Annotated in this window: 77 protein-coding genes; 32 read left to right on the plus strand and 45 right to left on the minus strand. The window is 63.5% G+C overall.

Features of this window, described 5'->3' with window-relative positions; genetic code table 11:
- Window positions 1-364: 364 nt before the first annotated feature.
- Together rhtA and APH42_RS06305 are read left to right on the plus strand one after the other, a co-directional pair.
- The gene (gene rhtA / locus APH42_RS06300) at window positions 365-1,252 is read left to right on the plus strand and encodes a threonine/homoserine exporter RhtA (protein ID WP_012271523.1); all 888 of its coding nucleotides are present in this window, start codon (window positions 365-367) and stop codon (window positions 1,250-1,252) included.
- A gap of 190 nt (window positions 1,253-1,442) precedes the next feature.
- A complete protein-coding gene (locus APH42_RS06305; protein ID WP_012271522.1) occupies window positions 1,443-1,724 on the plus strand; it encodes a hypothetical protein in 282 nt (93 codons plus the stop codon).
- Between the two features lie 39 nt (window positions 1,725-1,763).
- Here the strand turns inward: APH42_RS06305 and APH42_RS06310 are convergent, their stop codons facing one another.
- Complete coding sequence (locus tag APH42_RS06310; protein ID WP_060492959.1) at window positions 1,764-3,572, minus strand: aminopeptidase P family protein; 1,809 nt, start codon at window positions 3,570-3,572, stop codon at window positions 1,764-1,766.
- 186 nt (window positions 3,573-3,758) lie between these two features.
- On the opposite strand from APH42_RS06310, the gene APH42_RS06315 reads away from it, so the two are divergent.
- Together APH42_RS06315 and APH42_RS06320 are read left to right on the plus strand one after the other, a co-directional pair.
- Window positions 3,759-4,877, plus strand: a complete 1,119-nt coding sequence (locus APH42_RS06315; RefSeq protein ID WP_012271520.1) for a DUF3182 family protein — start codon at window positions 3,759-3,761, stop codon at window positions 4,875-4,877.
- Window positions 4,861-5,631 (plus strand): S9 family peptidase, encoded by a 771-nt coding sequence (locus APH42_RS06320; RefSeq protein ID WP_060492960.1) that lies wholly within the window; start codon window positions 4,861-4,863, stop codon window positions 5,629-5,631. The genes APH42_RS06315 and APH42_RS06320 overlap by 17 nt, the downstream gene beginning before the upstream one ends.
- On the opposite strand, the gene APH42_RS06325 is transcribed toward APH42_RS06320, so the two are convergent.
- On the minus strand, window positions 5,610-5,990 hold the full coding sequence (locus APH42_RS06325; RefSeq protein WP_060492961.1) for an antibiotic biosynthesis monooxygenase: 381 nt from the start codon (window positions 5,988-5,990) through the stop codon (window positions 5,610-5,612). The two genes, APH42_RS06320 and APH42_RS06325, sit on opposite strands and share 22 nt — an antisense overlap.
- An 81-nt stretch (window positions 5,991-6,071) precedes the next feature.
- Window positions 6,072-7,064: a GlxA family transcriptional regulator gene (locus APH42_RS06330; RefSeq protein WP_060492962.1), complete on the minus strand. Its 993-nt coding sequence runs from the start codon at window positions 7,062-7,064 to the stop codon at window positions 6,072-6,074.
- Between the two features lie 82 nt (window positions 7,065-7,146).
- Between APH42_RS06330 and APH42_RS06335 the strand changes: the two genes are divergently transcribed.
- Window positions 7,147-7,695 carry a cysteine hydrolase family protein gene (locus tag APH42_RS06335; protein ID WP_012271516.1) on the plus strand — a complete coding sequence of 183 codons (549 nt, stop codon included), beginning with the start codon at window positions 7,147-7,149 and terminating at the stop codon, window positions 7,693-7,695.
- Window positions 7,696-7,744: 49 nt separating this feature from the next.
- Here the strand turns inward: APH42_RS06335 and APH42_RS06340 are convergent, their stop codons facing one another.
- Window positions 7,745-8,308 (minus strand): helix-turn-helix domain-containing protein, encoded by a 564-nt coding sequence (locus APH42_RS06340; RefSeq protein WP_041166446.1) that lies wholly within the window; start codon window positions 8,306-8,308, stop codon window positions 7,745-7,747.
- 85 nt (window positions 8,309-8,393) lie between these two features.
- Here APH42_RS06340 and APH42_RS06345 point away from each other — a divergent pair, with 85 nt between their 5' ends.
- The 7 genes from APH42_RS06345 to APH42_RS06375 all read left to right on the plus strand — a co-directional run bounded on the left by APH42_RS06345 (window position 8,394) and on the right by APH42_RS06375 (window position 15,551).
- Window positions 8,394-9,344 (plus strand): DMT family transporter, encoded by a 951-nt coding sequence (locus tag APH42_RS06345; protein WP_060492963.1) that lies wholly within the window; start codon window positions 8,394-8,396, stop codon window positions 9,342-9,344.
- 149 nt (window positions 9,345-9,493) lie between these two features.
- The gene (locus tag APH42_RS06350; protein WP_012271513.1) at window positions 9,494-12,409 is read left to right on the plus strand and encodes a monovalent cation/H+ antiporter subunit A; all 2,916 of its coding nucleotides are present in this window, start codon (window positions 9,494-9,496) and stop codon (window positions 12,407-12,409) included.
- Window positions 12,409-12,753, plus strand: coding sequence for a Na+/H+ antiporter subunit C (locus APH42_RS06355; RefSeq protein WP_003250128.1), 345 nt, complete (start codon window positions 12,409-12,411; stop codon window positions 12,751-12,753). Before APH42_RS06350 ends, APH42_RS06355 begins: the two co-directional genes overlap by 1 nt.
- A complete protein-coding gene (locus APH42_RS06360) occupies window positions 12,750-14,429 on the plus strand; it encodes a monovalent cation/H+ antiporter subunit D (protein ID WP_012271512.1) in 1,680 nt (559 codons plus the stop codon). The genes APH42_RS06355 and APH42_RS06360 overlap by 4 nt, the downstream gene beginning before the upstream one ends.
- Window positions 14,426-14,914, plus strand: coding sequence for a Na+/H+ antiporter subunit E (locus APH42_RS06365; RefSeq protein ID WP_012271511.1), 489 nt, complete (start codon window positions 14,426-14,428; stop codon window positions 14,912-14,914). Before APH42_RS06360 ends, APH42_RS06365 begins: the two co-directional genes overlap by 4 nt.
- The gene (locus APH42_RS06370; RefSeq protein ID WP_003250109.1) at window positions 14,911-15,189 is read left to right on the plus strand and encodes a K+/H+ antiporter subunit F; all 279 of its coding nucleotides are present in this window, start codon (window positions 14,911-14,913) and stop codon (window positions 15,187-15,189) included. Before APH42_RS06365 ends, APH42_RS06370 begins: the two co-directional genes overlap by 4 nt.
- Window positions 15,186-15,551: a Na+/H+ antiporter subunit G gene (locus tag APH42_RS06375; protein ID WP_012271510.1), complete on the plus strand. Its 366-nt coding sequence runs from the start codon at window positions 15,186-15,188 to the stop codon at window positions 15,549-15,551. The genes APH42_RS06370 and APH42_RS06375 overlap by 4 nt, the downstream gene beginning before the upstream one ends.
- Before the next feature lie 12 nt (window positions 15,552-15,563).
- Here the strand turns inward: APH42_RS06375 and APH42_RS06380 are convergent, their stop codons facing one another.
- The 13 genes from APH42_RS06380 to APH42_RS06440 form a co-directional block, all read right to left on the minus strand.
- Window positions 15,564-15,776: a hypothetical protein gene (locus APH42_RS06380; RefSeq protein ID WP_012271509.1), complete on the minus strand. Its 213-nt coding sequence runs from the start codon at window positions 15,774-15,776 to the stop codon at window positions 15,564-15,566.
- Window positions 15,773-16,243, minus strand: coding sequence for a hypothetical protein (locus APH42_RS06385; RefSeq protein ID WP_041166445.1), 471 nt, complete (start codon window positions 16,241-16,243; stop codon window positions 15,773-15,775). Before APH42_RS06385 ends, APH42_RS06380 begins: the two co-directional genes overlap by 4 nt.
- Window positions 16,244-16,588: 345 nt before the next feature.
- A complete protein-coding gene (locus APH42_RS06390; RefSeq protein WP_012271507.1) occupies window positions 16,589-16,783 on the minus strand; it encodes a hypothetical protein in 195 nt (64 codons plus the stop codon).
- A 177-nt stretch (window positions 16,784-16,960) separates the two neighbouring features.
- Window positions 16,961-17,365 carry a TraR/DksA family transcriptional regulator gene (locus APH42_RS06395; RefSeq protein ID WP_012271506.1) on the minus strand — a complete coding sequence of 135 codons (405 nt, stop codon included), beginning with the start codon at window positions 17,363-17,365 and terminating at the stop codon, window positions 16,961-16,963.
- A 334-nt stretch (window positions 17,366-17,699) separates the two neighbouring features.
- Complete coding sequence (locus tag APH42_RS06400) at window positions 17,700-18,473, minus strand: enoyl-CoA hydratase (protein WP_012271505.1); 774 nt, start codon at window positions 18,471-18,473, stop codon at window positions 17,700-17,702.
- A gap of 13 nt (window positions 18,474-18,486) precedes the next feature.
- The gene (locus tag APH42_RS06405; protein WP_060492964.1) at window positions 18,487-19,614 is read right to left on the minus strand and encodes an acyl-CoA dehydrogenase; all 1,128 of its coding nucleotides are present in this window, start codon (window positions 19,612-19,614) and stop codon (window positions 18,487-18,489) included.
- Between the two features lie 8 nt (window positions 19,615-19,622).
- Window positions 19,623-20,816, minus strand: a complete 1,194-nt coding sequence (locus tag APH42_RS06410; RefSeq protein WP_012271503.1) for an acetyl-CoA C-acyltransferase — start codon at window positions 20,814-20,816, stop codon at window positions 19,623-19,625.
- An 11-nt stretch (window positions 20,817-20,827) separates the two neighbouring features.
- The gene (locus tag APH42_RS06415; protein WP_060492965.1) at window positions 20,828-21,595 is read right to left on the minus strand and encodes an SDR family NAD(P)-dependent oxidoreductase; all 768 of its coding nucleotides are present in this window, start codon (window positions 21,593-21,595) and stop codon (window positions 20,828-20,830) included.
- Window positions 21,596-21,607: 12 nt separating this feature from the next.
- The gene (locus APH42_RS06420) at window positions 21,608-23,254 is read right to left on the minus strand and encodes an acyl-CoA synthetase (RefSeq protein WP_060492966.1); all 1,647 of its coding nucleotides are present in this window, start codon (window positions 23,252-23,254) and stop codon (window positions 21,608-21,610) included.
- Window positions 23,255-23,378: 124 nt separating this feature from the next.
- On the minus strand, window positions 23,379-27,905 hold the full coding sequence (locus tag APH42_RS06425; protein ID WP_082421381.1) for an NEL-type E3 ubiquitin ligase domain-containing protein: 4,527 nt from the start codon (window positions 27,903-27,905) through the stop codon (window positions 23,379-23,381).
- Window positions 27,906-27,974: 69 nt separating this feature from the next.
- The gene (locus APH42_RS06430) at window positions 27,975-32,528 is read right to left on the minus strand and encodes an NEL-type E3 ubiquitin ligase domain-containing protein (RefSeq protein WP_256217795.1); all 4,554 of its coding nucleotides are present in this window, start codon (window positions 32,526-32,528) and stop codon (window positions 27,975-27,977) included.
- A gap of 6 nt (window positions 32,529-32,534) precedes the next feature.
- A complete protein-coding gene (locus APH42_RS06435; protein ID WP_012271498.1) occupies window positions 32,535-33,557 on the minus strand; it encodes an AraC family transcriptional regulator in 1,023 nt (340 codons plus the stop codon).
- A gap of 38 nt (window positions 33,558-33,595) precedes the next feature.
- Window positions 33,596-34,459, minus strand: coding sequence for a LysR substrate-binding domain-containing protein (locus tag APH42_RS06440; RefSeq protein WP_060492968.1), 864 nt, complete (start codon window positions 34,457-34,459; stop codon window positions 33,596-33,598).
- A gap of 112 nt (window positions 34,460-34,571) precedes the next feature.
- Here APH42_RS06440 and APH42_RS06445 point away from each other — a divergent pair, with 112 nt between their 5' ends.
- The 3 genes from APH42_RS06445 (at window position 34,572) to panB (ending at window position 37,502) form a co-directional block, all read left to right on the plus strand.
- The gene (locus APH42_RS06445) at window positions 34,572-35,678 is read left to right on the plus strand and encodes a 2-aminoethylphosphonate--pyruvate transaminase (RefSeq protein WP_012271496.1); all 1,107 of its coding nucleotides are present in this window, start codon (window positions 34,572-34,574) and stop codon (window positions 35,676-35,678) included.
- A gap of 34 nt (window positions 35,679-35,712) precedes the next feature.
- Complete coding sequence (gene phnX / locus APH42_RS06450) at window positions 35,713-36,540, plus strand: phosphonoacetaldehyde hydrolase (RefSeq protein ID WP_060492969.1); 828 nt, start codon at window positions 35,713-35,715, stop codon at window positions 36,538-36,540.
- Between the two features lie 146 nt (window positions 36,541-36,686).
- The gene (gene panB / locus APH42_RS06455; RefSeq protein WP_012271494.1) at window positions 36,687-37,502 is read left to right on the plus strand and encodes a 3-methyl-2-oxobutanoate hydroxymethyltransferase; all 816 of its coding nucleotides are present in this window, start codon (window positions 36,687-36,689) and stop codon (window positions 37,500-37,502) included.
- Here the strand turns inward: panB and APH42_RS06460 are convergent.
- Together APH42_RS06460 and APH42_RS06465 are read right to left on the minus strand one after the other, a co-directional pair.
- On the minus strand, window positions 37,490-38,899 hold the full coding sequence (locus APH42_RS06460) for a PLP-dependent aminotransferase family protein (RefSeq protein WP_060492970.1): 1,410 nt from the start codon (window positions 38,897-38,899) through the stop codon (window positions 37,490-37,492). The two genes, panB and APH42_RS06460, sit on opposite strands and share 13 nt — an antisense overlap.
- Before the next feature lie 51 nt (window positions 38,900-38,950).
- Entirely contained in the window at window positions 38,951-40,015 is a 1,065-nt protein-coding gene (locus tag APH42_RS06465; protein WP_012271492.1) for an AI-2E family transporter, read from the minus strand.
- 133 nt (window positions 40,016-40,148) lie between these two features.
- On the opposite strand from APH42_RS06465, the gene yegQ reads away from it, so the two are divergent.
- The 6 genes from yegQ (at window position 40,149) to APH42_RS06495 (ending at window position 46,084) form a co-directional block, all read left to right on the plus strand.
- The gene (gene yegQ / locus APH42_RS06470; RefSeq protein ID WP_060492971.1) at window positions 40,149-41,483 is read left to right on the plus strand and encodes a tRNA 5-hydroxyuridine modification protein YegQ; all 1,335 of its coding nucleotides are present in this window, start codon (window positions 40,149-40,151) and stop codon (window positions 41,481-41,483) included.
- Window positions 41,484-41,564: 81 nt separating this feature from the next.
- The gene (locus APH42_RS06475) at window positions 41,565-43,262 is read left to right on the plus strand and encodes a copper resistance system multicopper oxidase (protein WP_371040030.1); all 1,698 of its coding nucleotides are present in this window, start codon (window positions 41,565-41,567) and stop codon (window positions 43,260-43,262) included.
- On the plus strand, window positions 43,255-44,130 hold the full coding sequence (locus APH42_RS06480; RefSeq protein WP_060492972.1) for a copper resistance protein B: 876 nt from the start codon (window positions 43,255-43,257) through the stop codon (window positions 44,128-44,130). Before APH42_RS06475 ends, APH42_RS06480 begins: the two co-directional genes overlap by 8 nt.
- A gap of 14 nt (window positions 44,131-44,144) precedes the next feature.
- Window positions 44,145-44,573 carry a DUF411 domain-containing protein gene (locus tag APH42_RS06485; protein WP_012271488.1) on the plus strand — a complete coding sequence of 143 codons (429 nt, stop codon included), beginning with the start codon at window positions 44,145-44,147 and terminating at the stop codon, window positions 44,571-44,573.
- Window positions 44,573-45,010, plus strand: a complete 438-nt coding sequence (locus tag APH42_RS06490; protein ID WP_012271487.1) for a YqaA family protein — start codon at window positions 44,573-44,575, stop codon at window positions 45,008-45,010. Before APH42_RS06485 ends, APH42_RS06490 begins: the two co-directional genes overlap by 1 nt.
- Window positions 45,011-45,085: 75 nt before the next feature.
- Window positions 45,086-46,084: an alpha/beta fold hydrolase gene (locus APH42_RS06495; protein WP_012271486.1), complete on the plus strand. Its 999-nt coding sequence runs from the start codon at window positions 45,086-45,088 to the stop codon at window positions 46,082-46,084.
- 32 nt (window positions 46,085-46,116) lie between these two features.
- Here the strand turns inward: APH42_RS06495 and zapE are convergent, their stop codons facing one another.
- The 5 genes from zapE to APH42_RS06520 form a co-directional block, all read right to left on the minus strand.
- Window positions 46,117-47,223: a cell division protein ZapE gene (gene zapE / locus APH42_RS06500; RefSeq protein ID WP_060492973.1), complete on the minus strand. Its 1,107-nt coding sequence runs from the start codon at window positions 47,221-47,223 to the stop codon at window positions 46,117-46,119.
- A gap of 100 nt (window positions 47,224-47,323) precedes the next feature.
- Complete coding sequence (locus APH42_RS06505; RefSeq protein ID WP_060492974.1) at window positions 47,324-48,475, minus strand: PQQ-dependent sugar dehydrogenase; 1,152 nt, start codon at window positions 48,473-48,475, stop codon at window positions 47,324-47,326.
- A 22-nt stretch (window positions 48,476-48,497) separates the two neighbouring features.
- Window positions 48,498-48,815 carry a hypothetical protein gene (locus APH42_RS06510; protein ID WP_012271483.1) on the minus strand — a complete coding sequence of 106 codons (318 nt, stop codon included), beginning with the start codon at window positions 48,813-48,815 and terminating at the stop codon, window positions 48,498-48,500.
- Window positions 48,816-49,042: 227 nt separating this feature from the next.
- Window positions 49,043-50,008, minus strand: a complete 966-nt coding sequence (gene speB / locus APH42_RS06515) for an agmatinase (protein ID WP_060492975.1) — start codon at window positions 50,006-50,008, stop codon at window positions 49,043-49,045.
- Between the two features lie 25 nt (window positions 50,009-50,033).
- Entirely contained in the window at window positions 50,034-51,113 is a 1,080-nt protein-coding gene (locus APH42_RS06520; protein WP_012271481.1) for a polyamine ABC transporter substrate-binding protein, read from the minus strand.
- Window positions 51,114-51,215: 102 nt separating this feature from the next.
- Here APH42_RS06520 and APH42_RS06525 point away from each other — a divergent pair, with 102 nt between their 5' ends.
- Window positions 51,216-52,106: a LysR family transcriptional regulator gene (locus APH42_RS06525; RefSeq protein WP_060492976.1), complete on the plus strand. Its 891-nt coding sequence runs from the start codon at window positions 51,216-51,218 to the stop codon at window positions 52,104-52,106.
- 40 nt (window positions 52,107-52,146) lie between these two features.
- Here APH42_RS06525 and APH42_RS06530 read toward each other — a convergent pair whose 3' ends face one another.
- Window positions 52,147-54,573, minus strand: coding sequence for a TonB-dependent receptor (locus APH42_RS06530; protein ID WP_060492977.1), 2,427 nt, complete (start codon window positions 54,571-54,573; stop codon window positions 52,147-52,149).
- Window positions 54,574-54,720: 147 nt separating this feature from the next.
- Window positions 54,721-55,845: a sigma-70 family RNA polymerase sigma factor gene (locus tag APH42_RS06535; RefSeq protein ID WP_012271478.1), complete on the minus strand. Its 1,125-nt coding sequence runs from the start codon at window positions 55,843-55,845 to the stop codon at window positions 54,721-54,723.
- 135 nt (window positions 55,846-55,980) lie between these two features.
- Between APH42_RS06535 and APH42_RS06540 the strand changes: the two genes are divergently transcribed.
- The gene (locus tag APH42_RS06540; RefSeq protein WP_012271477.1) at window positions 55,981-56,463 is read left to right on the plus strand and encodes an LEA type 2 family protein; all 483 of its coding nucleotides are present in this window, start codon (window positions 55,981-55,983) and stop codon (window positions 56,461-56,463) included.
- 18 nt (window positions 56,464-56,481) lie between these two features.
- Here the strand turns inward: APH42_RS06540 and APH42_RS06545 are convergent, their stop codons facing one another.
- Window positions 56,482-56,745, minus strand: coding sequence for a hypothetical protein (locus tag APH42_RS06545; RefSeq protein ID WP_012271476.1), 264 nt, complete (start codon window positions 56,743-56,745; stop codon window positions 56,482-56,484).
- A 128-nt stretch (window positions 56,746-56,873) separates the two neighbouring features.
- Here APH42_RS06545 and APH42_RS06550 point away from each other — a divergent pair, with 128 nt between their 5' ends.
- On the plus strand, window positions 56,874-57,194 hold the full coding sequence (locus tag APH42_RS06550) for a YqjD family protein (protein ID WP_012271475.1): 321 nt from the start codon (window positions 56,874-56,876) through the stop codon (window positions 57,192-57,194).
- A 22-nt stretch (window positions 57,195-57,216) separates the two neighbouring features.
- On the opposite strand, the gene APH42_RS06555 is transcribed toward APH42_RS06550, so the two are convergent.
- Window positions 57,217-57,834 (minus strand): tRNA-(ms[2]io[6]A)-hydroxylase, encoded by a 618-nt coding sequence (locus APH42_RS06555; protein ID WP_012271474.1) that lies wholly within the window; start codon window positions 57,832-57,834, stop codon window positions 57,217-57,219.
- A gap of 152 nt (window positions 57,835-57,986) precedes the next feature.
- On the opposite strand from APH42_RS06555, the gene APH42_RS06560 reads away from it, so the two are divergent.
- Window positions 57,987-58,850, plus strand: coding sequence for a universal stress protein (locus APH42_RS06560; RefSeq protein ID WP_060492978.1), 864 nt, complete (start codon window positions 57,987-57,989; stop codon window positions 58,848-58,850).
- Window positions 58,851-59,010: 160 nt separating this feature from the next.
- Here the strand turns inward: APH42_RS06560 and APH42_RS06565 are convergent, their stop codons facing one another.
- The 7 genes from APH42_RS06565 to fepB all read right to left on the minus strand — a co-directional run bounded on the left by APH42_RS06565 (window position 59,011) and on the right by fepB (window position 67,324).
- On the minus strand, window positions 59,011-59,214 hold the full coding sequence (locus tag APH42_RS06565; protein WP_012271472.1) for a formate dehydrogenase subunit delta: 204 nt from the start codon (window positions 59,212-59,214) through the stop codon (window positions 59,011-59,013).
- Window positions 59,211-62,093, minus strand: a complete 2,883-nt coding sequence (gene fdhF, locus APH42_RS06570) for a formate dehydrogenase subunit alpha (RefSeq protein ID WP_012271471.1) — start codon at window positions 62,091-62,093, stop codon at window positions 59,211-59,213. The genes APH42_RS06565 and fdhF overlap by 4 nt, the downstream gene beginning before the upstream one ends.
- Window positions 62,090-63,649 carry an NADH-quinone oxidoreductase subunit NuoF gene (locus APH42_RS06575; RefSeq protein WP_060492979.1) on the minus strand — a complete coding sequence of 520 codons (1,560 nt, stop codon included), beginning with the start codon at window positions 63,647-63,649 and terminating at the stop codon, window positions 62,090-62,092. Before APH42_RS06575 ends, fdhF begins: the two co-directional genes overlap by 4 nt.
- Window positions 63,643-64,125, minus strand: a complete 483-nt coding sequence (locus APH42_RS06580) for a formate dehydrogenase subunit gamma (protein ID WP_012271469.1) — start codon at window positions 64,123-64,125, stop codon at window positions 63,643-63,645. The genes APH42_RS06575 and APH42_RS06580 overlap by 7 nt, the downstream gene beginning before the upstream one ends.
- Before the next feature lie 252 nt (window positions 64,126-64,377).
- Window positions 64,378-65,421, minus strand: coding sequence for an iron chelate uptake ABC transporter family permease subunit (locus APH42_RS06585; protein ID WP_123108947.1), 1,044 nt, complete (start codon window positions 65,419-65,421; stop codon window positions 64,378-64,380).
- The gene (locus APH42_RS06590; RefSeq protein WP_012271467.1) at window positions 65,418-66,422 is read right to left on the minus strand and encodes an iron ABC transporter permease; all 1,005 of its coding nucleotides are present in this window, start codon (window positions 66,420-66,422) and stop codon (window positions 65,418-65,420) included. Before APH42_RS06590 ends, APH42_RS06585 begins: the two co-directional genes overlap by 4 nt.
- A gap of 2 nt (window positions 66,423-66,424) precedes the next feature.
- Window positions 66,425-67,324 (minus strand): Fe2+-enterobactin ABC transporter substrate-binding protein, encoded by a 900-nt coding sequence (gene fepB / locus APH42_RS06595; protein ID WP_012271466.1) that lies wholly within the window; start codon window positions 67,322-67,324, stop codon window positions 66,425-66,427.
- Window positions 67,325-67,434: 110 nt separating this feature from the next.
- Between fepB and APH42_RS06600 the strand changes: the two genes are divergently transcribed.
- Window positions 67,435-68,238 (plus strand): ABC transporter ATP-binding protein, encoded by an 804-nt coding sequence (locus APH42_RS06600; protein ID WP_060492980.1) that lies wholly within the window; start codon window positions 67,435-67,437, stop codon window positions 68,236-68,238.
- 9 nt (window positions 68,239-68,247) lie between these two features.
- Here the strand turns inward: APH42_RS06600 and APH42_RS06605 are convergent, their stop codons facing one another.
- A complete protein-coding gene (locus tag APH42_RS06605) occupies window positions 68,248-69,066 on the minus strand; it encodes an IclR family transcriptional regulator (protein WP_060492981.1) in 819 nt (272 codons plus the stop codon).
- A 220-nt stretch (window positions 69,067-69,286) separates the two neighbouring features.
- Here APH42_RS06605 and APH42_RS06610 point away from each other — a divergent pair, with 220 nt between their 5' ends.
- Window positions 69,287-71,371 (plus strand): TonB-dependent receptor, encoded by a 2,085-nt coding sequence (locus APH42_RS06610; protein WP_060492982.1) that lies wholly within the window; start codon window positions 69,287-69,289, stop codon window positions 71,369-71,371.
- Window positions 71,372-71,428: 57 nt separating this feature from the next.
- Window positions 71,429-72,736: an NtaA/DmoA family FMN-dependent monooxygenase gene (locus APH42_RS06615; RefSeq protein ID WP_012271462.1), complete on the plus strand. Its 1,308-nt coding sequence runs from the start codon at window positions 71,429-71,431 to the stop codon at window positions 72,734-72,736.
- A 57-nt stretch (window positions 72,737-72,793) separates the two neighbouring features.
- On the opposite strand, the gene APH42_RS06620 is transcribed toward APH42_RS06615, so the two are convergent.
- A complete protein-coding gene (locus APH42_RS06620; protein WP_060492983.1) occupies window positions 72,794-73,375 on the minus strand; it encodes a hypothetical protein in 582 nt (193 codons plus the stop codon).
- Window positions 73,376-73,468: 93 nt separating this feature from the next.
- Window positions 73,469-74,563 carry a dimethylsulfone monooxygenase SfnG gene (gene sfnG / locus APH42_RS06625; protein WP_060492984.1) on the minus strand — a complete coding sequence of 365 codons (1,095 nt, stop codon included), beginning with the start codon at window positions 74,561-74,563 and terminating at the stop codon, window positions 73,469-73,471.
- Between the two features lie 294 nt (window positions 74,564-74,857).
- On the opposite strand from sfnG, the gene APH42_RS06630 reads away from it, so the two are divergent.
- Window positions 74,858-76,783: an AMP-binding protein gene (locus APH42_RS06630; RefSeq protein WP_060492985.1), complete on the plus strand. Its 1,926-nt coding sequence runs from the start codon at window positions 74,858-74,860 to the stop codon at window positions 76,781-76,783.
- A 69-nt stretch (window positions 76,784-76,852) separates the two neighbouring features.
- Here APH42_RS06630 and APH42_RS06635 read toward each other — a convergent pair whose 3' ends face one another.
- The 3 genes from APH42_RS06635 to fabG are packed head-to-tail and all read right to left on the minus strand — an operon-like array spanning window position 76,853 to window position 80,540.
- Window positions 76,853-78,163 (minus strand): aspartate aminotransferase family protein, encoded by a 1,311-nt coding sequence (locus APH42_RS06635; RefSeq protein WP_060492986.1) that lies wholly within the window; start codon window positions 78,161-78,163, stop codon window positions 76,853-76,855.
- Between the two features lie 11 nt (window positions 78,164-78,174).
- Complete coding sequence (locus APH42_RS06640) at window positions 78,175-79,725, minus strand: APC family permease (protein ID WP_060492987.1); 1,551 nt, start codon at window positions 79,723-79,725, stop codon at window positions 78,175-78,177.
- Window positions 79,726-79,766: 41 nt separating this feature from the next.
- Complete coding sequence (fabG, locus tag APH42_RS06645; protein WP_060492988.1) at window positions 79,767-80,540, minus strand: 3-oxoacyl-ACP reductase FabG; 774 nt, start codon at window positions 80,538-80,540, stop codon at window positions 79,767-79,769.
- A gap of 229 nt (window positions 80,541-80,769) precedes the next feature.
- On the opposite strand from fabG, the gene APH42_RS06650 reads away from it, so the two are divergent.
- The 3 genes from APH42_RS06650 to APH42_RS06660 all read left to right on the plus strand — a co-directional run bounded on the left by APH42_RS06650 (window position 80,770) and on the right by APH42_RS06660 (window position 83,716).
- Window positions 80,770-81,780, plus strand: a complete 1,011-nt coding sequence (locus APH42_RS06650) for a phosphotransferase enzyme family protein (protein WP_060492989.1) — start codon at window positions 80,770-80,772, stop codon at window positions 81,778-81,780.
- Between the two features lie 195 nt (window positions 81,781-81,975).
- A complete protein-coding gene (locus APH42_RS06655) occupies window positions 81,976-83,055 on the plus strand; it encodes an AraC family transcriptional regulator (RefSeq protein WP_012271454.1) in 1,080 nt (359 codons plus the stop codon).
- A gap of 100 nt (window positions 83,056-83,155) precedes the next feature.
- A complete protein-coding gene (locus APH42_RS06660; protein WP_060492990.1) occupies window positions 83,156-83,716 on the plus strand; it encodes a nucleotidyltransferase family protein in 561 nt (186 codons plus the stop codon).
- 3 nt (window positions 83,717-83,719) lie between these two features.
- Here the strand turns inward: APH42_RS06660 and APH42_RS06665 are convergent, their stop codons facing one another.
- The 4 genes from APH42_RS06665 to APH42_RS06680 all read right to left on the minus strand — a co-directional run bounded on the left by APH42_RS06665 (window position 83,720) and on the right by APH42_RS06680 (window position 87,819).
- Window positions 83,720-84,931: an MFS transporter gene (locus APH42_RS06665; protein WP_060492991.1), complete on the minus strand. Its 1,212-nt coding sequence runs from the start codon at window positions 84,929-84,931 to the stop codon at window positions 83,720-83,722.
- A 167-nt stretch (window positions 84,932-85,098) separates the two neighbouring features.
- Window positions 85,099-85,614 (minus strand): ProQ/FinO family protein, encoded by a 516-nt coding sequence (locus APH42_RS06670; RefSeq protein WP_060492992.1) that lies wholly within the window; start codon window positions 85,612-85,614, stop codon window positions 85,099-85,101.
- A gap of 111 nt (window positions 85,615-85,725) precedes the next feature.
- On the minus strand, window positions 85,726-86,280 hold the full coding sequence (locus APH42_RS06675) for a helix-turn-helix domain-containing protein (RefSeq protein ID WP_012271450.1): 555 nt from the start codon (window positions 86,278-86,280) through the stop codon (window positions 85,726-85,728).
- A 180-nt stretch (window positions 86,281-86,460) separates the two neighbouring features.
- Window positions 86,461-87,819 carry an aspartate aminotransferase family protein gene (locus APH42_RS06680; protein ID WP_060492993.1) on the minus strand — a complete coding sequence of 453 codons (1,359 nt, stop codon included), beginning with the start codon at window positions 87,817-87,819 and terminating at the stop codon, window positions 86,461-86,463.
- Between the last annotated feature and the right edge of the window lie 117 nt (window positions 87,820-87,936).

Raw genomic sequence — 87,936 nt, forward strand, 5'->3', positions numbered from 1 at the left:
CCCGTACTCACAAGCACCCACACGAATTGCTTGATTCAATTTGTTAAAGAGCGTTTGGTTAAGAGCTTTTCGTCCCAACCGAGGCGCGCATTCTACGCTTTCCTCAGAGCCTGTCAAGCGTTTATTTTGAAGTTTTTTGCGAGAAACTCGTTTAGCTTCAAACACTTGACTCAACAGGGTGGCTAGCTTTACTTCGCTACCGCGTTGGAGTGGTGCGCATTATAGGGCGGCCTTCACGGAGGTCAACCTTTAATTTCAATGATTTGAAATATATCTGCTGCAAACACCTCAGGGCTACCACGCGCCCCTGCAATTGCGCACTATATTGCTCACCTCCCACCCGCCCAAGGATCGCCGCACCTAAATGAACACCCAACCCCGCAGCCTGGCCGCTACCCTTTTCCCGATCGGCCTGCTGCTAATCGCCATGGCATCGATTCAGTCCGGGGCCTCCCTGGCCAAAAGCATGTTCCCCATCATTGGCGCCCAAGGCACCACCACCCTGCGCCTGATCTTCGCCAGCATCATCATGCTCCTTATACTGCGCCCGTGGCGGGTACGCATGACCGCCAACACGTTGCGTAACGTGGTCATCTACGGCATGGCGCTGGGTGGCATGAACTTCCTCTTCTATATGGCCTTGCAAACGCTGCCTATCGGTATTGCCGTGGCCCTGGAGTTCACCGGCCCACTGGCCGTGGCGATTTTCTCCTCGCGCCGACCGATCGACTTCCTATGGATTGCCCTGGCCATCGCCGGCTTGCTGCTATTGCTGCCGGCAGGCCAAAGCGGCCAGACACTCGACCCACTGGGCGCTGCCTATGCACTGGGCGCGGGTGTATGCTGGGCCCTATATATCCTGTTCGGGCAACGTGCGGGAGCAGAGCACGGCATCCAGAGTGCGGCCTTGGGGGTGGTAGTCGCCGCCCTGTTCGTCGCCCCCATTGGTATCGCCCACGCTGGTAGCGCACTGCTCACACCTGCCGTGATCCCGATGGCCCTGGCCGTTGCAGTGCTGTCCACCGCCCTGCCCTACAGCTTGGAAATGGTTGCCCTCACGCGCATCCCGGCGCGCACCTTCGGGACTCTGATGAGCATCGAACCGGCATTTGGCGCATTGTCCGGCCTGCTGTTCCTCGGCGAGGTGCTGACGGTTACACAGTGGCTGGCGATCCTGGCGATCATTACCGCATCGGTCGGCACCACCCTGTCCATGCGCAACACGTCCAAACCGGCCATCGCGGCAGACTGATATGAGAAATATTTTCATTTGAGACAGGATTAATGATTGTAGCAGCCCGCCTCGCTGATTAAGCTGTCACAGAATCATCATCTTTACGCTATCTACTGGACCGAACACGGAAGCTGGGGAAGTTTCAGGAAGAACCGAAGCGATAACGACAGGGCGTGACAACTGATTTGCCCTGCATTTAAGGACAGGAATGAAACGTATTTTTCTCATCCTGGCCATCTTGGCTATTGCTGGATGTGCCGCCACAGCCAAGACCGAGGTCAAAAGGGGCAAAAAGGGCCTGCATATCAATTGCTCCGGCCTTTCCTCCTCGTGGGATAATTGCTATAGCAAGGCCGCAAGCTCCTGCAGCACGCGGGGCTACCGGGTCATTGCACGCTCGGGCGATAGCGATGAAGAGGCCGGTGACTACTTGTTCGGCATCAACCCGGCGGGGTACACCAGCCGCAGCATGATCGTCATGTGCAAGTAGTGAAAAGGGCAGCTCGTAAGCTGCCCTTTTTCATTTGCCTTACAGCGGCGCAGTACGTGCCTCCAGCCAGGCCAGTGCATCACCCTTGAGTAGAGGCGCAAGGCGCTCACGCACATTGGCATGATAGCCGTTCAGCCACTCCACCTCTTCCTTTACCAGCAGCGCGGGCAGCAGACAGCGGGTATCGATCGGGCACAGGGTCAAGGTCTCGAAGCACAGGAAATCGCCGAACGCACTCCTGCCCGCTTCGCGGTTGACCACCAGGTTCTCGATACGTACCCCCCACTGCCCCGGCCGGTACGTACCCGGCTCGATCGAGCTGATCATGCCCGCTTGCATCGCCGTCTGCGGTGCAGCCACTGCCTGATAGGCAATTACTTGCGGCCCTTCGTGTACGTTCATGAAGTAGCCCACCCCGTGCCCGGTGCCATGGCCATAGTCGACCTGGTCAGCCCAGATCGGCGCCCGGGCGATAGCGTCGAGCAACGGCGACAGTACCCCCCGCGGGAACGTGGCACGCGACAGGGCAATCATGCCCTTCAGTACCCGCGTGCAGTCCTGCTTCTGTGCATGGCTGGGGTTACCGACTGGCACCATGCGGGTGATGTCGGTGGTGCCGCCCAGGTATTGCCCACCCGAGTCGATCAGCAGCAAGCCATCACCTTCGATGACCGCATGCGACTGCTCGGTGGCACGGTAATGCGGCATGGCGCCATTGCCATTGAAGGCGGCAATGGTCGAGAAGCTCAGCGACACGAAATTCGGGCGCCGGGCACGTGCGGCACTCAATTGCTCGTCAACTGTAAGCTCAGTGACAACCTCTCGCCCAAGGTTCGCCTCGAACCAGGCAAAGAACTCGCACAAGGCCGCGCCGTCTTGCTCCATGACCTGGCGGATATGCACCAAGTCATCGCCGCCTTTGCAGGACTTGCTCAGCGTGGTGGGGTTTAGCCCCTCGACCAGCACCACCTCTGCCGCCAGGTTGGCCAACAGGCCGCAGGTGACACGGGCAGGATCCACCAGCAACCGCCCACCCGCCGCAACAGCGGCCAGGGCCTTGCCTGCCTCGCTATAGTCGCGCACCTCGATGCCGTCGACCGCCAGCACCTGGCGCAGGTGCGCATCCACCTTGTCCTGGCCTACGAACAAAATGGCCTGCTGCGGGTTGATCAGGGCAAAGGCCAGGAAAACCGGGTTGTAGGAGACATCGCTACCGCGCAGGTTGAACAACCAGGCAATGTCATCGAGGGTTGCGATAAAGTGCCAGTCGGCCCCCTTGTCCTGGATGCCCTGGCGCAGTTGCGCGAGCTTTTCCGCCCGGCTCACCGTGGCATGTGGCGGCAAGTGCTGGTACACAGGGTTGGCTGGGAGCGCCGGGCGCCCGTCCCAGACCTGGGCCAGCAGGTCCTTGTCGGTCACCAGCCGCGCCCCACGTGCCTTCAGCCGCTCACCTAGCTGGCGCGCCGAAGCCAGAGCCATGACCGCACCATCTACCGCGACGCTACCGTTGGGCTTGACGTTATCACCCAGCCACTCCAGCGCCCCTGGCTTGCCTGGCAACAGTTTCATCAGTTCGATGCCGCTGCCCGCCAGCTCGTGATCCGCCTGCTCCCAGTAGCGGCTATCGACCCACAGCCCGGCGAACCCAGAGGTGACCACCAGCGTACCGACCGAGCCATGGAACCCCGACAGCCACTGGCGCCCCTGCCAGTGACCGGGCAGGTATTCGGAAAGGTGAGGGTCGGCCGAGGGTACCAGCAAGGCATCGATGCCCCCTGCCGCCATGGCCTCGCGCACGTGCGCCAGTCGCTGTGGCACGCTTTGCTCAAGGGTGGTCTGGACGTTCATGCGCTCTCCTGCGGCTACATCAGAATTGATCCAATACACAGATAATGGAACAGCCGCCAGAGCCCTGCAATCGCCGCTGCACAAACAGGACACTTCCTACAGCTGGGCCTGGACCACCGATCCAGTTTTGCTGAACTTCCCCAAGGCACCGGCTTCACACACAGTACATTCATTGCACACAGGCAAATGACCATGCCCAGTGCCAGCGAACCGAAAGCCGGCGTGGTGCTGCTCGATACCCGCGATCACACCCCCGAACATGAGCATGCCGTGCACCTCAAGCTTGCCGATGGCCTGGCCGGCCTGCTGGGCTGCCCGCACGTGAAACCCACCCCCTCAGCAACCGCCGTCGATGGCTACTACTACCTGCCCACCGAAACCCTGATCGACGCCAGACGTCAGGCTGCTAGAGGTATCCGCAGCGAGCAGGATCTGTTTGGCGGGCTGGTCGACCAGCCCTACATGGCAACCAAGGCGATCTCTCACCCGCTACCGGCCGGGGCCAGTTTTCCGCCGGGCTGGACCGATGACTTCGCCCGGCAGGCCAGTGACGCCTTGCTGCGCGGCTATACCGTATTCAGCAAAGCCGATGCGCGCACTGCTGCACAGCTACTGCTGCTCGACGGCCCCGTGCGGGTCAAGCCCGTGTTGGCCTGCGCAGGGCGCGGGCAGCAAGTCATCACCCTGGCAGACGCGCTGGAGCCCCTGCTGGCCGCCATGGACGACCAGCAGTTGGCACGGTGGGGGCTGGTACTCGAAGAGGACTTGAGCGACGTGCAAACCTTCAGCGTCGGCCAGGTGCGCGTCGCCGGCCTGACCTGCAGCTATCACGGCACTCAACAACTGACCCGCGACCATCAAGGCACCGAGGTGTACGGAGGTTCCGACCTGGTGGTGGTACGCGGCGACTACCAGGCACTCCTCCAACTCCCCATGGAAGAGCACCTGCGACTGGCCATCAACCAGGCCATCACCTACGAGCAGGCTGCCGAGCAGCACTTCCCTGGTTTCATTGCCTCCCGGCGCAACTACGACATCGCCCGCGGCCTCGATTCGCAGGGCCACCTGCGCAGCGGCGTACTCGAACAATCCTGGCGCCTGGGCGGTGCCAGCAGCGCCGAGCTGTTGGCCCTGCAGGCTTTTGCCGATGACCCGGCATTACAGCGGGTGCGAGCCTCCACCCATGAAGTGTTCGGCACCCCCGACCTGCCCACTGACGCCACCCTCTTCTACCAAGGAAACGACAGTGAACTCGGACAACTCAGCAAATTTGCGCGGATTCGCGAACATGACCATTCAGAGTGAAACCGTTGAACTGCAGGTCGAAAATGATCGCATCAATGGCACCCTGGTCAGCCCGGGCAGCAAGATGCCAGGTATTCTCTTCGTCCACGGCTGGGGCGGCAGCCAGCAACGCGACCTCGCCCGCGCCCGGCATATTACCGGGCTGGGTTGCGTGTGCATGACGTTCGACCTGCGCGGCCACGAAAAAACCGAGAGCCAGCGCCTCACGGTCACGCGTGAGCAAAACTTGCAGGACTTGCTGGCGGCCTACGATCGACTGGTCAGTCACCCGGCCGTCGATAGCAGCGCCATCGCCATCATCGGCAGCAGCTATGGCGGTTACCTGGCCACCCTGCTGACCCGCGAACGGTCAGTCAGATGGCTGGCCCTGCGGGTACCTGCCATGTATTGGGACGATGAATGGGGCAGCCCCAAGCAAACGCTCGACCGTCAACGCCTGAACGACTACCGCCGACGTCCGCTCGGCCCGGCGGACAACCGCGCGCTGGCCGCCTGCGCCGAATTCAGCGGGGATGTACTGCTGGTGGAGTCCGAGCAGGACGACTACGTACCGCACAGCACACTGATGAGCTACCGCTCGGCGTTCGTCAGTGCCCACTCGCTCACCCATCGCATCGTCGACGGCGCCGACCACGCACTGTCCAGCGAAGAAAGCCAGAAAGCCTACAGCTCGATCCTGGCGGCATGGATCGGCGAAATGGTCATCGGTGCCCGTCTGGACCGCTACCCGCACTATGCACCCTGGTATGCATGAGGCTCGCCCACCTGGCAATGCAGGCCGCCATCCGTGCCGCGCACCAGGCTGCGCAGGGCCTGGTAGGCGGCGAAGTTGACGCCCCGGGCCTGATGCTGCCCCAGCAGGTCAAGGAACGATTCTTCGACGAAGTGCACTGCCGCCTCCGCCCAGGCCTGGCGTGACTGCCATTGCAGGTACTGCAACACCCGGCTGCCATCGTCACTGGCCTGGATGCTCACACCCTGCAAGCCTTCGCAACGCGTGGCCAACACTTCGCTACGCGCCACCAGGGCCTGGGCCAGTGCGTGCTGGCACACGCTGGGCACTTCATATTCGATCATCTGGGTGAACCACAAGGCATGAGCGTTTGCCGACATCGACGGTCTCCTGGATAAGGACGCATGCAGCGCGATGCCGAGCAGGGTAAAACCTCAAGCAAAGTCAAGGTCAAGTGGTTTCTACATACCCTGATCGGACACCGCAAACCGCCGCCGATAGTCGCTCGGGGTAAAGCCGGTGACGCGTTGGAACACCTTGCGAAAGGCGCCCGGATCCTGGTAGCCCACACCCCAGGCGATCTGTTCGACGTTGCGCCGGGTAAACTCCAGCAAACGGCACGCCCGCCCTACCCTGACCTGCTGGCAGTACTCGGTCGGGCGTAGCCCGGTAGCAGCACGAAATCGCCGCAAGAAGGTCCGCGCCTCCAGCCCCGCGCAGGCAGCCATCGCGGCCAGGTCGGCATCCTGCCCACCATTGCCCTGCAACCAGTGTTGTACTTTCAGCACGGCCTCGTCACCGTGATCCAGGCGCGGGCTGAATACAGCCCCGGGCAGCGTCGCCGTGACCGGATCGACGGCCAGATAGCGGGCGGTCTCCCGTGCCACCGTAGCCCCCAGAAAGCGCTCCAGCAGGCGCAAGCCCAAGTCGGTCCAGGCCATGAGCCCGGCCGAGGTCACGATGTCCCCGTCATCCAGCAACGGCTGCTGGGCCTCTACCCGCACCTTGGGGAAGCGCTGTGCAAGCGCCTGTACATAGTTCCAGTGGGTGCAGGCCGGGCGCCCGTCCAGCAGGCCGCTGGCGGCAATGAAAAACACCCCGATACATACTGACGCCAGCACCGTACCCTGCACGTGCAGTTGGCACAGCAACGCGCGGTGACGTTCGAGCAGCTCGGCTTGCGGAGCCGACTCCAGGCTCGGCGGAATGATCAAAACGCGCAAGCCCAGCCCGGCATCAGCCGGGCTATCCGGGGCAGGCAGCAATCGCCCCAATTCATCTGCCTGCCAGAAGCTGACGCGAATAGTCGGCAACCCAACGCCACCCAGCTCGGCCGCAACCCGGTTGGCCACCAGGAACAGGTCGGCCAGCCCATGCACGGCGGCGCGCTGCACGCCGGGGTACAGCAGCAGACCGATGTCCAGGCTGGATGGGGTGTCAGTTTTTGCCCGCATAGTGTCGTTCGCGCCAATCCTCATGTCAGTGCACACAGCCTATAACTAACGTCTATCCACGACTACTGCCACAGGAGGCAGCATGAGCAAGCAGGCACTGATCATCATCGACATCCAGAACGACTACTTCCCGGGCGGCAAGTGGACACTCGATGGCGCCGACCAGGCGGCCGACAACGCTGCACGCTTATTGGCAGCAGCGCGCCAGCGTGGCGACCTGGTGGTGCACGTGCGGCATGAGTTCGACAGCGCCGATGCGCCATTCTTCGCCCCAGGCTCGCAGGGTGCGGCCATCCACTCCAAGGTCGCGCCGGTAAAAGGCGAGCCGGTGGTGCTCAAGCACAAGGTCAATGCCTTCCTAGGCACCGAGCTTGAGCACACGCTGGACCGGCATGGTGTCGAGGCCCTGACCATTGCCGGCAGCATGAGCCACATGTGCATCGACGCCGCTACCCGCGCCGCGGCAGATTTGGGCTATACGGTGACCGTGGCGCACGATGCCTGCGCGACCCTACCACTGGAATTCGACGGCAAGCAGGTGCCGGCGGCGCAGGTGCATGATTCGGCGATGGCGGCGTTGGCGTTTGCCTACGCCAAGGTGGTGAAGACCGAAGAACTGCTGAAAGATTGATCAGCTCGAGAGCTTTGGGGGCTGCTGTGCAGCCCCTAAAGCTGCAAGCTCAAATCACCACATTGCGCACAAACCGCACCGCCACCGCGCCATCGTTACGGTAGGCATACCGGCAATTGCTGGGGAACACGTGGAACTGCCCCACCTGCAAGCGATGCTCGACATCTTCGATGATCAGCGTCAATTGCCCTTCGGCCACATAAATCTGCTCGCTCCAGCCTTCGGCATCAGCCTCGCTGGAATAGCACTCGCCCGGTGCGAGGGTCCACTCCCACAGCTCCACCTCGCGCCGTGCCGCACTGGTGCCAAGCAACACCGCCCTGCTCTGCGGATGTTCGCCAGCCCAGGCCAGCTCTTCGATGCGCCCGGGGTCGCGCAGGTCTGGCGCCTGGATCAGGGTACTGAAGGCCACGCCCAAGGCTTCAGCGATCAAGTCCAGGGTGGTCAAGCTGACATTCTTCTCGCCCGCCTCGATCGCTACCAGCATGCGGCGGCTGACCCCGGAGCGCTCGGCAAGCGCCGTCTGGCTCATTCCGGCAGCGTTGCGCAGGCTGCGCACATTGAGGCTGACATGTTGCAGCACCGATGCCCGGTGCAAAGAATCTTTGTGCACTATATTGCTCACTGGTCAAGATTGCGCAGTATACTGCCCACTTTTGCGGCGATTGTGCGCCGCCCCCCGCCGAGTGTGCAAGACCATGAGCCAGCCCAGCAGCAAGTCGACCTCCACCGTTACCTTTCGCCTGAGCAAGGCCGAACTGGTGCTGGTGTTCATCACCATGTTGTGGGGCGGCACCTTCCTGCTGGTGCACAACGTGATGACCGTCAGCGGCCCGATGTTCTTCGTCGGCCTGCGCTTTGCGGCAGCCGCGCTGTTCGTAGCCGTGGTGTCGGCACGAGCGCTGCCTGGGCTGACCTTTACCGAACTGAAGGCCGGCATGCTGATCGGTGTGTCGATCATGCTCGGCTACGGCTTGCAGACCATGGGCCTGCAAACCATCAGCAGCAGCCAGTCGGCGTTCATCACCGCACTTTACGTGCCGTTCGTGCCGCTGCTGCAGTGGCTGGTGCTGGGCCGGCGGCCTGGCCTGATGCCCAGCATCGGCATTTGCCTGGCGTTCATCGGCCTGATGCTGCTGGCCGGGCCCGAAGGCGGCAGCCTGCACTTCAGCGAAGGCGAACTGGTCACCTTGGTCAGCGCGGTGGCCATTGCAGGCGAAATCATCCTGATCAGCCGCTATGCAGGCCAGGTCGATGTGCGACGGGTCACCGTCGTGCAACTGGCGACTGCTTCACTGCTAGCGTTCCTGATGATCGTGCCGACCCAGGAGCGCATCCCCGACTTCTCCTGGCTGCTGCTGACCAGCGCAGTGGGCCTGGGCGCCATGAGCGCAGTCATTCAGGTGGCAATGAACTGGGCGCAAAAGTCGGTCTCCCCCACCCGCGCGACCCTCATCTATGCCGGTGAACCGGTGTGGGCCGGTATCGTCGGGCGCCTAGCCGGCGAGCGCCTGCCGGGCGTGGCGCTGCTTGGCGGCTTGCTGATCGTGATCGCGGTGGTGGTCAGCGAACTCAAGGTGCGCCGCCCGCGCGAAGTCGATGCCGCACGGGACGTGCAAAATTCAGGCGAGCGCCAGGCAGGGCTGTAAAGCCGCCAACTACGACTATGCTTTGTAAAAAACTGTTATAAAAAAACAGCTTGTCACAGCCTGTTTGTAGGATTCTGCGACAGCTTGCGTGTTGGTGATCATCCACTCGGCACGTATGATCTTTGCAAACTTCTCCAGAATAGGCCGCTATGTCTTTGATAGTGCTACTGCTTCTGCCGTTCGTGGGCAGTTGCCTGGCAGCCGTGCTGCCGCACAACGCACGTAACGCCGAGTCCATTCTTGCCGGGCTCGTAGCCCTGGTCGGTACCGTCCAGGTAGCACTTCTGTACCCTCAGATTGCCCACGGTGGCGTAATTCGCGAAGAATTCCTGTGGCTGCCCAGCCTGGGGTTGAACCTGGTGCTGCGCATGGACGGCTTTGCCTGGCTGTTCTCGTTGCTGGTGCTGGGCATTGGTACGCTGGTGTCGCTGTATGCCCGCTACTACATGTCGCCGCAAGACCCGGTACCGCGTTTCTTCGCCTTCTTCCTGGCCTTCATGGGCGCCATGCTCGGCCTGGTGATCTCCGGCAACCTGATCCAGCTGGTGTTCTTCTGGGAACTCACCAGCCTGTTCTCCTTCCTGCTCATCGGCTACTGGCACCACCGCGCCGACGCCCGCCGCGGCGCCTACATGGCGCTGATGGTCACCGGCGCGGGCGGTTTGTGCCTGTTGGTAGGGGCCCTGCTGCTAGGCCATGTGGTCGGCAGCTACGACCTGGACAAGGTCCTGGCTGCCGGCGACACCATCCGCCAGCATGCGCTGTACCCGGTGCTGCTGCCCCTGATCCTCATCGGCGCCCTGAGCAAGAGCGCACAGTTCCCCTTCCATTTCTGGCTGCCCCACGCCATGGCAGCGCCCACCCCGGTATCGGCCTATCTGCACTCCGCCACCATGGTCAAGGCGGGCGTGTTCCTGCTGGCGCGCTTCTGGCCGGTGCTGTCGGGCAGCGATGAGTGGTTCTGGATCGTCGGCGGCGCCGGCGCCCTCACTCTGCTGCTCGGCGCTTTCGCCGCCATGTTCCAGAACGACCTCAAGGGCCTGCTGGCCTATTCGACCATCAGCCACCTGGGCCTCATTACCCTGCTGCTAGGTCTGAACAGCCCGCTGGCGGCCGTTGCCGCCGTGTTCCACATTCTCAACCATGCCACCTTCAAAGCCTCCCTGTTCATGGCCGCCGGTATCATCGACCACGAAAGCGGTACGCGTGACATCCGCCGCCTCAGTGGCCTGATCCGCCTGGTGCCATACACCGCCACCCTGGCCATGGTGGCCAGCGCCTCGATGGCCGGCGTCCCGTTGATGAACGGCTTCCTGTCGAAAGAAATGTTCTTCGCCGAAACCGTATTCATCAGCTCCACCGCCTGGGTCGAAACGACGTTGCCGGTGATCGCCACCCTGGCCGGTACCTTCAGCGTGGCTTATGCCCTGCGCTTCACGGTCGATGTGTTCTTCGGGCCGCCAGCCCAGGACCTGCCCCATACCCCGCACGAGCCGCCACGCTGGATGCGTGCGCCGGTCGAGCTGCTGGTGCTCACCTGCCTGGTAGTGGGCATCTTCCCTGCTCAGTCGGTCGGCCCGCTGCTGGCCGCTGCGGCCCTGCCGGTAGTAGGCGGCACACTGCCGGAATACAGCCTGGCCATCTGGCATGGCTGGAACGCACCGCTGATCATGAGCCTGGTGGCCATGAGCGGCGGCATCGTCCTGTACCTGCTGCTGCGCAAGCAGCTGCGCCTGGGCCGCTTCCCCTACCCACCGCTGATCGAGCGCTTCAACGGCAAGCGCCTGTTCGAGCACGGCCAAGTGCACCTGATGCTGCTGGCACGTCGCATCGAGCGCCTGTTCACCACCCGTCGCCTGCAGTCGCAGCTGTTCATGCTGGTCGTCGCCGCGTTTCTTGCTGGCCTCACGCCCATGCTCTATAGCGGCCTGAGCTGGGGCGACCGGCCGAAGATTCCGGGTTCGGGTGTGTTCGTCGCCCTGTGGCTGATCGCCATTGCCTGCGCCATCGGCGCCGCCTACCAGGCCAAATACCACCGTCTGGCAGCACTGATCATGGTCAGCGTCTGCGGCTTGATGACCTGCATCACCTTCGTCTGGTTCTCCGCGCCCGATCTGGCCCTGACCCAGTTGGTGGTGGAAGTGGTCACCACTGTGCTGATCCTGCTCGGCTTGCGCTGGTTGCCGCGACGGATTGAAGGCGTGTCGCCACTACCGGGCAGCCTGGAGCGCGCGCGCATGCGCCGCCTGCGCGACCTGCTGCTGGCGGTGCTGGTAGGGGGCGGCATGGCCGTGCTGTCCTACGCGATGCTGACCCGGCCGACGCCCAACGATATTTCCTCGTTCTACCTGAGTCGGGCGCTGCCTCAGGGCGGTGGTACCAATGTGGTCAATGTCATGCTGGTCGACTTCCGCGGCTTCGATACCCTCGGTGAAATTACCGTGCTGGTGGCCGTGGCGCTGACCGTGTTCGCCCTGCTGCGGCGCTTCCGCCCACCGAAGGAGAGCATGCAACTGCCGGCGCAGCAGCGCCAGCTGGCGCCCGACGTGGTCACCGACCTGATCAACCCGCGGCACGCCACCGACACCGCACTCGGTTTCATGATGGTGCCGGCGGTACTGGTGCGCCTGCTGCTGCCGATCGCCCTGCTGGTGTCGATGTACTTGTTCATGCGCGGGCACAACCAGCCGGGCGGTGGCTTTGTCGCCGGTCTGGTGATGTCGGTGGCGTTCATCCTGCAGTACATGGTGGCCGGCACCCAGTGGGTCGAAGCACAGATGAGCCTGCGGCCGCTGCGCTGGATGGGCACCGGGCTGCTGTGCGCGACCCTGACTGGAGTCGGTGCCATGTTGCTTGGCTATCCGTTCCTCACCACTCATACCGCCCACCTGCACCTGCCGTTGCTCGGTGACGTGCACGTGGCCAGCGCGCTGTTCTTCGATGTCGGCGTGTACACCGTGGTGGTCGGCTCGACGCTGTTGATCCTCACGGCCCTGGCGCACCAGTCGGTGCGCGCCTACCGCCCGGGCAACCCGGCGAAAACCAGCCAAGCAGGAGCCGCCTGATGGAAGAAGTGATTGCAGTCGCCATCGGCGTGCTGGCCGCCTCGGGGGTGTGGCTGATCCTGCGCCCGCGTACCTACCAGGTAATCATGGGCCTGTGCCTGCTGTCTTACGGGGTCAACCTGTTCATTTTCAGCATGGGCAGCCTGTTCATTGGCAAGGAGCCGATCATCAAGGACGGCGTCACTCAGGACCTGCTGCATTACACCGACCCACTGCCGCAGGCGCTGGTGTTAACCGCCATCGTCATCAGTTTCGCCATGACTGCGCTGTTTCTGGTGGTGCTGCTGGCCTCGCGTGGCCTGACTGGTACCGACCACGTGGATGGCCGGGAGCGTGACGAATGAGTGGCATGAGTCAACTGATCGTCGCCCCCATTCTGCTGCCGCTGATTACTGCATCGGTGATGTTGCTGCTGGGTGAAAAGCACAGGCATATCAAGGCCAGGCTGAACCTGCTGTCAACCTTCGCCGGCCTGGTCATCGCGGTCTCTCTGCTGCTGTGGGTGCGGACCCAGGGCCAGGCAGAGTCGATAGGCGTGTACCTGCCGGGTAACTGGCCGGCGCCATTCGGCATCGTGCTGGTGGTGGACCACTTGTCTGCGCTCTTGCTGACCCTGACCGGGGTCATCGGTTTCAGTGCGCTACTGTTTGCCCGTGCCCGCTGGGACGGCGCCGGGGCCAGCTTCCATGCGCTGTTCCAGATCCAGCTGATGGGCCTGTACGGGGCCTTCCTCACCGCCGACCTGTTCAACCTGTTCGTGTTCTTCGAAGTGCTGCTGGCCGCCTCCTATGGCCTGCTGCTGCATGGCTCGGGTCGCGCTCGGGTGCGCGCCGGCCTGCACTACATCGCCATCAACCTGTTCGCCTCATCGTTGTTCCTGATCGGCGCAGCAATGCTGTATGGCGTGACCGGTACCTTGAACATGGCCGATCTGGCACTGAAGATTCCACTGGTACCGGAGGCCGACCGTGGCCTGCTGCATGCCGGCGCGGCAATCCTGGCCATGGCCTTCCTGGTCAAGGCCGGTATCTGGCCGCTGAACTTCTGGCTGGTGCCAGCCTACGCCTCGGCCAGTGCGCCGGTGGCTGCGCTGTTCGCCATCATGACCAAAGTCGGCCTGTACGCCGTGCTGCGCCTGTGGACGCTGCTGTTCTCCGGGCAGGCCGGAGCCTCGGCGCATTTCGGCGGCGAGTGGCTGGTGTACGGCGGCCTGGTCACTCTGGCGGTGGCAGCAGTATCGATCCTTGCCGCACAGCGCCTGGAGCGCATGGCGGCCCTGAGCATACTGGTCTCGGCCGGCACCCTGCTCGGCGCCGTCGGCTTTGCCCAGTCGGCGCTGACCGGCGCGGCGTTGTTCTATCTGGTCAACTCGACCCTCGCGCTGTGCGCACTGTTCCTGCTCGCTGAACTGGTCGAGCGTTCGCGCTCGGCCAATGAAGCACCGCTGGACGAAGAAGAAGACGCCATGCCCCCACCGCTGGAATCGCTGCACCCGCCCAAAGGCATCAACCTCGACGATGAGCAGAAGGCGGTGATCGGCCAGATCATCCCGTGGACCATGGCCTTCCTCGGCCTCAGCTTCATCGCTTGTGCGCTGCTGATCATCGGCATGCCGCCGCTGTCGGGTTTTGTCGCCAAGCTCAACCTTATCAGCGCGCTATTCAACCCACTGGGCCTCGGCGTGCCCGCCGAACAGCCGCTGAGTGTGGCCGGCTGGGGTCTCGTGGCCTTGCTGATCCTCTCCGGTTTGGCCTCGCTGATCGCCTTCGGCCGCGTTGGCATCCAGCGTTTCTGGAAACCCGAAGAACGGCCCTCGCCGGTACTGCGCCGCTATGAGTGCCTGCCAATCGTCATCCTGCTCGGCCTGTGCATCATACTCAGCCTCAAGGCCGAGCCGTTGCTGCGCTACACCCAGGACACAGCTGCCAGCCTGCAGGCCCCGGACGCCTATATCGAAGCCGTGATGGCCGCCCGGCCGATTCCTGGCCCCACCACGCTCGACGTACAGGTGCAGCCATGAACCGACTGTTCCCCGCCCCACTGCTGTCGGTCTCGCTGTTCGGCCTGTGGCTGTTGCTGAACCTCTCGGTAAGCCCTGGCAACCTGCTGCTAGGCGCCGCACTCGGCGTGCTGGCGCCGCTGCTGATGGCGCCCCTGCGTCCGCAGCATGCCCACGTACGCCGGCCACTGGTCATCGCCAGGCTGATCGCCCGGGTCGGCCTGGATGTAATCATCTCCAACCTGCTGGTTGCTCGTGGCGTGCTGCGTGCCGGCAAGCAGCCTCCACGCTCCGCGTTCGTCCACATACCGCTGGCACTGCGCGACGCGCACGGCCTGGCAGCGCTGTCGATGATTACCACGGTGGTACCGGGCACCGTCTGGTCCGAACTGGCGCTGGACCGCAGTGTCTTGCTGCTGCACGTGTTCGACCTGGAGGATGAAGCGGCCTTCATCCAACACTTCAAGGACACCTACGAACGCCCGCTGATGGAGATTTTCCAATGACAGGCCTGCTCGCCAATGCTGTTCTCGCCAGCCTGTTCATCTTCGCCCTGGCCATGGGCCTGGCGCTGATCCGGCTGTTCCGTGGCCCATCCGCCCAGGACCGTGTGCTGGCGCTGGACTACCTGTACATCCTGGCCATGCTGACCATGCTGGTGCTGGGTATCCGCTATGCCAGTGACACCTATTTCGAGGGTGCCCTGCTGATTGCGCTGTTCGGCTTCGTCGGCTCGTTTGCCCTGGCCAAGTTCCTGCTGCGCGGTGAGGTGATCGAATGACTGAAACCCTGGTACTGCCGTTTTGGCTGGAACTGGTCACTGCCGCGCTGCTGCTGACCGGCAGCCTGTTCGCCCTGATCGGTGCGATAGGCCTGGTGCGCCTGAAAGACTACTTCCAACGCATGCACCCGCCCGCACTGGCCTCGACCATTGGCGCCTGGTGCGTGGCACTGGCCTCGATCATCTATTTCTCGTGGCTCAAGGACGCCCCGGTGCTGCATGCCTGGCTGATCCCGATACTGCTGTCGATCACCGTGCCGGTCACCACGCTACTGCTGGCGCGGGCGGCGCTGTTCCGCAAGCGCATGTCGAAAGAGCCGGTCCCTGAAGAGGTCAGCAGCGGCAGCGACCGAGGTAACTGAAGGGTTGCCGCCTCAGCCTTGGCTGAGGCGCTGCAACTCGCGCCGAACCATGGCGGCATATGGCGGCGGGCTGAGGCCATAGAGCTCAGCCGCCACCCAGTTCAACCAGGTGCCTTTCAGCTCCTCGCGCTTGGCCAGCATGCGTTCGGCCTCGGCCACGGCATGTGCTTGGTGCTGCCGATGAAACTCGGACCGCGAGGCAGGACCGGCGTCAGCGTCGGTCATTCACTGGCCTTGAACGTGGTCAGTTCACCCTTGCGCCACTTGGCAACTTTGCCGGTCACCGCTTTGAGCAACTTGCCCAGGCCTTCCTGCACTTGTTGCTGCGCGGCGAACACCAGCATCACGCCATGCCCTTCCCGAAACACGATCCCATCGCCTTCCGGCACCGAAACGAAGGCGTAATCGCCCACGCCATACACATTCAACTTTATTTCGCGAAAGCGCATTTCCAGCTTGCCGCCTTCGCGGCTGGGCAATACGGCAGCGCGGAAGTGGTCGCCGACTTTCAGCTCAAGGCGCTGTTTGTCATCGACCACCAGTGCACTTTCGGTGTCGATTTCGGCCATGTACAGGCCTTCGGGATTCTGTTCGGTGACATAGATGAAGCGACCCTGGAACAGTTGGGCCAATTTACCGCGCAAGTCGCCCAAGGCGAACAACGCATGAGTATCAAGTGTGCTGACTGCCAATGAAGTAATCCTCAACCGGTTACAACCCGCCCTCTCCCAAGCTCGGGGAGGCACGGCCACTTCTTATCGATAGGCGAAAAGAGTAATAAAGCGATATGCGAAATGTCTGTGCTCGCTGACGATGCAGCGTGCAGGAATCTTTACTCTGGTCTGCCAGATTCGCCTTCAACCGAAGGCGTTTGGCTCATCCCCGGTTAGGGAAGTGTGATGCCTGAGATCACTCGCCAGAAAACGCAACCATGGGAGTGAGCCTGCAAGAAAACAAGCCCTGGCATCCATGTGCGCATTACTGTAGAACAAATATGCCCGAAAACACTGAAACACGTCGAGAGGCAATAAACATTTTCAGGCTGCCAACCCCTTCTTCAGCTGCTGCTGCCAGGCAGCCTGGCACTCCAGCGCTTCTTCACGCGTGGCAAACGCGGTGCCACGGCGCTCGCCATTGACCAGCACCACCCAGCAAATGCGCTTACCCAGTGCCTGCAGGGTGGCCGGCACACCCGAACCAATCATCACGGCTACATCGACTCGGCTATTCATCATTCCCTCCGGAATTTAATTAGCACCCTAACGATAAGGCCATGATACGCCTGCCTGCGAAGAGAAAACAGCGCATGCCAGTACAGCAGTGTTTCTTATGGCGCAACAAAAACGGCGGCGACGACAAGCGCAAAAAGCCCCAGGGATCGCTCCGTGGGGCTTTGCACCTGGCGCGGGTTATACCTGGCGCTGGTGGCGGTCGAGCTGCTCGTGGCGCTCCTGGGCTTCGATGCAGTACTTGGTGGTCGGGCTGATCAGCAGGCGCTTCAGGCCGATTGGCTCACCACTGTCATCGCACCAGCCGAAGCTTTCGTCGGTAATGCGGTCCAGGGCCATTTCCAGCTGTGGCAGCAGGCGTTGGTCGCGGTCGATGGCATTTACCAGCCAGCTACGTTCTTCTTCGACCGAAGCCACGTCGGCAGGGTCCGACGGGGTGTCAAGGCCTTCGATGGTGGTGCGGCTGAGCTCGATGCGTTCATGGGTTTCGACTTTCATCGCCTGCAGCAGCTCAGTGAAGAAGGCCAGCTGGTCGGCGTTCATGTAGTCATCGGCCGACATGGCCAGCAACTGTTCCTTGGTCATCGATTTCTCTATGAAAAAATGTGCATTTGGGCGATTCATGTGCCGCCGACGCCTTGGCATCGGCAGCGGAATTCTTCAAGCGCCAACCGGCACTCTTTTACAGGGGGCGGCAGTCTAAGGCGCCACGTCGCGTGGAGCAACTGCAAATGGGTGCGAATTTGCTTCCAGTGCTTACAATCCGCCGGTCGGTGCAGGGATGGCTGGTCTTGGGAGGCTCGCCACAACCTTTTCAGCGCCCATGAGATCGAGCGCCACCCGCCCGGCGCTCGATCTCACAGCGACCAGACCTCTCAAGGCATGCACCTGGAGGCCCAGCCCAAATTCCCAGCTGGCATCAACGATCCTTGAACTGCGCCTCGCGCTTGGCGATGAAGGCGGCCATGCCTTCTTTTTGGTCTTCAGTGGAGAAAGCCGCATGGAAGACCCGGCGTTCAAAGCGCACGCCCTCGCTGAGGGTAACTTCAAACGCTCGGTTAACGCTCTCCTTGACCATCATGCTCACCGGGATCGATTTGCTGGCAATGGTCGCAGCCACCTTAAGCGCCTCTTCCAGCAACTCCGCCTGCGGCACGATTCGCGCCACCAAGCCAGCCCTCTCAGCCTCTTCAGCCCCCATCAGGCGGCCAGTCAGGCACAGTTCCATGGCCTTGGCCTTACCCACGGCACGGGTCAGACGCTGGGTACCGCCCATGCCCGGCAACACGCCAAGGTTGATTTCCGGTTGACCGAACTTGGCGTTGTCGGCGGCGAGGATAAAGTCACACATCATCGCCAACTCGCAGCCGCCGCCCAGCGCGAAGCCGGAGACCGCCGCGATGATCGGCTTGCGCCGGTTGGCAATGCGGTCAGCATCGCTGAACAGGTCGTCGACGTAGATCTGCGGGTATTGCAGTTCGGCCATTTCCTTGATGTCGGCGCCAGCGGCAAAGGCCTTGGCCGAACCTGTCAGCACCACGCAACCGATATTCGGGTCACGCTCGAGCTGGTCAAGGGCCTGGTTGATCTCGCCGACAATCTGCGCGTTCAGCGCATTGAGGGCTTGCGGGCGGTTGAGGGTGATCAGGCCGACCTTGCCGTGGATGTCCAACAGGATGGTTTCGAATGCCATGCAGTCTGCTCCTTCAAAGATTGCGCGCAATGACCATGCGCTGAATGTCGCTGGTGCCTTCGTAGATCTGGCAAACCCGAACGTCACGGTAGATCCGCTCCAGCGGGAAGTCGCTCAGATAGCCATAACCGCCCAGGGTCTGCAAGGCATCCGAGCAGACCTTTTCGGCCATTTCCGAGGCAAAAAGCTTGGCCATCGACGCCTCCACCAACGCCGGGCGCCCGGCGTCACGCAGCGCGGCGGCGTGCAGCACCATCTGCCGGGCAACGGCGATTTTCGTCGCCATGTCGGCCAGGCGGAAGGCCACAGCCTGGTGCTCGATCAACGCCTTGCCGAAGCTTTGCCGCTCGTTGGCGTAGTCGCGCGCCACTTCGAACGCGGCCCGGGCCATGCCAACCGCCTGCGAGGCGATACCGATGCGGCCACCTTCAAGGTTGGCCAAGGCTATCTTGTAGCCCTCGCCTTCTGCACCCAGGCGGTTGACCACCGGCACACGCACGTTGTCGAAGACGATCTGGCAGGTGTCGGATGCATGCTGGCCGAGCTTGTCCTCCACCCGCGCCACCTGGTAGCCCGGCGAATCGGTGGGCACGATGAAGGCGCTGATCCCGCGCTTGCCGGCGTCCGGGTCGGTCACGGCAAACACGATCACCACCCCGGCGTTCTGCCCGGAGGTGATGAACTGCTTGCTGCCAGTGAGCACATAGTGGTCACCGTCCAGACGCGCACGGGCCTTCAGGCTGCTGGCATCGGAGCCCGCCTGCGGTTCGGTCAGGGCAAAGGCGCCGAGCATCGCACCGCTGGCCAGCGGGGTGAGAAACCGTGCTTTCTGCTGCTCGGTGCCGAAACGCAGGATCGGCACGCAACCGACCGAGTTGTGCACGCTCATGATGGTCGAGCAGGCCCCATCACCGGCGGCGATCTCTTCCAGGGCCATGGCATAGGCCACATAACCGGTGTCGCTGCCGCCCCACTGCTCCGGCACCAGCATGCCGAACAGGCCCAGCTCGGCCATTTCGTCAATGGCCTCTTTCGGGAACCGATGTTCCTTGTCCCATTGTTCGGCGAACGGTCTCAGGCGCTCCTGGGCGAAGGTACGTACCGCATCGGCTATCTGTTGTTGCTCGTCAGTTACCAGCATGGTTCACCTCAGTACAGGCATTCGACAGCCATGGCCGTGGCCTCGCCACCGCCGATGCAGATGGCGGCCACACCTCGGCGCAGGTTGTTCTGGCGCAAGGCCGACAACAGGGTTACCAGGATGCGAGCGCCAGAAGCGCCAATCGGGTGCCCGAGTGCGCAGGCGCCGCCGTGGATGTTGACCTTTTCGTGGGGCAGGTCGAGGTGCTTCATGGCCGCCAGCGTGACCACCGCAAAGGCCTCGTTGATCTCGAACAAGTCGACTTCTGCCAGGTTCCAACCGGTGCGTTTCAGCAGTTTGTCGATGGCCCCGATCGGCGCGGTCGGGAACAACGCCGGGGCGTCGGCGAAGGCAGCATGGCCATGGATGACTGCCAGGGGCTTGAGGCCGCGCTTGTCAGCTTCGGAGCGGCGCATCAGCACCAGCGCGGCAGCGCCGTCGGAAATCGAACTGGAGTTGGCCGCCGTCACGGTGCCACCTTCACGGAACGCCGGCTTGAGCTGCGGGATCTTGTCCAAGCGCGCCTTGGGCGGCTGCTCGTCATCCTTGATCACGCGTTTTTCCTTGCCCTCGGCGACTTCCACCGGCACGATCTCGGCGGCAAAGCGGCCGCTGCTGATCGCGTCCTGGGCACGGGTCAGCGAGGCGATGGCGAACTGGTCCTGGGCTTCGCGGCTGAAGGCGTTGGCCTGAGCGCAGTCTTCAGCGAAGGTACCCATCAGGCGGCCTTTGTCGTAGGCGTCTTCCAGGCCGTCCATGAACATATGGTCGATGATCTTGCCGTGTCCCATGCGGTAACCACCACGGGCTTTGTCCAGCAGGTACGGGGCATTGGTCATGCTTTCCATGCCCCCCGCTACCACCACGTCTGCAGTGCCGGCCAGCAGCAAGTCATGGGCCATGATCGCGGCTTGCATGCCCGAGCCACACATCTTGTTCAGGGTGGTGCAGGTGGTGTGCTTGTCCAGCCCGGCGCCCAGCGCGGCCTGGCGCGCCGGGGCCTGGCCTTGCCCGGCCGGCAGCACGCAGCCGAACAACACTTGCTCGACACTGGCGGCGTCGATGCCGGCGCGCTCCACGGCGCCGCGAATGGCCGCGCTGCCCAGTTGCGGCGCTGTCAGGCTTTTGAGGTCGCCCTGCAGCCCACCCATGGGCGTGCGCACGGCGCTGACGATAACGATCGGGTCATTGGCGAGGGTCATGTTCGTTCTCCTTACTTGGCAGCCATGCGCAGTGCACCGTCGAGGCGGATCACCTCGCCGTTGAGCATGCTGTTCTCGATGATGTGACGGGCCAGTGCGGCATATTCCTGGGGGCGACCCAGACGCGGCGGGAACGGCACGCCGGCAGCCAGCGAAGCACGCACGTCCTCGGTCATGCCGGCCATCATCGGTGTTTCGAAGATGCCTGGGGCGATGGTCATCACACGGATACCGAAGCGCGCCAGTTCGCGGGCGGCCGGCAAGGTCAGGCTGGCGATGGCGCCCTTGGAGGCCGCGTAGGCGGCCTGGCCGATCTGCCCGTCATAAGCGGCAATGGACGCAGTGTTGATGATCACCCCGCGTTCGCCCCCCTCGTCGGCAGCCCCTTCGGCCATGGCCGCAGCAGCCAGACGCAGCAGGTTGAAGCTGCCGATCAGGTTGACGTTGATGACCTTGGCGAAGCTGCCCAGGCCATGCGGGCCCTGCTTGCCCAACACCTTCTCGGCACCGACGATGCCGGCGCAATTGACCAGCCCATGCAAGCTGCCAAAGGCGTTGACGGCTGCATCGACCGCCGCCTGGGCAGCCTGCTCGTCGCTGATGTCGGCCACCGCGAAGCGGGCGTTGTCGCCCAGCTCGCGAGCCTTGGCCTCGACGGCCTGGGCATTGAGGTCGACCAGCATGACCTTGGCGCCGGCCTCGACCAGCATCTGAGCAGTAGCGGCACCCAGCCCGGAAGCGGCGCCGCTGACGATGAAGTGTTTGTTGGCTATGTGCATGATCGGTTCCTTTCAGGCGCTGGCAGGGGTGGCCTGTTGCGCGTGTTGTTTGGCGACTTCCTGATTACGCAGGATGAAGCGTTGCAGCTTGCCGCTCGGGGTCTTGGGCAGCTCGCTGACGAATTCGATTTCTCTGGGGTAGGCATGCGCGTATAGGCGCTGGCGCACGTGCTGGCGCAAGGTTTCTTCCAGCTCGGCGTTGCCGGCGACGCCGCTGGCCAAGACCACGAAGGCCTTGATCAGCTCGGTGCGCTCCGGGTCCGGTTTGCCGATCACGGCCGCCTCGATCACCGCCGGGTGCTCGATCAACGCACTCTCCACATCGAATGGGCCGACCCGGTAGCCGGAGGTAGTGATCACATCGTCGCTACGGCCGACGAAACTGATGCTGCCATCCTGGTTCAGCTCGACGGTGTCGCCACTGAGGTAGTACTTGCCGACGAACGATTTGGTCGGCAAGCCGTGGTAACCACCGAACCAGCACAGCGGCGACTGCTCGCGATCGACCGCAAGGATGCCCGGCTGGCCGGCAGGTAGTTCGCTACCCTGCTCGTCCAGCACGACAATGCGATGACCGGGGATGGCGAAGCCGGCCGAGCCCAGATGCACCGGGTGCTGCAGGCCATGGTGGTTGCACAGCACCATGCCCAGTTCGGTCTGGCCGTAATGGTCGTGGATGGTGACCCCAAGCTCGTCGGCAAACCAGCGGATCACTTCCGGGTTAAGCGGCTCACCGGCACTGCTGACTACCCGCAGGCGGCCTTTGACGGGCGCCGAAAAAGCACTGCCGGCGGCGATCAACAGGCGGTACGCGGTGGGCGAGCCTGCCAGGTTGGTGATGCCAAGCTTGTCGATGACTCGCGCGCAGCTTTCGACGCTGAACGGGCCATCGTAGAACGTGGTGGCATGGCCCAGCGACAACGGGCCGGTGACCGCGTAGTACAGGCCATAGGCCCACCCCGGGTCGGCCAGGTTCCAGAAGTTGTCTTCGGGGCGCAGGTCGATGGCGTCGCGCATGTAGCCTTGAAACGCGACGATGGCACGCAGAGGCACTTCCAGTGGCTTGGCCGGGCCAGTCGTGCCTGAAGTGAACATGAGCAAGAACGGGTCGTTACCCGCGCGCATGACCGGTTCACAGTCGTCTGCCGCACGCTCAAGGCACTGTTGGAAATCCAGCTCGCCAACGCGAGCCTTGACCGTGATGATCGTCGGGCAGGCATGCACGTCGTCCAGCTTGGCACGGTTTTGGCTGTCGGTGACGACGACACGGGCGTGCGACTGCTCAAGGCGATGCTCGATGGCCTTGGGGCCGAACGCAGTGAACAACGGCTGATACACCGCCCCCAGGCGCCAGGTGGCGAGGATGGTGACAAGCAACTCAGGTGTACGGGGCATTAGACCCGCCACCCGGTCCCCGGCACTCACGCCTTGCGCCTTGAGTACATTGGCAAAACGGGCAGCCTGCACCTTGAGTTGCTCGAAACTGTACCGCTCAGTGTGGCCGTCCCGGTCTTCGTGGATCAGCGCCAGCTTGCCGCCACCGGCATGGCGGTCGCAGCATTCGACACAGGCATTGAGGGCTTCGAGGTTGCCATGCAGTGCCGCAGTAGCGGCCTGCGCAAGGTCGAACGCTCGAGCGGCCTCGGCGTAATCACGCATCGTCGGACTCCTGGTTTCTTGTTTTTGGAGTTGAACCATCGGTCCGACGATGTTCGCGCCGCTCAAGCACGGCGGCAATGGCCAAAGCTGTCAATCTCGATGACCGGTTTGGCCGCCTTGCAGGTCAGCCGTCGCCCCGACTCTCGCCACGCAAGTAGGACTCGGTCAGGCCTGCCTGCAATCGTTCTCTATCGCGTTGCTCCTGATCCTCCAGATCCGCGACCTGCGAACGAAGCTGCTCAGCCGAGAGCGGTGGCTGGATAGCGCGCAGGTTCGCCCTGCGCTGGAGATAGTCGGTTCTGAGCGACTCGAACAAGTTCCGGTGCTGCTCACCAAGAAAAGTCTCCCAGAACGCTTGACTCACCAGGCTTTGAGTGCGCGCCTCGATCGTCTCGTTGGCGAGGACAGCCGCAGCCACATCGTTGATGTGTTGATCGCTCAGCGCGACAGCGTTCGGGTAACGCATCGCCCATGGCTGACCAGGCAAATCAAGACGCTCGCGCAAGCGCACACGGTATGCCAGTGACCAGGCCGAGCGCCCCACCTGCTCACCTTCGACACCCTGGCGCAGGATCGCCTGGCGGGCCTGCTGCTGCACCTGGTCAAGACGGTACAGCTGCCGACCGAACGCCATGAGCTGCGCCCGTTGCGTCAGGTCTTGTGCGTCCGCTTCAGCCTTGGCCAACAAGACCTGTACATTCATGTGGCTGAACCGATCGCTGACCATGTCCGAGCAGGAAACCGGTTGATTGGCCGCTTCAAAAACGCGCAACCGCAGCGCTGGGCTGACGTCCATCGCCTGCAGCATGGCCCACACATCACGCACAAGTACTTCCCGACCGCCCCCGGCAACTGCTGAAGCATAATCAGCGGTATGCTCCAACCACGCCAGGATACGAAAAAAACCCGCACTGTCTGGTTCGGCCAGCAGACCGTCCCATAGCACTGCGCGCGCAGCGCGGTCGTTTTCGGCAATATGCTGCAGCCACAGGCTGCGCGCATGAGGCAAGTCGACCTTGCCCATCGACTCTGGCAGATGCCCATGCTCCTCAATGGGATCCAGCGCGTACAAGCGTTGCAGTTGACCCCCCCTCAGTGGGTTGCGATCAACGATAAGCCCCCGGCGCCAGGCATAGGGCATTGCAATCACCGCTTCCGGTGGCGTCGGCAATTGGTTGTCGCGCAGATCACAGTGCACCAGCAGGCCGCACAGTTCGATGCGGCTGGGCCAGGCCCCCAGCCGGCAGTGGCGCAGGTTCAGGTGAGTCAGGGCCGAGAGATGGTTGAAGCGTAGGTCGAGGTCTTCCAGACGGTTGTAGCTCAAGTCTAGATGCAACAAGCCAGGCATAGCCTGCAGAATACCGACTGCTTGGGCATTGAGGCGGATCTGGTTATGTGCCAGGCGCAAACGCTGCAATTGCGGCAGATAAGCAATCCCGAGCGGAATGTTGCGCAGTTGGTTGAAGCTCATGTCCAACTCGGTCAGCGCGGTAAACGGGCACAAGAAACTCACTGGCACCGTATCAACCGCAGACTCCTGCAGGCGCAGGGTGGTAATACGGTGGAAATCGATGGCCGCCGGTAACTCCGGCAAACTGCTGAGCTGCACGCCACTCAGCGACAGGCGCTGGCCGGTCACCATGCCTGCATGGTCGTAAATACAGTCGCCCTGCAAGCGCCAGGCACGCAGAATAGCGTCGGCTGATCGCTGGCGAAGCCGCTGGCGCCTTTCGCTCAGCTCTGCGCTGACCCAGCGGTTGAGGTGGCGGATCAACTGATCTTGGTCGTCCTCAAGCTCTACAATGCGCTCATAGGCGGATTGCTGCCTATTCATCAGCAGTGCCTGTTCCTGATCCAGCTGTGCCTCATCCAGCCCTGGATAAAGCTGGCGCAAGCGCTCACGAACACGTGCCGGCAGTGAGTGGCTGTCGCCCGTACCACGGCCACTGAGCAGATAGCCAACCCGGCCATCAGCCAAGCGTCGCCCAGGGTTGAACCACTGCACCTGGGTTGGCCATTGCAACAGTTCGACAACCTCCTGGTGCGTAGCGGGAAGTCGTGCCAGCAGTCGCTGACGTAGCTGCGTTCCCATATCGTTTTCAGCCATGCCAAGCGCCGTGCGGTGCTCAGGTGCCAAGGCCGCGGCAAGCATGTCGTACAGGTTTGCCGAATCACCAGCGCCGAACGGCAACGCACGGCCCAAGCCATCATAGAGATGGAAGCGCCCGTCTTTGCGCACCACTACCCGACGCATCCGGGGGACGCCAGCGGGGCCCACGGCCTTGAGCAAATGCCCGTCCGGTGCGCTTTCACGCAATTGCAGGTCAAGGGCATTGGCAGACGCACCGTTGCTGCTTTCCACTTCCTTCTGAAGCAGCGCGAAAGCCAGTTCGCCGGTTTCGTTGCAGTAGCTGCCGGGCAGGTAAAGCCCTTCGAGTGCACGGTTCAATCTGGCCAGACGCAGCAGCGCGCGGGCCTTGCTTGCTAAATTCAGCGTCACACGCCCACCTGACATTGCCAGGAACCGCTCGCCTTCGCTGAACTGCGCCGCCAGCGACTGCGCATAAGCTTCCGGCAAACCGGCAAAGTCCCGCCTTATCAACGTCAGCAGAGCGTCATCGCCAGCTGGCGAACTGCTCAGGTGGTCGAGAAGAGGCCCCCACAGGGCAGCTTGCTGGCGCAGCAGGACGTCGCTGTTGGTGCTGCCAGCACGAGCCTCACACCAGGCGAGCAATGCACTGTCTTGGGTGACAAGCGAGTAGCTGGCCAGACGAGTGAAAAACGCCTCGATACGGGCATGGGCTTCGAAGCGCCGCAAGGTCTCTCGCAAGTTGACAGGCGCCGGTCGGTTTTCCACCAGCACGCCCCGCAACTCCTCGGCATCCACACCGGCTACCCGCAGCACCTGCGCAGCCCGCTGTGCGTCAATGGAAGGATGCTGCGGCCACAGGGTATCGAGCATCATGGCCACGTCGCTCCAGCGCTGCGGCTGGTCCTGCATCAGGCGCCAGCTACGCTCGCCGTTGTGCAGCACGGCCGGCCCGTACGCCTTTTCGCCACTGGGGTGACACAAGCGGTAAGGGGCTTCAGGCTCGCTGCGCTGTACCTCATAGTAACGCTGGCCCCTGCGCATCCAGCGCCTGCTCTCGTCGCCGTAGAGCCCATCGTCACGTAGGGCGATGGTGCCTGGGGTCGACTCATAGGCCGTAATGTCATCGGAACCCAACAGGCCACGCCGCCCGCCCACGCTCACAGGCTGCAGGCCATCGACGAAGGCGCTGCGCAGAACGCTCACACCCGCCACGGTCAACGCCGTCGCAGCCACCGTTTCAGCTACACCCAGCATATGCTCCAGGGCTTCGTGCTGGTGCCCACGGGCCCAATCCCTGACGCCCTCGAAAACCTCGCCAAGCGTCTGCACCACCAGCTGACCAAGCAATATCGCCCCTACGACAGGGATGAAAAGCCCCGCCAGGTTGAGCAGATCGAGGCCCGCGGCACGCCAGGCAGCCCGACGCGCACGGGCCGCTGCAGCATCGGCGTCCGCGGTGGGTACCAGCAACAGGCGAGCATCGTCCTTGACTCGCTGCACCTGTTGCGCAGCCAGCGCAGCGAACAGGTCCCCGAAGGCTGTAGGGCCCCTCAACGCCAGGTCGGGCTGTGGATCCGAGAGGCGCGCACTCAGCAGACCAGCGAAGCTCGCCCGCTGTCGCAAGCTGATGAGCTGGGTGAAGTAGTCTCGGTAGCCCTTCTCTTGCAACGTTGCAGCCATTGCAGCGTTCATGGCCTCTGTGGAATCGAAACGGCGCAGCGCCTGCACGGGATCACTGGGCAGGTAGAGCACCACCCCTCGGTCCTGGCCAACAGAGTCTCGCAGGCGAATGAACAGCCCGTCAGCCACACGTTGGCCCAACACCTCCAGCAGGCCAGGGTAACCATGCAGGCCTGTGTCAGAATGGGGGCCACCGCCCTCCACCACCTGCAGCAAGGCATGCTGTACCTGCTCGTCGATGTCACCCTTGAGCATCGCGACTTGCGCAGCCAATGCCAGGCCCGAACGTTTGTCCTGGGCAAGGATGCCCTCGGTGGTGGCATTGAACGTCCGCGCCAGCTCGTCCTGGTAAAGCCGACCCACATCCAGCGCACGGCATGCTGCAACCAATTGCTCGGGCGTGCCGGTCAGCAAGTCATCTCGCCCCGGGAGAACCAGCCCGGTGCCCAGGAAAAACGATTCGTCAGGGCCGAAATTACCCATCAGCCTCAGCAAACCATCCCGGCGGGTGGCCGAGTAGTGATAGGTCTGCTGAAGCGTACCGGGGAAGGTACCGATGCGCGGTGAAACCTGCAGCCATTCCAGCCCTGCGAGGGTCATGCCTACTGGCAGTGGCTTCACCAGCACACCCTGCAGATGCTGTTGGGCGAACACCTGCAGGGGTTGCAGGGTCTGCGTGAGCCCACGCAAACGGGCCTGGCTGGCCTGATGTGTGTTGAGGCTGGTGCGCAGGGCGATGATCTGGGCCTGGCTGGCCCGTTTCAACCAGTCAGGTAGCCTGGCGGCAATGAAATCATCAGTTGCTTTCTGATGGCTGGTTTCAAGGTTGGAGGTGCTGGAAATCATGGCAATCCCGGGAGCGAAGAATGAGGCTGGCATGCTCGCCAACCTGCTCTGGGCAAGGCACAAGGAAATGCAGCCATGCCCGTGATTCGCCCCCGGTTACATTCACGGCCGCGCCAGCAGCGCTTCGCGAGTCAAGCGCAGGGCCAATGCATTCAGCGCCACTTCACGGTCCTTGCCTATCTGGTTGGCTTGTTGCACGTACGCGGCACTGCCAAGCGTCTCCTTTCGCTCATCCAGTGCCTGCAGTTGCGTGTCGAACTGTTCCTCCAACGCCGCGAAATCTTCGGCCCGCTGCGCGCGCAGTACTGGCAACCAGAAGTCACGTTGGCTGATGAACAGCGCAAGTTCGTCACTCGCTTCCGCCTCCTGCACAGCTTGGTAGACCCTGTCCAGGTCACTGCGGCTCACCCCGGCAATCGCGCGAAACTGCATGGTCCGTGGCTGCCCGATCAGATCGAGCCGCACCGAGAGCCCGACGCGATAGGCAAGGCTGACTTCCACCTCGTCCACGTCTTCAGCATTCGCCAGTTGCGATCGGGACTGGAAGTCCTGCCGCGCAAACGCTTCCACCCGGTCGAGCCGGAAGAGGCGCCGGGCCAACAGCAGCCGCGCATCACGTGTGGTCAACGGATCACCCCCGTCAGTGGCCTGGAGCACCTGTTGGCGCACCTCCAAATGACCGAAGCAACTGGCAACACTGTCTACGCAAGTACGCGGATCGGCCGCCAGTTCGAACAGCTCCTCGCGCATGCGTGTGTCCTGGTTGAGCGCCTCGACCATCGCCCAGACACGTCGGCTTAGATCGGAGCGCACCAGACGGTAGTCCGAGCTCCTGGTTAGCTCATCGAGCAGTTGAAAGAACGCATTGCTTCCCGGCTCACGCTGCAGTGCTTGCCATTGGCGGCGTCGATTTTCAATATCCTCCCCCTCCAGGGTAGCCAGCCAGCCAGCCTCACCCTCCCTCACCTCCACCCTGTTGCCGCTTACGCCCACGTGTGCAGGTTGAGCATACAAGCGCTCGGTGACCTGCGCCGACAACGCGTTCCCTTGCACAGCTATTACTCGACGCAGAGGTTCCGGGGCATTGAGCAGGGCCTCTGGCAGGTCGTTGAGCTGGTTGTTGCGCAGATCGGCATGCTCCAGCATCCCCAACCACTCCAACCCTGCCGGCACCCGCCGCAAGCCGCAACGAAACAGCCGCAAATCACGTAGACGGGACAACTGATTGAAATCAAGGCTGATTGCACCCAACGGATTCTCGCTCAAATCAAGCGTTCGCAAATCAGGCAGAGCAGCCAAGGCACTGGACTGGTTTGCCGCCACACGGATCCTGTTGCGCCGCAGATGCAAGTGCCGTAAGCCACGCAGCTGGGTTAGATGTTCAGGCAACGCACTCAAGGCATTGTTGCTCAGGTCCAGACGCCGCACGGCAGGGAAGCTGCGTAGAAAACCTGGCGGCAGCGCCTCCAGACGCAACCCCACCAGCAGCAGGTCGATCACATGAGCGAAGTCGGTACCGGCGGGTATGCTTGGCAGCTCCCCCACCGACCACGCGACGATACTCAGGCGCAAGCCGGCCGTCTCACCATTGCCATCGACTACCTCCTCACCCTCCAGCCGCCAGACACGCCGGAAAGCATCGGCAACCTCCTGCCGGGTGTTTCTCGCACGGGCCGAGACGGCCTCCGTCCAGGTTTGCAAATGCTCATCCAGGCGCTGATATTCCTGCTCCATGCGCAGCAGGCTCGAATAGGCCGAGCCAGCAGAGCGCATGAGCGTCCGCAGGAAGCGCTCGACCTCTTGCTCGTCGAAAGCTGGGTAAAGGCTGCGAATCCGCTGGCGCATGACCTGCCCTGACGGCACTGACGATGTGGCCCGCCCACTGAGCGGGTAACCGACCCGGCCGTCAGCAAGGCGCTGCAAGGACGACGCGAGCGGGCGTGCTTCGCGCCAGCCAAGCAGACGCAGCAACGCCTGCCGTTGCGCTGGCACCCAGCCTTGCATCGACGCCCGGATACGTGCCGGGACATCATCACCCACCCAGCCCTGACGCTGCCGATAGGCTTCAGGAAGGCAAGCGGCCAACACTTCGAAGATGCCTCGTGGCTCGGCGGCTTCCAGCCCACTGCGCAGCCCGTTTTCGTCGTATAGATCGAAGGCGCCTTCTCGCCATACCAGTACCAGGCTGCGCTGACCCCGCGTTTCGGGAAACAGCATCGCCAGCACTCGACCGTTCTCGGACTGGTCACGCTGTATCAGATTGAACGGGAGCTGCGTCAGGCCATGTCGTCGTAGCAACACAAACAGCAGTTCAACTGCATCGGCGTGGTAACTGCCCCTCAGGTGCAGCGCCTCGCGCAGTCGGACCAGACGGGCTTCCTGTAGCAGGCTACGCGCTCGCTCCATCAAGGCCAGTGGCAGCCGCGCTTCGGTGCGCATGCGTGTGCGCATCGTTTCATCGGCCTGTTGCAGCACCTCGAGCGCATAGGCATCAGGGAGTGTCGGAAAGTCTCTTTTCACCAGTCTCAGCGCCTCGTCATCGCCGAGGTACTGGGTGGAGAAGTGCTCCAGCAGCGGCCCTCGCAGGCTAACTTCACGCGCGTGGAGCGAAGCCACCTGCTCATCCAGTGGCAAGCCTGCCAATTGCAGCCTATCGACACACCACTGCCAGAGCTCAGTATCGCTTTCGTTCGGCGTCATCGCCTGGAAGAAACGTTGTGCTCGCGCATCCACCGAAAATCGTTCCAGCGTATCGCGCAAGCAGACTGGCAGACGTCGCCCCTCCACCAACAGGCCACGCAGGTGCGCCTCATCGACATCGGCAACCTTGAGAATCTGCGTAACACGCTCGCTACCCAAATCCCTTGCCGATGGCCATAGACGGCTCAGCAGCTTCGTCTCACCCTGCCATTCCAATGGGCGTTCGAAGGTCAGGCGCCAAGCACGTTCGCCATTGCCTCGCAAGGCCGGCCCATAGGTATCATGGCCGTCCCGATGCAAAAGACGCCAGTTCCCCCTGGCGTCCTGCCGCACGCGGTAATAACCCTGCTCGTCACGCCACCAGTGGCCGCTACCATCGCTGTACAACCCGTTATCCTGCTCGATCAGCGGCTCGCTGGGCTTGGCCTGGCGGTAGGGTTGCAGATCGCATCGCCACAAACGTTGCCCGCCCGCTTCGGTGGTGACCGGCTCCAGCACATCGAAAAACGGGCTGCGGGCAAGGGCGACGCCTCCCGCCACCAGCCCCGTGGCGGCAAGGTCGCTGGCCAGTTGCAGCAGGTGGTCAACGGCTTCGTGCTGATGCCCTTGGCTCCAGTCCTTGACGCCCTCATAGACGTGGCCAAGCAGCTGCCGCCCCCAGTCAAGCAGCAAGAGTTCGCCTATTCCTGGCACAAAAAAACTCGCCAGGCCGAGCAGCGCAAGGCCTGCGCTTTCAAGGTCCTTCAGACGCTGGGCAGCCGCGGCGGCATCGGCCTGTGCCGTGGGTACGGCCATAAAGCGTGCGTCGCTCTTGATTCGCCGCACGTGCCAGGCAGCCATGTCACTGATTCCCGCAGCCGAACCTCGTTCAACGGCGGGGTCCAGATCGGGGCTGCTATCGAGCAGACGCGTCCCGAGCAATGTCATGTACTTCACCCGATCTTCAAGGGTGATACGGCGCTCGATGCCCTGCCGGTAACCGTCATTTGCAAAAGCCGCGACCAATGCCTGATTGGCCGCCTGCCACCCATCGAAATAACGCAGTGGCTGCTCAACATCATCAGGCAGGTACAACAATACCCCAACAGTCTGTTCCGGCGACGGAAACGGGCTGCTGGGTTTACCCCACGAAAAGAGCAGTTCAAATGCAAGCGCGCCATCCACCCGGCACCCCAGCACCTTCAGGCCACCGACCACTACGCGCGTGCTACGGGGGTGCGTGATGGGTGTACCCGCTAGCGCTTGGCGCAGCAGGCGCAATTCATCGTCACCCAGCTGGCGCTTCATGGCCGCTATCTCGAGCGCCAACGCCAATTCGCAGCGTTTGTCCGCGACCAGATCGCGCTCGAAGTCACTGGTCAACACCTGCGCCAAATGTCGCTGGTAGGCTGCGCCTACATCCGTTTGCCGGCACAGGCTGACAAGGCCTTCAATGTCACTGCTCAGGGTCGCCTCGCCGCTAGCCCCCTGTTGGGCGGCCTGCACCAGCGCAGTGTCGGAGAAGAACGATTCAGCCTCCTTGAAGTTCTGCATCATTTTTTGCAGCGCAGGTACCCTGACGAAGTAAGAGGTGAACTCCCGCACCGTCCCTTGCACGATTTTCAAGCGCCTGCGCTCTTCTCGCCAAGTCGCCTGGTCAAGGTCGAGCGTCAACCCCATCCGGGCCTGCATGGCCTGTTCGAGCTGCTGCTTGGCGAACGTGTGCAAAGGCTGGAGTTGCCGCGTCACGGCAGCCACGCGGCGCTGGCTCGCATGGTGCGCTGCCACCTTGCTGCGCAGTGTATTGAGTTGCCGTGGCGTGGCATTGCTCAGCCAAGCGGGCAGTTGCTCGGCAATGAACTCCCTATCGGCATTCTGTTCTTTGGGATTGACTTGAGTCTGCGGCATGTCGGTCTCCTTACGATGGAAAAACCGACAACCTGCCTGCACGCCAGTGTCAGCGGCAGTGGGAACCACCACCCTTCAACCCGCCGCCCCTTGGGCCTGAATCAGTGCACGGTAGTGCCCAGGGTTGCAACCGAACCACTTGCGAAATGCCTTGTAGAACGAACTGCCATCGGCAAACCCAAGGCGCTCGGCAATTTCCCCCATGGGCGCTTCGACCTGGCTTAACCAGGCGATGGCCAGCTCACGCCGGACACTGTCCTTGAGCACCTGGTAACTCTGCCCCTCCTCCGCCAGCCGACGGCGCAAGGTGGACGGGGACAGGCACAATTGTCGTGCCAGGGCATCGGCATCCGGCCAGCAGGACGGGTCCAATTGCAGCAAGTCGGCGCGGATACGCCGCCCCAGGCTGGCCGGGTCACGGTACTTGACCAGGATGTTGCCGGGCGCCTCGGCCAGAAAGCGCTGCAGGTCCTCAGAGCTGCGGCGCAGCGGCACGTCGAGGCAGTCGGCACTGATGATCATGCGAGTGCGTGGCCGCTCGAACTGCAGGTTCTCAGAAAACATCACCCGGTAATCGTCACAATACGGTGGTTCGGCACAGCGCAGCTCAATGGCCAGAATGGCAATGCGTCGCCCGGCCAGCCAGCAGGCCACTCCATGCACGATCATCCAGAATGTGAAATAGGTGAACGCACGCCGTGGCAGGTCGCGCGGCTCATTGATGACAATTTCCGCCAGGCCCTGCTGACGCACCAGGCTTGGCTGCAGGTCTTCGAGCATCAGCGAAAGAAACGCCAGCGCGGTTTCCAGGCCCTCGCCCAAAGTTGGCTGTGCCATGCTCGCCCGGCACAGGAACGCCAGGCTGCCGCTGCGCAGGCCGCGCGGGTCCATGGCGAAGAATTCGTCATTGCAACGCCGCGCCAGCAAGCGCCAGAGCCGGGCATAGGCCTCGGCACTGACGCGAGCATCCGGGGCTTGCAACTGCCCGGCATCGATACCGGCGCGCGCCAGCAACGCAGCATCCGGCTCGCCTGCCGGGCAGGTCTGCAACAGGGCCTCGCGCACCAGTTGCATGGAAATGGTGTCTTTCTCGCTCATCAGCAGTCCATCAGGTTATGTCGCCATCTTAGGCCGGCTCAGAGGCTGGCCGCCAGGCCCAGGAATGCCTGGATCAAGCGTAACTCACGGCGCCGCTCAAGGCAGCCGACCATGTGCTGGTTGACCAGGCCCTGCCCGGCCAGCGGCCGCGCCACCACTCGGGGGTCGTTGGCCACTTCCGTGGACGACACCACACCAATGCCAAGCTGCGATGCCACCGCCTCGGTAACCGCCTCACGGCTGTCCAGCTCCAGTTGCACACGTGGCTGCACACCGGCAGTGCCGCAGGCCTTGTCGAAGGTGCGCCGGGTAGTCGAACTGGGCTCGCGCAGCACCATGATCTGCTGGTGCAGCTCGGCCAGGGGTAAGTCACCTTCGCCATCGGCCCACGCATGCCCCGCTGGCAACAGCGCGCATAGTCGCGATTCACACAGGTTCTGCAGATACAGGCCCTTACGCGGTTCGATCTCGGTCAGCACCGCCACATCGGCATGTTCGGACAACAGCGCAGCCAGCGTCTCCTGTGCGTTGCCCAGGCGCAAGTTGACGGTGATGCCAGGGTAGCGTTCGCGCAACTGCGCCAGCATGGGCATGACCCGGTGCGGACCGTCGGCGGCGACCTCCAGGCGCCCGGTCAGCAACTGGCGGTTGGCCTCGAGCATGGCTTGCGCTTCTTCAGCCAGACCGAACATGGCGCGGGTAATGGCCGCCAGGCGGGTACCCTCTTCGGTCAGTTCCACTCGCCGTGCAGTACGCCGCAGCAAGGTGATCTGGTAATGCTCCTCCAGTGCCTTCACATGCCCGGTCACCGCCGGCTGGCTGATGAACAGACGCTCGGCAGCACGGGTAAAGCTGCCCTCACGGGCCACGGCATCGAAAGCGCGCAACTGGAACAGGTTCATAATTATCGGCCTGACTTATAGCTGGGATAACAACAAACAATTTGATTGATGGCAGCGTGAATTGCAACCTAGGCCCCGTAGTTTCAGCCCACCGCTTGTGAGGAATAACGGAATGAGCAACGCCCCGATTCTGCTGACCCCAGGTCCCCTGACCACATCAATCCGCACCCGCCAAGCCATGCTGGTGGACTGGGGCTCCTGGGACCGCGACTTCAATCAACTGACCGCCAGTGTGTGCGAGCAACTGCTGGCGATCATCGACGGCAGCGCCAGCCACCACTGCGTGCCGCTGCAAGGCAGCGGCACCTTCGCCGTGGAAGCGGCCATCGGCACCCTGGTGCCACGCGATGGCAAGGTGCTGGTGCTGATCAATGGCGCCTATGGCCAGCGCCTGGCGAAGATCTGCAAAGTGCTGGGCCGTCCCTACAGCACCTTCGAAACCGCCGAAGACCAGCCGACCACCGCCGCCGACGTCGACCGCCTGCTGGCCGCCGACCCCGCCGTGACCCACGTTGCGCTGATCCACTGCGAAACCAGCACCGGCATTCTCAACCCGTTGCCCGAAATCGCTCAGGTGATCAAACGCCACGGAAAACGCCTGATCATCGATGCCATGAGTTCGTTCGGCGCGCTGCCGATCGACGCCCGCGAAATTCCCTTCGAGGCGCTGATCGCCGCTTCCGGCAAGTGCTTGGAAGGCGTCCCAGGCATGGGCTTCGTCTTCGCCGAAAAAACCGCTCTGGCCGCTGCCGAAGGCAATGCCCACTCGCTGGCCATGGACCTGCACGACCAGCACGCCTACATGGCCAAGACCGGCCAGTGGCGCTTCACCCCGCCCACCCACGTGGTCGCGGCCCTGCATGAAGCGCTGCAGCAATACAACGAGGAAGGTGGCCTGCCGGCTCGCCACCAGCGCTACGCCGACAACTGCAAGACGCTGCTCGACGGCATGGCTGCCATTGGCCTGCGCAGCTTCCTGCCAGCCGAGATCCAGGCGCCGATCATCGTCACCTTCCACGCACCGAACGATGCCCGCTATCAGTTCAAGGACTTCTATGAGCGGGTCAAGGCCAAGGGTTTCATCCTCTACCCAGGCAAGCTGACCCAAGTCGAAACCTTCCGCGTCGGCTGCATCGGTGTGGTCGGGGCGGACGGCATGCAAGCCGCCGTGAATGCCGTAGCCCAAGTGCTGCGGGAAATGGAAGTGCTGGACATCTGACCCTTTGCCCACCCGAATTCAGGAATTAGCGCACATGAACTACAGCAACCCAACCCAGCTGCAAGCCGCCATCCTCGACTGGGCCGGCACCGTGGTCGATTTCGGCTCCTTCGCTCCAACCCAGATCTTCGTCGAAGCCTTCGCCGAATTCGATGTGCAGGTGTCCATCGAAGAAGCCCGTGGCCCGATGGGCATGGGCAAATGGGACCATATCCGCACCCTGTGCGACGTGCCGGAAATTGCCGAGCGCTACCGCAAGGTGTTTGGCCGTACCCCGACCGACGATGACGTCACGGCCATCTACAACCGCTTCATGCCGCTGCAAATCGAGAAGATCGCCGTACATTCGGCACTGATCCCTGGTGCCCTTGAGACCTTGACCGGTCTGCGCCAGGACGGGCTGAAGATCGGCTCATGCTCGGGCTACCCGAAAGTGGTCATGGACAAGGTGGTGGAACTGGCAGCACAGAACGGCTACGTGGCGGACCACGTGGTGGCCACCGACGAAACTCCGAACGGCCGGCCGTGGCCGGCCCAGGCCCTGGCCAACGTGATCGCGCTGGGCATCGACGATGTAGCGGCCTGCGTGAAGGTCGACGACACCGTGCCAGGCATTCTCGAAGGCCGCCGTGCCGGCATGTGGACCGTGGCGCTGGTGTGCTCGGGCAACGCGCTGGGGCTGACCTGGGAAGGTTTCCGGGCACTGAGTGCCGAGAAACTGGAAAGCGAGCGCCAACGCATCCATGCGCTGTTCGCCGGTTCCCGCCCGCACTACCTGATCGACACCATCAATGAACTGCCCGAAGTGATTGCCGACATCAACCGGCGCCTGGCCAAAGGCGAGATGCCGCAAACCTTCTGACCCGTCCATGGGGCCGCTTCGCGGCCCTTTTCAGTCAACCATCTCGCGACTGATCTGGGTTGCTTTTCAGCCTGAATCTGTACATTGAGTTGCCGCCGCAAGTTGCCAAAAATGGGCCATCCCTGTTCTGAGATGCCCAACCCCCGATGAGCACACACACCCGCAACAGCCGTCTCACCGTGCCGCAACTGGTGGCCATGAAAGGCCGACAGAAGATCGTTTCGCTCACCGCTTACTCAAGCTCGATCGCACGGCTGATCGATCCGCTGGTCGACTTCATCCTGGTCGGCGACTCCACCGCCATGGTCGGCTATGGCCGCCCGTCCACACTGGGTATGCGCCTGGACGAAACCATCGCCCATACCCGCGCCGTGGTCGACAGCACCCGCCTGGCCTGCGTGATCGCCGACATGCCGTTCGGCAGTTATCAGGAATCCCACGAGCAGGCGTTTCGCAATTGTGCCCAAGTATTGGCCAGCACCGGCTGCGACGCACTCAAGCTGGAAGCGAACCAGGCGTTGGCCAGCACCGTCGAGTTCCTGGTCGCAAGAGGGATACCGATCATGGCGCACATCGGCCTGATGCCGCAGTTCGTCAATGCCATGGGCGGCTACAAAGCCCAGGGGTTGAGCCCGGACAGCGCTGCAGCGTTACGGGCCGACGCGCAAGCCAACCTGCACGCTGGCGCTTTCAGCCTTTTGCTGGAAGGCGTAGCCGAACCCGTGGCCCGCGCCATCACCCAGGCCACCGACAAACCCACTGTCGGCATTGGCGCTTCCCCCGCCTGCGATGGCCAGGTGCTGGTCACCGAAGACCTGCTAGGGCTCGGTGGCGCGCACGTGCCACGCTTCGTCAAGCAGTATGCCGACCTCGGCCTGGCAATCCGTGAAGCCTGCGCCCGCTACGCTGATGAGGTGCGCGACGGCACCTTCCCTGCCATGCACCATTGTTACGGAGTGTGAAGTTCATCCTCGATGGCCTTGACCAGGCATTGCAGCGCCTGGGCGATATCCTTGCTCCAGTCCACCGTGCAGCACAGCCGCAGATGACTGCGCCAAAGGCCGCACTGGCTGAAAATTTCACCGGGCGCAATGACGATACGCTGCGCCAGCAACCGCTCGAAGACCCGGCGCATATCCACCGGCCGGGTCGCCTGCAGCCACAGGCTGGCCCCGCCCTGCGACTCGGCGATGCGCAGGCAGCCCTGGCCGTGCGCTTCCAGTAGCCGCCTCATCTGCTGTAAACGCTCGCGCAACTTCGGCAGCAAACGCTGCACATGCAACTCGACCCGACGCGAGGTGAAAAGCCGGGCGATGGCCCTTTGGCGGATCGGCGACAAGCGAAAGGCTCGTTCCAGGAACAGCTGCTGAAAGCGTTCGGTCTGCTTGCGACAAAGCAGGTAGCCAAAGGGCGCCTCTGCGCCAATCAGTTTGTCGAAGGTCGAAAACACCAGCAGCCGGTCAGGGTCGGCGAAGTCCCGGTAGCGCGGTGCTCCGGCGTGGAAGCACAACTCGCCGTAGCCATCGTTTTCAAACAGCCACACAGCGTGCTTGGCAAGCCAGCGGCAGACCAGCTGCTTGTCTGACGCAGGCATCAGACCACCCTGGGGTACGTTGGCCGCCGACGACAGCACGGCCAGGCGTATCGGCTGATCGCGCAACAGCCGGTGAACCTGCTGCAAATCGAAACGCCCGTCATCACCCAAGGGCACTTCGATGATGGTCATGAGCGCAGCCTGCAATTGCCTCAGCACTGCCCAGTTGCAGGGCGACTCCACCAATGCCAGCTGGCCTTCGAGGCCCAGGGCGCGTAAGGACACTTCCAGCACACTGCGCAGGTCCGCGCCGATGAACACGTGATCGGCGCTCCAGTACTGCTGTGCCGAGCGGGTGTAGCGGTCGGCCAGTACCGTGCGCAACTCGGGCTCACCGAAGGGCTGATACAGCGGCGCCAAAGAATGCGGGTATTGACGCGCCAGTTCGCGCTCGATCATCAGCAGCGGCTGCTGCAGCGACAGCAACATGGCCGGCGCATCGCTGCCCAAGGCCAACATACCCGGCTGTCGGGCGCTGGCGAATACGGTGTCGAGCAGGTTTTCCGAATGCTGCACACAGATGGCGGTGGGACGGGCTCGGCTGAAGTAGCCCTGCTTTGGCCGAGCATACACCCGCCCTTCGTCTTCGAGCAGCGCATAGGCGTACTGGGTACTCGATACCGAAACATGCAATTGCCGCGCAAGCTGGCGCAGCGACGGCAGACGCTGCTCCACATCGGCAGGTGCGGCCTCGATCCTGTCGAGCAAGTAGCGGTAGACCGCCTGGTAGGTAAAGTTGGGCTTGTCGATTTGGCTGTTTTCCATAACGGCGCCAGAGAGGGCATTGAACCCAACCTTGGGCACGTCGGTAAACCCCTACTGGGGTAATTGCACCTGGGGTTTGGTTGCCGCGAAGATCCCCCAGCTGGACATGAACAGCGCCGCGATCAATGGCCCGATCACGAAGCCGTTGAGGCCGAACACCGCCAGCCCGCCCAGGGTCGACACCAGGATCAGATAGTCTGGCATGCGTGTGTCCTTGCCCACCAGGATCGGCCGCAGCAGGTTGTCCACCAGGCCGATCACCAGCACACCGAACGCGGTCAGGATCACCCCAGGCAGTATCGCCCCAGTCAGCAGGAAATACGCGGCCACCGGCGCCCAGACGATCCCAGCGCCTACCGCCGGCAGCAGCGACAAGAACGCCATCAGCACCGCCCACACCAATGCACTCGGAATATCCAGCACCCAGAAGATTAAACCGCCCAGCGCGCCCTGGGTAATGGCCACCAGCACGTTGCCTTTCACGGTCGCCCGCACCACACGGTTGAACTTCAGCTGCAAACGGCGCTTCTGGTGCTCAGGCAGTGGCACGGCCAGCCGCACCCGACGGGCCACCTCGGGCCCTTCACGCAGGAAGAAGAACAGCAGGTACATCATGATGCCAAAACTGATCACGAACTCGAATGTGCCCTGGCCAAAACTGAACGCCTGGCTAGCCAGTGCCTGGCTACCCTGGGTTGCCCACTTGGTGATCTTGTCGCGCAACCCGTCGAGGTTGCCCATGCCCATGTTGTCCAGGCCATGCTGGGCGAATGCCGGGAGCATGTCCTTGCCGTGCTCGACGTATCCGGCGATGTCCAGTTGCCCGCTTTCGATGCGCTGGTACAGCGTGGCGCCCTCTTGTACCAGCAGCGCACTGGTGATGATCACCGGCAGGATCGCCACCAGCAGGCACACCAGTGTGGTCGCGGCGGCGGCCAGGTTGCGCCGCCGTCCGAAACGTATCAGCAGGTGGCGCTGCAGCGGGGCGAACAGGATGCCAAGGATCACCGCCCAGAAGATGGCGCCGTAGTACGGCAGCAGGATCCAGAAGAAGGCGATGGTCACCAGCGCCAGGAGTACGGCCAGGGCTTTGTTCTGTAGCGCGGTTTCGTTCATCGCAGGTTCTCGCGTGGCTTCTGGGATATTAGTGCTCACCGGCTGGCTAAAAGTGCCGTTACTCCCTTGATGCAAATCAATACGCGTGTTTGCCACTGGCCCTAGCATCCGCGCCTTTTGCCCCGGTGCGCACATGAACCCTACCGCCAAGCCCGAATTGCTGGCCCCCGCCGGCACCCTCAAGACCATGCGCTACGCCTTTGCCTACGGCGCCGACGCGGTCTACGCCGGCCAGCCGCGCTACAGCTTGCGAGTGCGTAACAACGAATTCGACCACGCCAACCTGGCGCTGGGCATCCAGGAGGCACACGCCCTGGGCAAGCGCTTCTACGTGGTGGTCAACATCGCCCCGCACAATGCCAAGCTCAAGACATTCCTCAAGGACCTGGCGCCCGTGATCGAGATGGCGCCAGACGCGCTGATCATGTCCGACCCCGGCCTGATCATGCTGGTGCGCCAGCACTTCCCGCAGATGCCGGTACACCTGTCGGTGCAGGCCAACACAGTCAACTGGGCCAGTGTGCAATTCTGGCAGCAGCTGGGCCTGAGCCGGGTGATCCTGTCGCGGGAGCTGTCGCTGGAAGAGATCGAAGAAATTCGCCAGCAGGTGCCGGACATGGAGCTGGAGGTGTTCGTCCACGGCGCCCTGTGCATGGCCTACTCCGGCCGCTGCCTGCTGTCGGGCTACCTCAACAAGCGTGACGCCAACCAGGGCACCTGCACCAACGCCTGCCGCTGGAAGTACGACGCCACGCCCGCCACCGAGAACGCCACCGGCGATATCGTGCGCGAAGTGCAGCCCACCCTGGGCCTGGGCGCCCCTACCGAGCAGGTATTCCTGCTGCAGGAAAGCAACCGCCCTGGCACTGAAATGCCGGCGTTCGAAGATGAACACGGCACCTACATCATGAATGCCAAGGACCTGCGCGCCATCCAGCACGTCGAGCGCCTGGCCGGGATGGGCGTGCATTCGTTGAAAATCGAGGGCCGCACCAAATCGCACTTCTACTGTGCCCGCGCAGTGCAGTCGTATCGCCAGGCGATCGACGACGCGGTGGCCGGGCGGCCATTCGACCGCGCCCTGATGGGCAACCTCGAATCGCTCGCACAACGCGGCTACACCGAAGGCTTCCTGCGCCGCCACGTGCACGACGAGTACCAAAACTACCAGCGCGGCAATTCCGTGTCCGAGCGTCAGCAGTTCGTTGGCGAGTTGACCGGCGTGCGCGTCGACGGCCTGGCCGAGGTCAAGGTGAAAAACCGCTTCGCCGTGGGCGACCACCTGGAGTTGATGACCCCGCGCGGCAATTACCACTTCGACCTGCACCGCCTGTGCGACCGCCAGCAGCAGGCCATCGAGGTGGCGCCGGGCGATGGCCATGTGGTGTATCTGCCGATCCCGGAGCAGGTAACCCTCGACTACGGCCTGCTGATGCGCGACCTCGGCGCCGACGAGGCCGCAAGCTGACAGCGCTGTAATGTGCACCTCAGCTGCCTGACAGGCGGCGGCAGCGAACATCGTGGCTCTCCCGCATGAGGCCACGCCATGTTGCGCAACCCCTCCCGCCGTACCTTCGTCAAAGGCCTGGGCGCCGCCAGCACACTGGCGGGCCTGGGGCTGTGGCGCCCGCTGGCCCAGGCCGCCGAAGGCCGTGACCTGGCCGGCCAGCACTTCGAGCTGTTCATCGGCCAGACGCCGGTGAACATCACTGGCCGCCCGCGCACCGCATTGACCATCAACAACAGCCTGCCCGGCCCGCTGCTGCGCTGGCGCGAGGGCGACACCGTGACCCTGCGCGTGCGCAACCGCCTGGCACAGGACACCTCGATCCATTGGCACGGCATCATCCTGCCGGCCAACATGGACGGCGTACCTGGCCTGAGCTTCGCCGGCATCGAGCCCGGCGGCGACTACCGGTACCAGTTCACCCTGCGCCAAAGCGGCACCTACTGGTACCACAGCCATTCGGGGCTGCAGGAACAGGCCGGGGTATACGGGGCGATCGTGATCGAACCACGCGAGCCCGAAGCGCATCGCTACCAGCGCGACCATGTGCTGCTGTTCAGCGACTGGTCCGACCAGGCGCCGGAGCAATTGATGGCCACGCTGAAGAAACAGTCCGACGCGTACAACTACCACAAGCGCACCGTCGGCGACTTCATCGACGACGTTGCCGATAAGGGCTGGAGCCCGACCGTCGCCGAGCGCACGGCCTGGGCACGCATGCGCATGAGCCCCACCGACCTGGCGGATATCAGCGCCGCCACCTACACCTACCTGCTCAACGGCCAGCCGCCGGAGGGCAACTTCACCTGCCTGTTCCAGCCGGGCGAGACCGTGCGTCTACGGCTGATCAACGCTTCGGCCATGACCTATTTCGACTTCCGCATCCCTGGGCTTAAGCTGACGGTGATCGCCGCCGACGGCTTGCCGGTGACGCCGGTGAGCGTGGACGAACTGCGCATTGCCGTGGCCGAGACCTACGACGTGCTGGTGACCGTGGGCGACCAACCTGCCTACACCCTGTTCGCCCAGAGCATGGACCGCACCGGCTTCGCCCGCGGCACCCTGGCTCGCGCCGCCGGGCTACAGGCGCCAGTGCCTGCACCCGACCCGCGCCCGGTCTTGAGCATGGATGACATGGGCCACGGTGGCATGGGCGCCATGGCCAGCATGGACCACAGCAACATGGCCGGCATGGACCACGCCGCCATGTCGGCCATGCAGCAACACCCGGCCAGCGAAACCGACAACCCGCTCGTGGACATGCAGACCATGGCCCCACGCGCCAACCTGGCCGACCCTGGTATCGGCCTGCGCAACAATGGCCGCCGCGTACTCACCTATGCCGACCTGCGCAGCCCCTACCCCGACCCCGACGGCCGCACGCCATCAAGAGACATCGAGCTGCACCTGACCGGCCACATGGAGCGCTTCGCCTGGTCGTTCGACGGCATCAAGTTCAGTGATGCCGAGCCGTTGCGCCTGACCTACGGCGAGCGGGTCCGCATCACCCTGGTCAACGACACCATGATGACCCACCCCATCCACTTGCACGGCATGTGGAGCGACCTGGAAGACGAGCACGGCCAGTTCCTGGTGCGCAAGCACACCCTCGACATCCCGCCCGGCAGCCGCCGTTCCTACCGGGTGACCGCCGATGCGTTGGGCCGCTGGGCCTATCACTGCCACCTGCTCTACCACATGGAGACCGGCATGTTCCGCGAGGTACGCGTCGATGAATGACACCCGCAAAAGCATCATGGCTGGCGTGACGCTGCTGACCTTGCTCGCCAGCGAACGGGCGACGGCCGCTGGCATGGCACACATGAACCACGCCAGCATGGAGCACGGCACCATGAACCATGAAAGCATGGGCCATGGCCAGGCAACCCCCAGCCAGCCTCGCACGCCGCTGCCAGCCATCACCGACGCCGACCGCCGCGCCGCCTTCCCACCTTTGCCCGGGCACCAGGTGCATGACAGGGCGCTGAACTGGGCGGTGGTCGTGGACAAACTCGAATACCAGAACTTCGAGAGCAGCAGTGCCCTGAACTGGAATGCCACCGCCTGGGTCGGCGGCGATATCGACCGCCTGTGGCTACGCAGTGAAGGCGAGCGCGAACAGGGCAAGACCCACAAGGCCGAGCTGCAGGCACTGTGGGGCCATGCGGTGAGCCCGTGGTGGGAGCTGGTGGCCGGCGTGCGCCAGGACTTCAAGCCAGCCAGCGGCCAGGCTTGGGCCGCCTTCGGTATCCAGGGCACGCCATTGTACGGCCTGGAGCTGCAAGCCACCGCTTATGCCGGCGAGCGGCAACAGACCGCGCTGCGCCTGGAAGCCGCTTACGCTATGCTGCTGACCAACCGCTGGATACTGGAACCGACCCTGGAAGCCAACCTCTACGGCCGCAATGACGCCGGGCGCGAGCAAGGCGCGGGGCTGGCCGACAGCGAAGTGGGCCTGCGCCTGCGCTACGAAATCACGCGCGGCTTCGCCCCCTACGTCGGGGTCAGTTTCAACCGCCTGCACGGCACGCGTGCCGACCAGGCCCGCGAAGACGGCGAAGACCAAGGCCAGACCCGCCTGGTCGCCGGTATCCGCCTGCGTTTCTAAAGGAGTGCTTCACCATGCTGCGCAAACACCTGCTGACCCTGGGCCTGCTGGCCGTCACCGGCCTGGCCCAGGCCGCCGAGACCATCGACGTCTACCGCGACCCCAACTGCGGCTGCTGCAAGGCCTGGATCAGCCACCTGCGGGACAACGGCTTCACCGTCAACGACCACGTCGAGCCGAACATGAGCGCGGTCAAGCAACGTCTGGGCGTGGCGCCACGGCTGGCGTCGTGCCATACCGGGGTGATCGACGGCAAGTTCGTCGAAGGCCACGTACCGGCCGAGCAGGTACGCCTGCTGACCAAGCGCAGCGACCTCAAGGGCCTGGCCGTGCCGGGCATGCCCATGGGCTCGCCGGGCATGGAAATGGGTGACCACAAGGATGCCTACCAGGTTATCGGTGTGACCCAGGAGGGCCAGGACACCGTTGTAGCCAACTACTGATGCTCAGCCTGTGGGCGCTGTTCCTCAGCGCCTTTGGCGCCGCCACCCTGCTACCGCTGCAATCGGAGGCCGTACTGGTCGGCCTGTTGCTGCGCCAGCCCGAGGCCTGGGCGACGCTGCTGCTGGTCGCCACCCTGGGCAATGTGTTGGGTTCGGTAGTCAACTGGCTGCTGGGGCGGGCCATTGAGCACCTGCGTGACAAGCGTTGGTTCCCGTTCAGTGCTACCCAGTTGGAGCGTGCGCAGCAGCGCTACCAGCGCTGGGGGCAATGGTCATTGCTGCTCAGCTGGATGCCGGTGATCGGCGACCCGCTGACGCTGATCGCCGGGATCATGCGTGAGCCGTTCTGGCGCTTTTTGTTGCTGGTGACCCTGGCCAAGGCCGGCCGCTATGCGGTGCTGGCCATGATTACCCTGGGCTGGTTTCACGGCTGGTAACACCTTTCACGTTTCCGGCCCGCGCCTGGCTGCTAAAGTCGCCCATTCCTACATGGCCCTACACGGAGTGCCCACATGCTGCGCGCAACCGCCCTGGCTCTGGCCTGCCTGGCCGGCAGTTCGGCCATCGCCGCCGAGTCGCCCACCTACGGCCCACAACTGCAAGGGTTCAACTACCCACACCCCCTCAAGCATTTCGACTTCAAGTCTCAGGGCCAGGCCCTGCAGATGGGCTACATGGACGTGCCCGCCCAGGGCCAGGCCAACGGCCACAGCGTGGTACTGATGCACGGCAAGAACTTTTGCGCCGCCACCTGGGAAACCACCATCGACGCCCTGAGCAAGGCCGGCTACCGGGTCATCGCCCCCGATCAGGTCGGCTTCTGTACATCGAGCAAACCGGCGCATTACCAGTACAGCTTCCAGCAACTGGCGGACAATACCCATGCCCTGCTCGAACAGCTCGGCGTGAAGCGAACCACCGTGCTCGGCCACTCCACCGGCGGGATGCTCGCTACCCGCTACGCGCTGATGTACCCACAGCAAGTTGAACGCCTTGCCATGGTCAACCCGATCGGCCTGGAAGACTGGAAAGCCCTGGGCGTGCCCTACCGCACCGTGGACCAGTGGTATGCCCGCGAGCTCAAGCTGGATGCCGAGGGGGTGCGCGAATATGAGCGCAAGACCTACTACGCCGGCCGCTGGAAGCCGGAATACGAGCGTTGGGTACAAATGCTGGTGGGCCTGAACAAAGGGCCGGGGCATGAAGCCGTGGCGTGGAATTCGGCGCTGATCTACGACATGATCTTCACCCAGCCGGTGTACCACGAGTTCAGCGACCTGCAGATGCCGACCTTGCTACTGATAGGCGACAAGGACACCACGGCCATCGGCAGCGATATCGCGCCGCCGGAAGTAAAGGCGAAGCTGGGCAAGTATGCAGAGCTGGGGCCACAGGTGGCCAAGCTGATCCCCAAAGGTGAACTGATCACCTTCGAAGGCATGGGGCATGCACCGCAGATCGAGGAGCCGGTGCGGTTCAACCGTACCTTGGTCGAGTGGCTGAACAAGTAAGCCCGTAGTCGGGTGCATGCTTGGGCGCCTTTTCAGGCAAAGCGTTGCAGTTGCATCTCCCGAAGCCGGCTCAGGGTTCGTTGGTACGGAAAGGCCAAGTACCCTTGGGTGTAGAGGGCATCGAGCGGCACCTGTGCTTCCAGGTACAAGGCCACACGGCGGTCGTAGCATTCGTCGACCAGGGCAATGAAGCGGCGTACCGCGTCATCCTTGGGTGACAGTGCCGGCAGTTCACGGTCGCCTGCCACCACCCGCGCCGCGCCATCCTCGGTGCCGCGGGCAATACGCCCCGCCCGCTGCTCACCACCCAGCGCCGGTATGCCGGATAGCAAAATCGCGGGAAATTGATCGCACAAGGCCATGAACTCCATGGCCGCCAAAGGTTGTTCGCACAGATCCGCGAAGCGGCACCAGATAGCCTGCTCACTGCGCCGCACCACTTGAACCTGCCTGGAGCCGATCACCAATGGCCGATCAGTGCCGCTGTCTTCCGGGCTAAGCTGGCAGAACACCCCGCCCAACTGGCTGGCCTGCCCCGCCTCCGCTACCCAGTAGCGCTGCCGCTCTGCACCGGGGTGCAGACGGTGGTCCTGCTCGCCCGTCACCGGCAGTACCTGCATGTGCCGCTGGATGGCGGCAATAGCCGGCAGGAACCGCTCGCGGTTGAAGCCATCGCGGTAGAGCTGCTCGGGTGGCTGGTTGGAAGTGGCGACAATCACCACACCCTGGTCGAACAGAACCTGAAACAGGCGGCCGAGGATGATCGCATCACCGATGTCGTTGACGAACAGTTCATCGAAGCACAGCACACGGATCTGCCCGGCCAAGTCCCGAGCCAGGGCCAGAAGCGGGTCGGCAGTGCCGTTAAGCTGAAACAGGCGCTGATGGACCCAGGCCATGAAGTGGTGGAAGTGCTGGCGCCGGCTGGGTAGGCGCAGACAGCGGTGGAACTGATCCATCAGCCAGGTCTTGCCCCGGCCCACCGGCCCCCAGAGGTAGATACCCTGGGTGGGGCGGCCTTGCTCGACGGCCTGGAAGCAAGCTTGCAGGGCCTCGACGGCGCGGGCCTGGGCGGGGTCGGCGACAAAGCCCTGGGTGTTCAGGGCTTGCTGGTAGCAGGATTGGGGGTCGGTAGCCATGCCGCATTCTACACAGCGGGTGCAGAGCACACATTGTGGGTGCAACTGTTGTGTATGAAACTCCAGAGCTGGCACTGACCGCCCCCACAAAGAGAGCGCGTCAGGCGTCGCCGTCCAAGCCCACCTTCAGCAACGCCCCATCCTTGTCATCGGTCAGTACATACAGGTACCCATCCGGCCCCACCCGCACATCGCGAATACGCGCCTTCAAGTCACCCAGCAAACGCTCCTCATGCACCACCTTGTCCCCCTTCAGCTGCAAGCGGATGAGTTCCTGAGTGGCCAACGCACCAATGAACAGGTTGTGGTCCCAGGCCTTGAACGTCGGGCTGTCGTAGAACGCCATGCCGCTGATACCGGGTGACTTTTCCCACACATGGTGCGGGTCGACCATGCCGTCGACGTGCTTGCCCTTGGCCTCGGGGATCGGCAGCAGCGAGTAGTTGATGCCATGGGTCGCAATCGGCCAGCCGTAGTTCTTGCCGGGTTCGGGTATGTTGATTTCGTCGCCGCCACGCGGGCCGTGCTCGTGGGTCCACAGCTTGCCGGTCCAAGGGTTGAGCGCGGCGCCTTGCTGGTTGCGGTGGCCGTACGACCAGATCTCCGGCCGCACATTGCTCTTGCCGACAAAGGGGTTGTCCTTGGGCACTTCGCCGTCCGGCAGGATGCGCACGATCTTGCCTTGCAGCTTGTCCAGGTCTTGGGCAGTGGGGCGCTGGTTGTTCTCGCCCAAGGCAATGAACAGGTAGCCGTTGCGGTCGAATACCAGGCGCGAGCCGAAGTGGTTACCCACCGACAGCTTGGGCTGCTGGCGGAAAACCACCGTGAAGTTCTCCAACCGGGCACGGTCTTCAGACAGCTGGCCACGGCCCACGGCGGTACCGGCCTTGCCATCACTGCCCTCCTCGGCGTACGACAGGTACACGGTGCGGTCCTTGCCGAACTCCGGCGACAGCACTACGTCCAGCAAGCCGCCCTGGCCTTCGGCCCAGACCTTGGGTACGCCACTGATCGGCGGGCCAACCTTGCCCTCGGCATTGACCAGCCGCAGGTTGCCGGTGCGTTCGGTCACCAGCATGTCCTTGCCGCCCGGCAGAAACACCAGTGCCCAAGGGTTGCGCAGGCCATCGGCAACGGTGCTGACGGTCAAGGTGCCTTCTTCACTGCGAAACTGCTGTTCCGCCGCTGCCTGCGCCAGCAAGGGCAGCAACGCGGCGGCAGTCAGGGTGGCAAGCCAGGGTGCTCGAAGCATGCAGGATTCCTTTCAATCGGGCTTATGGCGCACGCGGATTGTCGCGCGGTGGCCGGGTGGGTTCCAGGTTCGGGGTTTGCTGCTGGCGGCGCAGGTTGTCGCCGTTGCCGATGCCGCGGTTGTCCAGCGTGGGGGGACGCTGGTACGGGTCGGTGGACGGGCCGCGCACCGGTGGCGTGGCCGGCATGCTGCCCTGGCGGCTGTTGGGGTTGGCGCGCTGGATCGGGCTGTTGTAGGGGTTGTTGTTGCCGGCGGCGAGCTGCAAAGGCTGCTGCAGGGCTGCGTGCGCGGGCAGGCACAAAGCCAGGCCGAGGGCCAGGATGGGCAATGTCGGGGTCATGCTTCACCTCCTGTACGAAAATGCCGCGCCTGGTCGGTTTGATAGCCTAAGGCGCGAAGGGTTCGCGGCAAAAGTGTGAATATGGATGGAGATGATTCCTGATGTTTCAGTATGCGCCCATGGGGCTGCATTGCAGCCCATCGCGACGCAAGGACGCTCCTACAGGGGGCACGCGCTCGCTTCTATCAGCGGCCTAGCATCGCGATGGGCCGCAACGCGGCTCCAAGTTACTGGCCCTTATCCACTTTATGCCGGGCGGCATACAGACACAGCATCTCCATCGCCAGCGTCGCCCCCGCCAGCGCCGTGATATCGGCATGGTCATAAGCCGGCGCCACTTCCACCAGGTCCATGCCCACCAGGTTGATACCGCGCAGCCCACCCAGGATCTCCAGCGCCTGCACCGTGCTCAGCCCGCCACACACCGGCGTACCGGTGCCAGGCGCATAGGCCGGGTCGAGGCAGTCGATGTCGAAGGTCAGGTACACCGGGCGCTCACCCACCCGCTGGCGAATCGCTGCAATCACCGCCTCGGTGCCTTGGCGGTGCACCTGTCGGGCGTCGAGAATGGCAAAGCCCTGGCTGTCGTCATTGGTGGTGCGCAGGCCGATCTGCACCGAGCAAGCCGGGTCCACCAGGCCTTCGCGGGCGGCATGCCAGAACATGGTGCCGTGGTCGATGCGCTTGCCCTCCTCGTCCGGCCAGGTATCACTGTGGGCATCGAAGTGAATCAGCGCCAGCGGGCCATGGCGGCGGGCGTGAGCCTTTAGCAGCGGGTAGCTGATGAAGTGGTCGCCACCGAGGGTGAGCATGGCGCAACCCGCCTGCAGGATATGCTCTGCATGGGCCTCGATGCTGTCCGGCACCGACTGCGGCGTGCCGCTGTCGAAGGGGCAGTCGCCAAAGTCGATTACCGCCAGGTGGTCGAAGGGGTCGAACGCCCACGGCCAGTGCCGGGCCCAGGCCTGCTGCACCGAAGCGGCGCGGATCGCCCGTGGGCCGAAACGCGCGCCGGGGCGGTTGCTGGTGGCAGTATCGAACGGCACACCGCTGACCACCACATCCACACCCCGCAAATCGCGGCTGTAGCGGCGGCGAGAGAAACTGGTAATACCGGCGTAGGTACTTTCGGCGGCAGTGCCATACAGGCTGTCGCGGGTCATCGCCTGGTCGTTGCTTGCGGCTTGCTCCACGGTCGGGCTCCTTGGTTGTCATGTCTCATTGGCGGCTGCGGAAAGCCGTCCAAAGGCGGTTACGCTGGCGCAAATCGGCCAAGGCCATGCTGCGGTCGGCGAACAGGCGCTGGCGTACCTCGGCGGGTGGGTAGATGTCCGGGTCGTTGCGCACCGCTTCGTCCACCAGTGGTGTGGCGGCTTGGTTGGCATTGGCGAAGAACAGCGTGTTGGTCAGCGCCGCCACCGACTCGGGCTTGAGCATGAAGGCAATGAACGCTCGCGCGGCCTCGGGGTGCGGGGCGTCTTTTGGAATGACCAGGTTGTCCTGCCACACCAGCGTGCCTTCGCGGGGGATGCGGTAGATCAGCTCGAACGGCTTGCCGGCACGGCGGGCCTGGTCGGCGGCCATTGCCGCATCACCGTTATAGGTCAGCGCCAGGCACACGCTGCCATTGGCCAGGTCGCTGATCTGCCGGCCATTGGCGACATAGCTGATCGACGGCTGCAACTGGCTGAGCAGGTTCTGCGCGGCAGCCAGGTCATCCTTGTTCTGGCTGTAAGGGTCTTTGCCCAGGTAGTTCAGGGCAACCCCGATCACTTCCTGTGGCGAATCGGGCATGGCAATGCCGCAGTCCTTCAGACGGCTGGCGTACTCGGGCTTGAACAGCAGGTCGAGGCTGTCGAGCGGCACATCGCCCAGGCGCTGACGCACGGCCTCCACATTCACCCCAAGGCCCAGCGTTCCCCAGGTGTACGGCACGGCATGGCGGTTGCCAGGGTCGGCCTCGGCGAGCTTGGCCAGCAGGTCCTTGTCGAGATTGCTGTAGCCGGGCATGGCCTGGGGATCGAGCGGTTGCAGGGCATTGGCCTTGAGCGCCCTGGCCAGCACGGTAGCTGACGGCACCACCACGTCGTAACCGCTACCACCGGTCAGCAGCTTGGTTTCCAGCACTTCAGTGGTGTCGAAGGTGTCGTAGCGCACCTTGTAGCCGGTTTCTCGCTCGAAGCGCTGAAGGGTTTGCGGGGCAACGTAGTCGGCCCAGCTATAGAGGTTCACGACCTTTTCTTGCGCCTGTAACGGCAAGGCCAGGACCAGGGACAACAAGCACAACGATCGACGCATGGCGGACACCTCGGCTAATGGGTGGATGCCGCGAGCATGCCAGCCGGGTTACATTGCAGAAATGGCAAGTTTGCAAAGCTGACATTCACCAGGACCAATGTAATGCTCGGACAATTGCACGACCCCGATCTGCACCTGCTGCGGCTGTTCGTCACTGTAGTCCAGGCCGGTGGCTTCAGCGCCGCGCAAGGCGTGCTGGGCCTGAGCCAGCCCACCATCAGCCAGCGCATGGCACAGCTGGAGGCTCGCCTGGGTTACCGCCTGTGCAGCCGTGGCAAGGGTGGTTTTCGCCTGACGGACAAAGGTGAATTGTTATTGGAGGCGGCGCGTGGCCTGCTGCTGAACATCGAGCAGTTCCGCCAGCAGGCCAACGGCGTTGCTGGGCGGTTGCTGGGCAACGTGCGCATCGGTCTGGCGGAAAACCAGGACAAGGCAGTCAGCCTGAAGCTGGCGGCGGCCATTGCGGCGTTTCGCAAGCGAGAGGAATCGGTGCAATTGGAGCTGATCAGTGCACCGCCAGCGGAGCTTGAGCGGTTGTTGCTGGAGCAGCGGCTGGACTGTGCCATCAGCTACTTTTCCGGCAACCAGGCGGCCTTTGATTACCAGCCATTGTTCGAGGAGCGGCAACGGCTGTATTGCGGCAAAGGGCATGTGCTGTTCGGCGAGTCGGGGGTTGGGCTTGAGCGGCTGCTGGACATGGACCAGGTGCGCCATCCGTACCGTTTTCTCAAAGGCGGTGAGCCGTTCCAGAGCCAGCGCAGCATGGCGGTGGCAGAGCAGATCGAGAGCGTGCTGACGTTCATTCTGTCGGGGCGGCATATCGGCTACCTGCCATGCCACTGCGCGCAGGACTGGGAGGCCGAGGGGTTGTTGTGGGCGCTGGACCCGGGGCTGGATTTCGTGGTGCCGTTTACCCTGGCCCGGCACCGGGCACAGGGGGTTGGTGAAGCACAGCAGGCGTTTGCGCAGGACTTGCTGGCAGCATTTGCCTGAACCGGCCCGCGCCCACAGAGGCCAGTTCAGGCTGCAACACTCAGTAAGCCATGCTCCAGGTCAGCGTGTAGGTGCGCCCACGCCCTTGGTAGTCATACAGGTACGCTGGCCCGTAGGTCGGTGAATAGAACAGCGTCGCACGCTGCCCCCAGACCGTGCTGTACTGCTTGTCCAGCAGGTTCTGGATGCCGGCACTGAAGGTACCGAAACCGGTGTCCTGGCTGCCAAGCAAGTCGAAGGTGGTGTAGCCGTCGATCTCATGGTCGGCATCGTCCTTCAGGCTGAAAGCATGGTTGGCCTGCAACCGCGCGCTGCGGCCATCGCCCTTCCAGCCGACGAACGCGGTGGCCTTGGACAGCGAAGCATAGCGGGCATCACGCTTGATCCAGCCACCGTCTGCAGCCTCTTCTTCGGAGCGGGTCAAGTGCAAGGTGCCGCCGGTTTCCCAACCGGCCTGGAAGTGCCGGGTCAGCGCACCTTCAAAGCCAAAGTCGCGGCTCTTCTGCTCTTCCACGTTGATGGTCAGCGTTTGCGAATCGACGTTGATGATCTTGTCCGACCAGATGTAGTACAGCGCTGCCTGGGCATCCCAGTCCAGGTCGGCATAGCGCCAGCCAAGCTCCACCTGGCGGCTCTTGATGCCAGCCAGCGGGTTGTCGGCCACGCTCAGGCCCGGCTTGCCGTAGTACTTGGCTGGGTCCGGCAGGTCGAAGCCTTCGCCGTAGTTGGTCCACACCTGGTGGCCGTTCTTGAAATCGTAGATGGCACCGACGTTGAACAGGTTCACCTGGTAGTCGTTGCTGCCGCCCGGTACGCCCTTGAAGTCGCTGACATCCACGTCCATCTGCTGGCGACGAGCGCCGCCCGAGAACGTCAGGTTGTCGGTGGCGTGCCAGTCCAGCTGGGCATACACCGACACACCATCGACCCGATAGCTGGGGTAACGCGCCGCCTTGCTGTCCTTTTCCATCTCCAGGCCGCCCGACTCGGACGAAGTCAGGGCATTGAAGGTGGTCTGCTCGGCGTTGAACCGCTCGCGGTCCAGGTCGACGCCGTAGGTCAGCTTCAGCGTGTCCCATTGCTTGGCGAACAGCCCCTTGAGGCTGGTGACCTCGAAGTTCTGCTGCGAGGCAGCAAAGTACACCCCGCGCGAACCGGTGGGCGTGGCACGGTTGTAGTACGGGAACGGGTAGAAGTTGTCGTCTTCCTTGCGGTACGAGGCTTGCAGGTAGAAATCCTGGCCCAGCACGTCGTTGTGGTGGTAATTGGCGTTCAGCAACAAGCGTCGGGTACGCGGCTCCAGGTCCGACGAATAACCGCTGCGCAGCTCGGCGTCTTCCAGGTCTGACGGCGCGTTGTAGTTGAGGTTGGGGAAGTAGATACCCGTGCTGCCGTGGTTGCCCGAGTCGTAGTACTGGGCCAACAGGTCGAGGCTCTGCTGGTCGTTCAACTGCAGGCCCAAGGTACCGAGCACATCGATGGTGCGGTTGTACTGCAGGTCGGTCTGGGTGTTGTCGATGAAGATCTGGTCGCCTGCACCATCGTAAAAGGCTTCGTTCTGCTCACCGGAGATACCCAGCCGGGCATTGACCCGCTCGTTGCCGCCGCTGATCGACTGGGCGAAGCGAGTGGCCAGGTCGTCGCTGTTGTTGAAGCCGCTGCTGGCGCCCAGCTGGGTCTCGAACCGCGCCGGGCCGGGCTCGCCCTTCTTGGTCACGATGTTGATGATGCCGCCGGTGGCGCCACCGCCGTAGATGGCGCTGGCACCCGACAACACTTCGACGCGCTCGACGTTGAACGGCGAAATGCTGTCGAACTGGCGCGACAGGCCGCGCGAGCTGTTCTGGCTGACCCCGTCGATCATCACCAGCACGTTGCGCCCGCGCATGTTCTGGCCGTAGTTGGTGCGCCCTTCCGGCGCCAGGTCGAGGCCCGGCACCAGCTTGCCGATGGCTTCCTTCAGGCTGACACCGCTGTCGATCTGCTCGCGCAACTGCTGCTGCTCGACCACCCAGACGGTGCCGGGGATTTCGCTGATTGCGGTGCTGGTGCGCGAGGCCACGCTGACTTCGATCGGTTTGAGGTTGACCGCCTGCGGCGCGGCCTCGGTTTTACGCAGGGTGACCGTACGGGCATCGCTGAACTGCCAACTCATGCCGCTGCCGGCCAGCAGCTGCTGCAGGGCCTGCTCGACACTGTAGCTGCCCTGCAACGCCGGGCTGGCCTGATCTGCGACATCACCAGTGGTGAACAACAGGTGCAGGCCAGCCTGATCGGCGAAAGTGGTCAGGGCCTGGCCCAACGGTTGGGCTGGCACGTCGAGCTGAACCTGGCGAGCCTGCATCTGGGTCTGTTCGGTGGTCGTCGCGGCCCACACATGCAGCGGACCGACCAGCATGGCCAGGGCACTGCAGGACATCAGGGCGTGGTGAAGAGAACCGCGACGGCGGTGCAAGGGCTTGAGCATCAGAGGCACGTATGAGCTTCCTGACAAGTCGTAAATGAGAATGGGTTGCTGATCAGTCCCACTACGACGATCTGGCTTGCACGAACTTGCAGTGCCAAATGGAAAATATTTTTATTTCTGTACTGCGACGAGGTCGCTGCAGGCCGATCAATACACCACGGCCAACCACGGCAGGTAGGTAACCTTCAGGCCATATCGCTGCTCAAGCGTCCGCAACAGGGCCTCAGGCTCATCCAGATCAAATACCCCGCTCACCTCCATCGCTGCCAGCTTGCTGTCGGACAGCACAATGCGCCCATGGCGGTATCGCTCAAGCTCCTCCAGTACCTGCCCCAGCGGCTTGCCGTTGAAGATCAGCTTGCCGCGCTGCCAGGCCATTTGCATGCCGGCATCGGCCGCTACCGCCAGTTCGCGTTGACCTACCTTGGCCTCACCGTGCGCCAACACCACGTGGCCATCGCGGCGCACGCTGAAGGTCGCGGCAGTGCCCTGCACCCGCTCACCGGCGGTATCGACCACAAACGGCCGTGAATCAGCAGCGGTCTCGAACAATGCTTCACCGGCATCAAGCACCACACGCCGCTCATGCTCACTGAAAACGACGCTCATGGCACTGGCGCTGTTCAGCGTCACCCGCGTGCCATCAGCCAACGTAATGATCTGCCGCTCGCCGACAGCAGTGTGGTAATCCGCCAGCAGCATCGGCGCCTGCCGCCAACCCGCCACGGCGGCGACCAGCACCACCACGGACGCCGCCACACCCGCCTGCTTAAGCCAACCGCGGCAATGGCGCAGCGCCTGGCCGATGTACTTCGCCACCATGCTCTCGGAAACGCCCAGGCGTTGAGCGATCTGCTTCTGGGTCAGGCCTTCGACGCGGTTGAGCAACAGCGCCCGGCGGGCGTTGTCGGGCAGTTGCAACAGCGCCTGGTCAAGAATCCGCAGGCGCTCGCGGGCCAGCAATGCCGCCTCGGGCGCCGGTGCCGGGCAGGCCACCTCACAGGCGCCGTCACTGTCGTCGTGGCTGGCGGCGATGCGCTTCTCGCGGCGCAAGGCATCGATTGCCAGGTTGCCGGCCACGCGAAAGATGAAACTGCGCGCATGCAACACCGGCACCGCCTGCTCGTCGATGTTCACCAGTTTCAGATAGGTTTCCTGCGCCACGTCGGCGGCGCGCTGGCGGTCGCTCATGCGCCGGGTCAGGAACTGCAACAGGTCGTCGTAGTGCTCCTGGAAAGTCGCCAGCAGGCCCGACACGGGTGACGTCAGCATGGGTTTGGAAACTGCCAGTAAGATGAGTTATCGGACGTTAATGAGAAACAGTATCTTTCATCTGCGAGGATACTTTCAACGCCGACGCGCATTTGCCACACTGACCGTTCGCTCACTTTGGCAAGGTCGCCCTCAATGACTGCCCGCCTGCACCACTGTATCCGCCTGTTTCTCGTCCTGCTGATGGCGTATGGCCTAGGTGCCTGCGCCCTGTTCCAGCCACGCGACCCGGTCAACATCAGCGTGATCGGCATCGAGCCACTGCCCGGCCAGGAGCTGGAGCTGCGCATGGCGGTGAAAATGCGGGTACAGAACCCCAACGAGGCGCCGATCGATTACAACGGTGTCGCCATCAACCTGGAAGTCAACGGCCAGCCGCTAGCGGCCGGGGTTAGCGACCAGCAGGGCCATATTGGCCGATATGACGAAGCGGTAATCGTGGTGCCCGTCAGCATCACGGCGTTTTCCTTCCTGCGCCAGGCCTATGGGCTGGGCAAGGTAGAGTCGCTGCAGGGTTTGCCCTACACGCTGCGCGGCAAGCTGGCCGGCGGGCCGCTGGGCACCGTGCGCTTTACCGACGAGGGCAAGCTGGACCTGCCCAAGGGCGCTTACTGGTAAACGCCCGGTGGGGTGTGCTCAGCGGTTGGCGCTGGCCGCGGCCATCAGCTTGTTGACTTCGCTGCGCACCATGCTGGCGTACTCGGGCGGCGTCATGGCGTCCAGTTCGGCGCGTACCCACTCGGCCCACTTGCCCTTGCGCCGTGGCTTTTCGGCAATCAGCCGGGCCGCATCGCCCTTGGCCTTGCCCAGGTTGTTCTGCCACATCTCGAACAGCCGAGCCTTCTCTGCCTCGATCTGCGCCCGTTCCTCGAAGCTCATGTTGGCCAGATTGAAACTCATGAAGGTACCTGCAGGTTTGAAAATGGCCGCTATCTTACACCCAGGCAACGCAACATCGGAAAGCCGCCGCAACTTTCCCGACGTGGCGGTATCCATTGTTCACACCCCCCATCGACGAGGACGAGTTCATGGCCCGGAAAAACGCCACGCTGGCGGACAGCGATCAGATCAAGGACCAGGTATTCAGCGAACTGCAATCGCTGATCGAAGAATCGGAAAAACTGCTGAACGACAGTGCCGCCCTGGTGGGCGAAGAAGCAGAAACCCTGCGGGCGCAGGTCAGCCTCAAACTGAAACAGGCGCGCCAGGCCGCAGGCAATGTGCGGGACAAGGCGCAACCGGTGGTGGACGCCACTCAGGATTATATTGGCGGCCACCCCTGGCAGACCGTGGCCATTTCCGCCGGCCTCGGCCTGGTGATCGGCCTGTTGCTGGGCCGGCGCGACTGAACCCAGGGCCGCCTGCTGCGACTCAGGCGGCTAGTGCCTGCGGTATACCGCTGTGGAAGCGCAGTTCCTGGTCCGGTGACTGGATCAGTTCCATTTCCGCAGCGCGCACCAGTTCCACGCGGCGGGCGATGTCCGCCTCATCGCCGTAGTTGTGCGCCAGTTTCAGGTAGCCCTGGTAGTGGCGCGCTTCACTTTTCAACAAACCGTGGTAGAAGCGGCCCAGTTCTTCATCCAGGTGCGGCACCAGCGCAGCGAAGCGCTCACAGCTGCGCGCCTCGATGAACGCCCCCACCACCAGCGTATCCACCAGTTTCACTGGCTCGTGGGCACGTACCAGGCGGCGCAGCCCCGACGCATAGCGCCCCGCCGACACCGGGCGCAGCGGCACACCACGGCGCTTCATCAGGCGCAGCACCTGCTCATGGTGCACCAGCTCCTCGCGGGCCAGGCGCGACATCATGTTGATCAGATCAAGGTGCGTGTTGTATTTGGCCATCAGGCTCAGGGCCGTGCTGGCGGCCTTGAACTCGCAGTTCTTGTGGTCGATCAGCAGGGTTTCCTGGTCGGCGAGCGCCGCTTCGATCCAGGCATCTGGCGTCGGGCAACCAAGAAAAGCGTCGATTTCGGGGATCAGGGACATAAACGTGCAACCACAGGAACAGGCAGAGGCGGCGATTATACCGACGGCGGCGGGTGGCGCCAGTGACTATGCTTGACGTATATCAAGCGCCAGCGGGGGAAGCGCCGACTATAGTCAGGCATTGGTCGCCACCTTTGAGGGAGTTCACGCCCATGCAAGCCGTCCGCAGCATCCTCGTCGTCCTCGACCCTGAGCACGCCCACAGCCGGGCGCTGACCCGGGCCAAGCTGATCGCTGGCGTCACTGGCGCACGCCTGCACCTGCTGATGTGCGACAAACGGCATGATCACAGTGCACTACTGAGCCTGTTGAGCAGCCAGTTGCATGATGACGGGTACGACAACATCACCCACGAAGAGGCCTGGCGCGACAACCTGCACGACACCATCATCTATGTGCAGCAGGCCGAGGGCTGCGAGTTGGTGATCAAGGAACACCGCCCGGACAACCCGCTGAAGAAGGCCCTGCTCACCCCCAGCGACTGGAAGCTGCTGCGCCAGTGCCCGTGCGCTGTGCTGATGGTCAAGAGCGAACGGCCGTGGACTGGGGGCAAGATTCTGGCTGCAGTGGACGTGGGCAACCAGGACGAGGACCACCGCCGCCTGCATGCCAGCATCATCGACCATGGCTTCGAGATTGCCAAACTGGCCAAGGGCGAGCTGCATGTCATCAGCGCCCACCCGTCGCCAATGCTGTCGGCCTCGGACCCGGCATACCAACTGAGCGATACCATCGAAAAACGTTACCGCGAAGCGTGCAAGGCGTTCCAGGCCGAGTACGGCATCAGTGAAGCGTGCCTACACGTGGCCGAAGGGCCGGCGGATGTGCTGATTCCGCATACCGAGAAGGAGCTTGATGCGGTTGTGACGGTGATCGGTACGGTGTGCCGCACGGGGATTTCCGGGGCGTTGATTGGCAATACTTCCGAGGTGGTGCTGGATGCGCTCGAGGGCGATGTGCTGGTGCTCAAGAGCGAAGAAGCCATCGCCCACCAGGCCGAACTGGCCCGCGGCTGACGCAATTGCCACGATTGGCGCGGTCCCTGTAGGAGCGGCCTTGTGTCGCGAAAGGGCCGCAAGGCGGCCCCAGAAATTTATGCATCAAAGCTGAAATCTGGGGCCGCTTCGCGGCCCTTTCGCGACACAAGGCCGCTCCTACAGGGACCGCGCAGGCCCGCTAGGCCATCGCCTCGCGCACCTTCGGGTCCAGGCCCTCCCCTGCGTTGGCCTCGATCCACTCCGCCAGTTGCCGGCGCATGGCCGGCGTCCAGAAGCTTTGCAAATGCTGCCGCACCCCCTGCACCGCCAGCGCCCGGTTTGGCTCACTGTCGAAGTAATGGGCAATCTGGTTGGCCATCTTGACCAGGTTGTCACTGCTCATCGGCGCACCTCGGCTTTTTCCGCTGTGCGGCGCTCTATCAGCAGCCGCCGCTGTTCATCACTGAAGTCCTGGTAGCGCTTTTGCCATTGTGATGGCTGGAACACTTTCACCACTTCCACAGCCGTCACCTTGTACTCGGGGCAGTTGGTGGCCCAGTCGGAGTTGTCGGTGGTGATCACGTTCGCCCCCGATTCAGGGAAGTGGAACGTGGTGTACACCACGCCCGGCGCCACCCGTGCGCTGACCTTGGCACGCAGCACGGTCTGCCCGGCGCGGCTGCCGATTCCCACCCAGTCACCGTCCTGAATGCCACGGCTTTCGGCGTCGGTCGGGTGGATCTCCAAACGGTCGGCGTCATGCCAGGCGACGTTGCCGGTACGCCGGGTCTGAGCCCCGACGTTGTACTGGCTGAGGATGCGCCCGGTGGTCAGCAGCAGCGGATAGCGGTTGTTGACCTTTTCGTCGGTGGGCACGTAGCCGGTAAGCATGAAGCGGCCCTTGCCACGCACGAACTGGTCGATGTGCATGGTCGGTGTGCCATCGGGTGCAGCATCGTTGCATGGCCATTGCAGGCTGCCATGGCGGTCGATCTCGGCGTAGCTTACCCGGCGGAAGGTCGGCGTCAGGCGAGCGATCTCGTCCATGATCTCGGACGGGTGGCGGTAGTTCATCGGGTAGCCCAGGGCGTTGGCCAGGGCCACGGTGGCTTCCCAGTCGGCCTTGCCGGCCAGCGGCTCCATGACCTTGCGCACCCGCGAAATGCGCCGCTCGGCATTGGTGAAAGTGCCGTCCTTTTCCAGGAATGAACTGCCCGGCAGGAAAACATGGGCGAACTTGGCGGTTTCGTTGAGGAAAATATCCTGCACCACCACGCACTCCATGGCGTGCAAGGCTGCCGTGACGTGCTGGGTGTTAGGGTCGCTCTGGGCGATGTCCTCACCCTGGCAGTACAACGCTTTGAAGCTGCCGTCCAACGCAGCCTCGAACATGTTGGGAATGCGCAGACCAGGGTCGGGCTGCAGGGTCACGCCCCAGGCTCGTTCGAACTCGGCGCGCACGCCCTCGTTGGAGATATGCCGGTAGCCGGGCAGCTCGTGGGGGAACGAACCCATGTCGCACGAACCCTGCACGTTGTTCTGCCCGCGCAACGGGTTCACCCCTACCCCCTCGCGGCCGATATTGCCGGTGGCCATGGCCAGGTTGGCGATGCCCATCACCGCAGTACTACCCTGGCTGTGCTCGGTCACGCCCAAGCCGTAATAGATGGCTGCGTTGCCGCCGGTGGCATACAACCGCGCAGCGGCGCGGATCTGCTCGGCAGGCACACCACAGACCGGGCCGAGCACCTCGGGGGCGTTGTCTGCCAGGCTGACGAAGTCGCGCCAGCGGGCGAAGTCTTCGGTTTCGCAGCGGGCATCGATGAAGCGTTGAGCCAGCAGGCCCTCGGTGACTATCACGTGGGCCAGGGCGTTGAGCATGGCCACGTTGGTGCCTGGGCGCAGTTGCAGATGCAGCTCGGCACGGGCGTGCGGCGAGTCGACCAGGTCGATACGCCGTGGGTCGATCACGATCAGCCGAGCCCCCTGGCGCAAGCGACGCTTGAGTTGCGAACCAAACACCGGGTGAGCATCGGTGGGGTTGGCGCCGATCACCAGCACCACGTCGGCCTGCATCACCGAATCGAAGCTTTGCGTGCCCGCCGATTCACCCAGGGTCTGCTTCAGGCCATAGCCAGTGGGCGAATGGCACACCCGCGCGCAGGTATCGACGTTGTTGTTGCCGAATGCCGTGCGCACCAATTTCTGCACCAGGTAGGCTTCTTCGTTGGTGCAGCGGCTGGAGGTGATGCCGCCAATGGCGTCGCGCCCGTACTTGAGCTGGATGCGGCGGAACTCGCTGGCGGCATAGGTCACCGCCTCGTCCCAGCTCACTTCCTGCCACGGGTCTTCCAGGCGCTTGCGAATCATCGGCTTGGTAATGCGGTCCGGGTGGGTGGCATAACCCCAGGCGAAGCGGCCTTTGACGCAGGCGTGGCCATGGTTGGCGCCGCCGTTCTTGTCCGGGACCATGCGCACCAGCTGGTCGCCCTTCATTTCGGCGCGGAACGAACAGCCAACGCCGCAGTAGGCGCACGTGGTAATGACCGAACGCTCAGGCTGGCCAAGTTGCACCAGGCTCTTTTCCGTCAGGGTCGCAGTCGGGCAGGCCTGCACGCAGGCGCCGCACGACACGCACTCGGAAGTGAGGAAGTCATCACCACCCGCTGCCGCTACCCGCGATTCAAAACCACGCCCGGTAATGGTCAGGGCAAATGTGCCCTGGATATCCTCGCAGGCGCGCACGCAGCGGCTGCAAACGATGCACTTGCTCGGCTCGTAGTCGAAATACGGGTTGGAAACGTCCTTTTTCTCGGCCAGGTGGTTGGCGCCGTCATAGCCATAGCGCACCTCGCGCAGGCCCACCTGGCCAGCCACGGTCTGCAGCTCGCAGTTACCGTTGGCCGAGCAGGTCAGACAGTCCAGCGGGTGGTCGGAAATGTACAGCTCCATCACGTTGCGGCGCAGGCCGGCCAGGCGCGGGGTTTCGGTACGTACCACCATGCCTTCGCTGACCGGCGTGGTGCAGGACGCCGGGTAGCCGCGCATGCCTTCGATTTCCACCATGCACATGCGGCACGAGCCGAAGGCTTCAAGGCTGTCGGTGGCGCACAGTTTGGGGATGCTGGTGCCGAGCATCGCGGCGGCGCGCATCACCGAGGTGCCGGCGGGCACACTGATGGCGCGGCCGTCGATGCTCAGGCTGACCTGCACGTCGCTGTCACGGGCCGGGGTGCCGAGGTCGCTGTTTTTATCAGAAGCGGGGTCGAAGAAATTGATCACTGCGCGGCCTCCGTGGTGGTCAGCCCAAAATCGGCAGGGAAGTACTTGAGCGCACTGGCCACCGGGTAGGCGGTCATGCCACCCATGGCGCACAGCGAGCCGTACTGCATCGTGTCGCACAGGTCGCGCAGCACCAGCGCCTGGTCGTGGCGTTCAGCGAGGTCGCTGCTGGCGATCAGCCGGTCGACCACTTCCATGCCCCGCGTCGAGCCGATGCGGCATGGGGTGCACTTGCCACAGGACTCCTCGGCGCAGAACTGCAGGGCGAAACGCGCCATGCTGGCCATGTTCAGGGTGTCGTCGGCCACCACTACACCGCCGTGGCCGAGCATCGCGCCCATGGCGGCGAAGGCTTCATAGTCCAGCGGCGTGTCGAAGTGGCTGGGGGGTACCCAGGCACCAAGCGGCCCCCCGACCTGCGCGGCCTTCAGCGGCCGGCCACTGGCCGTGCCACCGCCGTAACCGTCCACCAGTTCGCGCAGGGTCAGGCCGAACGCACGCTCCACCAAGCCACCCTGGCGGATGTTACCGGCCAGCTGGAACGGCATGGTGCCCAGCGAGCGGCCCATGCCGAAATCGCGATAGAACGCCGCGCCCTTGGCCAGAATGATGGGCACCGAAGCCAGGGTAAGCACGTTGTGCACCAGCGTCGGCAAGCCGAACAGGCCTTGCAGCGCGGGCAGTGGGGGCTTGGCGCGGACGATGCCGCGCTTGCCTTCGATGGATTCGAGCAACGCGGTTTCTTCGCCGCAGATATAGGCGCCGGCGCCCACCCGCACTTCCAGGTCGAACGCCAGGCCGCTGCCGGCTACGTCAGTGCCGAGGTACCCCGCATCACGGGCAATGGTGAAGGCCTGGTCAAGCGAGCGGATAGCGTCGGGATATTCCGAGCGTACATAGATGTATCCCTTGTCGGCCCCGACGGCGAGGCCGGCAATGATCATGCCCTCGATCAGCAGGAAGGGGTCGCCCTCCATCAGCATGCGGTCGGCAAAGGTGCCGGAGTCACCCTCGTCGGCGTTGCACACCACGTATTTTTGCCCGGCATCGGCGTCACGCACGGTGCGCCACTTGATGCCAGCCGGGAACGCCGCGCCACCACGGCCACGCAGACCGGAATCGAGTACTGCAGCGACCACGTCGGCACCGTCCAGGGCCACGGCTGCCTCCAGCCCTGCGAAACCGCCGTGGGCGCGGTAGTCATCCAGCGACAACGGGCGGGTGATGCCGGCGCGGGCGAACAACAGGCGCTGCTGGGTCTTGAGGTAAGGTATTTCTTCGACCGCGCCCAGTGCCAGTGAGTGGCCACCAGGATCACCGGCCAGGGCATCGAGCAGGGACGGCACGTCCTGCGGGGTAACCGGGCCGAAGCCCTGGCGCCCTTGCGCACTGTCGCACTCGATCAGCGGCTCCAGCCAGTACAACCCGCGTGAGCTGGTGCGTTGGATGTCCAGAGGCAACTGGCGGCGCTCGGCCTCGCGCTGCAAGGCCTCGACGACCTGATCGGCACCCACGGCGCGGGCGACCGAATCGCAGGGAATGTACAGGGTCAGCATGCAGCGTCCTCCCGGCAACCATTGACCAGGGCGCGCAGGCGCTCGGGGGTGAGGCGCGCGTGCACTTGGCCGTCCAGCTCCAGCGCCGGCGAGCAGGCACAGGCGCCCAGGCAATACACCGGCCGAAGGCTGATGGCGCCGTCGGCGCTGGTGCCATGATCGTCCAGTGCCAGCTGTTCACGCAGCTGCGCGGCCAGGGCCTCGGCGCCACGGCTCTGACACGACTCGGCGCGGCACAGGCGCAGAGTATGACGGGCAGGCGGCGCGGTGCGGAAATCGTGGTAGAAGCTGATCACCCCGCGCACCTCGGCCAGGCTAAGGTTCAGGGCATGAGCGATTTCGGGGACAGCCGCATCGGGGATGTAACCGATGTCGTGCTGGATGGCATGCAGGATCGGCAACAGGGCCCCAGGGGTGGCCTTGTCGCGGGCCAGAATGCGCTGGATATCGGGCAGGTGGAGCAATTCATCAGGCATACAGCGGACCTCGGCATCACGGACCCTGCCTGAATGATTGTGAGGGCAGGTGTCCGGCGTGTTCTGCTGCGGCGCGCCGGCCACGTCACGGTTGCGTGGTACTGGCGGCCTCCTTGCCCACGGCCGCACATCTGCGCGCGCTGGTCCCTGGGCATCCTGCAAGCATGGCACTTGTGGCGTCGAGGGGTTGCGTGCGAGCGACCAGGCGCATCCTGAAACCGACCTGTGGTCAGGAGGCCGGCCAGCCAGGCTTCACCCTGCTCCAGACCCTTGACGCTGAGCCGTAATCAGCCACAGCAGGTAGCAACCACCCAATACTCCGGTCACCAACCCCACCGGCAACTGCGCCGTGGCCGCCAGGCGTTGGCTCAGCCAATCGGCCACCAGCAGCAGCGCCGCGCCCATCAAGGCGGCACACAGCAATGGCACCCCCGCAGTACGCGTAAGCCGCCGCGCCAATTGCGGGCCAGCCAGGGCGATGAAAGCAATCGGCCCGGCTGCGGCAGTGGCAATGGCAGTAAGCCCTACCGCTGCAAGCACCAGGCGCAACCGCGAACGCTCCACCGCCACGCCCAACTGGCCAGCCATGCCATCGCCCATTTCCATCAGTGCCAGTTCACGCTTGTACAGCAGGGCCACCGGTACCATCAGTGCCAACCCCAGCGTGGCAGGCAACACATGGGCCCAGGTACGAGTGTTGAGCGAACCGGCCAGCCACAGCTGGGCGAACAGTGCCTGGTCGAGGTCGCCGGTGACCAGCAGCAGCTGGTTGAGGCCCGACAGCGTGGCGCCCATGCCTATACCCACCAGCACCAGCCGGTAACCCTGGCCGCCCTGCCCGCGACGCGCCAACAGCAACACCAGCAACGCGGTAAGCATGCCGCCTGCAACAGCGGCCAACGCCGTGGCCAACGGGCCGGCATCGAACAGGATGATTTGCACGATGGCACCACTCGCAGCGCCTGTGGTAAAGCCAATGACATCGGGCGAACCCAGAGCATTGCGCGCGATCGACTGGAAGATTGCCCCAGCCATGCCCAGCGCCGCGCCCACCAGCATTGCCGTGAGTACCCGCGGCAAACGCACGCGGATGACAATGCGGCTGGCCATCTCGTTGTCACCCTGCCCAAACAGGCTGGTCAACACCTGGCCTGCATGGATCGGCAGGCTACCCGTACCCAGCAGCAACACCGCCAGGCCCATCACCAACAGCGACAGTGCACTGCCGACCAGCACGGCCCGCAAACTGAAACGCAGGCTCAGGGGCCCGCATCGAAGCACACGCAACCCATTCACAGCTGACATAGGCGAAACCTGCCAATCAATACGATAAAGGCCGGCCCACCAAGCAACAGCGCCAGGGTCCCGGCGGCCAGCTCCGCGGGTGCCGCCAGCACGCGGCCCAGCAGGTCGGCGCCCAGCAGCAACAGCGCAGCGATCAGCGCGGCATAGGGCAGCATGCGCCGGTAGTCCGGCCCCACCAGCGATCGTGCCAGGTGCGGAGCCACCAACCCGACGAAACCGATCGGCCCGGCAATGGCGGTAGCACTGCCGGCCAGCAACATCAGCGCCACGCAGGCCAGCGCCCAGGTCAGGCGCACATTCACGCCCAACGCCCGGCCCAGATCTCGGCCCAGCGCCAAGGCATTGAGTTGTGGCATCAAGGCGGCGGCCAGGGCCAGGCCCAAGGCGATCGCCAAGGTCGGCAATGGCAGCGCAGCCGTACTGCTGCCGGCCAACGAGCCGGCCGCCCAATTGCGGAAATGGTCATAGACCTGAGGTGGGGTGTTGAGCACGAGGATGGCCGTGAGCGAGGCCAGCAGCATGCTCAGCCCTGCCCCGGCCAGTACCAGGCGCACCGGGCTGCTGTCGGCAGCGCCGGCCTGGCCAAGCAGAAACACGACAACTCCGGCGATGCCAGCGCCGAAAAAGGCCAGCGGGATGTACTGGCTGACCTGGGTCAGACCAAACAATGCTACGCCTAGGATGACCGCGAGCGCGGCGCCGGCATTCACGCCCAGCAGCCCCGGTTCGGCCAGCGGGTTGCGTGTCAGTGCCTGCATCAAAGTACCCGCTGCCCCCAGCGCGAGGCCAGCCAGCAGCGCCACCAACGTGCGTGGCACGCGTAACTCACGCACGATGAGGTGCTCATCGTTCAGCAGGTCGGGCTGGTAGAGGGCGTCGAATACCACGCCGACGGTAATCGGATGCGAGCCAATCAGCAGGCTCGCCAGCGCCGCCATGAACAGCAGCAATAGCCCTGCCAGCAGCGCAGGGCGCAAAGTCGGGCCAGCCATGGTCAGTGGAAGTAGCCGGCGACGGTGTCGAGCATCTGCCGCCCGGAATAGTAGTCGATGCGGAACGAACTGGGCCCCAACGGGTACACGCGCTTGTGCTGCACCGCGCGCAGGTTGGCCAGCACTGGGTCGTGGAGGAAGGCTTGGGCATCTTTGTCGTCGGCGCTGAGCAGGAACACATCCGCATCACCGATGGCGGCGACCAGGTTTTCGCGGGAAATGAACTGGAATTCGGTGGCGCGAATCACCTGCCCCGCCATCGCCTCGGGCAGTTCACGCACTTGAAAGCCGAGTGCGGTCAGCAGCCTTGCCTGCGGGCTGAATGTGCGGCCGATGGAATAACTGCCACCGATGTTGTAGCCGATCAGGACGACCGGCCTTGGCGAGGGGGTCAGGCGGGCTGCCGTTTCGCGGGTGTAGTCGTCGAACCGCTGGATCACCGCCTTGGCCTGCTGTTGCAGTTCGGTCTTTTCTCCAAGCTCGGTAGCCAGGTCCTGCCAGGACTGGTTGGAGTAGTTGACCACCAGCGTCGGCACGCCCTGGGCTTTCAGCTCGGCCAGGTGCGGCGCGGCGCTGTCGGCACCGGTGGCAGACACCACCAGCAAGTCGGGGGCGCTGGCCACCACGGCCTCGATGTCGAACTGCAGGTTACGGTACAGCACCTGCACATCACGCTGGTCGGCCACAGCTGCCCATTGCGAGAAGAAGCCCTTGTCATCGGTCAGGCGGCTAGGCGTGGCGGCGGCGCTGGCCACCAAGGGGGCCTGCATGGCCAGCAGGATGCCGGTCACGCTCGGTGTGGTAGAGACGATTCGCGCGGGCGCGGCTATTGCACTCGGGATCACCCCAGCCAGCGCCAGGGCGACGGCGGCCAGTGCTGCACAAACTCGAAAACGCTTCATTGCTCGGCTTCGCTCAGAGGGAATCAGCTGCGCATGATAATACTTCTCATACAGATAATTCCATCATGTAGAATACGTTCCGCAAAATACCGGATTGCCAAGGACCCGCCATGAGCCCTCGCCTGCAAGCCCGCGCGCTGACCCTGCGCCGCGACCAAAGAACCCTGTCGCACGATCTGTCGCTGGACATCCAGGACGGTGCCTTCACTGTGATAATCGGCCCCAACGCCTGCGGTAAATCGACCCTGCTGGCAGCACTGTCGCGGCTGTTGGTGCCCAGCTGCGGCCAGGTGCTGCTCGATGGCCAGGACATTCAGCAGCGCCCGGCCAAGGACGTGGCCCGGCGCCTGGCCCTGCTGCCGCAAAGTGCCAGCGCACCGGACGGCATTCGCGTAGCCGAACTGGTCGCGCGCGGCCGCTATCCGCACCAGCGTCTGTGGCAACAGTGGTCACCCGAGGATGAACAGGCGGTACAGCGCGCGATGCATGCGACCGGCATCGAGGCGCTGGCCGAGCGCCCGGTGCAGGCATTGTCTGGCGGCCAGCGCCAGCGCGTGTGGATTGCCATGGTGCTGGCGCAGGACACCCCACTGTTGCTGCTGGATGAGCCCACCACTTACCTGGATATCGCCCACCAGTATGAATTGCTGGAGTTGCTGCGCGACCTGAACCGACAGGGGCGCACCGTCGTGGCGGTGCTACACGACCTGAACCAGGCCTGCCGTTATGCCAGCCACTTGGTGGCCATGCGTGAAGGCGCCATCGTCGCTCAGGGGGCGCCGGCGCAGATCTTCACCGAGGCGCTGGTGCAGCAGGTCTTTGGGTTATCCGGGCTGGTGATTGACGACCCGGTGAGCGGGACGCCTATGCTGGTGCCACGTGGGCGACGCGAGCCTCAACCCGGCGAACAGTAAGACCTGCGCTCATGCCGGCAGCACCGGCGCCGGCGCACCCAGCATGCGCCCACCGGTCGCCTGGTTGACCAACCCTGCCTCATGGAACAACGCCTGGCGATCCTCCGGTGTACGCAACTGCCCCAGGTCGGTCACCGTAGTCATCACACAAACAATCTCCTGCTGCGCATCGAACACCGGCGCCGCTTGCCCGGTCACGCTGGACAGCAAGTGGCTGGTCAATTCGGCCCAGCAATGCTGGCGGATCTGCTCCAGCACTTTGGCACTGGGCGGGGTGCCACGAAAATGCGCCGGCTGTAGCTTGCGCGCCGCCTCGATGGTAGCTTTGGGCAGGAACGCCTGGAAAATCAGCCCGCAGGCCGTGTTGTCGATCGGCAGGATATCGCCCAGAGCCAGGGGGTTGATCGAGAAGTAAGCGCTGCGGTACCAACGCACCAGTGTCGGGCCCCGGTCGGTCCAGATCGCCACCCCGCCGCTGGCGGCATGCCGCTGGGCCAGCCCCTTCATGTGCTGGGCGGCAATTTCCACGGCATCCACACGCTTGAGGGCGCCGATACCGATGCTGAGCGCGGCCGGGCCCAGGTCATACAGCGCACTGGCCGGGTCCTGCTTGGCCAGCCCCTCCTTGACCAGGCTCTGCAGGTAGCGGTGCGCCGTGGAACCGCCGGTGCCTGTGCGCCGGGCCACCTCACCCAGGCTCAGTTCATTCTCCGCATTGGCCAGTACATTCAGGAACCGCGCAGCGATAGACACCGACTGAATGGTGCCGGAACGCTTCTCGCCCGGGCGCTCCGGCTCCGTGTCGGCGGGGGACTGCAAAGTGTTCAACGGGGCTATCTCCTCATTTCTGGTTTTTCCGCCAGGCATCACTAGGGTGGCCGGCAAGCGCGGCTGCCCATCATACCGCCAGCGGCCCCGGCCTGGCGCGCACGCCGGCTAGGCCAAGCATCAGCATACCACTCTGAGGAATAGATTCTTTATTGCGGAACGCAATGGCACCGTGATACCTTGCAGCGCAAACGAGGATCGTTCTCATTTGGAGGTTGTCTTGAAGTACCCTGCGCAACGCTCGTTCAGCCATGGATTCGGTGTGCTGACCCTGTCTACCCTGCTCGCAGCCCCCCACGCCCTGGCCGACCAGCCCACCACTGCCGGCAGCTCGCAGCTGGTGCTCACCCCCGTGCTGGTCAGCGGCGAAAAGGTCGAACGTGACCTGCGCAACACCGCTTCGTCGGTGTCGGTGAAAAGCGCCAGCGAAATCGACAGCCTCAAGACCGGCAATGCCTCGGTACACGAAGTGCTCAACGACGTCCCCAATGTGATCTACACCGACACGGTGGGCGCGCCGATCATTCGCGGCCAGGACACCCAGGGGCCGAACAACGGCGCCAACGTGTTCTGGGGCGGTACTGTGCCGCGCGCCACCATCAACCTTGACGGGCACTACCTGAACTACAACGAGATGTACTTTGGCGCGCCATCGGTGTGGGACGTGGACAGCATCGAGGTGTACCGCGGCCCGCAGACCACCAGCCAGGGTGCCAACGCCATTGCCGGCGCCATCGTGGTCAAGACCAAGGACCCGACCTTCACCCCGGAGGCGGCCTACCAGGCCGAGATCGGCAGCTACCACTCACGGCGCTCTTCGCTGGCAGTCTCCGGCCCACTCAGCGACAACCTGGCCGGGCGCCTGGCACTGGACTATGCAGCGCGCGACACCTTCATCGACTACACCAACCCCTCGTTTGCCAGCCACAACACCGACCAGGATTTCCGCGCCCTGAACCTGCGTGGCAAGCTGCTGTGGCTGCCTGATGCGGTGCCCGGCCTGGGTCTGAAGTACACCTTCGCCCACGGCGACTCCAATCGCCCCACCCAGGAAGCAGCCTCGCGGCCGTTCCACAAGCTGGACCACACCGGCGCCACCATGCCCAGCTGGCACCAACAGAGCAACACGCACATCGTCGACGTGGATTACGAACTGGACAACGGCATGAAGCTGTTCAACCAGACCCAGTATTCGCTGTCCAACGTGCATCGGGTGATTGGCGTGGCGAACGGCGGAGATGCCGACATTCGCCAGAAAAACTTCTCCAACGAAAGCCGCATCACCTTCGGCGAGCAACTGGACACCCTCAGCGGTATGGCTGGCCTGTACCTGGCGCGCACCGACTCGGACGAAATCCTGTATTACGGCGGCATCTCGGACTTCGACGACACCAAGCGCAACCTGGGCGTATTCGGTGAGGTCAGCTACCGCCTCAATGACCGCTGGACGCTCACCACTGCCCTGCGCCTGCAGCAGGACCAGATCCAGCGCAGCGGCACTTCGCCGTTCGCCGCCAATGGGCTGGACTACGACAAGACCTTCACCGCGCTCCTGCCCAAGGTGTCTTTGGCCTACGCCCTGACCCCGCAGTGGACCGTCGGCGGCATGGTCAGCCGCGGCTACAACCCGGGTGGTGTGTCGCTCAACCTAAGCAGCAAGCGCTTCGAGGCGTTCGACGATGAGCGCATGTGGAACTACGAGCTGTTCGCCCGCGCCAGCCTGCTGGACGACCGCCTGCACCTGAACGCCAACCTGTTCTACATGGACATGCAAGATGCCCAGTACAACATCCCGGTGGTGCTGGCCTCGGGCCTGACCCAGTCCTACACCATCAACGCCGAGAAGGCCCATGCCTATGGCTTCGAGCTGTCGGCGGACTACCGCGTGCTGGATAACCTGACCCTCAAGGCCAGCGCGGGTGCCCTGCAAACCCGCATCGACGAAATCGACGCCAACAACCGCTATGCCGGCAACGAATTTGCCCGTTCGCCCGGTTACACCGTCAGCTTCGGCCCGAGCTGGGACATCACTGACCGCGTCAACCTCAATGCCCAGGTGCGGCACATCGACGGTTACTACTCGGACGTTGCCAACACCAAAAGCTATGCCATCGACGGCTACACCGTGGCCGACGCGCGCATGAGCTACCGCTTCAGCGACCAGGTGCAGGTGTACACCTACGTGAAAAACGTGTTCGACGAACGCACCCCTACCTATATGCAAACCAACCGGGGGATAGGCGGTATCGAAGCGAGCATGACCGAGCCGCGTACCGTGGGAGTGGGTGTCAAAGGCGCCTTCTGATGTCAACCGGGCCGCTTCGCGGCCCCAACCCGCAACAGCCAGCAACCGGAGACCCTGATGAAATTGAAAAAAGGCCTGCACATCGGCATGTCGCTCGCCCCCACCTGGCTCAGCGGCGAGGGCTGGCGGCGCGTCGACAGCCGCGTCGAAACCCTGTTCGGCAGCGATTTCGCCATGGACATCGCGCGCCGCTCGGAAGCCGCGCACCTGGACTTCGTGTTCCGCCCTGATGTCAGTTGCGTAGTCGCCGATGCCCTGGCAAGTGGCTCGGGCTTTACCAGCCTCGACCCCACCGTGCTACTGGCCGCGCTTACCCGCGAGACCCACCATATTGGCCTGGTGTCCACGGTCTCGACCACTTTCTTCCCGCCCTACCTGGTCGCGCGTCAGCTACAGTCGCTGAACTGGCTGAGCCAGGGCCGGGTTGGCTGGAACATCGTCACAGCCTTGCAGGGCCACGAAAACTTCGGCCTGGCGGCCATGCCCTGCGCAGAACAACGCTACGCCCGCGCCGCCGAGTTCACCGAAGTGGTCCAGCGGCTATGGCGCAGCTTCCCGCAGCAGGCCCTGCGCATCGACCGCGAGAACGGAATGTATGCCGACCCGGCGCAGGTCCTGCCGATCAACCACCAAGGTGACTTCCTGCAGGTGCAGGGCCCACTGAACTTGCCCGAACAGGGGGCGCGCATTCCACTGATCCAGGCGGGTGCATCCGACAGCGGCCGCGACTTTGCCGCCCGTGTCGCGGACATCGTGTTTGCCCCTACCCCCGACCAGGCCGCCGCCGCCGACCTGCGCCGCGATCTGTCGCGCCGTGCGCAAAAGCATGGTCGCCAGGCCGATGACATTCGCCTGCTGCCAGGCCTGAGTCTGTACCTGGCGCCCACCCGTCAGCAGGCCCGCGAGCTGTTCATGGACACCCACGCCCAGGTGGACAAGCCGCGCAAGTTTGCTGCTATCGAGAAGATGATCGGCATCGACCTGACCAACTGGCCGAGCGACCGGCGCATTCAAGCGACCGACCTGCCGCCGCTACAGTTGCTGCCCGGTGCCAGCCGCACCCATGTAAGCCTGCTGCGCCGGCTGATCGAGCGCGAGTCGCTATTGCCAGAAGAACTGCTGATGCGCCCGGAAGTGCTGTCGGCGGCGCACTGGCAGGTGATCGGCACGGTCGATGATGCCGTGGCCGAGATTGCCGACTGGGCTGAGGCAGGGGTAATGGATGGCTTTATCGCCGCGCCAGGAGGCTCGTTTGGCTCGGTGTACAGTTTTCTGGATGAGGTGGTGCCGCGACTGGTGGAGCGTGGGTTGTTCCGTGAGCGCTATCAGGGGGCTACGTTCGCCGAGCACCTGCAGCGGTATTGACGGTCAACGAGGGCTGCTACGCAGCCCATCGCGACACAAAGCAATGCCCACAAAAGTTCAAGGCGTGCCCTTCCCCTCCGCCGCCTTGGCCGTTTCAATCAGCTTGTCGAACTTGCGATTGAGCTGGGCAAAGGTCTCATCGCTCTTGGCCCGCGCCTTGATGTTGTTCGCCGAGCTGGCCTTGTCGGCGATGGTCACCACTGTCCAGCCCCAGTCTTTGGACACCCAGTAAACCAACTCACCGTCTGCGGAAAACGCTTCTAGCCGGCCACCGGAACGCGGCACCCGCTTGGCGTCCTTGGTCATCGGCAGCAACTGCTGGACCCGCGCCTCGTCGGTGGTGTCCAACTGCACCTGCACCTGGCGAAGCTGGTCGGCCTCGTTGAAGGACGCCTTCACTTTCGAGACGGGTATACCGCCGAGGTTGTAATTTCCCTTCGGGCCGGCCCCCTGAAAAAACTCGGTAGGCACCTGATAGTGATAGCCGGTGAATTGCTCTACCTCACCGAACTGCTGCTGCAGAATGGCGAGGACCTGGGGCTTGGGCATGCCCAGGGTGAACTGGCCGACTTCAAGCGCCGACCAGGCTTGCAGGGGGAAAATCGCGCAGGCGAACAGCAGCGGTAAGGTCCGTTTCATGGGGTTGTCTTCCTTGAAGTGAGCCGGCAAACCTAACCCCTGCACGACAATCCGACAATACTGGCAGGGTGCCAAGGCCGCCCTGCCCCGGCTTCAGGCCACCGCTTTTTCCGCGCCGTGCGTGGCTTCCAGCTCGCGCACCAATGGCAGCACGTGCTCACCGAAATACGCCACTTCTTCCTGAAAATGCAGGAACCCGGAAAGGATCAGGTCGACGCCCACCGCCTTCAGAGCAACGATTCGCTCGGCAATCTGCCGAGGCGTGCCGATCAGGTTGGTCTTGAAACCATCGTTGTACTGCACCAGGTCCTCGAAGCTGGACTTGGCCCAGTTACCCTCGCCCTCCGGGCTGGCCGACCCCGCATGCTTCACTTCCTGACCGAACGCCCGCACCGCTTCGGGGTTGGCCTTGTCGATGATTTCCTGCAGCACTGCGCGCGCCTGTTCCTCGGTGTCGCGGGCGATGATGAAGGCATTGACCCCGATCTTTACCGAGTGGCCGTTGGCCGCCGCCTTGGCGCGGATATCGTCGACCTGGGCCTTGATCCCCTCGACGCTGTTGCCGTTGGTGAAGTACCAGTCCGACACGCGCGCCGCCATGTCCCGCGCAGCACGCGAGCTACCACCCTGGAAAATCTCCGGGTGTGGCTGCTGCAGCGGCTTGGGTTTGAGGTTGTAGTTGCGAAAGCGATAGAAGTCGCCGTTGAAGGTGAAGTTGTCCTGGGTCCAGATGCCCTTCAGCGCGCGGATGAACTCTTCGGAACGGCGATAGCGCTCGTCGTGGTCCAGCCAAGGCTCACCGATGGCATGGAACTCGCCCTTGAACCAGCCCGAGACCACGTTGATGGCGATACGGCCATGGGTGAAGTGGTCGATGCTGGCCAGCTGCTTGGCCGCCAGAGCCGGGTTCCAGGGGCCCGGAAGGATGGCGGCGATAACCTTGAGTTTTTCTGTGGCAGCCAGCAGCGCGTGGCTGATGGTGACCGACTCATGCTGGTTGTCGGCGCCGTAACCGGCTGTGAAACGGATTTGCGACAGGGCGTAGTCGAAGCCGGCCTTTTCAGCAATTTGCGCAAGCTTGCGGTTGTAGTCGATGTCCCAGCTGGTGCGCTGCTCGATGGTGCTGACCACCAGGCCACCGCTGACCTTGGGGACCCAGTAGGCGAACTTGATTGGGGCGTGGCTCATGGGGAGGCTCCTTGAGAGTCCTTGGGGTTCGAGGAGACAGGAGCAGCAACCGTGCCAATCGACAAACCCAAAAATATCAACAAGTTGCACGAAGTTCGCCTGCTGTCCGAGTGCATGGCAGACAGCAGACTGTAAAACCACTGTTGCCCCTGCAACAGCACGCCAGAAGGCGCCAGCCAAGCGCTCGGCGGTCAAGTAATTGTGCCCGATGGTCAAGCGACTCTCCGCGCTGACTGGGAGGATTACAGCAGGCCGCAAGGCCGGCAAAACAATAACAGCAACCAGGAGAACCCCATGACTAGCTACCTGCAGGCCTATGCCCACGCTGCCGACGACCCCGAAGGTTTCTGGCGCGAACAGGCCGCCGCACTGGACTGGCATCGCTTTCCGCAACAGATCTTCACTGCCCAGGCTGATGGCAGCGGCCGCTGGTTCGCCGATGGCCAACTGAACACCTGCCACTTGGCCGTGGACCGCCACGTCGCGGATGGCGCAGGCGAGCGCTGCGCCATCCTTTACGACTCACCCGCCACAGGCGTGCAGGAGCGCATCAGCTACCAGCAGCTGCAAGCGCGCGTGGCCCGGTGCGCCGGTATGCTGCGCGCCCTTGGGGTGGGGCGTGGTGACCGAGTGATCATCTACATGCCGATGATCCCCCAGGCGCTCGTCGGCATGCTGGCCTGTGCGCGGTTGGGTGCCGTGCATTCGGTGGTGTTTGGCGGTTTCTCCGCCGCCGAGCTGGCGGTGCGAATCCGCGATGCCCAGCCCAAGGTGCTGCTCAGCGCCAGCTGCGGCATCGAGTACGACCGGGTGGTGCCCTACAAGCCGCTGCTCGACCAGGCCCTGCAACTGGCCAACGGGCATAGCCCGCACCTGGTGATCGAGCAACGCGAACAGGCCCTGGCCCCGTTGCACGGCCCCCGCGAGCACGACTGGCAACAACTGCAGGCCCAAGCCGAAGCCGTACCTGCGGTGCCAGTGAATGCCACTGACCCGCTGTACATCCTCTATACCTCGGGCACCACGGGTAAACCCAAAGGAGTAGTGCGTGACCACGGCGGGCATGCCGTGGCGCTCAACTTCAGCATGCAGGCCCTGTACGACGCACACCCCGGCGAGGTGTTCTGGGCCGCCTCGGACATCGGCTGGGTCGTGGGCCATTCGTACATCGTCTATGCCCCGCTGATCCGTGGCTGCACCACCTTGCTGTACGAGGGCAAGCCGGTGCGCACGCCCGACGCCGGGGCGTTCTGGCGGGTGATCGCCGAACACCAGGTGAATGTGTTCTTCACTGCCCCCACTGCCTTCCGCGCCATCAAGCGCGAAGACCCGCAGGTACAGCTGGCCGCCGGTCGCGACTTGTCCTGCCTGAAGGCCGTGTACGTGGCCGGCGAGCGCCTGGACCCGCCAACCAGCCAATGGCTGCAGGGTTTTCTGCCCTGCCCGGTTGTCGACCACTGGTGGCAGACCGAGACCGGCTGGGCGATTGCCGGCAACCCGCGCGGGCTGGATGACTTGCCGATGAAGACCGGCTCGGCCAGCGTACCGATGCCGGGCTACCGGCTGGACATTCTGGACGACGAAGGCCAGCCTGTCCCCTGCAACCAGCCGGGCAACATCGCCCTGCGCCTGCCATTGCCGCCCGGCACCCTGACCACCCTGTGGGGCGACCCGCAGCGCTTTGCCGACAGCTACCTGAGCAGCTTCCCCGGCTACTATTGCAGCGGCGACGGCGGCTACCTGGACGAAGACGGCTACCTGTTCGTCATGGGCCGGGTGGACGACGTGATCAACGTGGCCGGGCACCGGCTGTCCAGCGGTAGCCTGGAAGAAGCCCTGGGCGAGCACCCGGCCGTTGCCGAGTGCGCGGTGGTGGCACTGGCCGAGGAGCTCAAGGGCGAGGTGCCGGTGGGGTTCGTGGTGCTCAAGCACGGCCAGCAGCCCGACCCGGCGCTGCTGGAACGCGAACTGGTCGCCAGGGTGCGCGATGCGGTCGGCGCTGTCGCTTCGCTACGGCGGGTGTTCATCCTCAAGCGCCTGCCCAAGACCCGCTCTGGCAAGATTCTGCGCAAGACCCTGCGCAGCCTGGCCGCCAACCCCGAAGTGGCCATGCCTGCGACCATCGAAGACCCGGCCGTGCTGGATGAAGTGCGCGCGGTGTTCGAACAGGCAGGTTGCTATGACGCCGCCCAGGGACGCAAGGCTGCCACCGGGCACTGACCAGGCTGAAAAAACAAACCCCGCCAAGGCAAACCTTGGCGGGGGGCGCGTACAACCGGGGTCACACCGTCACAGCTGGTGCAACACACGCTGCAAGGCGCTGAGGAACTGCTCGACGTTCTGCGCCGAGAAGCACAACTGCGGGCGGATCTTCAGGGCATTGTTGTCGGCCCCCGACACGCCGATCAGCATGCCTTCTTCCCGTAGCAGGTTGACGATACGCCGCGCCGTGGCGCCATCGGCAGCGCCCGACGGCGCTACCACATCCACCCCAATGAACAACCCCGCGCCACGTACCTGGCCAAGGCAGGCATGCTCGCGTGCAAGGCCCTCCAGGCCCTCCTTCAGTTGGCCCCCCACCTGCCGGGCATTCTCCTGCAGGCCTTCGTCCTCGATCACTTGCAGCACTGCCAGGCCCACGGCCGCAGACACCGGGTTGCCGCCAAAGGTGTTGAAGTAACTGGCGTTGCGGCCGAAGCGCTCCAGGATTTCAGGGCGCACCGTCAAACCTGCCAGCGGGTGACCATTGCCCATCGGTTTGCCCATGGTCACCAGGTCGGGCACCAGGCCATGGCGCTGGAAGCCCCACATGTGCGTGCCGGTGCGGCCAAAACCTGGCTGCACCTCGTCGGCGATGAACAGGCCACCCGCAGCGCGCACCGCCTCCACCGCTTCGACAAGAAAGCCGGCAGGGTCGGCGAACACGCCATCGCTGGTGAACAACGTGTCGACCAACAACGCAGCCGGGCGGATGCCATGACGCTGCATGTCGGCCAGCGCAGCACGCACCTGGGCGGCGAACTGCTGGCCAACCTGGTGCGGGGCGTGCGGCAGGTGCAACGGGGCGTCGACCACGCGGATATCACGGCCCAGCGGCACGTAGTCGCCCACCGACGGCGACAGCTCGGCGATGGCCGCCGTCATACCGTGGTAGGCATAGCGGGTAACGATCACGCCTGTGCCCCCGGTGTAGTCCCGGGCAATGCGCAGGGCCAGGTCATTGGCCTCACTGCCGGTGCAGGTGAACATCACGTTGCCCAACTGCGCCGGCATGGTCGCCAGCAGCTTCTCGGCATAATCGAGTACGCCTTCATGCAGGTAGCGGGTATGGGTATTGAGCGCAGCCGCCTGCCCGGCCAGGGCTTCGACCACACGAGGGTGGCTATGGCCCACCGAGGCGACGTTGTTGTACAGGTCGAGGTAGGCCCGCCCTGCCGTGTCGTACAGCCACGTACCCGCGCCGCGCACCAGGTGCAGCGGGTTGTCGTAGAACAGCTGGTAGGCCGGCCCCAGCAGGCGTTGGCGGCGCTCGATCAGGCGGCGCTCGGCGGCATCCAGGGCAGCAGCCTGCTCGGGCTGGAAGGCATTTACTTTCAACATGGTCGGTCTCCTCAGGTGTCCTGGCGGGCGTCGTCCATGACGATGCTGCCGATGATGTGGTACTTGCGGCGGTCGAAGTAACGGAAGTACAAGGCGATCGAGCCACCCAACGCGAAGCTGGCGGCGACGATCCACGGGATCAGCCGGAACAACAGCGATTCGGCCGCGCTGCCAGCGGCGAAGCTGAGGTTGGCGAACAGCAGGTAAACCACGTACAGCATGCCGATGCCGCCCAGCAGGGGCGCGAGGAAGGTCTTGAACCAATGGGCCTGGGCACGGCGTTGGGTGCCGACATGGAAGTAGCAGATCACGGCGAAGGCGCACAGCGCCTGGACGATCAGAATGCCCATGGTGCCGAGGATTGCCAGCAAGGCATACAAGTCGGCATACGGGTCTTTACCGGTGAGCAGGAACGCCAGCACGATCAGCGTGGCGATCACGCTTTGCACGGTCGAGGCTACATGCGGCGAGCCATGGCGGGCATGAGTACGGCCAACGGTGCGGCCTAGGAACACGAACAGGTTCTCCCGGCCCAGGGCATAGAGGTAGCGCGCGGCACAGTTATGGAAGGCCATGCCGCAGGCAAACGAGCCGGTCACCACCAACAGCTTGAACAGGCTCACGGCCCACTCGCCCAGGTACAAGCGGGTCGGCCCGTAGAACACCTCGGCGGCACTGGCCGGGTCCTGCGCCAGGCGAATGGCTTCGGCAGGGCCGGAACCGGCGATGGCCATCCACGAGACGAACACATAGAACACGCCGATGCCGATCACCGCGAGCAGCGTCGCCAAGGGGATGATCTTTTTCGGGTTGCGTGATTCCTCGCCGTACATGGCCGAGGACTCGAAACCCACCCAGGACCAGAAGGCGAAGAACAGGCCGATGCCAGCGTTCGCACCTATCACCCCCTCGGCTGGCCGGAAGGCGTTGAGCGGGTTGATTGACTCCACCGCCATGCCCTGCGGCCCACCGCCGTGGAACAGCACGGCAAAGGCCATCAGCCCCAGCATCAGGATCTCCAGCACCAGGCACAGCCCCAGCACCTTGGCAGTGAGGGAGATGTCGAAGTAGCTGAGCACGCCGTTGGCCAATAGCATGGCCAGGGCAAACACGATCCATGGCACATGCAGGCCGACGACACTGGCCAGCAGGTCTTCACAGAAGAAGGCGAAAATGCCCACCAACGCCGCTTCGAAAACGATGTAGGTCAGCGTTACGGCAAGCCCCGAGGCCATGCCCACCACCCGGCCCAAGCCATGGGAAATGAAGCCGTAGAACGCCCCTGTGGCGGTGATGTACTTGGCCATCTGTGCATAGCCAATGGCGAACAGCGCCAGGATGATCGTGGCCACCAGGTAGCCCGCCGGCGCGTACTGACCATTGCCGCTGCCGATGGCGATCGGCACGTTGCCAAGCATGGCGGTGATCGGCGCCGCAGTGGCAACCGTCATGAACAGCACACCCATCAAGCCCACTGCATTCTTGCGCAGGCGCTGCACCTCATGGGGCTGTGCCTGGCTGTCAAGCCGGCGCTCCAGTTCACCGCTGTAGGTCTCGCTCATCAGGATCCACTCCGTGCTTTTATGGTTTTGGTGGAAAAGGGTCAGGCCAGTGCTTGCAGGGACTCGGGCAGGATCTGCCCACCATCGATGATCAGGCTTTGCCCAGTGATGTAGCCGGCCTCTCTGGAAGCAAAGAACAACGCGGCATTGGCAATGTCCTCGACCTGGCCGAGGCGCTTGAGCGGAATGGACGCGGCCATGCTGGCCCGGTAGTCCTCGCCCATGCCCTGCAAGCCTTCGGTAACGATGTTGCCTGGCAGCAGGGCATTGATGGTGATGCCATCGCGGGCCAGCTCGATCGCTGCGGTACGCATGAAACCCAGCTGCGCTGCCTTGCTCGCGCCGTAGTGCGCCCAGCCTGGAAATCCGGTGACTGGCCCGGTGATGGACGAGGTCAGGATCACCCGGCCGTACTCGGCCCTGCGCAAATACGGCAGCGCCGCCTGCACGCAGAGGAAGGTGCCTTTGGCATTGGTGCCGAGCACCTTGTCCCAGTCGGTATCGCTCATCTCGGCCAGTGCGGCAGAGGGGAAGACCCCGGCATTGGCGCACAGTACATCGAGCCCGCCCTGGGTCTGCGCCACCTCTTCGATCATCCGCAGCACCTGCGCGCGGTCACCCACATCGGCCACCAGGCCGATGACGGCCAGGCCTTGATCACGCAAGCGGCTGGCGACAGCCTCAACCTTGTCCCGGTGCCGGCCACTGATCGCCACCTTGGCGCCCTGGCGGGCGAAGCCGACGGCGATGCCCAGGCCGATACCGCTGGTACCGCCGGTGACCAATACGCTTTTGCCTTGTAGTGAAGTCAGCATGCTCTAGCCCTCGATGCGCTGTTTACGCCAGTGATGGGGGCCGATGGTGGGCCGGCCGGCAGGTGGCGACTTGACCGCAGGGCACAAGTTGAGGGCTGCAGGATCAAATTCTCGAAGCGGCCCAGGCGGCTTGTGGCGTGTGGTCAAGATTTCGCGGTTTGCGGTCAAGCCAGTGGCGCGGGGCTCGACTCATGCTGGCAGCCAGACCCCTGCCAACGGAGCGTGCCTGATGACCAACGATCACCCATCTCACACCAGCCCTGCCGTGCTTGAACGTTTCGCCCAGCACGCGCTGGCTGGCTATGCCGATACCTACCAGGGCCAGATCGAGTTGCTGGTGCACTCCGAGAACGCCACGTATCGGGTACGGGGCTTGCGGCAACGGTATGTGATGCGTGTGCACCGCGCCGGCTATCACCAACACGCCGACATCGCCAGTGAACTGGCCTGGCTGGCCGCGCTGGAGCAGGCCGGCCTGGAGGTACCAGTGCCCATCGCCGGGGTGGACGGCGAAGCGATTCAAAGGGTCGAGCTGCCCGGCCTTGGCCATCGTTACGTGGTGCTGTTTCATTGGATAGAGGGCGGCGAGCCCGACCAGCAACAGTTGAATGCTTCGTTCCGCCGGCTTGGCGCCATCAATGCCCACCTGCATCGCCACGCCCGCAGTTGGCAACGCCCCGACAATTTTCAACGGCTGACCTGGAACCACCAAAGCATGCTGGGTGAGCACGGCCACTGGGGCAGCTGGCGCGAAGCGCCCTACCTGGATGCCCGGGGCAGCGCCTTGATCAGCGAAGCGGTACAGGTGATCGGCGCGCGCCTGGCCGGCTATGGCGAAGACCCATCACGCTTTGGCCTTATCCACGCTGACCTACGCCTGACCAACCTGCTGGTGCAAGGTGATCGCACCCGCATCATCGACTTCGACGACTGCGGCATGGGCTGGTACCTGCACGACCTGGCAGCGGCCCTGAGCTTCTTCGAACACCACCCCGACCTGCCGCAGTGGATCGACAACTGGCTGGCGGGTTACAGCAGCGTGGCCAGCCTGGATGCCAGCGACATCGCCATGCTGCCGACGCTGATCATGCAGCGGCGTCTGCAACTGCTGGCCTGGACCGGCACCCACCGCGGCACGCCACAAGTGGAGTGCCTGGGCCCGCAATGGGTCGAGCAGACCGTGGGCCTGTGCCAGCGTTACTTGCAGGAGCGGCCGGTGGGCGCACTCGCACGGGCATGATCGAAACAGTTTTGTAACCAAAGGCTACGCACCGTGCTGGTGCGCAGCCTGCGCCATGAGGGCCCCCGGCAGCGCCGCAATGAGTTGCCCTTGAGCGGTCGACAGGCTGGCGTACGGCCGTTGGCCCGGCGTGGAATGAAAATTGCTCCTTCATTTACCCAGCAACAGCCGGTAAACGACCGAGGAGGAAGCTTCGTGCACGTTATCCATACAGGCTCGCGCCAACCAGCGAGTGCCCCGCCTGGCAACTCGATAGGCATTCTGGCCTCGGCGGCGACCGGCCTGGTCGGCTTCATCGGCCAGCAAGGTGGCGATGCCGAACGCATCCTGGGGCGCGCCGGCATCGACAGCGAGCGCCTGGAGCACCCTACCCTCACCCTGGACCTGAACCAGTACTGCCAGGTATTCGAGGAGGCGGCTCGGCAAACCGGCAATGACAACTTCGGCCTGCGCTTCGGCCAGCAGTTCAAGCCCGACGCGCTCGGGCTGCTCGGCTACGTGGGCATGTGCTCTGCCACCTTGGGCGATGCCCTGCGCAACGTGGTCAACACCTTCCCGGTGCACCAGCAGAGCAGCCTGTTGCGGCTGGAGGAAATGGGCGAGTTCTACCGCCTGGACTACCAGGTGCAATACGGCGCCATCCTGCGCAAGCGGCAGGACGCCGAACTGTCGCTGGGCATGTTCTTCAACCTGATGCGCCATGCGCTGGGGCAAAACTGGGCACCCGAAAAGGTGTTGTTCGAGCACCCGCAACCCGAGGCCTGGCATGAGCACTGCAAAGTGTTCGACGCCCCGGTGCTGTTTGGTCAGCAGCGCAATGCGCTGGTGTTTCGCCGCAGCGTGCTCGACCGGCCAATGCCCGGCCGCGACCCACGCTTGCTGGCCATCGTCATCGAAAGCATGCACCTGCTCCGCGGCCAGGCCGGCACGCTCAACCGCCCAGGCATTGTCGATGATGTGAAAACTCAGGTTCGCGCCCTGTTGGGCGACGGCTACCCGAGCCTGGAGCAGGTAGCCGAGCAATTGCGCCTGCCCAGCTGGACCGTGCAACGCCGCCTGCAGGAGCAGGGGCTGAGTTTTTCGACCCTGGTCGACACCGTGCGCCAGGAGCTGGCGACCTATTACCTGCAGCAGTCGGCGCTGCCGATTTCCGAGTTGGCATTGCTGCTGGGGTACTCGGAAATCAGCGCGTTCTCGCGGGCGTTTCGCCGCTGGTTCGATGTCAGCCCCAAACAATGGCGCCAGGCGCACAAGGGGCAGAGGGTGGATGCCTAGCACTGGAGCTGCTGCTTGCGTGCATCGCATGCTTCGCGGATGTGCCCACTATCACAGGGTAAACTCGCTCCTTGGCAAGCAGCCTTCAAGGACGACACCCATGTATTCACTGACTGATGAACAGGTTCTGGCGACCATCCAGGAAAACCCGATAAACCGGGCACTGCTGGCCATCTTGCCAACGCTGGATATGCCTCACTGCATGCTAACGGCCGGCGCGCTGTTCCAGACCTTCTGGAACCAACGCGCCGGGCGGCCTGTCGCGTGGGGTATCAAGGACTACGACATCGCCTATTTCGACACCGACTTGTCCTGGGAAGCAGAAGACCGGGTTATCGCCAAGGTTCAGCAGGCGTGTGCGCACCTGGGCGTCAACGTCGAAGTGCGCAATCAGGCCCGCGTTCACCTGTGGTACCAAGCGAAATTCGGCGGCACCTACTCGGCATTGCACAAGGTTACCGATGGCATTGACCGCTACCTGATCCGCTCGACCTGCCTGGGCGTCGATGTGCTCACGGGCTCGTTGTACAGCACCCATGGCCTGGAAGACTTGCAGAACAACCTTTTGAGGATGAACGAACTGAATCCACGCCCCGACTTGTTCAAGGCAAAAGCTGCCAGCTACCGGGAGCGCTGGCCATGGCTTGAGTTGATCGAGTGAGGTCTACGCCATGGCGTTGTGCAAGTTGCCCTTGCGCCACACCAGCCGTCCGAGCGTAATCGACCAATTGAGCACGGATACCCCCAGCAGGATCAACAGCATCATCGACAAACCTTTGTCGATGATGATTTTGCCGGCAAGGAACGGGAACCCGAATACACCAACAAAATAAGAAAGGCTGAACAGCAGCAGAGACTGCGTGGTTGTGCCCTCTGGTGCCTCGTTCGCCGCGAGGCCGTTGATCACCGAATAGGTCAGGCCGTAGCCAACGCCCAGAATGACCGCTGCCAGGATGTACCCAAGGTTCCCGGCAACAACGTATTTGAACATCAATAACGCCACTACAATCAGCCCGGACAGCAGACACGACATCCGATAGGGATCACGCCTTACCACCACCCCCGCTACAAACATGCGCCCGGCAATGGCAGCACTCATGAAACCTATGAAGAAAACCGAGTAGTCGAGGGCTTTTTCATGGGCATAGCTGGTTTGAAAACTTGAAAGCCCGCCAAAGATCGCACCGCCCAGGCCTACCATCAGGATCGGGAATACAGCCCTTGAGCCCAGGACTTTTTGCGTTGCCTGCCAGGACAGTCTGGACACTGACGCGCTAAAGCGATTGGGTAATTGGACGAACGCATTGGCCATGCGCCAGAACAGCACTACGCCGATCAGGCTAGCCAGTGCTGCAACAAAAAAGGTGGCAGTGACCGGCAAACCCATTTGGCTAGCCAGGCGCCCGACCAAGGGCGCCGAGCCAATGCCGCTCATCATACTGCCCGAGAGCAATGCAAAATAGCGCGAGCGCTGTGCCGGGGGAACGATCGTTGCCACGATGATCGGGCCCAGGGTATAGAAAACGCCCCAGCCTATGCCCAGCAGCAAGCCGAACATCATCATCAGGTTTGTATGGCTGGCACTCATGGCAAACCCCACGTTCGCAGCCACCAGTGCCAGACCGCAATAAGCAATCGAGCGTGCAGCGCCGAGGCGATCTGACAAGTGCCCGGAAACCAGCACGGCAGCAAACGTACTCAACATGGCGGCTGAGATCACATGGCCCGCATCCTGCTCGTTGCCACCTTGGGTAGCCACCAGCAATGCAAGCAGGAAGGTCGAGCCATAAGACAACGACAGCAAGTAACTGGCAAAACAGAACACGCTGAACAGGGGCTTTGACACGCCCCTATTGCGTTCACCCTCGAAAACCATGAGAAACCCTGAGTGATTGGACCGAACACGCAGTGTGCGTGGCAGGCCGGAACAGGGTAAATCCAGGATTTTTGATCTGAAGGTAAGTTGCCACACACCTAACCCAGGCGGCAGCCCCCACAAGGGGCTGCCCTCCAGCGTGGCGACAGGGCAACGCGCGGCTTAATTCAGTCGGTAGTCTGCACTGCTGCGGTGTCGGCGGCGGAGGTCTGCGACTGCGACTGCGCTTTGGACTTCGCCCGGTTGCGGCGGTCCTGGCTACGTTGCCGCGAGGCTTGCTGCTTCGCATGCAGTGCCTGGGCGGCGGTCACAATGCCAGCTGCCTGCCCGTTCAGGTCCAGACGCGGTGCATCTTCCACCATGCTTGCCCAGTATCGAGCACCCCGGCACCACGTAGAAATGCCCAGTTTCAGCTGCTCACGGGTTAACCCAAGCAGCTCCAAGTGTTGCTCGGCATCCTTGAAAATGCCCTCCTTGAGCGGCACCTTGGGGGCAGGATTGACCGGAAAAGCCAAGGGAAAATGCTTCTGCAGAGGCCAAATCGCTGCCACCGCCGGGTCCTGCTCACGCGGCTTCGCCTGCGCGGGCGACTTGCGCTTGGGCGGTTTCGGGCTATCGGCCTTGGTCTGCCCTTTTTCCGCCCGCAGGCGGTCACGTAGCTCAGCTAGTTGTTCAAAACCCATCGTTCATTCACTGCTTCGAAGTTGTTTGCGTGGCATAAGGATACCCCATGCAGCCAGCATATTGCTTGCAGGCCAACTTTCCCGGCCAGCCGGATGCGACGCACAAGCCCCTCAGCTGAACACCCAAAGCACGCGCGTGGGCTTGTCGGTGAGGTTGGCGTAACGAAAACTGGCATGGGGTTGCAACTGAAAACTGTCACTGGCGCGCAGCGTGACCGGCTCACCGCCGTCCAGCCAGACGGTCAGTTCGCCTTCGAGCACGAAGCAGCCTTGCTCCGAGCTGTCGTCCAGGTACTCTTCGCCACTGCTGGCCCCCGGCTGCAAATGGCTATCGAGCATGGAGAACGCCCCCGTTATCGTGGGGGATGCCAGCACATCGGTGATGCCGCCGGCCAGATGCAGCGTGCGGCGCTCGTGAGGGCGGGTGACCCAGTCGAGCTCGCGGGGTTTGTCCAGCTTGTAGAAGTAGGCGGTCGAGACACCGAGCTCTTCGCTGATGGCAGTGAGGTCGGCCACGGTCGGGCGCGATACGCCGCGTTCGACCTGGGACAGAAAGCCTACCGAACGGCCGATGCGCTGGGCCAGCTCGCCCAATGTCAGGCCTTTGAATTTGCGCAGGTCGCGAATCAGTACTGCCAGGCCTTCGATTTCTTCGTGCACTTTCATAGTTGAATCGCGACTTTCGGATGGGTGATGAATGCCCTGAAAAGTACATGATTCATCTCACAAAGCAAAATGCTTCAGGGTTCGCTGGCTGTCAGCCAAGCCAGCGCCCACAGTTGCAATGCATGTCTCAACCCTGTGGGAGCTGGCTTGCCGGCGATGGGATGCGAAGCAGCCCCTTTCTTACCGAACAGCTTCGTACGTCAGGTCCAGGCACTTGCGAGCCTTCTCCACCAGCTCGTCGATCTCTTCGACACTGATCACCAGCGGTGGCGCGATGATCATGGTGTCGCCCACGGCGCGCATGATCAGGCCGTTGTCGAAGCAGTGCTGGCGGCAGATCATGCCGACACCTTTGCCTTCATAACGGGCGCGGGTGGCCTTGTCCTTCACCAGCTCGATCGCACCGAGCATGCCCAAGCCGCGGACTTCGCCTACCAGCGGGTGGTCGGCCAGTTCGCGCAGGCGTTGCTGCAGATAAGGTGCGGTTTTATCGTGCACCTGCTGGATGATCTGCTCGTCGCGCAGAATGCGCAGGTTCTCCAGGCCCACCGCAGCCGCTACCGGGTGGCCGGAATAGGTGAAGCCGTGGTTGAAGTCGCCGCCTTCGCTGATGACCTTGGCCACTTCGTCACGCACGATCACTCCGCCCATGGGGATGTAACCGGAGGTCAGGCCCTTGGCGATGGTCATCAGGTCGGGCTTGAGGTCGTAGTAGTCAGTACCGAACCACTCACCGGTACGGCCGAAACCGCAAATGACTTCGTCGGCGACGAAGAGGATGTCGTACCTGGCCAGGATTTCCTTGACCTTCGGCCAGTAGGTCTGCGGCGGGATGATCACACCGCCGGCGCCCTGGATCGGCTCGGCGATGAAGGCGGCAACGTTGTCCACGCCAACTTCGAGGATCTTCTTCTCCAACTGCTCGGCCGCCCACACGCCGAAGTCGGCCTCGGTCATGTCGCCGCCTTCACCGAACCAGTAGGGCTGCGGGATGTGCACGATATCCGGGATCACCCCGCCCTGCTGGTGCATACCGCTCATGCCGCCCAGGGCCGCGCCCGCCACGGTAGAGCCGTGGTAACCGTTGATGCGGCCGATGATGACGTTCTTGTTTTTCTTGCCCTTCAACGCCCAGTAATGGCGAACCATGCGCAGTACGGTGTCGTTGCCTTCGGAGCCGGAGCCTGTGAAGAACACGTGGTTCATGCCTTGCGGCGCCACATCGGCGATTGCCTTGGCCAGCTCCAGCGCAGGCGGGTGGGCAGTCTGGAAGAACAGGTTGTAGTAAGGCAGCTGCTTCATCTGCTGGCTGGCGACCTCGGCCAGCTCGTCGCGACCATAGCCGACCGCCACGCACCACAGGCCCGCCATGCCATCGAGAATCTTGTTACCTTCACTGTCCCAGAGGTACACGCCCTTGGCCGAGGTGATAATGCGCGGGCCTTTCTCGGCCAGTTGTTTGACATCGCTGAACGGGGCCAGGTGGTGGTCGCGGCTCAGCGCTTGCCAGGCCTGGGTCTGCGAATTCTGTTCACTCATTGACTTCACTCCATCAAGTTGCGCAGCGGTGCTGCGCGGGTATTTTCGTAGGTGGGCAAGGTGGCTGTTCAGGCGGACAGCAACAGCCTCTGGCGCAGCACCGAGCGCTGCCGGCAG

This window comes from Pseudomonas sp. NBRC 111140 (genome assembly GCF_001320885.1).
GTDB classification, from domain to species: Bacteria; Pseudomonadota; Gammaproteobacteria; order Pseudomonadales; family Pseudomonadaceae; genus Aquipseudomonas; species Aquipseudomonas putida_P.

Bases quoted from the DNA above. Each gene is read 5' to 3' on its own strand.
- rhtA (WP_012271523.1), top strand. From the start codon at position 365: ATGAACACCCAACCCCGCAGCCTGGCCGCTACCCTTTTCCCGATCGGC.
- APH42_RS06305 (WP_012271522.1), top strand. From the start codon at position 1,443: ATGAAACGTATTTTTCTCATCCTGGCCATCTTGGCTATTGCTGGATGT.
- APH42_RS06310 (WP_060492959.1), bottom strand. From the start codon at position 3,572: ATGAACGTCCAGACCACCCTTGAGCAAAGCGTGCCACAGCGACTGGCG.
- APH42_RS06315 (WP_012271520.1), top strand. From the start codon at position 3,759: ATGACCATGCCCAGTGCCAGCGAACCGAAAGCCGGCGTGGTGCTGCTC.
- APH42_RS06320 (WP_060492960.1), top strand. From the start codon at position 4,861: ATGACCATTCAGAGTGAAACCGTTGAACTGCAGGTCGAAAATGATCGC.
- APH42_RS06325 (WP_060492961.1), bottom strand. From the start codon at position 5,990: ATGTCGGCAAACGCTCATGCCTTGTGGTTCACCCAGATGATCGAATAT.
- APH42_RS06330 (WP_060492962.1), bottom strand. From the start codon at position 7,064: ATGCGGGCAAAAACTGACACCCCATCCAGCCTGGACATCGGTCTGCTG.
- APH42_RS06335 (WP_012271516.1), top strand. From the start codon at position 7,147: ATGAGCAAGCAGGCACTGATCATCATCGACATCCAGAACGACTACTTC.
- APH42_RS06345 (WP_060492963.1), top strand. From the start codon at position 8,394: ATGAGCCAGCCCAGCAGCAAGTCGACCTCCACCGTTACCTTTCGCCTG.
- APH42_RS06350 (WP_012271513.1), top strand. From the start codon at position 9,494: ATGTCTTTGATAGTGCTACTGCTTCTGCCGTTCGTGGGCAGTTGCCTG.
- APH42_RS06355 (WP_003250128.1), top strand. From the start codon at position 12,409: ATGGAAGAAGTGATTGCAGTCGCCATCGGCGTGCTGGCCGCCTCGGGG.
- APH42_RS06360 (WP_012271512.1), top strand. From the start codon at position 12,750: ATGAGTGGCATGAGTCAACTGATCGTCGCCCCCATTCTGCTGCCGCTG.
- APH42_RS06365 (WP_012271511.1), top strand. From the start codon at position 14,426: ATGAACCGACTGTTCCCCGCCCCACTGCTGTCGGTCTCGCTGTTCGGC.
- APH42_RS06370 (WP_003250109.1), top strand. From the start codon at position 14,911: ATGACAGGCCTGCTCGCCAATGCTGTTCTCGCCAGCCTGTTCATCTTC.
- APH42_RS06375 (WP_012271510.1), top strand. From the start codon at position 15,186: ATGACTGAAACCCTGGTACTGCCGTTTTGGCTGGAACTGGTCACTGCC.
- APH42_RS06380 (WP_012271509.1), bottom strand. From the start codon at position 15,776: ATGACCGACGCTGACGCCGGTCCTGCCTCGCGGTCCGAGTTTCATCGG.
- APH42_RS06390 (WP_012271507.1), bottom strand. From the start codon at position 16,783: ATGAATAGCCGAGTCGATGTAGCCGTGATGATTGGTTCGGGTGTGCCG.
- APH42_RS06395 (WP_012271506.1), bottom strand. From the start codon at position 17,365: ATGACCAAGGAACAGTTGCTGGCCATGTCGGCCGATGACTACATGAAC.
- APH42_RS06400 (WP_012271505.1), bottom strand. From the start codon at position 18,473: ATGGCATTCGAAACCATCCTGTTGGACATCCACGGCAAGGTCGGCCTG.
- APH42_RS06405 (WP_060492964.1), bottom strand. From the start codon at position 19,614: ATGCTGGTAACTGACGAGCAACAACAGATAGCCGATGCGGTACGTACC.
- APH42_RS06410 (WP_012271503.1), bottom strand. From the start codon at position 20,816: ATGACCCTCGCCAATGACCCGATCGTTATCGTCAGCGCCGTGCGCACG.
- APH42_RS06415 (WP_060492965.1), bottom strand. From the start codon at position 21,595: ATGCACATAGCCAACAAACACTTCATCGTCAGCGGCGCCGCTTCCGGG.
- APH42_RS06420 (WP_060492966.1), bottom strand. From the start codon at position 23,254: ATGCGTGATTACGCCGAGGCCGCTCGAGCGTTCGACCTTGCGCAGGCC.
- APH42_RS06425 (WP_082421381.1), bottom strand. From the start codon at position 27,905: ATGCCAGCCTCATTCTTCGCTCCCGGGATTGCCATGATTTCCAGCACC.
- APH42_RS06435 (WP_012271498.1), bottom strand. From the start codon at position 33,557: ATGAGCGAGAAAGACACCATTTCCATGCAACTGGTGCGCGAGGCCCTG.
- APH42_RS06440 (WP_060492968.1), bottom strand. From the start codon at position 34,459: ATGAACCTGTTCCAGTTGCGCGCTTTCGATGCCGTGGCCCGTGAGGGC.
- APH42_RS06445 (WP_012271496.1), top strand. From the start codon at position 34,572: ATGAGCAACGCCCCGATTCTGCTGACCCCAGGTCCCCTGACCACATCA.
- phnX (WP_060492969.1), top strand. From the start codon at position 35,713: ATGAACTACAGCAACCCAACCCAGCTGCAAGCCGCCATCCTCGACTGG.
- panB (WP_012271494.1), top strand. From the start codon at position 36,687: ATGAGCACACACACCCGCAACAGCCGTCTCACCGTGCCGCAACTGGTG.
- APH42_RS06460 (WP_060492970.1), bottom strand. From the start codon at position 38,899: ATGGAAAACAGCCAAATCGACAAGCCCAACTTTACCTACCAGGCGGTC.
- APH42_RS06465 (WP_012271492.1), bottom strand. From the start codon at position 40,015: ATGAACGAAACCGCGCTACAGAACAAAGCCCTGGCCGTACTCCTGGCG.
- yegQ (WP_060492971.1), top strand. From the start codon at position 40,149: ATGAACCCTACCGCCAAGCCCGAATTGCTGGCCCCCGCCGGCACCCTC.
- APH42_RS06480 (WP_060492972.1), top strand. From the start codon at position 43,255: ATGAATGACACCCGCAAAAGCATCATGGCTGGCGTGACGCTGCTGACC.
- APH42_RS06485 (WP_012271488.1), top strand. From the start codon at position 44,145: ATGCTGCGCAAACACCTGCTGACCCTGGGCCTGCTGGCCGTCACCGGC.
- APH42_RS06490 (WP_012271487.1), top strand. From the start codon at position 44,573: ATGCTCAGCCTGTGGGCGCTGTTCCTCAGCGCCTTTGGCGCCGCCACC.
- APH42_RS06495 (WP_012271486.1), top strand. From the start codon at position 45,086: ATGCTGCGCGCAACCGCCCTGGCTCTGGCCTGCCTGGCCGGCAGTTCG.
- zapE (WP_060492973.1), bottom strand. From the start codon at position 47,223: ATGGCTACCGACCCCCAATCCTGCTACCAGCAAGCCCTGAACACCCAG.
- APH42_RS06505 (WP_060492974.1), bottom strand. From the start codon at position 48,475: ATGCTTCGAGCACCCTGGCTTGCCACCCTGACTGCCGCCGCGTTGCTG.
- APH42_RS06510 (WP_012271483.1), bottom strand. From the start codon at position 48,815: ATGACCCCGACATTGCCCATCCTGGCCCTCGGCCTGGCTTTGTGCCTG.
- APH42_RS06520 (WP_012271481.1), bottom strand. From the start codon at position 51,113: ATGCGTCGATCGTTGTGCTTGTTGTCCCTGGTCCTGGCCTTGCCGTTA.
- APH42_RS06525 (WP_060492976.1), top strand. From the start codon at position 51,216: ATGCTCGGACAATTGCACGACCCCGATCTGCACCTGCTGCGGCTGTTC.
- APH42_RS06530 (WP_060492977.1), bottom strand. From the start codon at position 54,573: ATGCTCAAGCCCTTGCACCGCCGTCGCGGTTCTCTTCACCACGCCCTG.
- APH42_RS06535 (WP_012271478.1), bottom strand. From the start codon at position 55,845: ATGCTGACGTCACCCGTGTCGGGCCTGCTGGCGACTTTCCAGGAGCAC.
- APH42_RS06540 (WP_012271477.1), top strand. From the start codon at position 55,981: ATGACTGCCCGCCTGCACCACTGTATCCGCCTGTTTCTCGTCCTGCTG.
- APH42_RS06545 (WP_012271476.1), bottom strand. From the start codon at position 56,745: ATGAGTTTCAATCTGGCCAACATGAGCTTCGAGGAACGGGCGCAGATC.
- APH42_RS06550 (WP_012271475.1), top strand. From the start codon at position 56,874: ATGGCCCGGAAAAACGCCACGCTGGCGGACAGCGATCAGATCAAGGAC.
- APH42_RS06555 (WP_012271474.1), bottom strand. From the start codon at position 57,834: ATGTCCCTGATCCCCGAAATCGACGCTTTTCTTGGTTGCCCGACGCCA.
- APH42_RS06560 (WP_060492978.1), top strand. From the start codon at position 57,987: ATGCAAGCCGTCCGCAGCATCCTCGTCGTCCTCGACCCTGAGCACGCC.
- APH42_RS06565 (WP_012271472.1), bottom strand. From the start codon at position 59,214: ATGAGCAGTGACAACCTGGTCAAGATGGCCAACCAGATTGCCCATTAC.
- APH42_RS06575 (WP_060492979.1), bottom strand. From the start codon at position 63,649: ATGCTGACCCTGTACATTCCCTGCGATTCGGTCGCCCGCGCCGTGGGT.
- APH42_RS06580 (WP_012271469.1), bottom strand. From the start codon at position 64,125: ATGCCTGATGAATTGCTCCACCTGCCCGATATCCAGCGCATTCTGGCC.
- APH42_RS06590 (WP_012271467.1), bottom strand. From the start codon at position 66,422: ATGGCTGGCCCGACTTTGCGCCCTGCGCTGCTGGCAGGGCTATTGCTG.
- fepB (WP_012271466.1), bottom strand. From the start codon at position 67,324: ATGAAGCGTTTTCGAGTTTGTGCAGCACTGGCCGCCGTCGCCCTGGCG.
- APH42_RS06600 (WP_060492980.1), top strand. From the start codon at position 67,435: ATGAGCCCTCGCCTGCAAGCCCGCGCGCTGACCCTGCGCCGCGACCAA.
- APH42_RS06615 (WP_012271462.1), top strand. From the start codon at position 71,429: ATGAAATTGAAAAAAGGCCTGCACATCGGCATGTCGCTCGCCCCCACC.
- APH42_RS06620 (WP_060492983.1), bottom strand. From the start codon at position 73,375: ATGAAACGGACCTTACCGCTGCTGTTCGCCTGCGCGATTTTCCCCCTG.
- sfnG (WP_060492984.1), bottom strand. From the start codon at position 74,563: ATGAGCCACGCCCCAATCAAGTTCGCCTACTGGGTCCCCAAGGTCAGC.
- APH42_RS06630 (WP_060492985.1), top strand. From the start codon at position 74,858: ATGACTAGCTACCTGCAGGCCTATGCCCACGCTGCCGACGACCCCGAA.
- APH42_RS06635 (WP_060492986.1), bottom strand. From the start codon at position 78,163: ATGTTGAAAGTAAATGCCTTCCAGCCCGAGCAGGCTGCTGCCCTGGAT.
- APH42_RS06640 (WP_060492987.1), bottom strand. From the start codon at position 79,725: ATGAGCGAGACCTACAGCGGTGAACTGGAGCGCCGGCTTGACAGCCAG.
- fabG (WP_060492988.1), bottom strand. From the start codon at position 80,540: ATGCTGACTTCACTACAAGGCAAAAGCGTATTGGTCACCGGCGGTACC.
- APH42_RS06650 (WP_060492989.1), top strand. From the start codon at position 80,770: ATGACCAACGATCACCCATCTCACACCAGCCCTGCCGTGCTTGAACGT.
- APH42_RS06660 (WP_060492990.1), top strand. From the start codon at position 83,156: ATGTATTCACTGACTGATGAACAGGTTCTGGCGACCATCCAGGAAAAC.
- APH42_RS06665 (WP_060492991.1), bottom strand. From the start codon at position 84,931: ATGGTTTTCGAGGGTGAACGCAATAGGGGCGTGTCAAAGCCCCTGTTC.
- APH42_RS06670 (WP_060492992.1), bottom strand. From the start codon at position 85,614: ATGGGTTTTGAACAACTAGCTGAGCTACGTGACCGCCTGCGGGCGGAA.
- APH42_RS06675 (WP_012271450.1), bottom strand. From the start codon at position 86,280: ATGAAAGTGCACGAAGAAATCGAAGGCCTGGCAGTACTGATTCGCGAC.
- APH42_RS06680 (WP_060492993.1), bottom strand. From the start codon at position 87,819: ATGAGTGAACAGAATTCGCAGACCCAGGCCTGGCAAGCGCTGAGCCGC.